The organism is bacterium (assembly GCA_016716565.1).
GTDB lineage: Bacteria > Bacteroidota > Ignavibacteria > Ignavibacteriales > Ignavibacteriaceae > IGN2.
In genome coordinates this window covers 346,029-461,371 of record JADJWC010000004.1, presented here as the reverse complement: position 1 = coordinate 461,371, position 115,343 = coordinate 346,029, and the positions used below count along the sequence as shown (strand labels likewise).

Annotated in this window: 111 protein-coding genes, 3 tRNA genes and 4 pseudogenes (2 of these 118 cut by a window edge); 57 read left to right on the top strand and 61 right to left on the bottom strand. The window is 35.4% G+C overall.

The features are described 5' to 3' along the window. Positions 1 to 304, bottom strand: the 5' portion of a protein-coding gene (locus IPM14_17535; GenBank protein MBK9099866.1) for a hypothetical protein. Its footprint begins 185 nt before the window's first position; 304 of the gene's 489 nt are visible here — the first part of the coding sequence; its start codon is at positions 302 to 304; the stop codon falls past the left edge of the window. A gap of 416 nt (positions 305 to 720) precedes the next feature. On the opposite strand from IPM14_17535, the gene ssb reads away from it, so the two are divergent. From ssb to acpS, 5 genes are read left to right on the top strand one after another with little or no spacing between them, the layout of a single operon-like run. Then, positions 721 to 1,131 (top strand): single-stranded DNA-binding protein, encoded by a 411-nt coding sequence (ssb, locus tag IPM14_17530; GenBank protein ID MBK9099865.1) that lies wholly within the window; start codon positions 721 to 723, stop codon positions 1,129 to 1,131. 29 nt (positions 1,132 to 1,160) lie between these two features. After that, positions 1,161 to 2,438 (top strand): HlyC/CorC family transporter, encoded by a 1,278-nt coding sequence (locus tag IPM14_17525; protein ID MBK9099864.1) that lies wholly within the window; start codon positions 1,161 to 1,163, stop codon positions 2,436 to 2,438. A 10-nt stretch (positions 2,439 to 2,448) separates the two neighbouring features. Beyond that, positions 2,449 to 2,826, top strand: coding sequence for a hypothetical protein (locus tag IPM14_17520; protein ID MBK9099863.1), 378 nt, complete (start codon positions 2,449 to 2,451; stop codon positions 2,824 to 2,826). Continuing rightward, the gene (locus IPM14_17515; GenBank protein MBK9099862.1) at positions 2,804 to 3,712 is read left to right on the top strand and encodes an MCE family protein; all 909 of its coding nucleotides are present in this window, start codon (positions 2,804 to 2,806) and stop codon (positions 3,710 to 3,712) included. The genes IPM14_17520 and IPM14_17515 overlap by 23 nt, the downstream gene beginning before the upstream one ends. Before the next feature lie 17 nt (positions 3,713 to 3,729). Continuing rightward, a complete protein-coding gene (gene acpS / locus IPM14_17510) occupies positions 3,730 to 4,128 on the top strand; it encodes a holo-ACP synthase (protein ID MBK9099861.1) in 399 nt (132 codons plus the stop codon). A 123-nt stretch (positions 4,129 to 4,251) separates the two neighbouring features. On the opposite strand, the gene IPM14_17505 is transcribed toward acpS, so the two are convergent. Then, entirely contained in the window at positions 4,252 to 4,476 is a 225-nt protein-coding gene (locus tag IPM14_17505; GenBank protein ID MBK9099860.1) for a hypothetical protein, read from the bottom strand. Between the two features lie 58 nt (positions 4,477 to 4,534). On the opposite strand from IPM14_17505, the gene IPM14_17500 reads away from it, so the two are divergent. The 19 genes and pseudogenes from IPM14_17500 to IPM14_17410 all read left to right on the top strand — a co-directional run bounded on the left by IPM14_17500 (position 4,535) and on the right by IPM14_17410 (position 22,058). Then, positions 4,535 to 4,960 (top strand): HNH endonuclease, encoded by a 426-nt coding sequence (locus tag IPM14_17500; protein MBK9099859.1) that lies wholly within the window; start codon positions 4,535 to 4,537, stop codon positions 4,958 to 4,960. Positions 4,961 to 5,036: 76 nt separating this feature from the next. Continuing rightward, positions 5,037 to 6,017 carry a tryptophan--tRNA ligase gene (trpS, locus tag IPM14_17495; GenBank protein ID MBK9099858.1) on the top strand — a complete coding sequence of 327 codons (981 nt, stop codon included), beginning with the start codon at positions 5,037 to 5,039 and terminating at the stop codon, positions 6,015 to 6,017. A 1-nt stretch (position 6,018) separates the two neighbouring features. Next, positions 6,019 to 6,738 (top strand): segregation/condensation protein A, encoded by a 720-nt coding sequence (locus tag IPM14_17490; protein ID MBK9099857.1) that lies wholly within the window; start codon positions 6,019 to 6,021, stop codon positions 6,736 to 6,738. Then, entirely contained in the window at positions 6,731 to 7,384 is a 654-nt protein-coding gene (gene scpB / locus IPM14_17485) for an SMC-Scp complex subunit ScpB (protein ID MBK9099856.1), read from the top strand. The genes IPM14_17490 and scpB overlap by 8 nt, the downstream gene beginning before the upstream one ends. Continuing rightward, entirely contained in the window at positions 7,371 to 8,075 is a 705-nt protein-coding gene (locus tag IPM14_17480) for an rRNA pseudouridine synthase (protein MBK9099855.1), read from the top strand. Before scpB ends, IPM14_17480 begins: the two co-directional genes overlap by 14 nt. A gap of 17 nt (positions 8,076 to 8,092) precedes the next feature. Continuing rightward, positions 8,093 to 9,595, top strand: coding sequence for a lysine--tRNA ligase (gene lysS, locus IPM14_17475; protein ID MBK9099854.1), 1,503 nt, complete (start codon positions 8,093 to 8,095; stop codon positions 9,593 to 9,595). 93 nt (positions 9,596 to 9,688) lie between these two features. Beyond that, a complete protein-coding gene (locus IPM14_17470) occupies positions 9,689 to 11,302 on the top strand; it encodes a S41 family peptidase (GenBank protein ID MBK9099853.1) in 1,614 nt (537 codons plus the stop codon). Then, complete coding sequence (locus IPM14_17465) at positions 11,299 to 12,111, top strand: DUF3108 domain-containing protein (protein MBK9099852.1); 813 nt, start codon at positions 11,299 to 11,301, stop codon at positions 12,109 to 12,111. The genes IPM14_17470 and IPM14_17465 overlap by 4 nt, the downstream gene beginning before the upstream one ends. Then, positions 12,084 to 12,638 (top strand): gamma carbonic anhydrase family protein, encoded by a 555-nt coding sequence (locus IPM14_17460; protein MBK9099851.1) that lies wholly within the window; start codon positions 12,084 to 12,086, stop codon positions 12,636 to 12,638. The genes IPM14_17465 and IPM14_17460 overlap by 28 nt, the downstream gene beginning before the upstream one ends. Before the next feature lie 19 nt (positions 12,639 to 12,657). Beyond that, positions 12,658 to 13,095 carry an rRNA maturation RNase YbeY gene (gene ybeY / locus IPM14_17455; protein ID MBK9099850.1) on the top strand — a complete coding sequence of 146 codons (438 nt, stop codon included), beginning with the start codon at positions 12,658 to 12,660 and terminating at the stop codon, positions 13,093 to 13,095. 157 nt (positions 13,096 to 13,252) lie between these two features. Further along, on the top strand, positions 13,253 to 14,083 hold the full coding sequence (locus IPM14_17450) for a tyrosine-type recombinase/integrase (protein ID MBK9099849.1): 831 nt from the start codon (positions 13,253 to 13,255) through the stop codon (positions 14,081 to 14,083). A gap of 59 nt (positions 14,084 to 14,142) precedes the next feature. Beyond that, positions 14,143 to 14,457 (top strand): ribosome-associated translation inhibitor RaiA, encoded by a 315-nt coding sequence (gene raiA / locus IPM14_17445; GenBank protein ID MBK9099848.1) that lies wholly within the window; start codon positions 14,143 to 14,145, stop codon positions 14,455 to 14,457. Continuing rightward, the gene (locus IPM14_17440; protein ID MBK9099847.1) at positions 14,441 to 15,454 is read left to right on the top strand and encodes an HPr kinase/phosphorylase; all 1,014 of its coding nucleotides are present in this window, start codon (positions 14,441 to 14,443) and stop codon (positions 15,452 to 15,454) included. Before raiA ends, IPM14_17440 begins: the two co-directional genes overlap by 17 nt. 55 nt (positions 15,455 to 15,509) lie before the next feature. Continuing rightward, the gene (locus IPM14_17435; protein ID MBK9099846.1) at positions 15,510 to 16,451 is read left to right on the top strand and encodes a peptidoglycan DD-metalloendopeptidase family protein; all 942 of its coding nucleotides are present in this window, start codon (positions 15,510 to 15,512) and stop codon (positions 16,449 to 16,451) included. A 3-nt stretch (positions 16,452 to 16,454) separates the two neighbouring features. Continuing rightward, entirely contained in the window at positions 16,455 to 16,676 is a 222-nt protein-coding gene (locus IPM14_17430) for a DUF2795 domain-containing protein (protein ID MBK9099845.1), read from the top strand. Between the two features lie 24 nt (positions 16,677 to 16,700). Next, positions 16,701 to 17,813 carry a hypothetical protein gene (locus IPM14_17425; GenBank protein ID MBK9099844.1) on the top strand — a complete coding sequence of 371 codons (1,113 nt, stop codon included), beginning with the start codon at positions 16,701 to 16,703 and terminating at the stop codon, positions 17,811 to 17,813. An 84-nt stretch (positions 17,814 to 17,897) separates the two neighbouring features. After that, positions 17,898 to 19,074: pseudogene (locus tag IPM14_17420) on the top strand (thiolase family protein). A gap of 11 nt (positions 19,075 to 19,085) precedes the next feature. Then, positions 19,086 to 19,940, top strand: coding sequence for a 3-hydroxybutyryl-CoA dehydrogenase (locus tag IPM14_17415; protein ID MBK9099843.1), 855 nt, complete (start codon positions 19,086 to 19,088; stop codon positions 19,938 to 19,940). Positions 19,941 to 19,982: 42 nt separating this feature from the next. Continuing rightward, on the top strand, positions 19,983 to 22,058 hold the full coding sequence (locus IPM14_17410) for a chloride channel protein (GenBank protein ID MBK9099842.1): 2,076 nt from the start codon (positions 19,983 to 19,985) through the stop codon (positions 22,056 to 22,058). A 256-nt stretch (positions 22,059 to 22,314) separates the two neighbouring features. Here IPM14_17410 and ftsY read toward each other — a convergent pair whose 3' ends face one another. The 10 genes from ftsY to IPM14_17360 all read right to left on the bottom strand — a co-directional run bounded on the left by ftsY (position 22,315) and on the right by IPM14_17360 (position 31,577). Continuing rightward, positions 22,315 to 23,259 carry a signal recognition particle-docking protein FtsY gene (gene ftsY / locus IPM14_17405; GenBank protein ID MBK9099841.1) on the bottom strand — a complete coding sequence of 315 codons (945 nt, stop codon included), beginning with the start codon at positions 23,257 to 23,259 and terminating at the stop codon, positions 22,315 to 22,317. Next, positions 23,259 to 23,810 carry a CDP-alcohol phosphatidyltransferase family protein gene (locus IPM14_17400; GenBank protein MBK9099840.1) on the bottom strand — a complete coding sequence of 184 codons (552 nt, stop codon included), beginning with the start codon at positions 23,808 to 23,810 and terminating at the stop codon, positions 23,259 to 23,261. Before IPM14_17400 ends, ftsY begins: the two co-directional genes overlap by 1 nt. A gap of 1 nt (position 23,811) precedes the next feature. Further along, positions 23,812 to 25,728, bottom strand: coding sequence for a T9SS type A sorting domain-containing protein (locus tag IPM14_17395; GenBank protein ID MBK9099839.1), 1,917 nt, complete (start codon positions 25,726 to 25,728; stop codon positions 23,812 to 23,814). Positions 25,729 to 26,114: 386 nt separating this feature from the next. Further along, positions 26,115 to 28,019: a S8 family serine peptidase gene (locus IPM14_17390; protein MBK9099838.1), complete on the bottom strand. Its 1,905-nt coding sequence runs from the start codon at positions 28,017 to 28,019 to the stop codon at positions 26,115 to 26,117. Then, the gene (locus IPM14_17385; protein ID MBK9099837.1) at positions 28,009 to 29,496 is read right to left on the bottom strand and encodes an amidophosphoribosyltransferase; all 1,488 of its coding nucleotides are present in this window, start codon (positions 29,494 to 29,496) and stop codon (positions 28,009 to 28,011) included. Before IPM14_17385 ends, IPM14_17390 begins: the two co-directional genes overlap by 11 nt. 215 nt (positions 29,497 to 29,711) lie before the next feature. Further along, positions 29,712 to 29,785, bottom strand: a tRNA-Pro gene (locus tag IPM14_17380). Positions 29,786 to 29,789: 4 nt separating this feature from the next. Next, the gene (locus IPM14_17375) at positions 29,790 to 30,185 is read right to left on the bottom strand and encodes a MerR family transcriptional regulator (GenBank protein MBK9099836.1); all 396 of its coding nucleotides are present in this window, start codon (positions 30,183 to 30,185) and stop codon (positions 29,790 to 29,792) included. A 177-nt stretch (positions 30,186 to 30,362) separates the two neighbouring features. Beyond that, on the bottom strand, positions 30,363 to 30,791 hold the full coding sequence (locus tag IPM14_17370; protein MBK9099835.1) for a 3-dehydroquinate dehydratase: 429 nt from the start codon (positions 30,789 to 30,791) through the stop codon (positions 30,363 to 30,365). After that, on the bottom strand, positions 30,788 to 31,060 hold the full coding sequence (locus IPM14_17365; protein MBK9099834.1) for a hypothetical protein: 273 nt from the start codon (positions 31,058 to 31,060) through the stop codon (positions 30,788 to 30,790). Before IPM14_17365 ends, IPM14_17370 begins: the two co-directional genes overlap by 4 nt. Next, positions 31,050 to 31,577: a hypothetical protein gene (locus IPM14_17360; protein ID MBK9099833.1), complete on the bottom strand. Its 528-nt coding sequence runs from the start codon at positions 31,575 to 31,577 to the stop codon at positions 31,050 to 31,052. Before IPM14_17360 ends, IPM14_17365 begins: the two co-directional genes overlap by 11 nt. Before the next feature lie 39 nt (positions 31,578 to 31,616). Between IPM14_17360 and IPM14_17355 the strand changes: the two genes are divergently transcribed. After that, the gene (locus IPM14_17355; GenBank protein MBK9099832.1) at positions 31,617 to 32,495 is read left to right on the top strand and encodes a hypothetical protein; all 879 of its coding nucleotides are present in this window, start codon (positions 31,617 to 31,619) and stop codon (positions 32,493 to 32,495) included. A 36-nt stretch (positions 32,496 to 32,531) separates the two neighbouring features. On the opposite strand, the gene nadB is transcribed toward IPM14_17355, so the two are convergent. From nadB to IPM14_17295, 12 genes and pseudogenes are all read right to left on the bottom strand, one after another. Continuing rightward, entirely contained in the window at positions 32,532 to 34,154 is a 1,623-nt protein-coding gene (gene nadB, locus IPM14_17350) for an L-aspartate oxidase (protein ID MBK9099831.1), read from the bottom strand. Then, positions 34,151 to 35,338, bottom strand: a complete 1,188-nt coding sequence (locus tag IPM14_17345; protein ID MBK9099830.1) for an aspartate aminotransferase family protein — start codon at positions 35,336 to 35,338, stop codon at positions 34,151 to 34,153. Before IPM14_17345 ends, nadB begins: the two co-directional genes overlap by 4 nt. A 3-nt stretch (positions 35,339 to 35,341) precedes the next feature. Then, on the bottom strand, positions 35,342 to 36,052 hold the full coding sequence (locus IPM14_17340; protein ID MBK9099829.1) for a YIP1 family protein: 711 nt from the start codon (positions 36,050 to 36,052) through the stop codon (positions 35,342 to 35,344). 16 nt (positions 36,053 to 36,068) lie between these two features. Then, positions 36,069 to 36,437, bottom strand: coding sequence for a hypothetical protein (locus IPM14_17335; protein ID MBK9099828.1), 369 nt, complete (start codon positions 36,435 to 36,437; stop codon positions 36,069 to 36,071). An 88-nt stretch (positions 36,438 to 36,525) separates the two neighbouring features. Then, positions 36,526 to 37,471: pseudogene (locus tag IPM14_17330) on the bottom strand (ParB/RepB/Spo0J family partition protein). Position 37,472: 1 nt separating this feature from the next. After that, positions 37,473 to 38,258 carry a ParA family protein gene (locus IPM14_17325; GenBank protein ID MBK9099827.1) on the bottom strand — a complete coding sequence of 262 codons (786 nt, stop codon included), beginning with the start codon at positions 38,256 to 38,258 and terminating at the stop codon, positions 37,473 to 37,475. A 28-nt stretch (positions 38,259 to 38,286) separates the two neighbouring features. Further along, entirely contained in the window at positions 38,287 to 38,964 is a 678-nt protein-coding gene (locus tag IPM14_17320; protein ID MBK9099826.1) for a metal-dependent hydrolase, read from the bottom strand. 91 nt (positions 38,965 to 39,055) lie between these two features. Then, the gene (locus IPM14_17315; protein ID MBK9099825.1) at positions 39,056 to 39,745 is read right to left on the bottom strand and encodes a glycosyltransferase family 2 protein; all 690 of its coding nucleotides are present in this window, start codon (positions 39,743 to 39,745) and stop codon (positions 39,056 to 39,058) included. Then, positions 39,717 to 40,538, bottom strand: a complete 822-nt coding sequence (locus IPM14_17310) for a TIGR00159 family protein (GenBank protein MBK9099824.1) — start codon at positions 40,536 to 40,538, stop codon at positions 39,717 to 39,719. Before IPM14_17310 ends, IPM14_17315 begins: the two co-directional genes overlap by 29 nt. Next, positions 40,538 to 41,665: a dihydropteroate synthase gene (gene folP, locus IPM14_17305; GenBank protein MBK9099823.1), complete on the bottom strand. Its 1,128-nt coding sequence runs from the start codon at positions 41,663 to 41,665 to the stop codon at positions 40,538 to 40,540. Before folP ends, IPM14_17310 begins: the two co-directional genes overlap by 1 nt. 47 nt (positions 41,666 to 41,712) lie before the next feature. Then, positions 41,713 to 42,366 carry a ribulose-phosphate 3-epimerase gene (locus tag IPM14_17300; protein ID MBK9099822.1) on the bottom strand — a complete coding sequence of 218 codons (654 nt, stop codon included), beginning with the start codon at positions 42,364 to 42,366 and terminating at the stop codon, positions 41,713 to 41,715. A gap of 1 nt (position 42,367) precedes the next feature. Next, positions 42,368 to 43,129, bottom strand: coding sequence for a PASTA domain-containing protein (locus tag IPM14_17295; protein ID MBK9099821.1), 762 nt, complete (start codon positions 43,127 to 43,129; stop codon positions 42,368 to 42,370). Between the two features lie 118 nt (positions 43,130 to 43,247). Here IPM14_17295 and IPM14_17290 point away from each other — a divergent pair, with 118 nt between their 5' ends. Further along, positions 43,248 to 44,882: a DUF814 domain-containing protein gene (locus IPM14_17290; GenBank protein MBK9099820.1), complete on the top strand. Its 1,635-nt coding sequence runs from the start codon at positions 43,248 to 43,250 to the stop codon at positions 44,880 to 44,882. A 27-nt stretch (positions 44,883 to 44,909) separates the two neighbouring features. Here IPM14_17290 and IPM14_17285 read toward each other — a convergent pair whose 3' ends face one another. The 10 genes and pseudogenes from IPM14_17285 to IPM14_17240 form a co-directional block, all read right to left on the bottom strand. Continuing rightward, positions 44,910 to 45,548: a PorT family protein gene (locus IPM14_17285; protein ID MBK9099819.1), complete on the bottom strand. Its 639-nt coding sequence runs from the start codon at positions 45,546 to 45,548 to the stop codon at positions 44,910 to 44,912. Positions 45,549 to 45,560: 12 nt separating this feature from the next. Then, positions 45,561 to 47,006, bottom strand: a complete 1,446-nt coding sequence (gene gltA, locus IPM14_17280) for an NADPH-dependent glutamate synthase (protein MBK9099818.1) — start codon at positions 47,004 to 47,006, stop codon at positions 45,561 to 45,563. A 15-nt stretch (positions 47,007 to 47,021) separates the two neighbouring features. Continuing rightward, positions 47,022 to 47,879, bottom strand: a complete 858-nt coding sequence (locus IPM14_17275) for a sulfide/dihydroorotate dehydrogenase-like FAD/NAD-binding protein (protein MBK9099817.1) — start codon at positions 47,877 to 47,879, stop codon at positions 47,022 to 47,024. 247 nt (positions 47,880 to 48,126) lie between these two features. Further along, positions 48,127 to 49,119, bottom strand: coding sequence for a virulence protein RhuM/Fic/DOC family protein (locus IPM14_17270; protein MBK9099816.1), 993 nt, complete (start codon positions 49,117 to 49,119; stop codon positions 48,127 to 48,129). A gap of 75 nt (positions 49,120 to 49,194) precedes the next feature. Then, positions 49,195 to 51,615 carry a TonB-dependent receptor gene (locus IPM14_17265; protein ID MBK9099815.1) on the bottom strand — a complete coding sequence of 807 codons (2,421 nt, stop codon included), beginning with the start codon at positions 51,613 to 51,615 and terminating at the stop codon, positions 49,195 to 49,197. 130 nt (positions 51,616 to 51,745) lie between these two features. Continuing rightward, positions 51,746 to 52,939: an aspartate kinase gene (locus IPM14_17260; GenBank protein ID MBK9099814.1), complete on the bottom strand. Its 1,194-nt coding sequence runs from the start codon at positions 52,937 to 52,939 to the stop codon at positions 51,746 to 51,748. Between the two features lie 134 nt (positions 52,940 to 53,073). Beyond that, positions 53,074 to 53,405: pseudogene (locus IPM14_17255) on the bottom strand (four helix bundle protein). A 158-nt stretch (positions 53,406 to 53,563) separates the two neighbouring features. Beyond that, positions 53,564 to 54,262: a 2,3,4,5-tetrahydropyridine-2,6-dicarboxylate N-acetyltransferase gene (gene dapD / locus IPM14_17250; protein MBK9099813.1), complete on the bottom strand. Its 699-nt coding sequence runs from the start codon at positions 54,260 to 54,262 to the stop codon at positions 53,564 to 53,566. A 23-nt stretch (positions 54,263 to 54,285) separates the two neighbouring features. Next, on the bottom strand, positions 54,286 to 54,936 hold the full coding sequence (locus tag IPM14_17245; GenBank protein MBK9099812.1) for a 4-hydroxy-tetrahydrodipicolinate reductase: 651 nt from the start codon (positions 54,934 to 54,936) through the stop codon (positions 54,286 to 54,288). A gap of 20 nt (positions 54,937 to 54,956) precedes the next feature. Then, positions 54,957 to 55,826: a 4-hydroxy-tetrahydrodipicolinate synthase gene (locus IPM14_17240; protein MBK9099811.1), complete on the bottom strand. Its 870-nt coding sequence runs from the start codon at positions 55,824 to 55,826 to the stop codon at positions 54,957 to 54,959. Positions 55,827 to 56,289: 463 nt separating this feature from the next. Here IPM14_17240 and IPM14_17235 point away from each other — a divergent pair. The 9 genes from IPM14_17235 (at position 56,290) to IPM14_17195 (ending at position 65,642) form a co-directional block, all read left to right on the top strand. After that, positions 56,290 to 56,363, top strand: a tRNA-Arg gene (locus tag IPM14_17235). A 62-nt stretch (positions 56,364 to 56,425) separates the two neighbouring features. After that, the gene (locus tag IPM14_17230; protein ID MBK9099810.1) at positions 56,426 to 57,244 is read left to right on the top strand and encodes a glycyl-radical enzyme activating protein; all 819 of its coding nucleotides are present in this window, start codon (positions 56,426 to 56,428) and stop codon (positions 57,242 to 57,244) included. 2 nt (positions 57,245 to 57,246) lie between these two features. After that, positions 57,247 to 59,610: a glycyl radical protein gene (locus tag IPM14_17225; protein ID MBK9099809.1), complete on the top strand. Its 2,364-nt coding sequence runs from the start codon at positions 57,247 to 57,249 to the stop codon at positions 59,608 to 59,610. Between the two features lie 111 nt (positions 59,611 to 59,721). Next, a complete protein-coding gene (locus tag IPM14_17220) occupies positions 59,722 to 60,285 on the top strand; it encodes a hypothetical protein (protein ID MBK9099808.1) in 564 nt (187 codons plus the stop codon). A gap of 197 nt (positions 60,286 to 60,482) precedes the next feature. Beyond that, a complete protein-coding gene (locus tag IPM14_17215) occupies positions 60,483 to 61,343 on the top strand; it encodes a proline dehydrogenase family protein (GenBank protein MBK9099807.1) in 861 nt (286 codons plus the stop codon). 26 nt (positions 61,344 to 61,369) lie between these two features. Further along, the gene (locus IPM14_17210) at positions 61,370 to 62,254 is read left to right on the top strand and encodes a dihydrodipicolinate synthase family protein (protein ID MBK9099806.1); all 885 of its coding nucleotides are present in this window, start codon (positions 61,370 to 61,372) and stop codon (positions 62,252 to 62,254) included. Between the two features lie 8 nt (positions 62,255 to 62,262). Continuing rightward, positions 62,263 to 63,378 carry an alanine--glyoxylate aminotransferase family protein gene (locus tag IPM14_17205; protein ID MBK9099805.1) on the top strand — a complete coding sequence of 372 codons (1,116 nt, stop codon included), beginning with the start codon at positions 62,263 to 62,265 and terminating at the stop codon, positions 63,376 to 63,378. A 40-nt stretch (positions 63,379 to 63,418) separates the two neighbouring features. Then, positions 63,419 to 64,297, top strand: coding sequence for a DMT family transporter (locus IPM14_17200; protein MBK9099804.1), 879 nt, complete (start codon positions 63,419 to 63,421; stop codon positions 64,295 to 64,297). A 34-nt stretch (positions 64,298 to 64,331) separates the two neighbouring features. Beyond that, entirely contained in the window at positions 64,332 to 65,642 is a 1,311-nt protein-coding gene (locus IPM14_17195) for a peptidase (protein MBK9099803.1), read from the top strand. A gap of 31 nt (positions 65,643 to 65,673) precedes the next feature. On the opposite strand, the gene IPM14_17190 is transcribed toward IPM14_17195, so the two are convergent. Both IPM14_17190 and IPM14_17185 read right to left on the bottom strand, forming a co-directional pair. Further along, positions 65,674 to 67,206: an insulinase family protein gene (locus tag IPM14_17190; protein ID MBK9099802.1), complete on the bottom strand. Its 1,533-nt coding sequence runs from the start codon at positions 67,204 to 67,206 to the stop codon at positions 65,674 to 65,676. Further along, positions 67,206 to 68,555 carry an insulinase family protein gene (locus tag IPM14_17185; protein ID MBK9099801.1) on the bottom strand — a complete coding sequence of 450 codons (1,350 nt, stop codon included), beginning with the start codon at positions 68,553 to 68,555 and terminating at the stop codon, positions 67,206 to 67,208. Before IPM14_17185 ends, IPM14_17190 begins: the two co-directional genes overlap by 1 nt. 311 nt (positions 68,556 to 68,866) lie before the next feature. Here IPM14_17185 and IPM14_17180 point away from each other — a divergent pair, with 311 nt between their 5' ends. After that, positions 68,867 to 69,163 (top strand): hypothetical protein, encoded by a 297-nt coding sequence (locus IPM14_17180; GenBank protein MBK9099800.1) that lies wholly within the window; start codon positions 68,867 to 68,869, stop codon positions 69,161 to 69,163. 380 nt (positions 69,164 to 69,543) lie between these two features. On the opposite strand, the gene IPM14_17175 is transcribed toward IPM14_17180, so the two are convergent. Together IPM14_17175 and IPM14_17170 are read right to left on the bottom strand one after the other, a co-directional pair. Next, positions 69,544 to 70,224 carry a hypothetical protein gene (locus IPM14_17175; protein MBK9099799.1) on the bottom strand — a complete coding sequence of 227 codons (681 nt, stop codon included), beginning with the start codon at positions 70,222 to 70,224 and terminating at the stop codon, positions 69,544 to 69,546. Between the two features lie 23 nt (positions 70,225 to 70,247). After that, the gene (locus tag IPM14_17170; protein ID MBK9099798.1) at positions 70,248 to 70,808 is read right to left on the bottom strand and encodes a hypothetical protein; all 561 of its coding nucleotides are present in this window, start codon (positions 70,806 to 70,808) and stop codon (positions 70,248 to 70,250) included. A gap of 229 nt (positions 70,809 to 71,037) precedes the next feature. Here IPM14_17170 and IPM14_17165 point away from each other — a divergent pair, with 229 nt between their 5' ends. From IPM14_17165 to IPM14_17150, 4 genes are all read left to right on the top strand, one after another. Then, a complete protein-coding gene (locus IPM14_17165; GenBank protein MBK9099797.1) occupies positions 71,038 to 72,249 on the top strand; it encodes a radical SAM protein in 1,212 nt (403 codons plus the stop codon). 97 nt (positions 72,250 to 72,346) lie between these two features. After that, positions 72,347 to 72,420, top strand: a tRNA-Arg gene (locus tag IPM14_17160). Positions 72,421 to 72,510: 90 nt separating this feature from the next. Beyond that, the gene (locus tag IPM14_17155) at positions 72,511 to 73,005 is read left to right on the top strand and encodes a nucleoside deaminase (GenBank protein MBK9099796.1); all 495 of its coding nucleotides are present in this window, start codon (positions 72,511 to 72,513) and stop codon (positions 73,003 to 73,005) included. Positions 73,006 to 73,051: 46 nt separating this feature from the next. Further along, positions 73,052 to 73,696, top strand: coding sequence for an adenylate kinase (locus tag IPM14_17150; GenBank protein ID MBK9099795.1), 645 nt, complete (start codon positions 73,052 to 73,054; stop codon positions 73,694 to 73,696). A gap of 1 nt (position 73,697) precedes the next feature. Here IPM14_17150 and ftsE read toward each other — a convergent pair whose 3' ends face one another. From ftsE to IPM14_17090, 12 genes are all read right to left on the bottom strand, one after another. After that, the gene (ftsE, locus tag IPM14_17145) at positions 73,698 to 74,381 is read right to left on the bottom strand and encodes a cell division ATP-binding protein FtsE (protein ID MBK9099794.1); all 684 of its coding nucleotides are present in this window, start codon (positions 74,379 to 74,381) and stop codon (positions 73,698 to 73,700) included. After that, positions 74,381 to 75,109 (bottom strand): methyltransferase domain-containing protein, encoded by a 729-nt coding sequence (locus IPM14_17140; protein MBK9099793.1) that lies wholly within the window; start codon positions 75,107 to 75,109, stop codon positions 74,381 to 74,383. Before IPM14_17140 ends, ftsE begins: the two co-directional genes overlap by 1 nt. Beyond that, positions 75,106 to 76,107 (bottom strand): 4-hydroxythreonine-4-phosphate dehydrogenase PdxA, encoded by a 1,002-nt coding sequence (gene pdxA, locus IPM14_17135; protein MBK9099792.1) that lies wholly within the window; start codon positions 76,105 to 76,107, stop codon positions 75,106 to 75,108. The genes IPM14_17140 and pdxA overlap by 4 nt, the downstream gene beginning before the upstream one ends. Further along, positions 76,107 to 77,378 carry a GWxTD domain-containing protein gene (locus IPM14_17130; protein ID MBK9099791.1) on the bottom strand — a complete coding sequence of 424 codons (1,272 nt, stop codon included), beginning with the start codon at positions 77,376 to 77,378 and terminating at the stop codon, positions 76,107 to 76,109. The genes pdxA and IPM14_17130 overlap by 1 nt, the downstream gene beginning before the upstream one ends. Positions 77,379 to 77,455: 77 nt before the next feature. Then, positions 77,456 to 78,703 (bottom strand): transcription termination factor Rho, encoded by a 1,248-nt coding sequence (gene rho, locus IPM14_17125; protein MBK9099790.1) that lies wholly within the window; start codon positions 78,701 to 78,703, stop codon positions 77,456 to 77,458. A 190-nt stretch (positions 78,704 to 78,893) separates the two neighbouring features. Then, entirely contained in the window at positions 78,894 to 79,877 is a 984-nt protein-coding gene (locus IPM14_17120; GenBank protein ID MBK9099789.1) for a hypothetical protein, read from the bottom strand. After that, a complete protein-coding gene (locus IPM14_17115; protein MBK9099788.1) occupies positions 79,855 to 80,145 on the bottom strand; it encodes a hypothetical protein in 291 nt (96 codons plus the stop codon). The genes IPM14_17120 and IPM14_17115 overlap by 23 nt, the downstream gene beginning before the upstream one ends. 4 nt (positions 80,146 to 80,149) lie before the next feature. Beyond that, positions 80,150 to 81,067 (bottom strand): dihydroorotate dehydrogenase, encoded by a 918-nt coding sequence (locus IPM14_17110; GenBank protein MBK9099787.1) that lies wholly within the window; start codon positions 81,065 to 81,067, stop codon positions 80,150 to 80,152. Then, on the bottom strand, positions 81,064 to 81,825 hold the full coding sequence (locus IPM14_17105) for a dihydroorotate dehydrogenase electron transfer subunit (protein ID MBK9099786.1): 762 nt from the start codon (positions 81,823 to 81,825) through the stop codon (positions 81,064 to 81,066). Before IPM14_17105 ends, IPM14_17110 begins: the two co-directional genes overlap by 4 nt. 151 nt (positions 81,826 to 81,976) lie before the next feature. Continuing rightward, positions 81,977 to 82,624: a ribose 5-phosphate isomerase B gene (gene rpiB / locus IPM14_17100; GenBank protein MBK9099785.1), complete on the bottom strand. Its 648-nt coding sequence runs from the start codon at positions 82,622 to 82,624 to the stop codon at positions 81,977 to 81,979. A gap of 5 nt (positions 82,625 to 82,629) precedes the next feature. Continuing rightward, positions 82,630 to 83,697 carry a mannose-1-phosphate guanylyltransferase gene (locus tag IPM14_17095; protein ID MBK9099784.1) on the bottom strand — a complete coding sequence of 356 codons (1,068 nt, stop codon included), beginning with the start codon at positions 83,695 to 83,697 and terminating at the stop codon, positions 82,630 to 82,632. 10 nt (positions 83,698 to 83,707) lie between these two features. After that, complete coding sequence (locus tag IPM14_17090) at positions 83,708 to 84,541, bottom strand: hypothetical protein (GenBank protein ID MBK9099783.1); 834 nt, start codon at positions 84,539 to 84,541, stop codon at positions 83,708 to 83,710. A 207-nt stretch (positions 84,542 to 84,748) separates the two neighbouring features. Here IPM14_17090 and IPM14_17085 point away from each other — a divergent pair, with 207 nt between their 5' ends. From IPM14_17085 to IPM14_17005, 17 genes and pseudogenes are all read left to right on the top strand, one after another. Then, entirely contained in the window at positions 84,749 to 85,183 is a 435-nt protein-coding gene (locus IPM14_17085) for an NADH-quinone oxidoreductase subunit A (GenBank protein ID MBK9099782.1), read from the top strand. 2 nt (positions 85,184 to 85,185) lie between these two features. Continuing rightward, the gene (nuoB, locus tag IPM14_17080) at positions 85,186 to 85,677 is read left to right on the top strand and encodes an NADH-quinone oxidoreductase subunit NuoB (protein ID MBK9099781.1); all 492 of its coding nucleotides are present in this window, start codon (positions 85,186 to 85,188) and stop codon (positions 85,675 to 85,677) included. Beyond that, a complete protein-coding gene (locus tag IPM14_17075; protein MBK9099780.1) occupies positions 85,674 to 86,204 on the top strand; it encodes an NADH-quinone oxidoreductase subunit C in 531 nt (176 codons plus the stop codon). Before nuoB ends, IPM14_17075 begins: the two co-directional genes overlap by 4 nt. A gap of 12 nt (positions 86,205 to 86,216) precedes the next feature. Further along, a pseudogene (locus tag IPM14_17070) lies at positions 86,217 to 87,331 on the top strand (NADH-quinone oxidoreductase subunit D). After that, complete coding sequence (gene nuoH / locus IPM14_17065) at positions 87,328 to 88,401, top strand: NADH-quinone oxidoreductase subunit NuoH (GenBank protein MBK9099779.1); 1,074 nt, start codon at positions 87,328 to 87,330, stop codon at positions 88,399 to 88,401. Before IPM14_17070 ends, nuoH begins: the two are co-directional and overlap by 4 nt. Position 88,402: 1 nt before the next feature. After that, positions 88,403 to 89,008, top strand: a complete 606-nt coding sequence (locus IPM14_17060) for an NADH-quinone oxidoreductase subunit I (protein ID MBK9099778.1) — start codon at positions 88,403 to 88,405, stop codon at positions 89,006 to 89,008. Beyond that, positions 89,005 to 89,493, top strand: coding sequence for an NADH-quinone oxidoreductase subunit J (locus IPM14_17055; GenBank protein MBK9099777.1), 489 nt, complete (start codon positions 89,005 to 89,007; stop codon positions 89,491 to 89,493). The genes IPM14_17060 and IPM14_17055 overlap by 4 nt, the downstream gene beginning before the upstream one ends. 34 nt (positions 89,494 to 89,527) lie before the next feature. Further along, the gene (gene nuoK, locus IPM14_17050) at positions 89,528 to 89,836 is read left to right on the top strand and encodes an NADH-quinone oxidoreductase subunit NuoK (protein MBK9099776.1); all 309 of its coding nucleotides are present in this window, start codon (positions 89,528 to 89,530) and stop codon (positions 89,834 to 89,836) included. A gap of 3 nt (positions 89,837 to 89,839) precedes the next feature. Continuing rightward, a complete protein-coding gene (nuoL, locus tag IPM14_17045) occupies positions 89,840 to 91,936 on the top strand; it encodes an NADH-quinone oxidoreductase subunit L (protein ID MBK9099775.1) in 2,097 nt (698 codons plus the stop codon). Positions 91,937 to 91,984: 48 nt separating this feature from the next. Then, positions 91,985 to 93,571 carry an NADH-quinone oxidoreductase subunit M gene (locus IPM14_17040; GenBank protein MBK9099774.1) on the top strand — a complete coding sequence of 529 codons (1,587 nt, stop codon included), beginning with the start codon at positions 91,985 to 91,987 and terminating at the stop codon, positions 93,569 to 93,571. A gap of 36 nt (positions 93,572 to 93,607) precedes the next feature. Then, entirely contained in the window at positions 93,608 to 95,113 is a 1,506-nt protein-coding gene (locus tag IPM14_17035) for an NADH-quinone oxidoreductase subunit N (GenBank protein ID MBK9099773.1), read from the top strand. 220 nt (positions 95,114 to 95,333) lie between these two features. Then, positions 95,334 to 96,953, top strand: coding sequence for an SBBP repeat-containing protein (locus tag IPM14_17030; GenBank protein ID MBK9099772.1), 1,620 nt, complete (start codon positions 95,334 to 95,336; stop codon positions 96,951 to 96,953). A gap of 297 nt (positions 96,954 to 97,250) precedes the next feature. Further along, the gene (locus IPM14_17025) at positions 97,251 to 97,622 is read left to right on the top strand and encodes an Rrf2 family transcriptional regulator (GenBank protein MBK9099771.1); all 372 of its coding nucleotides are present in this window, start codon (positions 97,251 to 97,253) and stop codon (positions 97,620 to 97,622) included. Positions 97,623 to 97,687: 65 nt separating this feature from the next. Continuing rightward, a complete protein-coding gene (locus IPM14_17020; protein MBK9099770.1) occupies positions 97,688 to 97,993 on the top strand; it encodes a hypothetical protein in 306 nt (101 codons plus the stop codon). A 25-nt stretch (positions 97,994 to 98,018) separates the two neighbouring features. Continuing rightward, positions 98,019 to 98,369, top strand: a complete 351-nt coding sequence (locus tag IPM14_17015) for an iron-sulfur cluster assembly accessory protein (GenBank protein MBK9099769.1) — start codon at positions 98,019 to 98,021, stop codon at positions 98,367 to 98,369. 131 nt (positions 98,370 to 98,500) lie between these two features. Next, positions 98,501 to 99,109, top strand: coding sequence for a superoxide dismutase (locus IPM14_17010; protein ID MBK9099768.1), 609 nt, complete (start codon positions 98,501 to 98,503; stop codon positions 99,107 to 99,109). Positions 99,110 to 99,274: 165 nt separating this feature from the next. Further along, entirely contained in the window at positions 99,275 to 99,898 is a 624-nt protein-coding gene (locus IPM14_17005) for an LON peptidase substrate-binding domain-containing protein (GenBank protein MBK9099767.1), read from the top strand. Positions 99,899 to 99,951: 53 nt separating this feature from the next. Here IPM14_17005 and IPM14_17000 read toward each other — a convergent pair whose 3' ends face one another. The 11 genes from IPM14_17000 to IPM14_16950 all read right to left on the bottom strand — a co-directional run. Then, positions 99,952 to 100,359 carry a F0F1 ATP synthase subunit epsilon gene (locus IPM14_17000; GenBank protein ID MBK9099766.1) on the bottom strand — a complete coding sequence of 136 codons (408 nt, stop codon included), beginning with the start codon at positions 100,357 to 100,359 and terminating at the stop codon, positions 99,952 to 99,954. Continuing rightward, positions 100,359 to 101,768, bottom strand: a complete 1,410-nt coding sequence (gene atpD / locus IPM14_16995) for a F0F1 ATP synthase subunit beta (protein ID MBK9099765.1) — start codon at positions 101,766 to 101,768, stop codon at positions 100,359 to 100,361. Before atpD ends, IPM14_17000 begins: the two co-directional genes overlap by 1 nt. Positions 101,769 to 101,949: 181 nt before the next feature. Then, positions 101,950 to 105,210 carry a T9SS type A sorting domain-containing protein gene (locus IPM14_16990; GenBank protein MBK9099764.1) on the bottom strand — a complete coding sequence of 1,087 codons (3,261 nt, stop codon included), beginning with the start codon at positions 105,208 to 105,210 and terminating at the stop codon, positions 101,950 to 101,952. A 21-nt stretch (positions 105,211 to 105,231) separates the two neighbouring features. Further along, on the bottom strand, positions 105,232 to 105,387 hold the full coding sequence (locus IPM14_16985) for a hypothetical protein (protein ID MBK9099763.1): 156 nt from the start codon (positions 105,385 to 105,387) through the stop codon (positions 105,232 to 105,234). Next, complete coding sequence (locus IPM14_16980) at positions 105,372 to 106,472, bottom strand: endonuclease/exonuclease/phosphatase family protein (GenBank protein ID MBK9099762.1); 1,101 nt, start codon at positions 106,470 to 106,472, stop codon at positions 105,372 to 105,374. The genes IPM14_16985 and IPM14_16980 overlap by 16 nt, the downstream gene beginning before the upstream one ends. A gap of 6 nt (positions 106,473 to 106,478) precedes the next feature. After that, positions 106,479 to 107,525, bottom strand: a complete 1,047-nt coding sequence (locus tag IPM14_16975) for a hypothetical protein (protein MBK9099761.1) — start codon at positions 107,523 to 107,525, stop codon at positions 106,479 to 106,481. 47 nt (positions 107,526 to 107,572) lie between these two features. Further along, on the bottom strand, positions 107,573 to 108,553 hold the full coding sequence (locus tag IPM14_16970) for a PorV/PorQ family protein (GenBank protein ID MBK9099760.1): 981 nt from the start codon (positions 108,551 to 108,553) through the stop codon (positions 107,573 to 107,575). Beyond that, positions 108,554 to 111,355, bottom strand: a complete 2,802-nt coding sequence (locus IPM14_16965; GenBank protein MBK9099759.1) for a TonB-dependent receptor — start codon at positions 111,353 to 111,355, stop codon at positions 108,554 to 108,556. It lies immediately after the preceding gene. Next, positions 111,352 to 112,890 (bottom strand): hypothetical protein, encoded by a 1,539-nt coding sequence (locus IPM14_16960; GenBank protein ID MBK9099758.1) that lies wholly within the window; start codon positions 112,888 to 112,890, stop codon positions 111,352 to 111,354. The genes IPM14_16965 and IPM14_16960 overlap by 4 nt, the downstream gene beginning before the upstream one ends. 55 nt (positions 112,891 to 112,945) lie before the next feature. Then, the gene (locus IPM14_16955) at positions 112,946 to 115,090 is read right to left on the bottom strand and encodes a T9SS type A sorting domain-containing protein (GenBank protein MBK9099757.1); all 2,145 of its coding nucleotides are present in this window, start codon (positions 115,088 to 115,090) and stop codon (positions 112,946 to 112,948) included. Between the two features lie 16 nt (positions 115,091 to 115,106). Beyond that, on the bottom strand, positions 115,107 to 115,343 hold the 3' end of the coding sequence (locus tag IPM14_16950; protein MBK9099756.1) for a hypothetical protein. The gene runs 1,869 nt beyond the window's last position; only the last 237 of its 2,106 coding nucleotides appear in the window; its start codon lies off the right edge, out of view; its stop codon occupies positions 115,107 to 115,109.

Genomic DNA, 115,343 nt, shown 5'->3' with positions numbered 1-115,343 from the left:
CTCTTTTAGTAAATCCATTATAATCATCAAAGTCATTGAAAGTATCTTCTGATTCTCCGGTTTCAGGACCTAGTACTGAACTTAATTGAGTTAATACAGATACGGAGTTTGTATCGGTAAACTGGTCGAACGCTTTACTTTGCGCTTCCTCAATTATTGAGGTAGCTATTGAAGTTGCTAAAACTGCATATTGAGCCTGATCACGGATAGACTCGTTATTTAGGTTACCGGTATTCACTCGCAGCACAACCGCTGAGAGTAACATCATGGCACCGATTACCATTATCATTTGCCCTGTATTCATTTTAGATTTCTAATTGAGTTTATAATAATTGCTAATTTTAGATGAATTTCTATACCAAGAAGAGCTCGGTAAAATTTTCCACTGAATCATTTGAAAATCGAATCCACAATAATGAAGTAAAAAAGAAATGCAAAAATTGCTGTAAAAAAATGAGAGAACAGTTTTCTATTGTAACAATGATTTTTTGGTTTTATGACAATACTGACGCAAAATAGTTTCGTTTTCGTTACACCTTATTTTTTTTATTAGTAATGAATCTATTACTTGGATGCGTACTCTTGAATTGTTCTACATTGAATTTATTGGTAAATGGTAAGAAAATCTGACTGGGTATTTAATCAAACAGTTTTTTCTTTAGTTTTATTTGGTTATTTTTTGACAAATTTCAAACACAAAATTAACGATGGAGGGTTAAGATGGCTTTTTCCTTAAACAGAATTATGCTTATTGGTCGATTAGGCAAAGATGCTGAAACAAGATTTACAACAAACAATGTTTCAGTGACTAATTTTACACTTGCTACAGATTACCGATATAAAGGAAAAAACGGAGATTGGGTAAGTGAGACCACCTGGCATAATATCGTCTCTTTCAATTTATCAGATTATTATAAAGAAAATTTAAAGAAGGGGAAAAAGTTCTATGTCGAAGGAAGGTTAAGTAAACGGGACTATACTGATAAAGATGGTATTAAAAGATATAATACAGAAGTTATCACAGAAAAAATAATTCCATTAGAACCATCATCTGAAGCAGCATCTTCCGAAGACGAGGAAACTTCATCAGTTGCACCACAAAGCAATGAAAACGACGATCTGCCATTTTAGTTTTTTAATAGTGAAGGCTTTGAATATTCTTGGAGATTGACTGGCTATTTCAAATACTGCTGCTATTTGTTCTTCTATTAGCTTCAGCATTTTTTTCCGGATCTGAGGTTGCTTTTTTCTCTGTCAGACAAAAAGATTTAGATGAAGCTTTTAAATCTTCAAATCTGATATACAGGTATGTAAAAAATCTGATTTCTTTTCCAAGAAGATTATTAATTACAATCCTTGTTGGTAATACTGTTGTAAATGTTGCGGCTTCTATTGTTTCTGTTTCGATTGCTCTTGAGTTAGCTCAAATATACGGGTTAAAAGTAAATGTTGTTTTAACAATTCAGATAATTCTGATTACTATAATTGTACTCCTCCTCGGCGAATTACTGCCAAAAATATTTGCCTCAAAGCATCCAAGACTTACAATTAGACTTACTGCTGTACCTTTGTATTTTATTAGCACTATCCTGTATCCTGTGGCTGAGTCGATAACAGAACTGATAAGACTCACATTCTCAAAAGTTAAATTCGATAAAGTAAAGACTGCAATTACTGAGAGAGAAATTTCAGATCTTGCTCAATTGGGACATGAAAGAGGAACACTGGAAGAAGATGAACAGGAAATTATTTCCAGCTTTGTCGACTTCAAATCTGTTCTTGTTGCTGAAGTTATGATACCACGGGTTGATATAGTGGCAGTTCCTATTGATGTTAGTTACGACAAAATTATTGAAATAATTAATAACAGCGGCTTTAGTCGTTTCCCAATTTTTGATGGTAATCTTGATAAAATTCTTGGAATTGTTCATGCCAAAGATTTATTAAAATATCTGGAGACCCGGTCGTTTGTAGAAGCAGATACGATAAATAAAATTACACGAGAAGTTATGTTTGTTCCAGAGAGCAAAAAAATCAGCGATATGCTTAGAGAATTCCAACACAGAAAAATGCATTTAGCCATAGTCGTGGACGAATTCGGCGGAACTGCGGGATTAGTCACGCTTGAAGACATTATCGAAGAAATCATCGGTGAAATATGGGATGAACATGATCCTGAAGAAAATCCCGTGAAAATATTAACAGCAAATAAATTCAGTGTTTTAGGTAAAGTACCTATCTCCGATTTCAATGAAATCGTTGGAACTGAAACTATTCCTGAAAATGAAGATTATGATACAATTGCTGGACTGGTTATCAGCAGGGCAGGGAACATTCCTAAAGAAGGTTATGCGTTTCAATTAAAAGAGTACAAGCTTACTGTTAAGGAAGTTCTAAAAAAAAGAATCAAGCGGGTCGAAATCGAAAAAATATCCTGAATGAATTTTCATGAGGAAAAGCTGCTTTCTGAAATCTGTATTCATATTGACGGTTGTGATTGGTGTTCTGGTTTACATTATTCAGTATAAACTTGATGACTGGGTAATCAAACCTGGGAAAAAATTTATCATTAACGAATCGATTGAGAGCATTGACGATGAACTAATTACAATAAACGATTCTGCTAACAAAGATTCACTTAAAAGTCTCTTAAAATATTTTTTAGATAATGTTAAGTCTGTTGAAGAAATTGTAAATTTGGAAGAAGAAAAATTTGAAGAAGAGCTTAAAATTGCTCTTTCCGATAGCATAATTTCTGATAACGAAATTTCTAATTTAACTTCGATTTTGAAAAAGGTAGAATATGAGAAATCCAAGAGCAACTGAAATTAAAGTAGGCGTTACTGTTTTACTGGGACTGCTTGTATTCATATGGGTTTTAGGATGGGCAAAGAATTTTTCAGTAAGTTCTTCTGACAATCTTGTGCAGGTCCGTTTCAACAAAGTATCAGGTCTTGAAATCGGAAATAATGTAACTGTAAACGGAGTAAGAAAAGGAGTTGTAAAAGATTTTTTCATTCAAGGATCCTCTGTAATTGTTACTCTAAGTGTGAGCAATGAAATTCAACTAAAAAAGGATGCCCAGTTTTCTCTCGAAAGCACTGATCTTATGGGAGGAAGAAAGATAGAAATCGATCCCGGTATTTCTGATGAAAGCATTGATTATTCAGTAATCCAGCAGGGTAATTACATTACTGATATTGCCGGTATGATCTCTTTATTCAGTGATATACAGGACAAAATTAGTATCATAGCTAATGAATCCGTTAAAACTTTGCAGGGTATAAATTCCTTGTTGGAAGATGAAACTTTTATTCAGGGATTGCGAACAAGCGTTACCAATCTGAATAATGTAACGGCAAAACTTGAATTAATGATTGTTGAAAACAAGGAAAACATAAAACTGATTTCTGAAAACACAAAAGAAATTACCGCCGAAACAAAGTTATTTCTCAAAGAAAACAAACAGGATTTAGAAAAATCATTGCAAAACCTTAACTCAGTTCTAATGAAATCAGATTCTTTACTCACATCAATTAATTATCTGACGCAGGAAACAGCATCCGGTAGAAACAATCTTGGTAAAATTCTTTATGACGATTCATTATACATTAACCTAACACAATCAATGGAAATGTTGAAAAAGCTCAGCGGACTGATTCTTGAGCAACTCCAAACTGATGGATTAAAAGTAGATGCATATATTTTCTGATAGATTGTGGTTTTAAAATGGTGCTGGGTTTAGGTATAGATATTATAGAGATAGATCGCATAAAGAAAAGTATTGAGATGTATGGCGAAAGGTTTTTAAATAAAGTTTTTACACCGGAAGAAATCAGGTATTGCAGTTCAAAGTTTAACAAGTTCCAGCATTTTGCAGCCCGGTTTGCAGCCAAAGAAGCAGTCTACAAAGCACTTGCAAGCGGCTGGCAGGCTGGTCTTCGATGGAAAGACATTGAAATTCAGAATGATGCTGCAGGTATTCCATCAATAAATACATCCGGCAAGCTTAAATCATTTCTTACAGATGATACTCAATTGCGGATTTCCTTAAGTCACTCCAAAAATTATGTGACTTCAGTTGCAATAATCTTTAAAAATAATAATACACTCACTTCTAAGTCCTAACCGGAACCTTAATCTATCCAATAAAATCAATTGCTATTAAATATTGATATTATTAGTTTTTAAGCCAACAATTCAAGTATTATTTGAAAATTATATGTTAGTGAAATACTATACTATCTTTAATTATTCAACCATCGCAATAGTGATTGTGTTTCTGATTCTGATTTTAACTGAATCTGTTCCCAGAGAAACATATATTATTTTTTTAGTGATCACGATAATTATTTTAATCGCACGAATAGCTGCAAGAGTGTATTTAAATTCATATCTTAAAAAAAATAGTAAAGGAGAATAAGACTTCGAACCCTCGAAACGAACGAATGGTAAACTTAATGCAAAGGTGCTCATACTAAACCAGAGCTACGAACCACTTACTATCTGCAATATTAAAAAAGCAGTCATTCTTATGTACCTGGGCAAGGCTGAACTCGTTTTAAACGATGATGGTAAAGCAATCAGGTCAATGCAAAGACAATACCCCTGGCCAAGCATAATCCGATTAAGTCGATTTGTTAGCGTTCCTTATAAAAAAGTTGTATTGACTAGAAAAAATATTATGAGAAGAGATGGATATAGATGTGCTTACTGTGGAAGAGGTGACTTGACGTTAACCATTGATCATATTGTTCCAAAAGCTCGTGGTGGTGACGATTCTTGGGAGAATCTGGTTAGCGCTTGTACTCATTGCAATAATAAAAAGGGTGACCGGACCCCAAGTGAAGCAGGATTGTCGTTGCTTGTCAGACCATTTAAACCCAGCCACATAATGTTTATAAAAAATGTTGTTGGGCGAGTGGATGAAAAATGGAAACCATATCTCTACTTATCCTGAAGTTTTCATTTACATTCTTAAAAAAACGTCTATTATTCTTATCTTTACGCTGTAATTTCAACGATTTCAAGAATTTATGAAGAAAAAAAGAATCCTTAGTGGAATGCGTCCAACCGGTAAGCTTCACATTGGTCATTATGTCGGAGCGCTTGAGAATTGGGTGCAACTGCAGGATAAATATGAAAGTTACCATCTTATTGCAGATTATCATGTTTTAACAACTGATTTGAATACTGAAAATATTTACAATGATACTATTGATATGTTGATTGACTGGCTTTCTGCAGGATTAGATCCGACTACAAGTCCAATGTTTCGTCAATCGCAAATAAAGGAGCACACAGAACTTTATCTCATTTTCAGTATGCTTATTACTGCTAACAGACTTGAACGTAACCCAACAGTTAAAGATCAAGCGCGAGCGTTACATATTGAACAGATAATTTACGGTCATCTTGGATATCCCGTGCTGCAGGCTGCTGATATTCTTCTATACAAAGGCGATGCTGTCCCTGTTGGTGAAGATCAGGTTCCTCACATCGAAATTACAAGAGAGATTGCCAGAAAATTTAATAATCAGTACGGTGATGTTTTCCCTGAACCAGAAGCGCTGTTAACTAAATTTTCGAGATTACCCGGTTTAGATGGAGCTGCAAAAATGAGCAAGTCGCTCGGCAATACTATTCTTTTATCGGATGAACCTGAAACGGTAAAAGCAAAATTGAAGAAAGCAGTAACAGATCCACAAAAAATTCGTCGTAACGATCCCGGACGTCCGGAAATCTGTTTGGTGTTTGCATATCATAAAAAATTTAATCCTGATGAAGTCAAACAAATAGAAACTGATTGCCGCTCCGGTGCACTTGGTTGCGTTGATTGTAAATTAAATTGTGCAAACAAAATCTCGGCATTTCTTGCACCGATAATTGAAAAACGTAAGTACTACGAAAATCATAACAAAGAAGTACTCGAAATTCTTGCAGATGGAGAGATGCGTGGTAAAAAAGCTGCGGCTGATACAATGTCAGAAGTTCACGAGAAGATGAAATTCGGATGAGATGTACAAAGTAAGATTAAATCAATTCGAAGGTCCGCTCGATTTATTACTCTTCTTTATTAAGAGAGATGAACTGAACATCTACGATATTCCTATTGCGAGGCTTACAAAAGAATTTCTTGATTACGTCAATCTTATAAAAATTCTTGACCTCGAAGTCGCGGGTGATTTTATATTGATGGCTTCAACATTGATGCATATTAAAGTTAGAATGCTGCTGCCTCGTGAAGTGGATGAGAAAGGTGAAGAAATCGATCCGAGGGCTGATCTGGTTAAAGCCTTGCTTGAGTACAAGCGATACAAGGAAATGTCCGAAGAGCTGTCTTATTTTGAATCCAATCAAAGAAGAAGAAAATTCAGAGGAAATTTCTCTGAAGATCTAAAAGAAGCACCGCACGAGTATGATATTCTTCTAAAAAATGTTTCCATCTACGATCTGGCTAAAGCATTTAAGTTTGCTATTGATCAGATTAAAGATGAGCCCGTGCATCAGGTTAAAAAGCTTAACGTCTCAATTGATGAACAAATGAATTTCATTCAAAGCAAGCTCAACGAATTTCCTGAACTGCATTTTCTAAAATTGGTTGAAGAACTTACCGAAAAGATTAGGATAATTGTAACATTTATTGCATTGCTTGAAATGGTAAAAGCCGGAAGAATAGCAATCCAAACTTCAAAAGTTTTTAATGATTTTATCATAATGAAAAAAGAAAATGGATAACACATACAACTCAGTGATTGAAGCCTTGATATTTTCTTCAGACGATTCACTATCTCCGGAAGAAATAATAAGAGCAATAAAATCAATCGATGGTGAAGATGTTGAAATATCTAAACAAGATGTTGATACTTCAGTTGATCAGCTAAATAAGAAGTATGAAGAAAATAACAACGCTTTTAGAATACTCAGAATTGCTAATGGATATCTGTATGCTACTATGGAGCAGAATGCAAAATATGTTGGTTATCTTTCATCAGAAAGAGCTAAACGCCGTTTAAGTCAGGCAGCGCTTGAAACGCTTGCTATAATTGCTTATAAGCAGCCGGTAACTAAACCTGAACTAGAAACAATTCGCGGTGTGAATTCAGATTATATACTCACAACATTACTTGAAAAAAATTTAATCACTATAAAAGGTCGCGCTGAAACGGTTGGCAGACCTCTTTTATACGGGACTACGGATGAGTTTCTGAAATACTTTGGATTGAATAACTTGTCTGATCTGCCAAAGCCAAGAGAGATAGATGAAATTATGCAGGATGAAGATTTCATCGAGCAAAAAAGGAAAATTATGATGGTTGATCTTGAAGAAAAGTTAGAGGATTCTCTCGGAGAAACAAGAGCTGATGAAAATCAGGATCAATAAATTTCTTGCTGATAGCGGAATTAGTTCCCGTCGTAAATCGGAAGAATACATTCAGCAGGGAAGAGTTGCTGTTAATGATCAGGTGATACGTGATTTTGGACATCGGATAGATGCTGAAAAAGATGTGGTAACTCTTGACGGGGAAAGAATAAAACAAAAAAGACATATTTACATTTTATTGAATAAACCTAAAGGATACATTACTTCCGTTTCTGATGACAGGAATCGAGCAACAGTCCTTGATCTGGTAAATGTAAAAGAAAGAATTTATCCTGTTGGCAGACTTGATTATGATACTACCGGTCTACTTTTTCTTACAAACGATGGTGAATTTTCGCAGCTGCTCACTCATCCTGGAAATAAAGTCATCCGGGAGTATGAAGTAAAGATTGATAATCCGTTGGAAGAAAAAGATAAATTAAAATATTTAAATGGTGTTTCGCTCGATGGGAAGCGGGGTAAGTTTATCAGCATCTCTTTCAAAAATCAAAAAGATAAAAAAAATATTCTGATTTCCTGCGAAGAGGGCAGAAACAAATTTGTAAAAAGAATGTTCCGCAAACTTGGATACACTGTTGTGGAATTAAATAGATCTTCTTTTGGAGGCATTAAACTCGATATTCCAAAAGGTAAATATCGCAGCTTATCAACAAATGAAGTTGAACTGATCAGACAAAAATATTCTAAATGAATCATTAAGGAGAAATTGTGGAAAATAATATCACTGATATAAATGTGCTCATCAAAAGAAGATATGAAGAACTTGAAGAATTGAAGAACAAAGGCGTTGAAACATTTGCCTATTCCTATGAAGTCGATAATTACTCTGAAGATATAAAAAATGATTTCGCAAAATATGAGAATAAGGATGTGAAAATTGCCGGCAGAATTATGACAATTAGAAGAATGGGGAAAGCTTCCTTTGCTCATATAATGGATCAGAAAGGTAGAATTCAAGTCTATCTGAAAAAAGATGATATTGGTGAAAGCTACGATGCTTTTCGTTTGATGGATATCGGTGACATCATCGGAGTTGAAGGATATGTATTTAAAACAAAAACAGGTGAAATTTCCGTTCATGTTAAATCGCTCAAACTATTAGCAAAATCTCTACGTCCACTGCCAATAGCAAAGGAAGCAGAAGATGAGCAGGGAAATAAAATAGTCTATGATCAGTTTGCTGATAAAGAACTAAGATACAGGCAGAGATATGTGGATCTTGTTGTTAATCCACATGTAAAAGATGTTTTTATTAAACGATCAAAAATTATTACTGCAATCAGAAGTTTTCTTGACAGCAAAGGATATCTTGAAGTCGAAACTCCTGTTCTTCAGCCATTATACGGCGGTGCTTCAGCAAGACCATTTATTACGCATCATAACGCACTCGATATTGATTTATTTCTGAGAATTGCTGATGAATTATATCTAAAGCGATTGGTAGTCGGCGGTTTTGATGGTGTTTATGAAATCTCAAAAGATTTCCGGAATGAGGGAATGGACAGATCTCACAATCCAGAGTTCACAATGCTTGAACTTTATGTTGCTTATAAAGATTATTTCTGGATGATGGAACTTGTTGAGGAACTATTCGGACATGTTTGCAAGACAGTATTCAACACTACAGAATTTGTTTACGAAGATAAGAAAATTAATTTCGCTCGACCATGGAAGAGAATAAGTTATGTGGATTCAATTGCTGATAAAACCGGTGTAAATGTTATCGAAGCATCTGAAAAGGATCTAAGATCATTAGCTAAAAACCTTGGAGTTGAAATAAGCGGACTATTCGGTAAAGCAAAACTGATTGATGAAATTTTCAGTCAGGTCGTCGAGTCTGAAATAGTTCAACCGACGTTTGTAGTCGATTATCCATTGATTCTTTCCCCATTGGCAAAAAAGCACAGAAGCAAAGAAGGATTAGTTGAAAGATTTGAAGCTTATGTTGCAGGAAAAGAAATCTGCAATGCGTTTTCGGAATTAAATGATCCGATCGATCAAAGAAAACGATTCGAAGAGCAGGTCAAAATGCGAGAAGCCGGAGATGATGAAGCACAGCAGGTTGATGATGATTTCTTAAGATCGATGGAATATGGCATGCCACCAATGGCTGGACTTGGCATCGGGATTGACCGTCTCGTAATGCTTTTTACAAATCAATCATCTATTAGAGATGTGATCTTCTTCCCGCAGATGAAACCGCAGGTTTAAGCACTTATCCATCTATTTGACCGTGGATAAAATCATTCATATCATTTATGAATTATTTGATTTATTTTCGATTAAATAATTTTAGGAGACTAAATGAACAATAAGATTTTAAGAATTCCAGTCGTAATTATTATTCTTACCATAGGAATAGTTCTCGGAATTCAGATAGAAAAGGTTTTTTCGGATGACACTCTGCGCGATGGCGTCAGGAAACTAAACGATGTTCTCTCCTACACTCAACGATATTATATAGAGGAAGTAGACACACCAAAGCTTGTCGAATCGGCGATTAAAGGAATTACTGATGAGCTTGACCCGCATTCATTTTACATTTCAGCAAAAGATTTTACAGCAGTTGAAGAATCATTTCGTGGTGATTTTGAAGGAATTGGAATTGAGTTTCAAATAGTCAATGATACTCTTACAGTTGTGTCACCAATTACAGGTGGACCGAGCGAAGCACTTGGAATTTTACCAGGTGACCGGATTGTAAAAATTGAAGGCGAAGATTGTATTGGAATTACAAATGATGGTGTTAGAAAAAAACTCCGTGGAAAAGCAGGTTCAAAAGTTAAAGTTTCCATAAGTAGAATTGGTATCAATGATTTAATCGAATATGAGATTACTCGTGATAAAATTCCAATTTACTCTGTGGATGCAAGTTTAATACTTAAGGACAAGACAGGATATATAAGTGTTTCTCGTTTTTCTGAGACAACACTTGATGAACTTAACGATGCACTGAACGATTTGAAGCAGAAAGGAATGAGCAAGCTTATTCTCGACTTAAGAGGAAATCCCGGCGGATATTTAAGTCAGGCAGTTGAAATGGCTGATCTGTTTATTGATGGTGAAAAGAAAATCGTTTATACAGAAGGAAGAAGAAAAGATGCGAACGAAGAATATTTTGCTTCAAAGAAGTCGCCGTTTGAAAAAATACCGCTCATCGTTTTGATAAATCATGGTTCAGCAAGTGCAAGCGAAATCGTTTCAGGTGCAGTTCAGGATTGGGATAGGGGATTGATAGTTGGTGAAACATCTTTTGGAAAAGGATTGGTGCAGCGTCAATTTACATTACCGGATAATTCTGCTATCAGACTTACAATCTCAAAATATTTTACTCCTTCCGGCAGATCTATTCAAAGAGATTATAAAGACAAAAAGAAATACGAAGAATTTTATGCCAGTATGGATGATACGAGTACAAAAGAAGGTGAAAATTTAAATCATGATGCCGAACAGGATACGACTAAGCCCGTTTTTAAAACGAATAAAGGCAGAACGGTTTATGGCGGTGGGGGAATAACTCCTGATTATATTCTTAAAACCGAAAGAATTACCGGATACACAAGCGATCTCCTTCGAAAAAATATTTTTTACCAATACATTCTACAATTCATTGAAAGTCGAGGTAATGGTATCGGTTTAAAGTATGATAATGATCTTAATCGTTTTGTGAATGAATTCAACTTTACTGAAGACGATATTAACAAATTTATTTCCTTTGCTTCTTCGAAAGAAGTTGAATTAAATGAAGAACAGTTTAATATGGATAAAGAGTATATATCTACACGACTGAAAGCACAGCTCGCTAGAAATTACTGGAAGAACGATGGCTGGTATTCTGTAATGCTTACAACTGATAATCAGGTAGAAAAAGCTATGAGTTTATTTGATGAGGCTAAACAAATAGCTGATCTTAAATGAAAAACCTGGCGATTATCTTTTTAACGTTTGAATTGTTTGTGTATGGAACTGCTCAAACATCTTCAAAAAAAGATAATCATATTCATTCAAATTCATCTGAACGTTTAGTCGTAGGCGAGGATTTAACCTATATAGTAAAATACGCTTTCTTCAATCTTGGTGAAGTAAGATTTAAGATTGTCGAAAAAACTGAAATTGATAATACGCCGGTATACAAAACAATTGCGTACATTGATTCATACGCGGATCTTCCATTTGTGAGTCTACACCAGATATACGAAAGTTATATTGACTCAGCACTTTTTCCGTTAAAGTTTTACGCTAAAATATTTGGTGATGATACAGTTTTCGTAAAGTATAAATTCACTGAAAATAAAAAAGTTGAAATGAAAAAGGGAAAACTGGGTGCTTCAAAGTTGTGGCTTGATTCAACAGCGACTACTAAACAAAGAATGCAGGATGGATTATCAATCCTGTATTATGCAAGAATGAATTTTGGTAAGCAGAGAACGGTTTCAGTTCCTTGTTTTGTAAACGAAAGAGAAGAAGAAGCAATAATTAATTTTAATATTCAAAGTGAACCGGTTTCAATCGATGCAGTTAATTATGAAATTGATTGCCGTTATTTAGATGGTGCAACCGATTTTGTAAGTGTGTATGGTCTTACTGGTGATTTTGAAGGATGGTTTAGCAATGATTCTTTTTCCGTACCGATAAAAGCTAAATTAAATGTTATCATCGGCAGTATTAACCTCGAATTGATTAAATGGAATAAAAATTTATGGAATCCTCCGGCATACAAAAATTGAGTGAAGAAGTTAAAATATTGCCGTACCGTGGGACCTTTCCAAACCTGGGTGAAAATGTATTCCTTGCTTCGGGTGTAAAAATTATCGGCGATGTTACGATTGGAAAAGATTCCAGCGTTTGGTACAACACTGTTATTCGCGGGGATGTCCATTATATCAAAATTGGTGAAATGACGAACGTTCAGGATTGCTCTATGCTTCATGTCACGAATGGTAAATTTCCACTTAACATCGGGAACAAAGTCACAATTGGACATTCCGTCTCTTTACACGGCTGCACTTTGAACGATTTATGCTTGATTGGAATAGGAGCAATCGTTCTTGATGGTGCGGTTATTGAATCAAATTCGATGGTAGCGGCAGGTGCGCTTGTAAAGCAAAATTTTAAAGTTCCATCAGGAAAGTTGGTTGCCGGTGTACCTGCAAAAGTAATACGCGATTTGACAACAGATGAAATTGAGAATATTGAGGCCGGAGCCTACCGCTATGTTGAATATGCTCGCATTACAGCTGAATCATTAAAGTGAATAATGTAAGGTCAAGTTAGTGGTAAAAAATTTAAATGTTTATTCAGAAGATTTATCTATAAATAAAAAGGCAGTTCATTCACTCATATCTGCAATCACTAAAGAGTATTCTCTTAGCATCACATCGCTTTCAATAAGTTTTATTAATTCTAATGAAATAAAGCAAATAAATGAAAAGTACTTGAGCCACGACTATGAAACTGACGTCATTACATTTAATTATTCGAGGCAGAAAAAAAATATCGATGGCGAAATTTTAATATCGTTTGAAGAAGCTAAGCTTAACGCAAAACGATATAATGTAAAATTAGGACAAGAACTTATGCGTTTAGTCATCCATGGGATGCTTCATTTATTGCATTTTGATGATAAAAATGAAGAAAGTAAAAAAATTATGAAAAAAGAAGAAAATAAGTTGATAAATAGATTTAATTTTACTTTATTCGCAGGTAAGTAATGAAAGGTCTGTGGTTAAAGTGAAATTAGTTATTAAATCTATTTAATAAACCATTGATTAAGCATTTACCAATTGATACCTCACTCAAAAATAATTTTTCCAATATACATTATATTTTATTATTCGTTTCGCAGAACCATCGGGAAGATTTAAGTTCATGAAGATTGATCAGATTGTTGATGGATATATAATTTATCTCAGAAATGTAAGGCGCTATTCACCGAATACGGTAAAGTCATATAAAGCTGATTTGATGGACTTTATAAGCTATTGTACTGAGAATAAGAAAACGGAAATTGCTTTAATTAATGAGAGATTAATAAAATCATACTTGATGAATTTAAGTGAGCAAAAAATTGAGAAAATATCCATTGTTAGAAAATTATCTTCTTTGCGCGGCCTCTTCCGATTTGCGTTTAAGGAGGACTTGATTAAAAATAATCCTGCCTCACAGGTGAAAAACCCGAGAACTTCCAAAAAACTGCCTGAAATTGTTTCCGCCGAAAACATCACGAAAACATTTGAACTTGTTGACGAAGCAGATGAGAATCCTGAATTAGTAAAAGTTATTTTTGAATTATTGTATGGCTGTTCGCTTCGCGTTTCTGAAGTATGTAATTTGAAAACTGGTGATGTGGACTTACATAAAGGAATGATCAGAGTTCTTGGCAAAGGTTCAAAAACCAGGATTGTTCCTATCGGAGAAAAATCAATAAAGAATCTGGCAGAATACTTGAACTATTCACCTCCAGAGAATTATTCTGAGCCATTTGTTAGAAATAAAAATGGTAAAAAGCTTTATGAAAAATATGTTTACAGGTTAGTAAATAAATATCTGGGTAAAGTTACCGATATAAAAAAGAAGAGTCCGCATATTTTACGTCATAGTTCTGCTACACATATGCTTGATAGAGGTGCGGATCTTCGAGCAGTAAAAGAGATACTTGGTCATGAAATCTTAAAACAACGCAAATTTATACTCATGTGAGCATTGAAAGGCTCAAACAATCATATAAAAAATCTCATCCAAAATCTTAGGAGTATGTCATGAATATCACAATAACAGCCCGCAAGTTTAAAGCAAGAGAAACATTAAAAGATCATGTTAAGGATGAAGTAAAATCTTTATTGAAGTTCAATGATAGTATAATCAGTGCAGACGTGATTCTTAGTTTTCAGAATAGTCACGACAGCATTAAGAAGGCTGAGATAAGCCTGCACATTCCTGGACAAACATTAATTGCAACTGAAGAATCAGATGAATTTACAAAATCAGTAAGCGGTGCTTCTGAAAAATTATCGAGACAGTTAAAGACACTAAAATCAAAGAGGAAAAGCAAAACAATTGACAATCGTAACTGATAAATCAATTTCAAGAAAGGAATTTATTACTGTAGATTTTTTCTATAGTAATGCGAAGAAAATCGGCAAGCTTGAATTGCTTTCAGAAAATCCTGATCTTGAGCGTAAAATTACGGATCAGAATGTTCACCGGCCGGGCCTAGCTCTGGCCGGATTTGTTGATCTTTTCTCCTACAACCGTGTACAGATTTTTGGAAATACTGAGGTAAGGTATCTGAAGAAATTGTCGACCGAACAACAGGAGAAGGCTTTACGAACAATTTTCCAATTCAGTGTTCCTTGCATAATTCTAACGAATAAAAATAAACCAATTCCAGCTCTTCTGGAACTAGCTAAAGAAAAAGGTGTAGCAGTGTTTGGCTCACCATATACAACAACAAAATTAGTTTATCTGCTAAGTGATTTTCTTGATGATCAGTTTTCACAGAGAATTACTATTCATGGATCATTCGTTGATGTATACGGAGTGGGAATTTGTTTTGTCGGTAAATCTGGGGTAGGGAAGAGTGAAGTTGCACTAGATTTGGTAGAAAGGGGACACAGACTTGTCGCCGACGACGTCATAATCTTGACTAAAAAAGGTGAAAATATTTTAATTGGCTCTGGTACCGACCTCGCGAAGCATTATATGGAAATCAGGGGCCTTGGCATTATTGATGTTGAGAGAATATTCGGAATCCGAGCAATCCGATACCAAAAACGGCTTGAAATACTGGTTGAATTGGAAGTCTGGGATGAGAAAGCACATTATACAAGAACCGGTCTTGAGGAAAAATCAATGACCATCTCAGAAATTGAAATTCCCTATATACAATTGCCAATTTTACCGGGTAAAAATATAACTGTTATTTCAGAGGTGATAGCTCTGAATTATCTTCTAAAACATTATGGATACAATGCAGCTGAAGCCTTTAAAAAACGGCTTTCTGAGCGGATTTCAGATAAAAATTCAAAAACTCAAAGAGCCACAGATTATTTTGAACACGACTTCGAATAAGTCCTCAGAAGGCTTGTATCAATTACTCTAAATAGTTATTTTTGCGCACCGTTGTATGAATAAATTATTCTACTTTTCAAAAACTAACCTTAAGTATATTGAAATCAAGAGTTTCAAGCTAAAGCTATTTGCGATGCTTCTAGCTTTGTCTCTTTTTTTCGCCGCATTATATGTACTCGTCTACTATTTTATTGGTATTGGTAATAACCCTGATATTACTATTACATCATTGAAAAACGAAAATAGAGCGCTGAAGAAGGAAATCGAGAGACTATCAGAATCATACAGTGAATTACTTACTGATGTTGAAGATATTTCTGAATTAAATTCTGAATTACGAATCTCTGCTAATCTTGAACCAATATCTGACGAAGAAAGAATGCTTGGTGTCGGTGGTAGTGAAAATTATCTCTCAACAAACCTTAATATTCGTGATGCTGAAGTCCAAAATCTTTTAAGTTCAGTTAATGAAATGATACGAGAAATAGAATTTGAAAAGAGTCAGACAGCCGAGATTGCAGAGAAACTTCGATTAAATGAAGAATTATACAATAGCATCCCGGCCATTTTGCCAGCACCTGGAAATTATTCAATCCATGATTTTGGTATGAGAAGACATCCAATTTTAGGTGTACGAAGATTTCATCACGGCATCGATATAAACTGCAATACAGGGACAGAAATTCTTTGTCCCGGTAATGGAAAGGTCATTGTTGTTGAACGACAAGCTGGATTTGGTCTTGTCGTTGAAATTGATCATGGCTTTGGATATAAAACAGTGTATGCTCATTTATCAAAAGCAGTTGTTAAAGTTGGTGAAAAAGTTAAAAGGGGACAAGTTATTGCTAAATCCGGCAACTCCGGTTTATCTTCTGGTCCACACTTACATTATGAAGTTCATCATAATGGTATTACACTTGATCCAACGGACTTCTTCTTTGATGATTTAACATTTTTTGATTTAGACACTTCAACTATTTCTCTAACGGAAAAATAATATATGATCTGGACAGTTGAATTAGCTGCATATCTTGATGATGCTCCATGGCCTGCAACTAAAGAAGAATTAATTGAATATGCTGACAGGATAGGTGCACCATATGAGGTAATCGAAAATTTAAAAGAACTCGAAGATAGTGATGAACCATATGAATCTATCGAAGATATCTGGCCAGATTATCCTTCTGATGAAGATTTCTTTTATAATGAGGACGAATTCTAATTGGTGCATTCAGGCACCATAAAATTGGATTCTCATCTCGATATTATTCCCGGGCAAAACAGAGTTAAAACAACTTTATATAATTTTCTTCAAGCAAATTCAATTCCGAATGCATTTCTCTTTACCGGTATCGATGGCAGTGGAAAAGTAAATGCTGCAATTCAATTCGCAAAATCCCTGGTTGCGTATAAAAAATTTAAAGACTCGGAAAATGCTGTTAGATTTATTGAATTACTCCGGGAACCATATGTAAAATTGATTTTTCCACTGCCGCGTGGAAAAAATGAAACAGATTCAAGTTCTCCCACAGAAAAACTAACACAGGATGAATTAGAAATCGTCAGGGAACAAATCGACACTAAAGCTGCTAATCCATTCCATAAAATTTCTATTCCAAAAGCAAATTCAATTAAGATTAATAGTATCAGGGATATCAAAAGATTTCTCTCGATGCAGTATGATGAAATTAGTTATCGTTTTATTATAATTCTTGATGCTCATTTAATGAACGATGAAGCACAGAATGCATTGCTTAAAAGTCTTGAGGAACCACCTGAGAGAGTAATCTTTTTTCTTTCAACACCTTATTTAAGCAGATTAAGATCAACAATAGTTTCCCGATGCTGGAAAATTAATTTTGATCCTTTAGCTGAAAATGAAATTGTTTTTATACTTCAAAAGTATTTTAACATTGATGAGAAGGTTTCAGTCGAAGCTGCACCTTTTTCAATGGGTTCAGTTCACACTGCTCTGAATCTGATAAATTTGGATATTCATAGTCTTAAGGAAAAAACAATTTCGATACTCCGGTATTCGTTTGGTAGAAAATTTGATTCAGCTTTTACTGAACTTAATTCTGTATTATCGGAAAATAATTCAGATATTTATCCGATCATTGTCTCAATGATTCTCACCTGGATTAATGATGTTCAAAAACACAGATTGAGTAATAATAAAATCTATTTTAAAGATCATATCGAAACTCTGGAAAAATTTAATAACAAATTTCCTGATGCGGATCTTGTTAATTTAACAGCACGGCTCGACAAACTTTCAATTCTTCCAAGAAATAATATTAATCCTTCCTTACTAGCTGCCAATCTTATATTTGAGTTGTCCTCACTTGTGATGAATTAATTATCCACCTTTTTGATTTATCTGAATCTTTGGGAATATTTCCTTAAATTTCAGAATAAATTTATCATAAAATTGGAGAACAGTATGAAAAAAGTTGTAATTACTTCTGCCAAGAGAACTCCAATTGGTTCATTCAATGGTTCGCTATCTTCATTATCAGCAAGTAAGCTTGGGAGTATGGCAATCAAAGGGGTTCTCGAAGATTCAAAAATTTCACCGGAAATTATTGATGAAGTTATTATGGGAAATGTTTTGACAGCTGGAATTGGTCAAGCGCCGGCAAGACAAGCCGCCATCTTCGCTGGATTACCAGAAAAAACTGAGTGTATGACAATCAACAAAGTTTGTGGTAGTGGATTAAAAGCAGTCATGCTTGCAGCTCAGGCAATTCAAACAGGAAATGCTGAAATCATTATTGCTGGTGGACAGGAAAGTATGAGTAATGCACCATATATCCTTGATAAGGCAAGAAATGGTTATCGTCTTGGCAACGGTGAAATAATTGACTCGATGGTTAAAGATGGGCTCTGGGATGTTTACAACAATATTCATATGGGTAACTGTGCCGAAGCGTGTGCTAAAGAATTCAATTTTACTCGGGAGGAGTTAGATGCGTTTGCAATCAGCTCTTATAAAAAAGCGATTGAAGCTCAAAAGAATGGAAGATTTAAGAATGAAATTATTGAAGTTAAAGTGAAAGCTGGTAGGGAGGAGATCACTGTTAATACGGACGAGGAACCGGGTAAAGTAAACTTTGATAAAATACCAGCACTTAAACCGGTATTTGATAAAAACGGTGTTGTTACTGCTGCAAATGCTTCCAGTATCAATGATGGTGGCGCAGCATTATTAGTCATGAGTGAAGAAAAAGCAAAACAGCTTGGACTAACTCCGCTCGTTGAAATAGTTGACCAGGCTTCGGCAGCAAAAGCCCCGATGCAGTTCACAACAGCTCCGGCAGATTCAATAAATAAAGTACTTAAAAGCAAACTTAAAAATATCTGATATCGATCTTTTTGAAATTAATGAAGCTTTTGCTGTTGTGTCTTTAGCAAATAATAAATTGCTCGGACTCGATGATACCAAAGTAAATGTAAATGGAGGTGCAGTTGCTTTAGGTCACCCTATAGGGGCTAGCGGAGCACGAGTACTTGTAACTTTAATACACGAGATGAAGAAAAGAAATTCAAAATACGGCTTAGCTTCGCTGTGTATTGGTGGTGGTGAAGCTTCATCATTAATTGTAAAAAATTATCATTAGAAAGGGAGAAAATGAATATTAAAAAGGTCGCTGTAGTTGGTGGTGGAACAATGGGTAATGGAATAGCACACGTATTTGCCCTTAATAATTATAAAGTTTCTCTTGTTGAAATGAGTGAAGAGTTAGCTGACAAATCGATCGATACAATTACAAAGAATTTAGATCGACAAGTAAAAAAGGATGTCATCAAAGAAGAAGATAAGCAGAGGACTTTATCAAATATTACGAAGGTAGTTGGCTTGGATAATGTTGCTAATGATATTGATCTTGTTATAGAAGCAGTATTCGAGGATAAAGCTGTTAAGTTATCTATTTTTAATAAGTTAAATAATATAGTTAATTCTGATTGTATCTTTGCAAGCAACACATCTTCTATATCAATTACTGAATTATCAGCATCAACAAGACCTGACAAATTCATAGGAATGCATTTTATGAATCCTGTTCCAATGATGAAGCTTGTAGAGATTATCCGTGGTTATTCCACCAGTGATGAGACCTACAATACGATTAAAATGCTTTCGGAAAAACTAGGTAAAGTTCCGGTAGAAGTTTTTGATTATCCTGGATTTATTTCAAACAGGGTTCTGATGCCGATGATTAACGAGGCAATCTTTGCACTGATGGAAGGTGTTGCATCTGCAGAAGATATTGATACGGTTATGAAGCTTGGAATGAATCATCCAATGGGACCACTTACATTAGCTGATTTCATTGGACTGGATGTATGCCTTGCAATTATGGAAGTGCTTTATAACGGTTACAATGATTCAAAGTACAGACCTTGTCCACTATTAAAGAAAATGGTCGCCGCAAAGAAATTCGGCAGAAAAACAGGTGAAGGTTTCTTTAAATACGATAAGTAATTATTTAATGAAATATTGAAATCTGATAATAAAAATTCCTCATTGAAATTCTTTCTATGGGCAAAGGAAACTCGTGAATTCATTCAGAATAAATTACGAAAATTATCTTTGCCCGATTACCTTAGTTTCTCAATTTATGCAATTCTTATTGGAATATTTGCAGGCTTAGCTGCAGTACTTTTTCATAAATCTATCGATTTCTTCAATAGACTTTTTTTTGAGCAGACAACAGAGGGATTATTTTTTCTTGGAGCTGCAGCAGTAATCGTTTTACCAGCTATTGGAATGCTTATTCAAGCTTTGATGATTAAGATGGCGCCGGACATTGCACAAAAAAAAGGTGTTTCAGAAGTCATCAAATCCGTTGCTCTGCGTGGAGGTTATATTCCATTAAAGACCACAATCTTTCATTTCTTAGCGCCTGTTATATGTATTGGATCCGGAGGAACAGTCGGACCTGAAGGTCCTGCTGCACAATTAGGCGGTGGAGTCTCGAGTAAGATTTGTCAAATACTAGGTCTCTCTGATTTAAGAAGAAGAGTGTTCACTGCTGCTGGTTCAGGTGCTGCAATTGCAGCAATATTCAATACGCCGCTTGGCGGAGTTTTCTTTGCAATTGAACTTATTTTATTGAATGATTTCAGCGCGCCTACACTTTCTGCAATTATACTTGCATCGGTGACTGCCAGCACTATTTCACGAGAATTGCTCGGTAATGAGTCTGTAATATTCTTTACTTCGACAAATGCCGGAAGTTACCACTATTTGTATATGTATTTGATGCTTGGAATAATAGGCGGTTTGTTATCGGTACTTTATCTCAAATATACAAACTCAACCAGCTACTTTTTCAAGAAGAAGATTTTTTCAAGGGGTATTCCACAATGGCTGCTCATGATCGTTATTGGATTGGCAGTTGGCGTTTCGGGATTTTATTACAAAGATATTTTCGGAATTGGATACACAGGTATTAATAATATCCTTGCTGGAAAAGTTATCTGGAAAGTAGTCTTGGTTCTATTTGCTCTGAAATTTATACTTGTCCCATTAATTATCAACTCGGGTGGATTTGGAGGAATGTTTGCGCCATCACTTTTTATGGGTGCATGTCTTGGTTTTCTATTTTCAAGTGCGGCTAATTATTTTCTGGGAATGAATCTCGATACAACGACATATATACTTGTCGGAATGGGTACAATGCTAGGAGGAATTAACACAATTCCGATAACCGCTATACTTATGATATTTGAAATGACGCAGGATTATAGCTTTATTCTGCCTTTAATGCTTGCTGTAATTGTCAGCACAACAATCAGCAGGATAGTTCAAAAAAGTTCTCTTCATCTTCGTCATCTTGAAGAACAAGGATATCAAATTAGTGAAGGACGGGAGCGGAATATCCTGAAATCAATCCTTATCCAGGATATTGACCTAAAGCCAATACATTCAGTACTTGAAACAACCAGACTACCTGAATTGATCGAAAGGTTGATTAAAAGTCCAGGTAGCTCTTTATATGTAGTAGATGAAAACAATAGACTCACTGGTGTTATAAGTGAAGTTGAGCTAAGACCGATAATGACAGAATATGAAAATGTAAAAGACTTCATAGTTGCAACTGATATCGCTAATCCACAGATTGTAACAACAACTCCGAACGATAACCTGGATCACGTTTTGAGGCTATTCGGTAAAATTAATGCTGATATTATCCCAGTAGTTTCCAGTGATAGTGATGCACAGATAATTGGGGCAATTAGTCGCGCTGAAGTCCTTGATATATATAATCGAGAGACACTTAAGGCTAATCTTGCTGAAGGTTTATCCGAGGATATCAAGATGATTGGAGAAGTTGGGACTTCCTCTGTAATGACAGGTTTTTCAATCACTGAAATTAATGTTTCTAATGAGATGATAGGAAAAAGTTTGAGAGAATTGCAGATCCGTGCAAATTTTGGATTGGAAGTTTTGATGATTAAACATTCAACTGATTTGTTCGATGACTCGGGTGAAAAAGAAAAGATCATCAGTGCTGAACCTGATTATAAATTAAGATGGGGTGATAAGTTAGTTCTATTTGGAAAAGATGAAAACATTAAAGAATTCAAGAAAGAATAATATATTTGTCCGATAATGTATATTATGTAAACTTATATTTACCCTATTTATACAAATCCAGTTAATTTTAAATAAACATAAATAGCCACGATAATAAACAGCAACCAAATTACAGGGCTTCTCTTTTTCCTTTTCAAATTTAACTGACGACGAAACCCAAGTCGTCTTTTTCTTTTTTCATCTTTGTCTTCTTCAGCTTTATAAAAACGTGGAGTGTAATCGAAGATTCTATGTGAAGGTTTCTTGAATAGCACGATTATTCAGCCACGCTATTCTTAAATAATGCATCCACAAATAGTTTCGGGTCGAAAGTTTGAAGATCATCCAGTTTTTCACCGACACCAATATATTTAACCGGTATTTTTTGTGCATCGCATATCTGAAAGATTGTTCCTCCTCGGGCAGTACCATCTAATTTTGTTAGGATGAGTCCTGTCAAATTAATGACCCGAGCAAATTCTGAAGCTTGTGTAATCGCATTTTGACCGAGCGTTGCATCCAGAACAAGATAGGTTTCGTGAGGAGCACCGGGGAGCACTTTGTCAATAGCTCTGTTAATTTTACCAAGTTCATTCATTAAATTTATTTTACTTTGAAGTCTTCCTGCAGTATCAATTAAAACTATGTCGTACCTTCCATCTATTGATTTCCTGACAGTTTCAAATGCAACTGATGAAGGATCAGTACCAATACCAAGTTTTACTATTTCAACTCCGGCACGTTGAGTCCAGATATCCAGCTGCTCATTTGCAGCAGCTCTGAATGTATCTGCTGCACCGACTATAACTTTATTACCGGCTTGCTTAAAGTTATTAGCTAGTTTGCCAATCGTTGTGGTCTTCCCTACTCCATTCACACCTACAATCAGGATTACGTGAGGAGTATCTTCAGTATTTTTTAGTGAATATTCCTGAGAGTTTTGAATTATCTGAAGCAGCTCAACCTTTAATAAATTTATGATGTTTGGCAGAGTCCTGTCACTCTCGGATTTCAGATTTTTTCTAAGATTATTAATTATTTTTTCTGATAGATCTGCGCCCATATCAGAGGATATCAAAATATTTTCAAGTTCATCTAAAGTATTATCATCAATTATAGCTTTTCCGGAAAAAGTCTCGGTAATCTTGTTTACCAGTTTCTCACGGGTTTTATTTAAACCTTCTTTGAGCCGATTCAGATTAATATTATTAAATAATTTCATTAAGTATTTTGATTTAAAGCCTTTACAGCCTTGATTACATAGTTTATAAATGATAAGAAAATTAGAACAATACTCGAGTAGTACAATATTAAATAAGGCAAACTTTGTTTATCAACATTCAATAAAATCATAAGAAGAGTAAATGAAATAGCAAGCACTGTAGCCTTACCGATATAATCTGAAGGCAGCACCTTTCCGAGTTTTTTTGACACTATCAATCCACCAATCAAAATCAGAAAATCTCTTGCCACGATCAAATAGAAATAATACTCCGGAATATCCCCAATCAGAAATAAATTTAATACAACAAAAACAACCAGAACTTTATCAGCAAGCGGATCGATTATTTTACCAAACTCGGTTATTTGGTTGAGCTTGCGTGCGAGAAATCCGTCAAGAATATCAGTTATTGCAGCAAAGATTCCAATACCAGCTACGATGTAACGTGACGTTTGGTCAAAATTAATGAATGCAATCCAGGCAGGGATTACTAAAAGAAGTCTGAGAAAACTTAACGAGTTGGAAACATTAAAAATTTTATCGCTGCTCATATCATTTAATCACAGCAAACTTGCCTAGTTTTTCTTCCTGCTCATTTTTCGACGCATCAAGCATAACAACTCTGTAAATATAAATTCCTGATGAAAGTGTATTGCCGCTCAAATCTCTTAAATTAAACGTAACACCTCCATTACCATCTGTTTCTCCAATCTCTCCGATCAAAGTTCCATCTACTGACCAGATGGTTATCTGTGCATATCGTGGGAGGTTTGCAAAAGTCAATCCTTCTCCAATCTCTGGCTGAACAGGATTAGGATACACGTAAACATCTGAAAGATCATTTGCAAACGAAGAAAGAACAATATAACTTCCTGCGCCTTCATTTATCTTCAAGCTTCCTGTAGTTGCAGATGAAAATATGTCTTTCACTCTCAACACATATTCCCTGCCGATTGATCCAACAGGTTTTTGTCCGTTCAAATTGATGTTAACGATTTTTTTGTTTGTTGCATCAACTGATGCAGAAGAAGCTTTATTATCTGGTTCGAAAATATAATTGTTAACATCTGAAGCAGTTTGCTCATCAACTTCAAGATTAAATATTACTCTGATGTTGTAAGCATCCACAATCTTAAAAGAGCTGATAAAAAATTCCGGATTGACTATTACTGAATCCATATTAAATGAGATACTCGAAGGCTCAATCGGTGAACCATACAGATCTCGCAGTCCTGAAACTTCAAGTTCATTTATTCCAACAGGGATTTTGTCTCTGAATGTAAGCAGGTATGAGTACTGACTGGCCGGTGAAATTGAATTTGGAAAAACATTTCCGTTTAGTTTGAAGGCCTGTAGATTTTCAATTGTGTTGCTCATCTTTTCTGAGAAGTGTACAGTTACAGCTTTACTGCTTGATCCAACTGCAGAAATGACTTTCCCGGGTTCGTGGCTGTAAACTTCAATTACTCGGGATAGATTTGAATAAGGATCAGGCTTTGAAAGATCAAATGCCTGTATTGCATAATAGTAGTTTGTGTTTTGTTCAAGATTATAATCTGCATATTGAGTTGTTCCAGGGTCGGGAGTACCAATCAACTCAAGATTGTCATCTGAAAGCCCTCGATAAATGAAATACTCATCAACATTCCCTTGCCATGATAAATAGACCGTGGATGAATCTATGCTATAACCCGTAATATCGTATGGTGTACTTGCCTTATTCGATATTATAAATTCATAGAAATTAATTCCCTGGTCAGTCGGGAAAGCAACTTCAGGAACATCGTTATTATTTAAATCTCCAACGAAAACTGAATTGGAATTGATATTTTCTTTATATGAAATAATTTTATTAGATCCAACAAATTGATGACTGAAAACATATGAGTAAGGAAACATAAAAACTATTAACTCATCTCTATCGTCATTATCAAGGTCAGCAAAACGTATGCTGTTTTCAGCACGCTGGAAGGAGGAAGCAAACTCAGTTGAAGCATCAATAAAAACCTGATCGTGCAGAATATTCAGTTCATTATTCTGAAGATTCAATACTAGTAATCTGTAGTATGGTGCAATATCTATTGCATCAATTGAATGGAGTAAAACAGCAATATCGTCTCTGTTATCTCCATTATAATCACCGACTGCAATGTAAGCTGCTGATCCAAGAAATCCAGTACTTATAACACTTCCCTGCTGATAATTATTTGGACCAAGAATATTGTGACTGAAAATATCTCCATCCATATCAACCAGCCACATTTCTTTTATTCCATCGTAATTAATATCGGCAAGCACACTATTTGGTGCATCAAGAATATTAATTCCGAACCAAGGCTCGGTAAAATTATATAAAGCAATAGGGTTTGAAAGTGAAAGATCATTGTTGACTTTCCAGATATTTACAGAACTATCTGAATTAACTACTGCAATCTCTGTAATGCCATCACCATCAATATCTTCAGCCATTATTGGCCAGAATTTTCCACTCTCATCAGCATACTTTTGAGTAAATGATGATGAATTAACATTTTGCTGCTCAAGTATATAGCCATTACGAACCCAAGAAGTTAGTAAATCTTTTGAGCCGTTTAAATTAAAATCACCGAAATCCCTTACGATTCTATCTTGAAGCGAATCGATTATTTCAAAATTATCATTATTGAATTTGAAAAGATTTGTGACTCGAGAATTTGCTAAAGTCCGTACATAAACATTTGTGAATTCGTTTTGAGTTACGTTTACCGGATCCTGATAAATTGTTCCTGCAGGAAGCGAAAACGGTAACGATATTTCAGCGGAGTATTCCGCATCATACTTTGTACTGAATAGAAAATTCTGACCGTTATCTTTAATTATAGTCTTAAGACCAACAAGATTTTCGGCTTCAAAATAAATTTCATAAGCAGAATTCTGTTCAACCAGCTGTTTGGAATGAAGCCATAATGTAAATACTTAACAAACTGATTATTCGTTGTAAATCCGTCAAGTGTAATAAAGTTAAAATCAATTTCGCCAGGTTTGCGATAATACATCCTCGTGATTGTAGGTTCATCTGTGTAAATAGCTGCAAGAATTGTGGTTTTATCTCCATAGAATGCCGGACCTGTAGAAATTAATTCAGCTAATGGTGGATTTCTGCTTATAAAAAAGTTAGCACGCTCTTCCAGCGTTCTTCCATTATTCAGACTGACAACTAACCGAATACAATACACAGTATCAGGAAGCGAAGTTAAATTTATTGTGAATATATTCTCATTTGAAAACTGATTACTTCCCTGCTCAATTAACGATGTCCAGTTTGAAGGATTCAGACCTAAACCATAATCTAGCTCATAAGAAGAAAATAATGGAGAAAGAACAGTAGCATTAATTACAAGTTCATCATCGAGTGTTGCAAAATCTTGTCTTGGATGATTGATCTTTATCACAGATGGAGCGATAACAGTTAATGCTCGATATAAATTCAATCTACCTGCACCGGTGTAAATATCCCATCCGGGTTCACCAATATCATCGGATGTGGTTTTTAGAATTTGTTTTACCTCCTCGTTGGTAAAATCACCAAGTGATAAAATCAATGCTGCTGCTGCTGCTACGTGCGGTGTTGCAGCAGAAGTTCCACTGATTGAAGCGTAATTATTATTTCTTGCGGTTGTGATTATTTGGGAGCCCGGAGCCATCATATCAAGAGTAGAACCATAATTTGAATTACCTGCACGGAAATCATCCTGTGTTGAGTTACCAACAGAAATCACTTCGGAATATCCGGACGGGTAATGAGGATCCGGTGAATTTTGATTACCTGAACTTCCAACAAGTACTAAATTTTTTGAATATGCATATTGAACTACATCTCTTAAAACATAAGAAAATGAATAATCACCAAAACTCATATTCAGGACTTTCACTCCCATTTGTACTGCATAAAGAATAGCTGCTGCGACGTCATCTTCTTCACCGTAACCACCGGGATCGAACGCTCTCAGGTTCACAAGTTTAATATTGGGTGCAACTCCGGCGACACCTGTAAAATTATTTGTCTGCGCTCCTGCAATACCAGAGATATATGTGCCGTGACCTTGTTCATCTTTTGGATCATTATCCCAACCAAGATAGTCTCCTCCGGTTGAGTCAAATGGAAATCCAACGCGATCAGTAAAATCCCAACCGCGATAATCATCGACAAATCCATTATTATCATCATCTATTCCATTTGTTTCTTTACCATTTCCGGTCTCACCCGGGTTTTGCCAGATTTTATTTTTAAGATCAGGATGAAGGTAATCAATTCCTGTATCGATAATTCCTAAAAGTACGGAATCTGCACCTTGTGTTTTATCCCACGCATCAAACGCTTGGATTTTACTCAATGCCCACTGCTGTGAAACAAGACTATCATCCGGTACAAAATTCATCTGATATGTAATTGCTTTTTGAACATATTCAATATTTTCATCGAGACTTTGTAACTGCATCATCAAACTTTCATCAACGTCATCATTGAATGTAACTTTAACTATTCTTCCCAAAACTTCATCGGACTTTGCAATTCCTTTTGCGAGAAAATCTACTGCTCTTAATTCAGATTGTGTACCCAATTGAGCACCATCAGGTAAAAACTTATCCATCTGAACTTTTTGTTCGATTTCAGAAGGTGAGACATTTGATTTATACTTGATGAAATAAGTGCTCTGTGCAGATGTAAATTGAGAAATGGTTAATACAAGAATTATCAGAAAGAACAGACTAAATCTCATATATTTCCTTTTTGAATTTATGATCAACATCGGTTGGATATTTTCCTGAAAAACAAGCATGACAGAAATTATCCCGCCCAGCTTCGGAAACTGCTTCAAGCATCTCGTCAATCGTCAAATATTCCAGCGTATCCACTCCTAAATATTTTCCGATCTCTTTAATGTTGGATTGATAATTATGTGCAATCAGTTCTTCTTTACTTGGAAAATCCATTCCGTAAAAACAGGGATGAGTTATCGGAGAAGAAGAAATCCGAAGGTGAATTGATTTTGGATTTGCATCGCGGATTAATTTTACAAGCTGTTTTGATGTAGTACCCCTTACGATTGAATCATCGACCAGCACAACGGTTCGACCTTCAAGTACACCTTTTACAGTGTTAAATTTTATTTTAACACCAATTTCCCTGTTCGCTTGTCCCGGTTGAATGAATGTTCTACCTATATAGTGACTTCTGATCAAGCCAATTTCTAGTTTGCAATTCACTCCAAGCTTCTCTAATTCAGTTTGATAACCTAATGCTGTTGTATTTGAACTATCCGGTACGCTAATTACAATTACTTTGCTATCATCTTCATTAAACACTGGATGGTTTCTTGCAAGAACTTTTCCGAGTCGTCTTCTCATTTTATCTACATTGTGTCCAAAGATAAAACTATCGGGTCTTGAGAAATAAATATATTCGAATATGCAATGTTTTTTAGATGAGACTGAATCAAAAATATTGATGGATTTAATTTCACCTGTTTTAATTGCTTCGTCATCAATTACAACAATTTCTCCAGGGTGTACTTCCCGAATAAATTCTGCGCTAATTAAATCAAATGCACAAGTTTCAGATGTAACTATAAAAGAATTATTCAACTTGCCAATTACAAGAGGCCTGAATCCATTTGGATCTCTCGCTGCAACAAGCTTATCATCTGTCATAAGCACAAGACTGAATGCCCCTTCAATTTTCTGAAGAGCTTCTTTTATTTGCTCAACTTGATCATTTAATTTGCTTCGTGCGATTAAGTGAAGAATAACTTCTGTATCGCTGGTGGTTTGAAAAATTGAACCTTCATTTACCAACTCTTCACGGATTTCGCGTGCGTTGGTAAGATTTCCATTATGTGCAACGGCGAGATTACCAAGTCTGTAGTTTACTATAAAAGGCTGTATATTTTTTAAAGATTGGGATGAACCTGTAGTTGAGTAACGATTGTGTCCAATAGCAGATTCGCCTTTAAGTTTATTTTGAAATATTTCGTGATCAATAAAAACTTCTGTCACCAGTCCTTCACCTTTATGAATGGAAAAAACCGGATTACCTTTTTGACTGATACTTTTTGTAACGATGCCACAAGCTTCCTGTCCCCTATGCTGTAAAGCGTGTAATCCATAGTATGTTTCGAGTGATGCATTCGGTGAGCCATAAATTCCGAATACTCCACAGTTACATGTTGGCTTTTCTCTTTGAAGACTAAATTGCATAACTAAAAATATATTGGTTGATGGAAAATTAAAGGTCAAATTTAGGTATACCTAAGGAATATTCAGTACGGAGTTTGAGTAAGAATCTCGTACTCTGGAAAGATGATGAAATATATTAGATTAGATTGTGTACTGAAGGTTAACGAATTTATTAATTCTGTGTTGTCAAGCGATCATTTTCACAAAAGCTCAAATAAAAGTTGAGCTTCATAGCGTCGGAACGGGGGGATTTGAACCCCCGACCACCTGAACCCCATTCAGGTACGCTACCGGGCTGCGCTACGTTCCGAGTATTATATTCTAGTTAATAAATATTTTAAGAATTCTTTGATCTCTTTAAGATCTTCTTTAACTGAAAAATTTTCTTTTTCCATTACAACCTGTGGTTGAGTATCCTCAATTATTTTTTTCTCTTTAATCTCAACGATCGGTTTTTTATCCTGCTCATAATTTTCTAAAATTTTCTTTGCACCTTCAATGGTATATTTTTTCTCTCTCAGCAGTTCTTTAATGTAAAGTATTAACCGAATGTCCTTATTAGTATATATCCGGTTACCTGCTCTGTTTTTCTGAGGAGTTAGTTGTTCAAATTCGGTTTCCCAGTATCTGAGTACATACTGCTCTATATCTGTAATTTTACTTACTTCACTGATCGAGTAGTATAACTTTTTAATTGAAAGGTCACGCATAGTTTTTATAAAATATTTGTTATAAACTTAAACAATCCTTACTAATATATCAAAATTTATAGCATACTTATAACTAATCACTTTAATTATTCGAGGTAACTTCTTGTAAATAGAATTGGCATCAAGTACTTCGATTCGATTTATGAAGGCTATGCCCCAACTAATATTATTCTATTTTTAATCTGAATTAATGTTTTCGATAAGATAGACGGCTGCAAGATAACCTTTTTCTCTAAAACCACTAATGTAACCATTGCAACTTGAAGCAGTTAACATAACATTTCTAAAGTCTTCCCTGGCAGCCAGATTTGATATGTGCACCTCGACTTTGGGAATTGCGCAAAGTTCAAGAGCATCTTTTATTGCAACAGATGTGTGTGAAAATCCTCCTGGATTAATGATTAGACCATCAAATGTCTCATCTGCTGATTGAATTTTTTCAATTAGCTCACCTTCGTGATTGCTTTGAAAAAACTCGATCTGATGATTTGGATATCTGGTTACTATGATTTTCTCGATATCTTTTAATGAAATTTTTCCATATATGTCTGCAGGTCGTTTATCCAGCTTGTTTAAGTTTGGACCGTTAATAATTAAAATTTTCATACTGTACCTGACATTTCTTCTATTACTTCTCTTATTCTTGGTGATAAATAAATCCCTTCCACACCTAATTCTTTTAATGCGGAAGAAAGTATCATCACTTTTCTCTGAAGATTGGTCATCTTATTGATCACGATGACTTTTTTATCGTGGACAATGCAATATCCACCTTTAAAGTCACCTTTCTCAAATCTAACGCTTGCTCCAAGCTGATCGGCAACGGATTTCAACTCCTGCAATAATTCTTCAAACTCTTTTTCTTTAATTTTCATTCGATGTTTTCTTTGTGAATGGCTTAAAAATAAGAAAGAATGGTATGGACAAATAACTTAGTAATAAAATAATCGGAAAACTACTAAGTTTTGTTATCCTTTCTATAGTTAACTGTAATATTAATTCTGATGTAAACTGTTCATTCATGAACAAAACAAAGAGTTTATAATCTGTTAGCAAAAGTATAATTTCAAATGGCAACGTTATGTAGACGATCATCGTAATAATAAACAGCCAGCCATTCTCTCTTAATTTTGTCTTCGCAAGTATTATAAATATTGTAAATGAAACTATCATTATTAAATAACTGAATATAGTTAAATTAACTAATGGATAAGTCGTTTGAAATATTGATGAGATGTTAGTATCTGAAATATAATTTTTTAAATTCAATTCTGTTGCCTCAAACATTTGATATGTTGTCAGCAATCTTGAGATGTATGCTCCAATCCAGATACTTCCTGATGAGAGAGCAATATATGCAAATATCTTTGTTAATAAATTTTCTTTTTTCATTTATTTATCCAATCGTTAATTTAAAATTAAAAAAAAAATATGATTGTTGCTTCTATCGACATTGGGACAAATACAGTTCTACTTCTGATTGCTAAAGTTGATTATGAATCTAAAAACATTATTCCCATTTTGAATGAATACCAAATACCCCGAATCGGTCGAGGAATCAAACAAAACGGTCAAATAAATACAGATAGCATTTCAAAGTTATTTGCTGTTTTGAGGGAATTCAAAACTATTATTTCGGAGTATAATTGTGATACAATATTGGTTTCCGGAACTAACGCATTCAGAATGGCCACAAATTCAACTGAAATAATTGAATCAATAAGGAATGAATTTAACCTTGAGATAAAAGTCATTTCTGGAGAGCAAGAAGCTGAATATGCTTACCTGGGTGCACTCTCTGCTTTGAAGGAAAAAACATATGTCAGTGTTATTGATATCGGAGGAAGTAGTACAGAAATTATAACTGGTGAAGGGTCAAAAATATTAACAAAGGTTAGCCTGCAGATTGGATCCGTAACTGTAACCGAGCAATACTTAAAAACTTTTCCTCCAAACAACTCTGATATAGAAAATATGAAGCAGGAAATTAGGAATCAGTTTCGATTTTTTGATAAGAATTTAATCGCGAGACGAGTCATCGCAATTGCAGGAACTGCAACCACATTAGCCTGTATGAAACTTGGGCTAAAAGAGTTTGATGAAAATGTGGTTGATAACTTTACCCTAAAAGGAGATGCTTTGAGTCAATTGATATCAGACATCGATAAACTTAGTTCCATAGATATTCTCGAAAATTATGGTGCAATTATGAAAGGACGCGAAGATATTATTTTAGCTGGGGCAATTATACTCGAGCAATTTATGAAGTTTTGTGAAGTTAATTCTGTAATAGTTAGTACAAGGGAATAAGATATGGTGCAATCGTTAAGCGTTTGTTTAAAGGTACTATGGATTCAAATTTTGTATGATCGTGTCTTTAGCTTGGGAGAGAAGTTCCGGGTAATCCAATGTAAAATGTAATCCCCTGCTCTCTTTTCTCTGCATAGCTGATTTTATAATAACGTGAGCGCACGAAATAAGATTCCTCAATTCGAGTAGTTCGGGAAAGACTTTGGTACTTTTATAAAATTCTTCAATCTCCCCAAATATATTTTGAATTCTTTTAGAAGCTCTTGTAAGTCGCTGGTTACTTCTGACAATTCCTACGTAATCCCACATTGTCTGTTTTACTTCTTTTAAGCTATGGGTAATTAATACCTTTTCATCCGCTGATAAAGTTCCCGACTCATCCCAATCCGGTATGTCTTCAATTTGTGAGTCGTATTCTTTAATAAATTCTTTTAAGTCATCTGCAGCCCGTTGTGCAAATACAACGGCTTCAAGTAATGAATTACTTGCAAGTCGGTTTGCACCATGAACTCCAGTCATTGAGACTTCGCCAACTGCATAAAGTGCATTTAAAGAAGTTCTCGAAAATTCATCCACCATTATTCCTCCGCAAGAATAATGAGCTGCAGGTACAACAGGAATCGGTTCTTTCGTTATATCAAGACCATGCTTTAGACAATTTTCATAAATATTTGGGAAATGACTTTTAACCTCATCCGAATTTTTAAATGAAATATCCAGCAAAACAAATTCATCACCTCTAATTTTAAGTTCAGAATCAATTGCTCGGGCAACTATGTCCCTTGGTGCAAGTTCTTTTCTCGAATCATACTTGCTCATAAATTCTTTACCATCTCTCGTTATTAACTTACCACCGAACCCTCTTACTGCTTCACTGATAAGAAATGATTGTTCTCCAAATCCTTGTTTTGTTGGACTGTAAAGAGCAGTCGGATGAAATTGAATGAATTCCATATTTGCAATTCTTGCTCCGGCACGATAACCCATTGCAATTCCATCTCCTGTTGCTATTCCTGGATTTGTTGTATGCTGATAAACTTGTCCAACACCACCTGTTGCAAGAATGATTGCCTTCGCTAGAATTTTTACAACTTTTCCCGTATCAATATCAAGGACATAAGCACCATAACACTTCCGGTTTTTCAAGAAGATTGATTTCATACTTGGAATATTATGTTCTGTAATCAATTCTATAGCTAAAGTATTCTCAATAACATTTATATTATTTAATGAGTTAATCTTTCTAACTAATGCTGTTTCAATTTCTTTTCCAGTTAAATCTTTCGCATGTATTATCCGTGGCATTGAATGGCCACCTTCCAATGCAAGGTCAAGATTTCCATCCGTTAATGAAAACTGGGTACCGATTTCTATTAAATCATTAATTCTTCCGGGACCTTCCTTTACCATCAATTTAACTGTATTCTCGTTACATAAACCTGCTCCTGCAATCAATGTATCTTTAATATGTTTTTCAAATGAATCTTCTTGGGAGATGACAGAAGCAATTCCACCTTGAGCATAGTTGGTATTGGATTCGGTTTTTTCTTTTTTGGTGACAACCACAACTTCAGCAAATTGTGAGACTTTTAAAGCCGTGAACAGTCCAGCAATACCGCTACCAATTACCAAAACGTCTGTTCTTATTGTTGTACTCACTCTAAATGCTTATCCAAAATAATTCTGAAAATGTTTAAAAAATGATCAATGTTTTCCTTCGTCGAAATTAATGGTGGTAAAATTCGTACGACGTTTTCATTTGTGCAATTTACCAGTACACCATTCTCTAAAAATTCATTTACTATTTGAACGCATGGTGTATTCAATTCTACACCAAGCATGAATCCAATGCCACGAACTTCAGTTATGATTGACGGATATTTGTTGGCAAGTGAGTATAATTTTGATTTAAAGTAGCTCCCCAATTTTTCTACATTCTCAACTAATCTATTGTCAAAAACAGTTTTAATAACCGCTAAACCGGCAGCACATGCAACAGGATTTCCACCAAATGTACTCCCATGGTCGCCTGTCTGAAATATCTCTGCAAATCTTTCATTAGTAATTAATGCACCAAGTGGTAATCCACCGCCCATTGCCTTTGCAAGTACTATTACATCCGGGATAATTTTATAATGATTAAAAGCAAACGGCTTCCCTGTTCTTCCGATACCACTCTGTACTTCATCAGCAACGATAATGAATCCGTATTTTTCTCTTAATTCAGACAACAATTGCACAAATTGTTGTGATGCAACCTGTATTCCACCTTCACCTTGAACGAATTCCAGGTAAACAGCAGCTGTATTATTATCAATTGAATTTCTTAATTCTTCCAAATCATTAAAATTTAGTTGAATTACGTTTGGCATCAGAGGTTCAAATTGCTTTTTATATTTTTCTTTTCCACTGATGCTTAATGAACCATAAGTTCTTCCATGGAATGCATTTGAAAAGGAAATAATCTTTTTATCTGGTCCAGATGCTTTTCGAACCAGTTTAATTGATGCCTCAACTGCTTCAGTTCCACTGTTTGTGAAGAACACTTTGGATAATCCTGAATATTTAACAAGCTTTTCAGCAAGTTCAATTTGAGGGGAATTAAGGTAGTAATTGGAAAGATGAATGTACTTTTTTATCTGGCTTTCAATTGCATTCAAAATTTCTTTGTTCCCATAACCTAGAGAATTAACTGCGAGACCTGAGAAAAAATCCATATACTTCTTACCCTCTTTTGAAAACAGATATACACCTTCTCCATGAGTGATATCAATTGGTAAGCGTTTGTATGTATGAAGAAGATACTCTTCTTCTTTCTTGATGAGATTATCTGGCGATGTCATAAATTAAATTGTGAATATCGTAACTGAACAAAAGTATATTAAAACCCAGAACAAAACAACGAAGCTTATTGTAACCAGAGTACTAAATAATCGATTTTGTGAATGAGCTTTGAAGCCCTTGAAAGTGAGAAAAATACTCCATACCACAACACCAAGTTCTACCAGAAGAAATAAATATGCTATGCTTCCTTTTATTGTAAAAGGAGTTGGGTTCATTGAAAATAAGTAATCACCAAAGATTACTAGTTCAAGCGGAAATAATATGAGTAGTCCTATTGCGTATGGGATTTGCGAGTAGATTATTACCGCAAAAACATCCTTAAATCTGCAATGAATTTGAATTGACTTACACAAACTTTTATAAGCCGAACTAAATAAAAGAAAATAAAGGCTAAGCGATCCAAAAATGATCAAATAGCTTAAAAACAATTCTATTGTTGTCCGTAATTCTCCAACGCTTACCATAGAAAGAAAGCGAGTATTGATAAGATACTTTGCGCTAACAAAGAGGAGAATAAAGAAAATAAAATTTTTGTGCTCTGAGAAAATTATACTTCTGAATGATTTGGCAGGATTATCAATTAAGGTGCTGACAGCCGACCACAGATCAATATTGTAGATTCTATCCCGCAGATAATATTTGCAATTAATACAAGTAGTATTGTAAAAGGCATTCTCAGTATTGCAGTGAGGACAAGAAATAGAATTTTTCATTTAAAGGTTTATAAATTCAGAAATAAAATCTGAAATTGATTCGCGAAGAACCAGTAATAAAATCTTCTTCCACGGTGAAATCGTACAGATGAGCATCAACATAAGCATCAACCAGATTAAGCAAATATAGCAATGCAAGATAGATTGTAAAGTTATCCCGTTGGTCTCTGTAAAAATCTCTATATTGCAAATAATTTTGATTTCCGGTTTCAATAAACAAATCTTTATAATCTTTATAAAGATTATTGTTATAAACCCAACCAGAAATAAATAAAGCGCCTACACCCCAGATGATCGGTATTTTCCAATACGATTCATTGTAGAATTGACCAAGCCCGGGAATTATTGCACTCCGAAGCACAGCTCCCCAGGGTGATTTTTGCATTACGAATACTGTATCGGATGGTGGGTTCTCTTCGGAAAGTTCCTGACTTGAAACTGTCGTGCAAAAAAGAATCAGTACAAAAAAAATACTAATTATAGTTCTTGTTGATAATCTCAAAGAGTTCAATTAAACGCTCGAATTCATCTCTTGAATAGTACTCTAAAATTATTTCTCCCGTCCCATCTTTTCTTTGAACACATTTAACTTTAGTTCCAAATGTTACACGAAGCTTGTCTTCAACATCGCGAAGGTTTGGAGTATTAAAAGTAACTTTGACATCATCATTCGTTTGTGTCTTTTTAATTTTCCTTGTACCACCTTCACTTAACTCGCGGACCAAACGCTCAACTTTCCTTACTGATAAATTTTTACTAAGAATGTTTTCAAGCAACTGAAGCTGAAGAGCTTCATTATCTAGATTTATTAATGCTCTTGCGTGACCGGAAGTTATTTTATCCTGTGCCAATGCATCCTGAATTCTTTGTGGAAGCTTCAATAATCTGATTGTATTTGCAACTGTTGTTCTATCCTTGCCAACTCTCTCTGCAATCTGCTCCTGTGTAAGATGGCATTCATCCATCAATCTTTTATAAGCAGTACCCAACTTCAATAGCATTTAACTTTTCTCTTTGAATATTTTCAATTAAAGCTAACGCCAGCATTAATTCATCGGAATCAACATCAATGATATATGCTGGAATCTCCTTAAAGCCAATTTCTTTGCAAGCCTGTAATCTTCTTTCGCCAGAGATCAATTGATATTTATGATCTGGTGTTCTTCTAACAGTAATTGGCTGAATTAAACCATTTGTTAGAATGGATTTTTTTAATTCATCGAGCGATACTGGATCAATGCTGAATCTCGGCTGATAAGGATTTCTTGAAACAAACTCCACAGCAATTTTTGCAAGTACGTCAACCTGTTTACCGTCGTCATCCTTTACTTTGGATAGATCAATATCTGATTCAGTATTTTTTATATAATCCTGAGGTTTAATCAGTGCGTCTAATCCTCTTCCAAGACCTGTTTTCATTTTACTCATTATTTAAAGTTTTAATAGATTTTGAATTTCTTTCGATTAATTCTGCTGCTAATGCCATATAATTTTGAGCACCTGTTGATACAGCATCGTATAAAATAATTGGTTTCCCAAAACTTGGAGCTTCTGAAATCCTGACGTTACGGTTGATTACTGTATTGAACACCTTTTCACCAAAATATTTCCGCACTTCTTCAGCAACCTGATGTGAAAGACGAAGCCGTGTATCAAACATCGTAAGGAGAACTCCTTCAATAGAAAGATTACTATTATAATACTGCTTTACAATATTAATAGTATTTAATAGCTGACCTAATCCTTCAAGCGCAAAATACTCACATTGAACCGGAATCAAAACTGAATCAGCTGCAGTAAGTGCATTCAACGTTAAAAGGCCAAGAGAAGGCGGACAATCGATTAAAATATAATCGTATCTTCCATTAACTTCACGTAATGCTTCTTTCAAGATCGTCTCCCGTTTTGGAAGTTCAACCATTTCGATTTCAGCCCCAACAAGATTAATGTTTGAAGGAAGTAAATCAAGAAAAGGCATATAAGATTCAATAATTACATCTTTAATGTTCAGACTGTCAACAAGTACTTCATACACCGATGGACTATGTTTGAATATACTAAGACCAGAAGATGAATTAGACTGAGGATCAATATCAATCAAAAGAGTTTTCATCTCTGCCGCTGCAAGTAATGAAGATAAATTTATGGCAGTCGTCGTTTTACCAACTCCACCTTTTTGATTAGCTATTGCAATTATTTTTGTCATTAAGTAATTAATTTATATTCAAGTTTACTTATAATTCTATTTCTTCTCCAAACTTAAGAACTTTTACTTTGTAGCCCTTCGATTCACTTAATTTTTTGAATTCATCCGGATCCGCTGAAATTACAGGAAAAGTATTGTAATGCATTGGTATTGCTATTTTGGGAGATACAAATTCAACAGCTTTTACTGCATCAGTAATGCCCATTGTGAAATTGTCTCCTATCGGCAAAAGCATATAATCAATTGAGTTCATTTCGCCGATTAGTTTCATATCATAAAAAAGTCCGGTATCACCGGTGTGGTAAATATTTTTGTTTTCTGCTGAAATTATCACACCAGCTGGTTCACCACCATAGTGATTATCAGGTGTTAAAGAACCATGATGAGCAATAGTAAATTTGACTTGGCCAAATTCAAAATTATGACTTCCTCCAATATGCATATTATGCGCTTTGAATCCTTTGGAACTGCAATAATTTGCAAGTTCATTAACACAGATGAATGTCGAATTACAACGTTTCGCTATATCAAAACTATCTCCAATGTGATCACCATGTGCATGCGTTAAAATAATATAGTCAGCTTTAACATCTTTAGCTTTAACAGGTGCTGTTGGGTTTCCGGATAAAAATGGATCTATTAAAATTTTTGTTCCAACAGATGTTGTTAATTGAAAAGCTGAATGTGAAAAATATCTAAGTTTCATTTTATCCCTCCTGAATTAGTTAGTTATACTATTTAGGAAATTCATTCTTCTGCAAAAATAACTCAGAAATAGTTTTAATACGACTCGAAAATTAATTCCTGGTAGACGAAAACAAGACCCGTAAAAATCCTATTATCGCCTGAAATGGTTTCATTTTACTTGTTTCATTTCCATAGATAGTTGGAACATCGACAAATCCAATCTTATAACCTTTCTCAGCAGCTCTTATGATCATTTCACTTTCAGCTTCAAATCCGGGGTATCTTGTTTGTATACTTTTAATTACTTCTAATCTGTATACTCTAAAACCACATTGACTATCTATAATTTTCTGACCGGTTTTTATCGATAGCAAAAATGATGTTAGTTTGTTGCTCATTTTTCTTTGAATTGGCATATCGGTAATATTTTTTAAACGGTTTCCAATTACCACATCATATAAACTCAATCCTTTTAAAAGTTGAGGTATATATTTAGGATCATGCTGAAGATCAGCATCAAGAGTGATGATTTTATCGATTCCATTTTTTTTTGCTGCTTCAAATCCTGCACTTAAGGCTTTACCCTTTCCATAATTTCTGTCAAGATTTATGATGTAGACTCGATCGTTATTATTCTCATAAATCCAGCCATCATCGGAGCCATCATTCACCGCAAAAATTACATTGACATAATTCAGAGTTTCATTTAAAATTTTTCCCAGCGTCTCTTTTTCATTATAAAAAGGAATGACTGCACAGATTTGAAATGAATTATTTTTTATGGCCTTTGAACTGCTCAAATAATGCTTTCCAGCCTTTTGCAGTAGGTGCGACAAAAGATTCTTTCAATTTTTTCTTGAGTGAATCTTTAGATAGTCCGGTAGTAAGTATTCCATTTTCCGCAACTGAAATACTTCCAGTTTCTTCTGAGACGATCACACTTATAACATCTGCCTGTTCGCTTATTCCTAATCCGGCTCTATGACGCATACCAAGGTTTTCACCATCAACCTGTGTAGTTGCAGATAACGGTAACGTACATCTTGCCGCTTCAACAATATTGCCTTTTACAATTACAGCTCCATCATGCAAAGATGATTTAGGAAAGAAAATAGAAGTGATTAAAGGTTTACTAAGCTTTGCACTCAATATTTCACCGGATTCAATGTAAGTCCGTATTCCCGTTTCTCTGATGATTACAATCAATGCACCATATTGCCTTTGTGAAAGCTCAAATGCTGCCTCAGCAATAATTTCTGCAGATTCACTTATATCGTGTTTGCTGAATATTTTCATTATAGGATTACGTGCAAGGATTACAAGAAGTCTTCTTATTTCAGGTTGGAACAAAATTACAAAAGCGATGACCCAAATATCCGTAATCAATTTCAGTAACCAATTGAGTGCTTTAAATTGGATTGCCTGTGCTGCAAACGAAATCAGCAAGATTATTATCAAACCAATAAAAATCTGTGCGGCTATAGTTCCCCTGAGAAGAACATAGAGTTTGTATACAATAAATCCTACGATCAGAATATCGACCAAATCGAGAAACGAAAAAGTTAAAAACCCTATTTTGAATAGTTCGAACATTAATTTATCACTAACGAATTAAAAAGCTTACAAGTCTCAACAGCTTGTTTGAAATTATGTGTTCTAATCACTCTTGCACCTTTGCTCAAAGATATAGCATTCATTGCATTTGATGCATCATCTCTTTCATCAACAGGTAAATTTAAGATATTTCCGATAAATGATTTCCTTGATAGCCCCAAAACAATCGGATACCCAAGTGATTTGAAGTCGTCAAGTCTTTCTAAAAGTTTAAGATTATCTTCCAATCGCTTTCCAAATCCGATTCCGGGATCTATAAAAATATTATTTATACCAATACTATCAGCACTCTCAACCTGCTTACTCAAGAAATCATAGACCTCAGTTACAACATTTTCATATTTTGGAGATTCTTGCATTGTTTTCGGTTTTCCTTTAATATGCATTATTATCATCGCAGCATCAAACTCTTTGGCAACATTAAAAATTTCAGGTTCAAAAGTACCACCGCTTATGTCATTCACGATCTTTGCACCTGAATCTAATGCTTTTCTTGCAACATTTGCTCGTGTTGTATCTATTGAGATTACGGTTTCTGGCTTATCACTCAAAATGTTTTTTATAACCTGAACGACACGATTAATTTCTTCCTCTTCAGTCACAGGCTCTGATCCGGGACGAGTTGATTCTCCACCTATGTCAATAATATCAATTCCCGCATCTATCATTTTTAAAGCGTAATTAGTCGCTGAGTTCTGATCAAAATATTTACCACCGTCAGAAAAAGAATCTGGAGTAACATTTAATATGCCCATTGAATATGCAAATCTAAAATCAAATTGCTTTTTACCAATCGAAAATTTTATCGTCTCATATTTTTCAAAATTCTGAATTGCTTTCAGAGCTTCTGACTTTAATTCATGATTTAAATTTGTTGTTGAGATTGTATTCAGCAAATCTCTGATTGAACCTGTAATTAATAAATCGTTATTCTTTAAAAAAATGTCTGGACTAAATTTTTCATCTCGCTTTTGAAAAATATCAGAAGAGATATTCCTTAGTTCTATACCATACAGTCCATGAAAAAGCAACAAAGAATAATTATACTTTTCCTTATATAATTTGAAAGATTTATCATTAGATAGATTTATTAACTGGGATATCAATTATCAAATTAATTTGATTGTAGAATGAAGATCTTTATACGAAATAATTATTTTATTAAATTTTTCATCTCAGTGGTGGTGGCGGTGATATTATCTGCATCAAAAATTGCTGAACCTGCCACAAAAACATCAACTCCTGCTTTTTTTGCCATTACGATTGTATCTGTATTAACACCACCGTCAATTTCAATTAAGAATTTAGCTTTCAACCTCGATCTTAAGTTTACAGCTTCTTCAATGCGTCGTATGGAATTCGCTATAAACTTTTGACCTCCGAATCCGGGATTCACGGTCATAATTAACAGCAGATCTAAATATTCAGCAATATCTGTTATTGCCGCAACAGGAGTTGCGGGATTAATTACGGTCCCTGCTTTACATCCAAGTTCTTTTATCCGATTAATGGTCCTGTTCAAATGAACAACCTCTTCTACATGAATTGAAATATAATCTGCTCCTGCATCAGCAAATGCTTCAAGATATTTGTCAGGTTTTTCAATCATCAGATGAACATCGACGGGCAGCTTAGTAATTTTTCTGACTGCTTTTACAATTACAGGTCCAATCGTGATATTCGGAACAAAGTGACCATCCATTACATCGCAGTGTATCCAATCGGCTCCGCCCATTTCTGTTAAACGAATTTGCTGAGATAAATTTGAAAAATCTGCTGAAAGTATCGAAGGAGCTAAGATAGCCATTTTAATCGTTCTCCTCGTTTGGAATATTTAAGTCTGCCGGTTTTGTAACAAAAAGGTCGATTGCGTTTCCGGGATTTACAGAATTTCCACTGCTAGGATATTGATCGAGAATTGTATTAGGTAGCAAAGTTGATGATGGCTGATAATTTACTTTACCAATAATCAGCGAACTGTCTGCAAGAATTTTCCGGGCTTCAGTTAGCGACTTACCAATTAAATCAGGAACAATAATCGTTCCTCCACCCTTTCCGGCACTGATCGTCACACCAACAAAGTCACCTTGTTTGATTGAAGTACCTTCTTCAAACTGCTGATCAAAAATCATATCCTCCGGCTGACTTGATGGAATCCTCTCAACTCTTCCAAGTTTCAAACCAAGCCTTTCAAGTGCAAACTTTGCATCAAGTAGAGATTTACCTTTTAACAAAGGAACAGCAACAGTCTTTTCACCACCACTGATAAAAAGGTAAACCGTACGGCCTTCCTTAACTACTGAGTTGGGATCCGGTTTTTGCAGAAATATTTCCCCGACTGAAACCTTCAGACCATAAGATGTATCACTTATCACAGGTTCGAATCCCTTTTCTTCAAGTACACGAATTCCATCGTTGACCTGCATTCCAATCACTTCAGGCACAGTAGTTTCCGGTGAGCTGACAAACCACGGCATGATCAAATTATCAAGCAGAAGTATAAAAATTATGAACCCCAGTAAACCGTAAAGTATTTTTTTGAATAGAGGATTTCGAAGGAATTTTTTCATAAATCAAATATATCAAATGCTGTTTTCTTATACAATTTATAACAAAACAGGTTTAGCCGCGTTTGCATTTACGCAATTGCATTACTTTATTTGTCCATATGAAAATTAAGTAAACAGAATGCTGCAGAATTATTTTGTACTAAATAGATTTATCATCGAAGCAAACTCACATTTTAAAGATGCCGTGATCGAAGATATTTTTTCTCAGGAAAAGAGTAAGATAGTTTTGGCTTTAAGTAAAGATGAATCACTCACCTATCTGGAAATATCAGTCATTCCCGGAAATTCATTTATAAATTTCAGAAAAAATTACTCTCGGTCGAAAAAAAATACTTTGAGTTTTTTCAATGAGGCATTAACTAAAAGTATCGAAATGTTTGAAATAGCGGAGAACGATCGGATCATTAAAATAAAATTAAACGATTGCAGTTTATATTTTACGATTCGCGGTAAGTTCACAAATTTTTATTTTCTTGATCACGAACATAAACTGAACGCATTTAAATCTGTCGAAGAGCAATCATCAGATCAAATAAAAAAAGAATTTCTATCCGTCAATTATATTCATCACTGGAATGAAATAGTTTTAGCAGAAAATGATGAAGATAATTATCTCGATGAAGTTCGTAAGAAATATCCTTTTATAGGAAGTGAAGTAATCAGAGAAGCAAAATCAAGATTGAGTTATGATTCAGCTACGAAACCATGGCATTTAGTGAAGAAAATCTTGAATGAAGCGAAGAATAGTCGGCCTTGTGTATTCATTGACAAGCAGGAAAAGAAAATTCATCTGGGATTTGAGCACTTCAAAAGTATTCCTTTTACAGAAAAAAAAGAATTTGATTCAATTACCGACGCACAGAATTACCTGCTCTCCAAAAAATATTTTCTGGAGGATAAATATTCCAAAGAGAAACTGATAAAAAATTATATTGATCGTGAATTAAAAAAAGTGACAAATAAAATTCAAAACCTGCACGGTTTATTAGAGAAAGGATCAAGAGAAGAATTGTACAATAAGTATGGAAATCTTCTACTCGCAAATATCAACTCATTAAAAAGCAGGATGAAATCAATCACAGTTGATGATATATTTACCGATGAAGGGCAGATTAAAATTGATTTGAATCCTGCATTATCTCCTCAAAAGAATGTTGATTATTATTTTGAAAAATCACGTAATGAAAAAATTGCATTTGCAAAAAATCAACAACTATTTGAAAACGCAAAGAGAGATTACGATAATTTAAGAAGTATTGAAGCTCTCGTGGATAAAACCGAATCTTCAAAAGAACTGGATGAAATAATGAATAAATTAAAGATCAAACAGCCTCAGCAGTCAGATGAAAAAGAAGACATAAGTTTTAAGTTTAAGCATTATGTGATTGATAATAAATATGATTTATATGTTGGAAAGGACAGTAAGAATAATGATCTGCTCACTACAAAATTCGCAAAGCAGAATGATTACTGGTTTCACGCTAGAGGAATGTCTGGTTCTCACGTTGTTCTTCGGATACACAATACGAAAGAAACTGTCCCAAAGAGTGTTTTGAAAAAAGCCGCTTCTATTGCCGCGTTTCATAGTAAAGCAAAAACAGCGGGAATTGTCCCGGTTGCCTATACTTTCAAAAAATATGTTGTTAAGAAAAAAGGTGATCCCACTGGAACGGTTCGTTTGCTGAGAGAAGATGTGTTATTAGTCAAGCCTGAAATACCTGAGGGGTGTGAGTATGTTTCTTCACAAGATTAATTCAATGAAGTTGTTTATTTAGTAACGCTAAAACATTATCCCTAATCTAAAATCAAATGAATCAGAACTAACTTTAAGATACTCACTTTCGTATAATTTAGTAAAATTAAAATCAAATAATATTTCGATCAGAAGTTTAGTAGAGTAAAAATTAAATTCACTACCAGCACCAGTTCTTATTCCAAACAAAACTTCATTAAATTCTTGTTCAAATATATTGAATACATTAGTTTGTGACTGATACCGATTTATTTCGAAATCTACTCTAGGACCAATAAGTATATATGGAACAAAGTCACTTGTTTCAAATCTTAACTTCCCCAAAACACTCAGATCAAAGTAATCAACTCTGGTATCCCAAGTGAAATAGTCACCTGAACCATCAGGATAAGTCAACGATGTGACTGGAAGTTCCACTGTTCTACCTTTTTGAACATAGTTAAACTCTGTAACTATACTTAAATAAGGTACATTTAGAAACTCACTAAAGACACCTAAATTTAGTCCCCATCTGCTATTTGGATTTAAAGTGGCATCGGGAATTGAATAATCCCAATTTTCCTTTGCAAGTGTCGCCCCAATTTTAAAGCCATAACCGCGAACTAATTGAGCTTGTGTCGATGAAACTAGAAATGTAAAAATTAATATTTGGTATAAAAATTTAATATCAGTTACTAATTAACTTATCGGATTTATTAAATATTCATTAATCGCAGTAGCTGCTTTTCTTCCGGCACCCATTGCAAGAATAACAGTTGCACCACCGGTTACAATATCTCCACCTGCAAATACACCTTTCTTTGATGTCTTCATCGTGTTTTCGTCAACTAAGATATTTCCCCATTTGTTGTATTGAAGATCGGGAGTTGTTTTTTGAATGATTGGATTTGATCCATTGCCAATTGAGATAACAGCCATATCAATAGGCAAAATATATTCTGCACCAGGAATCGGAATTGGTCTTCTGCGTCCGGAAGAATCCGGTTCACCGAGTTCCATCTTCTGAATCTTTACACTTTTCAACCAGCCATTTTCATCACCAATAAATTCAAGTGGGTTTGAAAGTAAAATAAACTCAATCCCCTCTTCTTTTGCATGATGAATTTCTTCTTCTCGCGCAGGCATTTCAACATCTGATCTTCTGTAGATAATGTATGCATTCTTCGCACCAAGTCGTTTTGAAATTCTTACTGTATCCATTGCGGTATTTCCACCACCGAATACGGCAACATTTTTATCTTTACAATTGAATACTGGCGTATCAAATTCGGGAAAGCGATATGCTTTCATCAGGTTTACTCTGGTAAGAAATTCATTTGAAGAATAAACGCCGTTCAAATTTTCACCTGGAATATTCAGGAAGTACGGAAGTCCAGCACCAACCGCAATAAATACAGCATCGTAACCATTCTGCATAAGTTCGTCTACGGTATCTGTAAGACCAATGACAGCATTTGTTACAAATTCAACACCAAGAGTTTTTAAGGAATCAATTTCAGCTTTAACAATTGATTTTGGTAAACGGAATTCAGGAATACCATAAATCAAAACTCCACCAAGTTCGTGAAGGGCTTCAAATACGGTAACATCGTGACCCATTTGAATTAAATCTCCGGCACAACTTAATCCTGCCGGTCCGCTTCCAACAATTGCAACTTTCTTTCCGGTTTTTGGTTTCAGAGATGGAACACGAATACCTACTGTTTCTCGCTCATAATCGGCAACAAATCTTTCTAATCTTCCTATTGCAACAGGCTCATTCTTTTTGCCGACAACGCATTTTATTTCACACTGTTCTTCCTGAGGACAAACTCTCCCGCAGATAGCCGGAAGCAAATTATCTTCTTTCATTTTAGCTGATGCACCTAAAAAATCTCCTTCAGCAACAAGTGCGATGAACTCATTAATTTTTACTCCTACGGGACATCCTTCAACACAAGTGGGTTTCGGACATTGAATACATCTAAGTGCTTCCATCTTTGCGAGTTCTTCAGTAAAGCCAAGATTTACTTCAGAAAAATTAGTTCTCCTTTGAACTGAATCTTGCTCAGGCATAATCTGCCTTGGAATTTTCATTCGTTCTTTGTTTGTCATAGACTCTTTCGGAGATATTTTATCTGTCATAGGTTTTTCTTTCAATTAATTAGTTTGAAGAGTTTGAGGCTGAAGTTTATTTAGCTTGCATTCGTGGTCTTCAAATGAAATTTTTTCTTCCATCAGATAAGTGTGATTCCTGGTCATCAACGTTTTAAAATCAACTTTGTGCGCATCGAACTCCGGACCATCAACACAAACAAAAACAGTTTTGTTGTCAACTGTAGCTCTGCATCCACCGCACATCCCGGTACCATCAACCATAATCGGATTTAAACTTACGACTGTTTGAATTCCTTTTTCTCTTGTGACATCAGCAACAGCTTTCATCATTGGGATCGGACCGATTGCCAAAACAAAATCTATTTTTCTCGTTTCAATTAATTCTTTTAACTTATCGGTCACAAAGCCGTGCTTGCCATAACTGCCATCATCAGTGGTTACAAAAACTTCATCACAAACTTTCTTCATTTCATCTTCAAGGATTACAAATTCTTTCGTTCTTCCACCGATGATTGAAATTGTATGATTTCCGGCTTGCTTCAGTGCAACTGCTGTTGGATAAGCGATCGCAGTTCCAACACCACCACCGATACTTACGGCAGTTCCAAAATTTTCTATGTGTGAAGCCTTCCCTAATGGTCCCACAACATCAGCGATATAATCTCCTGACTGAAGTGAGTTCAGCTCTTTTGTTGTCTTACCAATTCCCTGAACAATAATATCGATCGTTCCTTTTTCGGAATCCGAGTCAGCGATAGTTAGTGGAATTCTTTCTCCAACATCATTTATTCTTATTATCACAAATTGTCCAGCTTTTCTTTTCCTGGCAATCTTTGGTGCATCTATAGTAAACCTTTTAATGTTAGGGGCAATAAATGTTGCGGATAATATTTTGTGCATTGCAGCTCTTGAAGTTAATTTGAGATGAAGCACATTTCCACAAAATATGCCAGAATGAATCGATAGTTATTATCGAGATATGTTAAGTAAAATCAACATTTTTGTCTGAATGGCAAGGATTTCAAACAGGTTAAATGACCAAATGAATTAACTCAAGGCAGCAATTCTTATTTATAAAAAATGAATTATTGAAATGGAGAAAATGAAAGTTGAGAAGATTTAATTGGTAAATAAAGAGATGAACTAGTTAGTTACTCCGATTTATAAGATTAACCACTAGCTTTACTATCATTTCTTTTTCTTTCGGATTACTTTCAGCAATCAGCAAACACAAAGCAACCAGCGCATTATCTGCAATTCTTTTTCTGTTATCTTTTCCATATAAATATTTATTCATTTCAAGAAACCATAGAAATAATGCCGCAGCTATCCTTTTATTTCCATCAATGAAAGAGTGATTTTTTATTGTGAAGTAAAGAAGGTGAGAGGCTTTTTCTTCGATGCTTGGATATAATTCCTTTTTACCGAACGTCTGATATATTGCGCCGATTGTTCCTTTGAATGATTTATCTTTTTCTTTTCCAAATAAAGATGAACCACCAAATTTTTCTTTCATTTTGTTTATTACTTTTCGGGCTGCTTCGTATGTAAGATTATAAGTTAATTTCTTGTTTATATTTTCGATGCCAAGATTATTGTTATCAAATTTATCCAGTATATCAAGAGCATATGTATAGTCTTTAATGACTTTTAATATTCCTGAAAATTCATCTTGTCGTAACTGATAAGATTCTGTTACCTTGGAAAATATTTCAATTGTTCTTTCCAGTTCTCTAATTTTTTCAGTATGCTCTTGTAATTTTTTTTCATTTAAAGAATATCCTTTGATTAAGTGATCCTTTAAAACTTTATTAGCCCAGATTCTGAATTGAGTTCCGCTCTTTGACTTTACTCTATATCCTACTGAAATAATTACGTCAAGGTTATAATACTTGGTTTTATAATTTTTACCGTCTTTTGCAGTTGTCAAGTAATCCTTGACAACTGATTTTCTTGATAATTCAGCTTCTTTAAAAATGTTATTAATATGCAAACTTACATTCTGCTTAGTAGTCTGGAATAACTGGACCATTTGTGCTTGATTTAGCCATACGGTTTCCTCCTCAAGCTTTACATCTATCTGTGTATCACCTTCTGGAGATTTATAGAGTATTATTTCGCCTTTTGGCTTTGATTTCATCAAAATTTTCTAATAAAAATATTTGAATAACTGGGAATGAAAATAACTAAAAGGAAAAGTAAAATAAAGATTGGGCTAAAAATCTTCCCCACCTTCAAAGGTTCCGTTGTCTTCTCCTCTGCCTTCGCGCTTCGGTTTGTAGTTGTTGAAAGTGTAACGAAGATTAAGAGTTAGCGCAGGTGTGTGCATGTCAAACTGATTATAGTTGTAAAGGTTGATACCCTCTGAAGTATACTCTCTTTTCGCAGTTCCGAATACATCTCTGATCTGAAGAGTAACAGCGAGAATATTTTCAATTATTTCCTGTCTTATTGATAAATCAGAACTAAAAAATTCTTCCCACCGACCCTGTGATGTAACAGTCGGACTGTTGTAGTTAAGATTAAATTGAATTTGAGTTGAACTCCAGAGCTTAAATGTATTATTCATCCTTGTCTGCCAGTTGAAGCTTTCGTTTGAAAACGCCTCACCTTGAATATTGCCTTCAACACGATAATTATAAACATTACCCATCAGGTTTACATTCCAGAAACCGAAGAGATCAAAGATCAACATTAATTCTCCGCCGAGTGAATAATCTTCGCCAACATTGCTGAAAGTTGTTAAAGTGACGTTTTCTTCCAATGCAGTTCTTACAAACTCAATTTTATTTATTGTTTGTCTATAATATAATTCTGTTGAGAGATTAACATTACCGAGAATTGTCTGCAATCCTGTTTCTAGAGAATTAATAAATTCCGGTAACAAATCCGGATTACCTATTCTGACATTGTTTGCATCTACCCAGGTTGGAAATGGTTCGAGTGCCCATCCTCCGGGTCTATTAATTCTTCTTGAGTAACTTGCCATTATTGTCGATACAGGTGTAATCTTGTATGATGAATGAAGACTTGGGAAATAATCAATTCTGTCAATATTAAAAGTCTGGTTTATAGATGGAACTTCTATATTCCGGTAAGTATATTCTGCTCGTAATCCTAATTGGTAATTCAAAACCCAAAGCATATCAGAATACATTGAGTAAAGAGAATGCTGACTTTCATTGTATTTTGTGAGGCTACTGAACTGAGTCTGAATTTCATATTCATTTGTTGCAGGATTGTATTCGAAAAGATCATTGCTTTCATCCGATAGTTCAATTTCTCCCTGATATCCTGCTTCAAATTTACTTACTTCAGAAAATGGTAATGTGTAATCCAATTTTCCCCTGAAATCGGTTGATGGACCATTCTCAGTTGTTTTTCTTCCACTGATCTGGCTAAACTCGTCAAATTCCGATGTGGTTGTAAATTCATCTGAACTTTGTTTACTAATAAGAAATTCAGCAAATAACTGATGACCGGGCAAATCAAATGTTCGAGTATAATTTGAGTTGAATGAATAGTAAGTTCCTTCACGTGTTCTTTCGTTTCTGCCTGTATACAAAGATTCAGATGGAGCAATGGAAGTAAATTCAGAAAAATTCTGATTTGAATTAAAACCTCCTTCCCTCTTTCCGACCCTAAGACCTAAATTAAGAACATCATGATCACTCAAGTCAAATTCGATACCCGCTCTGCCTTCGAATGAAACTCGCCTTCTTTCGATTTCACCCAGAGAATTTATTGTTGAAGTTCCATTCTCGAGATAGTAAATATTATTTTGTGTCTGATCGCCTGGAAAATGTCTTTGATTATAGTCAAGTCCTATATTTGCTTTAAAACCATCCTGGTAATTGATTAAGAAATTTCCACCATAAGTATCATACATACCAGCATTTGCATTGAAGATACCGCTGAGTTCCTGACCTAAATTCTTTTTCATGATGATATTTATAATACCTGCCGTACCATCAGCATCATATTTTGCAGTGGGATTTGTGATAATCTCTATTCGTTCAATTGATGTTGCTGAAATTTGCTGCAAAGCATCTTGTCCTTCCATCAATGAAGGTCTGCCATCAATAAGAACAGTAAAATTTTGGCTTCCGCGGAGACTGACATTTCCTTCAACATCCACCTGAACAGACGGGACATTTGCGAGAATATCTGCCGCATTGCCCGAGATAACCGTCTGCATCTGATCGGGATTGATAACTTTTTTATCAATTTCATACGTGACAGGAGATCTTTCTCCCTGAACAACAACATCGTTTAAGTTAATCGTAGATGGATGGATGAGTACATCACCAAGATTTACATTCGGTGTAGATGGATTAACAACGGTTTCTATAATTTCAGTATCATATCCTATGAACCTGATTTCTACTTTGAATCTGCCAGGTTTTTCTAAAGGAATATTAAAAGCACCTTCATTATTTGTAACTCCGCCAGTAACCATCGAAGAATCTCTCAAAGAAAAGATTACGATGTTAGCATATTCAATCGTGTGTTTGGTTAATGAATCAAACACTTTACCATAAATAGAGCCACCGGAAAAATTTCCCTGACCTCTCTGTGCATTTACGCTTATTATAAATAAAAAGCTCAGAAATAAAATCTTTAAGTAAAGTTTCATTGAATCATTATTTTATTTGATATTTAATACTATTAAACACAGAAGTGAAACAAAAAGTTTAATTAAGCTAACTTGGCGATAAATATAGAGATCACAGGAAAGAAAATGAAGTGAAATAAGAATTACCTTGCTATTTTATCCAGTAGTCATGGCACAATGCAACAGCCCCTTCAAGAAGGTTTTTTTCTATAAGCAATGATATTCTGAAGGAGGTGGTGTTAACCCCGTAATAATTAATTCCTTTTGAATCAAGAAGTTTCATCGTCTTTATAAGTGCATCATTGTTTCTGCTGAATCCTTCCCCAATTATCGAAAGTGCTGCGAGACTTTCATTGATATAAATGCCATCTCTCAATTGCTGTTCTAAATCTTCTTTGATTTTATCCCAATTATACAAGTTGTTTGTTGAAATAATAAAAGAACATTTATATCCTTTGTCACCGGCTATTCCAGACACCTGGAATTCTTTAATCGGTATCTGTCGGGATTCCAGATATTCCAACACCCAGTCGATCTTATCAGCATCGTGAACAAATACTCGTACTATTTCTTTCTCATAAACTACAGCTAATACTCCTGATAATTCCTTTTTGGAAACATCTTTTATAATAGTTTCCTTGCCGGGATTGAAAGTATCTCGTGCATACAAAGTTATTTTTTCTTCCTTGGCAAATTGAACTGCTTGTGCATTCAGAACTTTAGCACCTGCTTCTGCCATTTCTTGAATCTGCTGATATGATATTTCAGGTAGGTGTCTCGCTTCTTTAACAATATTCGGATCGGTTGTATAAACACCATCAACATCAGAATAGATTTCACATCTTTCGGCTTTTAACGCTGCTGCTAATGCAACTGCAGATGTATCCGAGCCGCCTCTTCCTAGAGTTGTAATATCACGTTTATAACTTACACCCTGAAATCCTCCGATAACAACAACTTTTCCCTTATCAAGTTCATCCAGAACTCGGATTGGTCTAACTTCAATTACGCGAGCATCGTTATGCCGATCGTTTGTAATTATTCCGGCTTGTGAGCCTGTTAAAGAAATTGATTCAATTCCTTCTTCGTGGAGAGCAATACAAAGCAGTGCCATTGAAGTTCTTTCACCTGTACTGAGAAGCATATCCATTTCTCTTCTTGGCGGATCCGGTGAAATTGTTTTTGCCATTTCAATTAGCTGGTTAGTAGTTTTACCCATTGCAGAGACAACTACAACAACATCAATCCCCTGCTTCTTGACAGCAGCAATCATTGAAGCAATTTTTTTCAGTTTGTCAACGTCCGCGACACTGCTTCCGCCGTATTTTTGAACTATTAGTTTCATTTATTAAAATCGTATTTAAATCGGTTAAGGTGACGAAACCCATATCGATTATGGGTAACGTCAATCGTATCAACTATTTTTATGCAATTAGTAAATGGGAATAGTAGTCAAAATTTTTATTCACTTAAAAATGTTCATTTTTTATTTTTGAAGTTTGTCCAGGCCATTGATAATTTATACAGTTGTCTTCCTGATTTGTCATATGAGTCAATTAATTCTTCCATACTGATAGTATCTCTTTTAATTCTATATATATCTTTAGCTTGCTCCAAGCTAACAATCATTTCATTGCATTCTGCCATTACATCATCTAAATATTTTGAAATCCTGCTTTCTGATGACGTTTTGCTTAACCTTCAGCAATAAGTAGTGGAATACTTTTACATGCCCTGCTTTGTTGATCTTTTAAGTCATATTTTTCACTATCAGGAAGCTTAGGTATTATCTCGCTCATAACTACAAGCATAATTCTATATGTGTTTTGATAAACATCTAAATCTTTAAAACTTTTTATGGAATTATTACTTGACACAATTTTATTTTTTTAAATTCTGTATTTTTAAAACGACTTTTCCAGTACCGTTCTACGATACGGGCATCGTGACCGATAAACGCTAAACGATATCAGAGCTTCCTCAACTCATCCATTAATTGTGTCTTTGCTTTTGTTTTATCATCAACTTTTTTTAACAACTTAGCCGGCACTCCTGCTACAACAGTAAATGGCTCTACATCTTTCACAACGATAGATCCTGCTGCGACTACCGCACCTTTCCCAACCTTTACACCTTCCAATACAACTGCATTCGCTCCAATTAAAACATCATCCTCGATAATAACAGGATCAGCACTTGGCGGCTCGATTACTCCGGCTAAAACGGTTCCAGCACCAATGTGACAATTTTTTCCAACGATTGCTCTACCACCAACTACAACATTCATATCAATCATTGTTCGTTCACCAATTACCGCACCGATATTTAAAACTGCTCCCATCATGATAACACAATGATCACCAATTTCAACCATATCCCTTATGATTGCACCAGGTTCAATCCTGCAATTGTATTTTGTAAGATCAGCCATCGGAATTGCTGAATTTCTTCTGTCAATTTCAACTTTGTACTTGGTTATAAAATTCTTATTCTGTTCATAGAATTTTTCGAAATCAGAATATTCACAGAATAAAATTCCTGAAACCGATGATCCATAAAAATCAAATTCTCCGAATTTAACTTTATCAAGATCACCTTGCAGATAAATTTTAGCTGGGGTTTTCTTTTTTGCTTCAGAAATTGTCTGAATGATTTTGTATGAATCCATTGCAAACCTGAATTAATTATTAATTACTTTTCAAAAACTACATCAGTAAAAGAATAAAATCCATTTTCTCTTTTTAATGCAAACTCAGCTGATTTAAGAATACCCTCTGCGAATGTCCTTCGTGATAGCGCACGATGCTGAATTGAAATCACTTCTCCTAATCCTGCAAAGCTAACTGTATGATCACCGGGCACATTTCCTAATCGATGCGAAGTTGTATTCACTTCCCTATCCTTAAAAATATTCTGAATCATTTTAGCAGTACCTGATGGTTTATCCTTCTTAAACCGGTGATGAGTTTCTGATATTTCTATATCCCACTCGGGTAATTTTTCATAAGCACTCTTAGTAAGCTGAAGAAGTATTTGTATTCCAATCGAAAAATTATTACTCTGGACCACAGGTTTATGTTTCGAATATTCTTTCAGATTAATGATGTTTTTTTCGGATAATCCAGTTGTCGCTTCGATTATTGGAACGTTGAAACTTTTAGCCATGGACAGCATATTATCAAATGCTTCGGGAAGAGAGCAATCAATTAATATTTCAGGATTACTTTGTTTCCATTCACCCTGAACATCAAAGGAAAAAACCAATTCGTGATTATTATCAGTAAAAACTGTTATTACTTCTTTCCCCAATTTTCCTGATGCACCGATTAATCCATACTTCATAGCTTTCTCTCCATTTCAGTTTAGATATTTTTCATTTCCTCATCGAGTAATTTTTCGGCTTTTGCAGTCGCAACGGCTAATGGAAGACGAACAACATTCGCACACAAACCTAACTTACTCATTACGTACTTCACAGGTGCAGGACTTGTTTCAACAAATAAGGTATTCATCATAGACAAATATTTGTTGTTAAGTATTTGAGCGTCTTTTATTTTGTTACTCAAAACTGCATCAGTAATTTCTTTCATCTTATTTGGATATGGATTTGAGAAAACAGAAATGACTCCATCTCCACCCGAAGCCATTATTGCGAGCGTCTGATCATCATTACCAGAGAGAACTGATAATGAATCCGGTTTGATTGAGATAAGGTGAGCAATTTGAGAAATGTTACCGCTTGCTTCTTTTATCGCAACAACATTCTTGCATTCTTTATGAATTCGAACAGCAGTTTCAGGAAGAATATTCATCCCGGTTCTTGAAGGCACGTTGTAAAGAATTATCGGAAGTTTTGTTTTATCAGAAATGAATTTGTAATGCTCGACCAGACTATCCTGAGTGCCTTTATTGTAATATGGATTTACAATCAGAACTCCATCCACTTTTAATTCTTCAGCTTGTTTATTCAGCTCGATTACTTTCTTTGTGTTGTTTGTTCCAGTACCAACTATAACAGGAATTTTTCCTTTTACTTCTTCAACAACAAGTGAAATTATTTTCTTTCTCTCGTCGAACTCAATTACTGGTGATTCACCTGTTGTGCCGATAACAACTAACGCATCAACATCGCCAGCAATCTGCTGATGAACAATTTTTCGAAGTGATTCGTAATCAATTGACTGATCCTTTTTGAAAGGTGTGATGAGTGCAGTTCCGGTTCCTTTGAACATTAATTCTTCCCAAATTTTTTAAGTTAGACAAATCTAAATAATCACAGTTAAGAGTTATTGTCAAAAATAGGAAAAATATTACAAGTTTTTTGGTTTATATTTCTCTGGAAGGGAAAATCGTAGGCAAGAGTGGTTCATCGCCTCACCAAAAAATTCAAAGATTCCAACGCATCTAAGAATTTTAACAAATTTTAATTACGATGAACGCTTTTATACTCTTGCCTGAGTTCTTATTGTCCAATTTGCATGCCATTCTACGGTAAGAAAATTTATCAATTAAATCGATGCGAGTAATTATTGATATTGATCTGAGAAATTTTCGCGTCTCAATTATTAAAATGAAGCACTGAAAGTTCGCTTACGATAGAAAATAATCCATTCAGGTATAAACGATCCAGAATATGATACAAAGAATGCTCTGTAATTTTCTTTAATTTAAGTTATATTTGTTACACAAAATTTTGCACCCGTAGCTCAATTGGATAGAGCATCTGACTACGGATCAGAAGGTTTGGGGTTCGAATCCCTACGGGTGTACTAAAATATCAAACAAGTAAAATGATTATCTATTTTACTTCCAACTTAAAACTCTTGCGTGTATGTCTTTAGATTCTAAACGGGGAATAATTTTCAACATTCAAAGATTTGCAATCCACGATGGTCCGGGAATTCGCACGACCGTTTTCTTCAAAGGATGTCCGCTACGATGCTGGTGGTGTCATAATCCGGAAAGCCACAAAATACTTCCTGAAAAATATAAAGGATGCAATCCAAGAAGAGGTTTCGATCATAATTTCTCAACAGATAAGGAAGAAGTCGGAAAAGAATTTTATGTAGATGAATTAATGAATGAAATTCTGAAAGACAGAATATTTTATGATGATTCAGGCGGAGGTGTTACTTTTTCTGGTGGTGAACCGCTTATTCAGCCGGATTTTTTAATTGCACTGCTTAAGCTTTGTGAAGATGAAGGGATTCATACAGCAGTCGATACAAGCGGATATGCTTCATCAGATGTCATGAATAAAGCTGCTGAATCCACAGAACTATTCCTATTCGATTTAAAGCTAATGCGTGATGACCTTCACACAAAATACACAGGGGTATCCAATCAACTGATATTGAAAAACCTTGTTGAACTTAATCAATTGGGTAAAAAAATAAATATCAGGATTCCAATAGTTCCAGAGCTGACAGATACAAACGAAAACCTTTTTGCTATCAGGGGATTTATTTCAGATTTAAATAACGTAGCTGGAATTAATCTTTTACCCTATCACCGTTTGGGTGAGGGAAAATATGAAAGATTTGGAACAGAAAATAAAATGAATGATACTGTTTCACCTGATAAAAAAAGTCTGGAGAACATCAGACAATTCTTTAGAGAATTAAACTGTAAAGTAACAATTGGTGGTTGATAATGAACGAAAGAATTAAAAAGCTAAGAGAACAAAGTCTAAATACTGAAGAAAGAATCTCCATCGAACGAGCACGACTCCTGACTGAATTTTATGCAAGCGGTGAAACAGAAAAATGTTCAGTGCCTGTTGCCCGAGCCAGAGCATTCAAATACATACTTAAGAATAAAGAATTATATGTTGGTGAAAATGAATTGATTGTTGGTGAAAGAGGTCCTTCACCAAAAGCAACTCCAACTTATCCGGAATTATGCACACACAGTCTTGAAGATTTTGATATTCTTCACAATCGTGATAAAATTTCATTTAAGGTTGATGATGAAACAAAAATATATCAACAGGAAAAAGTAATGCCTTTCTGGAGCGGAAGATCCATCAGAGACAGAATATTTAACGAGATGGATGAAGAATGGAAAGAAGCTTATTCTTCAGGTGTGTTTACTGAGTTCATGGAGCAGCGGGCTCCCGGTCATACTGTACTTGATGATAAAATTTATAGAATGGGATTGAAAGACTTCAAAGAAAAAATAAATGAATCACTAAACTCACTCGACTTCTACAATGACCCAAAAGCATTTGAGAAACGTGAAGAACTGAATGCAATGAACATCGCTGCTGATGCTCTGATAAATTTTGCTAAAAGATACAGCAATAAACTATATGATCTGGCAAAAGATGAAAAAGATAAAACGAGAAGAGATGAGCTTGAAACAATGGCAGGCATCTGCAATCGTATCCCTGAAAATGCACCGAACACTTTTTGGGAAGCTCTTCAGTACTACTGGTTTGTTCATCTCGGTGTAATTACAGAATTGAACACGTGGGATTCTTTTAATCCCGGCAGACTTGATCAACATCTTTATCCATTTTACAAACGGGATATTGAATCCGGACTGCTTGACAAAGAAGGTGCAAAAATTCTGCTTCAGTCTTTCTGGGTTAAGTTCAACAATCAACCGGCACCACCAAAAGTTGGAGTTACTTCAAAAGAGAGTAACACTTATACAGATTTCTGTCTCATTAATGTCGGCGGTGTTAATGAGAGAGGTGAAGATGCAGTTAATGAACTTACCTATCTTATTCTTGATGTAATTGAAGAGATGCGTTTGCTTCAGCCAAGCTCTATGGTGCAGATCAGCAGAAAAAATCCTGATCAGCTTGTGAGACGAGCTTTGGAAATCATTAAAACAGGATATGGTCAGCCTTCGCTATTTAACACCGATGCAATCATCCAGGAAATGCTCAGACAGGGCAAATCTATTATTGATGCAAGAAATGGTGGTGCTAGCGGATGCGTTGAAACTGGTGCATTTGGAAAAGAAAGTTATGTTCTCACTGGCTACTTCAATCTTACAAAAATTCTTGAAATAACATTAAACAATGGAATTGATCCCAAGACAGGAAAGCAAATAGGTATCCAAACAGGAGATCCGAAAGCATTTCAAAATTTTGAAGAATTAATTGAAACATATAAAAAGCAAATCAATTTCTTTGCTGATATTAAAATTAAAGGTAATATTATCATAGAAAGGCTTTACGCCGAATACCTCCCTGCGCCGTTTATGTCCTTGTTGATTGATGATTGTATTAAAAAAGGAATGGATTACAACAACGGTGGCGCAAGATACAATACTTCGTACATACAGGGAGTTGGAATTGGAACAGTTACTGATTCACTTACTTCTATAAAGTATAATGTTTTTGAGAAAAAGAAAGTTACTATGGGAGAATTCCTTAATGCTCTTAGCAAAAACTTTGAGGGATTTGATGAAATCAGAAATCTGTTACTGAATGAAACTCCAAAGTATGGAAACGATAACGATTATGCAGATGATATTTTAAAGCAAATCTTTGAGATCTTCTTCTCAGCGATTGACGGAAGACCTAACACCAAAGGCGGACATTTCAGAATAAATTTATTGCCGACTACAAGTCACATTTATTTTGGAAGTGTTACCGGCGCGACTCCTGATGGAAGACTTGCAGGACTTCCCGTTTCGGAAGGTATTTCACCCGTACAGGGAGCCGATGTAAACGGTCCGACTGCAGTTTTAAAATCTGCTGCCAAGATTGACCATCTCCGGACAGGCGGAACTTTGCTGAACCAAAAATTCTCACCACAAATTTTTGATGGAGAAGAATCAATCCACAAAATAGTTTCTTTAATCAGATCTTACTTTAAGATGGATGGGCATCACATACAGTTTAATGTGGTTGATGCTGAAACTTTACGAGAAGCACAAAAACATCCTGAGAATTACAGGGATTTGATTGTCCGTGTTGCAGGTTACAGCGATTACTTTGTTGATCTAACCCCTGAATTGCAGGAAGAGATAATTAAAAGGACCGAGCAAGTTAGTTACTGACTCGGAAAGATTTTTTTATAGCTTAGAAATTTTTCTTTTCTCATTTCATTTTTCTTATTTTTAACCCCAGAGGGAATAATTAACATTCATCAAATATCAGGAGGTTATGCAATGGTTCCAATAACGTCTCTTTTACTTCCAATACTGCTTTCCGCAGTTGCCGTATTCATCATTAGTTCCATTATCCATATGGTGCTTGGCTATCATTCAAATGATTACAAAGAGCTTCCTTCAGAAAAAGCAGTGCTGGATGATTTACGTAAACACAATATTCCGCCTGGTGATTATCATTTTCCACGTCCTAAAAATATGAAAGATATGAGTTCACAGGAATTCCTGGAAAAGATGAAACAAGGACCGGTTGGTGTGATGACAATTATGCACCGCAGTTCACCGAGTATGGCAAAGGAACTTGTACTTTGGTTTATATATTCGATAATCGTTGGGATATTTGCTGCGTACGTAGCTGGTCGAGCTCTTCCGGAAGGAGCTCATTATCTTTCAGTATTTCGTTTGGCAGGTGTAACAGCATTTGTTGGATATGGACTAGCATTATTGCAAAACAGTATTTGGTATAATCGAAGCTGGTCAGCAACTCTCAAATCAATGTTTGATGGGTTGATTTATGCTCTCTTCACTGGAGGAATTTTCGGCTGGCTATGGCCGACAGTTTAATGAGGACAAATAAAAAATTTTTATTTAGGAGTGCCGGAAATCGATCCGGCATTTTTATGTTATTAAATTAACTACCTTTGATTAAAATTGAATATTTTTGTATAAAAAATAATTATCATTCTTAACCAGTGAACATTGGCAGAAACATACTTTTATGGGCTTCAAAAAATGAATGGCTGAAAAAACAAATTCCAGAAATGAAATTTGTTCAAAGAGCCGTAAAACGATTTATGCCCGGAACCACAACCGAATCTGCAATTGAAGCATCTAGAGAACTACTTAAGCAGAATATTCCTACTACTTTAACACATCTTGGTGAAAATATCACTAAAATAGAGGAAGCTGAAGAAAATGCTCAGCATTATCTGAAAGTTTTGGAGAAAATAAATAGTGAAAAACTGGATATTGAAATTTCATTAAAGCTTACCCAGATTGGATTGGATCTGTCATTTGAAAAAACATTTGAGTTATTTACAAACATTACTGAGAAAGCAATAAAGTTTAACAACAATGTTTTTATTGACATTGAAGATAGTTCTTACGTTGATAAAACAATTAGCTTCTACAAAAAAGCAAAGGAAAATTATGAGAATGTAGGATTGTGTCTGCAAGCTTATCTTTACCGCACAATGGATGATCTTAAAAAGATCATGGAAATAAATCCGTGGATACGATTGGTTAAAGGTGCATATAAAGAACCTTCGTCTGTAGCATTTCCTAACTTATCTCAGGTAAATGAAAATTATATTGCTATATCTGATTATCTGCTGAATCAAATTAGTGATCAGGGAATACGAGTTGCCTTTGGAACACACGATTTGAGTATTCAGGAGCAAGTGAAGAATAAATCAGAAGAAATTGGAATCCCAAAAGATAAATTCGAGTTCCAGATGCTTTATGGGATCAAGACTTCTGAGCAATACAAACTTGAAAAAGAAGGATATAAAATCCGGACGCTTATAAGCTATGGTGAGCATTGGTATCCGTGGTATATGAGGCGTCTAGCAGAAAGACCGGCGAATGTTGGTTTCGTGTTAAAAAATATATTTAGTAAATAATATTAATAATTAAAAATAAATAAGTTATGGCGAATACATTAAAAGGAATCTATCCTCCACTTGTGACTCCTTTCAATGATGATGAGGTCGCACCTGAGAAGCTAATCGATAATTTGAAAAAGTATGAATTAAAATTACTAGCCGGGTATGTTTTATTTGGTTCTAATGGTGAGAGTGTATTCCTTACGAAGGAAGAAAAACTTTTATTGATTAGGACTACTCGGGAGCATACCAAGCGGACAATTATTGCTGGCACCGGGATGGAATCAATTAAGGATACAATCTTGCTGACAAATGAAGCCGCTGATTCTGGTGCTGATTATGCCTTAATAATTTCACCATCATTCTATAAAGCAGATATGAAGCATCACTCATTTTTGAATTACTATACCCGAATAGCTGACAGCGTGATGATTCCCGTTATAATTTATAATGTTCCAAAGTTTACAAATGTGAATATTGAAACCGAGACAATTATAGAATTAGCAAATCACCCAAACATCATTGGTCTGAAAGATAGTACTGAAAATCCTTCGAGAATTTCTGAGATTGCTGCAAATGTCCATTCAGGCTTTAAATTGATTGTCGGAACGGCATCAGTTCTGTATAATGGAATATTGAACGGAGCTGCTGCTGGAATTTTAGCGCTTGCAAACATAGCTCCTGACCAATGTTTTCAAATTTTATCAAATTTAAACGAACAGAATTATCAAAAGGCGTTGGAGATACAGAATAAAATGATTCCGGTTAACAAAGCAGTAACAGCAAAATATGGTGTTGCAGGATTAAAAGCTGCAATGGATTTAATAGGATATTTTGGTGGTCATCCCAGGTTACCACTTGAGCCACTGAGCGAAGCCAGTATCATCGAGCTAAAGATAATTTTAAAGAAAGCTGAATTAATAGAGTAGGGTACATTATGAAAGAATTTATTCCTCCTAAAAGAATTTTAATGGGTCCCGGTCCATCAAATGTTCATCCAAGAGTTTTAAGTGCGATGTCTGGTCCAACGATCGGACATCTTGATCCAAAGTTCATAGAATTGATGGATGAAATTAAAGAATTACTGAAGTATGCTTTTCAAACAAAAAATGAAGTTACCTTTGCGGTCTCAGGACCCGGCTCTGTTGGAATGGAAACCTGTCTTGTTAATTTAATTGAGCCCGGTTCAAAAGTACTTGTATGCATTAATGGTGTATTCGGTGGAAGAATGAAAAGCATTGTTGAAAGATGTGAGGCTGAAGCCGTCGTAATAAATATTCCCTGGGGAAAAGCAATTGATCCTCAGATTTTCGAAGATACACTCAAAGCAAACAAAGATGTAAAAGTTTGTGCATTTGTTCACGCAGAAACATCGACTGGCGCAAAGAGTGATATCAAGATACTTACAGAAATTGCGCACAAAAATAATTGTATTGTAGTTGCGGATACCGTCACATCGCTCGGAGGAATTCCTGTTTTGATTGATGAATGGAATATTGATGTGTCATATTCAGGTTCACAGAAGTGTCTCTCCTGCCCTCCCGGCCTTTCTCCTGTCACTTTTAATGAACGAGCAGTTGAATACATAAAGAATAGAAAAACTCAAGTTCAAAGCTGGTTTATGGATTTGAATCTGATTCTCAGCTACTGGGGCGGAAGTTCGAAAAGAGCTTATCATCACACAGCACCAATTAATTCTCTGTACGCATTGTATGAATCTCTTCTAATCTTAAAAGAGGAAGGAATTGAAAATTCCTGGGATCGGCATCAGGCTAATGGTAATATATTGATTGAAGAAATGAATAAGCTTGGTTTGAAGCCATTTGTTAAAGAAGACGAAAGATTACCTCAACTTACTTCTATTATTGTACCTGAAGGAATTGATGAAGCAAAAGTTCGTCAATCATTACTCAATGATTTTAATATTGAAATTGGAGCTGGATTGGGAGAACTAGCTGGTAAAGTTTGGCGAATAGGATTGATGGGTTATTCAAGTAATGAAAAGAATATCAATCAATTGGTCAATGCAATGAAAGAAATACTCAAGAATTAAAATCTATAATTAAGATCCTGAAATAAATTCAGGATGTATTATGAAATCAAATCTACTTTTACTTTTAACTGCCGTTATCTGGGGATTTGCCTTTGTGGCACAAAGAGCAGGAATGGAATATCTCGGTCCCTTCACATTTAACACAGCAAGATTTACTCTCGGAAGTCTTTCACTAATTCCTTTGCTTCTACTCAATCAAAAAAGAAAATTTGAGAACAATAACCCGCAGACATTTTCAGATAAAAATCTTCTTTATGGTGGAATAGCATCCGGAACAGTACTTTTTCTTGGAGCCACATTTCAGCAAAGCGGCTTGGTTTACACTGATGCTGGTAAAGCTGGATTCATTACCGGTTTTTACATAATTCTCGTTCCGATATTGGGTTTGTTCGTAAAGCAGAAGACATCAATGTTTACATGGTTTGGTGCTGTAGTTGCAATATTCGGATTATATCTATTGAGTGTAAATGAATCATTTGAAATAAACATTGGAGATGTGCTTGTTTTTATCGGTGCATTTTTCTGGGCAATACAGATTCTGGTAATTGGATTTTATTCAAAAAGAATTGATCCTTTCAAGCTGGCTTTTTCTCAATTTGTTGTTTGTTCGATTCTCAGCTTATTAGCAGCCGTATTCACTGAATCAATACAAATACAAAATATTTTGCAAGCTTTACTTCCGATTCTTTATGCCGGTTTATTTTCAGTTGGGATAGCATTTACAATTCAAGTTGTTGCCCAGCGTGAAGCCCATCCGGCAAATGCTGCAATCATTATGAGTCTTGAGGCAGTATTTGCAGTTATTGGCGGATGGCTGATTCTTAATGAATCAATTCCATTAAGAGGATTATTAGGTTGCATTTTAATGTTACTTGGAATGATTCTATCTCAGCTTTATCTTTTCGGTAAGAAAAAATAAAATTATTCAATTTAACTACTCAGAGGAGCTTATAATGAAAATGTTTAAGCTTTCTGTAATTGCTCTCGGGATTGTACTTCTTTGCTCCTCCCTTCTCTCTTCACAGAATGAACTAAAGAAAAAACTTGAATCTCTTCCAGGAATTCTAAGCGTTGAAAGAATTCAACCAGACTCAGAATATACTGAGGCATTTAAAATATATATCGAGCAACCTATTGATCATCATAATCCCAACGGAAAAAAATTCGAGCAAAAATTTTATCTGTCTCACAACGATTATTCCCTTCCAATGGTCATTGAACTTGACGGATACAACATCGATTTAAATAGAGGTAATGAACTTGCATCAATATTAAAGTGCAATAAAGTCGTTGTTGAGCATCGTTTCTTTGGAGAATCTGTTCCCGATAGTATTGATTGGAATTATTTGACAATCGAGCAAGCTGCGAATGATCACCACAATATTATTGCAACTTTGAAAGAGATCTATCAGGACAAATGGATAACAACAGGAATCAGTAAAGGCGGACAAACAACCTATATCCATAAATATTTTTTTCCGGATGATGCTGATGCATCAGTGTGTTATGTGGCACCTCTCAACCTAGCCTCGGAAGATCCTCGTATTTATCATTTTCTCGATAATGTCGGTAATGAAGAGTGCAGAACAAAAATGGTTCTTTTTCAGAGAGAAGTTTTAAAAAGAGCTGATCAATTAATTCCACTCTTTCTTAACGAAGCAAAAGAAAATAGTTATACTTTTTCATTAGGAAATGATAGATTAATCTTCGAGTACATCGTGCTCGAGTACGGATTTGCATTCTGGCAATGGCAATACACAACCTGCGATCAAATCCCTGATACAACGGCTTCCAACGAAGAGTTGTGGGATCATCTACAAAACGGTTCATCTTACACATACTTTTCAGATCAGGAAGCTATACCAAATATTCCCTTTGCTTACCAGGCTTATGCACAAATGGGATACTATGGTTATGATATAACTGATTTTAAAGATTTGTTAATAGAAGTGAAAGAACCAACGAGTAAAATATTTTTGCCAGAAAATCTCAGACCTGTATTTGATTGCTGCAGTATGCAAAAGATAAATAGCTGGATTCAGAAATATGGCAATAATATGATTTTTATTTACGGTGAGATTGATTCCTGGTCTGCCACAGCAGTTGAACTTACTGGAGAAACCAACTCCATTAAAATGGTAAAGAAAGGTGGTAATCATCGAACGAGAATTAATAGTTTTGATGATGAAGAGCGAAATTTTATAATAAATAAATTGGAGTATTGGCTGGATTATAGAATTCCTCAAAAAAAAGCCGGGATTTAACCCGGCTATATAGTCCACTAAAAGTTAGACCTTACTTGAATGTGTCTTTCGAATCAACAATTGTTACATTTTTAACATTCAATTTGAAGTTTTCTGTTGCTGCATCTTCGTTCAGGATCTCTTCGGATAATCCAGCTTTGACAATATTGGAATAGCTCATTGGTGAAGTCAAGTTTTCCTTTAGACTTTTTGCAAGTGGTTCGGCTTCACTGACATCGGTCACGATTGTGATTTTCATATTTTCAATCTGCATATATTTTTTTATTGCTGAATTAACATCATCAAGTGTAACTTTTGAAAGCAGCTCACCTAGCTCCTGAATATAATTTTCTCTGCCGTACATTTTTGAATCCATTAAATAACCAAGTTGCTCATCGGGTGATTTAATGTATAGCTTAATGTAACTTTGAAGGAAAGCACGTGTTGCTTCAAAATCTTCCTGTGAGATTCCGTTTTTAATCATCTTATCCATTTCTCTCAAAGCCATTCGTAATGCAAAATGAGCGTGACCAATATTTATATCACTTAATTCTTCATACTGCGCTTTCAGTTGCTTTGCAATCTGAACAGGTCTTATCCACAACGCAAAATAGTTTGAATGTCTTGGTACACCTGAAGGAGGAAGCATGTTTCCACCACCGTTATTGTACCATTCAATGTATGAGTAATCACCATAGTTCATTGAGCGTTGTTCACGAATCATCTGATAGAGTTTTCCGTAAGATTTTCTGTGTTCACCTAAATATGAATTTGCCACCATTAACGCTGCAAAATCATCGTCTGCTCTGGTTATTGAGAGCGGATATCCGGTGAAAATTGCAGAGCCAAAAGCTCCTTCCTTTGCGATTATTTCTACTTCAATACCATTGGGCGATTTCACAACTGGTGGGATTGGAACTGTCGGTATCGTGTCCGGTAATTTATTGAGATCACTTTTTAATTTATTCAGAAAATCTTCGCTGTAATTTCCAGCAATCCCTACCATCAGATTATTTCTTGTGAAATATTTTTTGTAGTGTGCTTTAACATCATCGAGAGTTATTCCACTGACGGAAGCTGATTTTCCTTCGATCATATGTTGATAGTTGGTTCCTCTGAACAGAAAATCTTCTAATGCTTTTTTGCTGTATTCTTCATCAGACGAAGCACGGATTACCTGATCAACATAAGCCTGCTGATTAACTTTCACTCTATCAAAATCAGATTGGGATAATGATGGATTCGTTATAAGTCCAATCATAATTGGATAAAACTCATCCATCCAGTCTTTGTGAAATTGAAAAGTAAATATTGCAACCTCTTTATCGACTGATGAATAATAGCTTGCTGCCATTGGATAGATTTTGTCTTGAATATCACCGAAAGTAAGTTCACCTGTTCCACCTTGAGTAATCAACTGAGAAGTAGTATAAGTCAATCCTTCTTTCCCCTGAGGATCGCTAATTGATCCATTCTTAAACATAAATTTAACAACAAGTTTAGCTGAATTAGGCTGTTTTAATTCAACGATTTCCTGTGCCATAATAATACCGGTTAGTAAAATTGAAATGATTAAAGTCTTCATTATTCTACCCCTCCTTTCTCATCGGCTGAAATTGTAGCTATTGTCAATCCGCTTTCAATGTAATATTTATCTGCAATCATCTTGATGGCTTCGTCAGTTACTTTATCGTACATTGTATATAAACGATTTAATGACTCGGGATCACCCGTAAGATAAATGTAATGACTAACTGAATTTGCTATTGCATCAGGATTATCAATACCCATTGCATAACTGTATTTTAAATTCGATTTGGTCTCTTCCAGAACCTTTGGATCAACTCCATTATGTTTTATTTCATTAATCGCTTTTGTTATTTCATCTCGCACATATTGAAAATCATCTTTATTAATGAATGAAGCCTGGATATTGATAAGATATGGATCACGGGAATCCATCGCTCCGCCACCGAGAAATCTTAGTTTCTGTTCTTCAACAACAAGCTTTTTATAGAGTTTTGAGTTTTGTGAGAATAGAATTGTATTCATTACATCAATTGCGGGCATATCAATTTTTGTATCGCTGAATGCAGGACCTTTATAATTCATGCTCATATATGGTGGAATTGAACCATCCTGTAAATGAACAGATCTTTTTTCTTTTTGCGGTGGTTCAACAGGAATTTCAGCAGAGTAATTTCCAGTTTCCCAATTGCCAAAATATTTCTCAGCAAGTGAATTAACCTTTTCTTTGTTAACATCACCAACAACAACTATGGTTGAATACTCAGGTCTGTAGTATCGATTAAAAAACTCAATTGAATATTCATACTGGTTTGGCATGTCAACTATGTCCTCAAAAAATCCCATTGTAGTATGTTTGTAAGTATGAACATCAAATGCAGTGTTCAAAAGACTTTCGTAAAGTCTTTGATAAGGATTGGCAAAGTTTTTTGTGTATTCACCTTTAACAGCACCTGCTTCTACTTTAAAATCGTGTTCAGGATATTTAAGATTCATAAATCTGTCTGATTCCAGCTCAAACATCTTTTCAAGATAATCAACATTTCCTGTCATATGATAAATTGTCCGGTCAAGTGAAGTGTTTGCATTTGCACCTGCACCAGTCATTTTTAATACTTTGTTATATTCTTCACGTGGATATTTATCTGTCCCTCTGAACATCATGTGTTCAAAGAAATGAGCAAAACCTGTTACTCCATCTTCAACTTCATTTCTTGAACCTACACGAACAACAATATAGAATGCAGCAAGACCAGGACTATCAAAAGGAACGGTTACTACATTTAATCCGTTATCTAATTTGTGTTGATAAATTGGATACGGTAGGATTTTGTCGTCACTTGCGTTTAAATTGGTAAGCATGATCGACATCAATCCTATGGTCAGCATTAGTTTTTTTCTGCACACATTTTACTCCTAAATATATTATTAAATATTTGATTTGATTTTTGTCGCCCGAATTTAACTCAATACCGCCCTTGAGCCAAGAGAAAAAAATAGTTGATTCTAAATACTTGATAAGCGGCAAATAAATGGCAGCTCTTGAAATACAATATTTGCATTAAAAAATTACTTCACTTTTTATGATTCATTACATATTTTAATGGTAATGCTGACAAACAATTATCTTAGTATCGATTCTATATAAGCTACAATGCTTATTAATAAAACTATTTCATAGATTGTCAATAAGCAAATGGACAGGTTTTTCAAATAGCATGAGAAGTTTCGAAGTAACATTGACTTACAAACCTCTGCTTGTAAATCAGATTATCTCCAAATCAATTATGATAAACAAGCAAAAGATTTTAGAAGTTGAATTAGACGAAGCTGTATGCAATTCACCGGAAGAATTTTGTGATGCAGTTATTAATATTCACGAACGACCGGAGGTTATTAGAATTAACATTGTAGAAAAATATAAATCGACAGGAAGACCACTATACTGGTTAACTGAAAATTATGGCAGAATCTATTTTTACAATGGCGTCCCAATTGTGTTAAATAGAAACTAAAATTTTTATTAAATAAAGCTCGACCAAAGCACCCATCCTTTTTGATACAATTCTCATTTTAGATTCCAATTAGATACATCAAGCTTTACTTAACAGCAAGATTTGGATGATTATTCCCCATTCTCAGAATTCGCTTGTGTGGCATAATCGTTGAATTTCTGAAGGTAAAAATGGAGGGTAAATTTATGGCAGTGTACTTACTTGCCGGAATAATTTTAGGCGGACTATTACTATTTATAGTTATCTCAATTCGAGGTATAAAAAAATCCAAATCGGAAATTGAAAAAATGTTTAAATAACTGATTTTACTCCAGTAAATTAATTTGTGGTGAGGGCGATCGTTAGGAGATTACGAAAGTAGTCTCCTTTTTTTATGAATTTTATCTGAGATATACCTGAAAACCAAAAAGAATAAAAATATTTCCAAGCTTGATATTTAATTCATTCGTGTTTCCCAGATAGTTTTTATTTTCTCCGTTCAAACTGCCTCCTTCCCATCTGCCGGTTATTTCAAAGGCAATTGTATTCGTGACAAAATGGGAGAGACCCATACCCCCGTTGTATGCAAATCCATTAGCATAAGCATCATTATTGTAGTAAGCATATTCAAGTGTAGTTATAGTTTCATTTTTCTGTGAGAAAGATGCATAACCACCTGAACCTTCAATGAATAATGCAAAGTTACCGCCCATTGGAAAGTAATATCTTGCCCATAAACCAAGAAACCAGATTTTTTCATTAAAAGTTTCACTTGAATTATCAGGATTCGGATCCGGAGACGTTGTTCTGTCCTTTTGACGCCACTGGAAATCAAATCCAAAAACGGCATTAGTTTCAACGATGCTTCCGTTGCGTGAACTAAATACAAAGTTAAAGCCGTCGACTTTTGAATTCGAATTCACATTTTCAAAATTTTCGGAGATATCAAAATTTTCCCAACCAAGCCACCCCGCAATTCCACCCGACCAACCGTCTTTAGCTAACGCTTCTTCACGATTTTGTTGAGGATAAATTATAATTGTTAAAAGTAATGGCAGAATAAAAATAAATTTCAATTTCATTTTTTTCCCAAATGAGTTATTGGTTAAATATTATCTAATAAAATTAAGACACCTAATCTTATTGCAAAGGAATTAAAATCATCCTGAACAATTTGATACGCTCCACAAAGTTCAAATACAGAAGGATCAGCAAGCTGGTAACGATAACCAATCCCAATACTTCCGGCATATTTTGCTTCATAGTCGGTCGATACTTTTTCTTGACTATAAACATCATAAAGATCTGCTGTAACTCTTAAAAAATGTACGCCCGCTTCAGCGAATCCAAAAAAATCATTCACAAAATAATATCTAACACCGGCTAAAACTGGAATAGCCTGAACGGAAAAGTCAATCACTTTTCCCTGTACAGCAAAACCTTCTCCTTTACCTGGAAAATTCTGATATGAACCAGAAATAGTTGCGGATAACTTATCACTAAAAACTAATTCACTGACGACTGAGCCGCCTATTCCTGTTTCAACTAAATCTGAGAAAGAACCGGTTGGAATTCCAATATTAAATGATGCACCTGCATTAAAACGAATTTGAGCTGATAATGTTGAAAGTGTAATTACTAACAAAAGCAGAAGAAATATTTTCAAATTATTAATCCTTATTTTACTTAAATGAAAACTTACAAATGTTAATTATAAATCGAAAAAAGATTTTGGATTGTACATACAAATCAAAGTAATTCTATATTCTTTTCTAGTACAGTTGCCAGTTGGCAACTAAAACTCTACAAAATATTTTGTCATAATATGAAAATAACTTTAAGTTTATTGTCGAAAATTTTTCAATTACAAATAAATTGCGATTTACGGAGAACAAATGCATAACAATTCTTTAAACCATCTTGATTATTATCGCCTTCCATGGAATCTCACTGACAACTCTATTTCCTGGCTTGAACCAACTTCAAAGTGTAATTTATACTGTGAAGGCTGCTACAGATTAAACGAAAAAGATGGTCATAAATCTCTTGATCAGGTTAAAGCTGATCTTGATGTGTTCGTAAAATTAAGAAATGCTGATGGTGTATCCATTGCTGGCGGAGATCCGTTGACTCATCCCGATATAATTGATATCGTAAAAGAAGTTAAAAAAAGAAATATGAAGCCTATCATCAACACAAATGGATTGGCTTTAACAAAGGAATTACTTCACGAACTTAAAAAAGCGGGCGTGTTCGGCTTTACATTTCACATTGATAGCAAACAAGGAAGACCTCAATGGAAAGATAAAAACGAATTAGAGCTTAATGAATTAAGATATAAATATGCACGAATGCTTGCTGATGAAGGAAACATTTCCTGTGCATTTAATTCAACCGTATATGAAGACACGATGAAATACATTCCTGAAATGGTAAAATGGGCACATAAGAATATCGATATTGTGAACGTGATGGTATTCATTCTCTATCGTGCTGTTGATAACAAAGAATATGATTTTTATCTCGGTCCGCAAAAAATTGATATGAGCCAGCTTGTTTACAATGAAGATCAAGTAACAAGAGCTGATATAAAAGCTCCTGAGGTTGTTGAGTTGATCAGAAAAGAATATCCTGACTTTGATCCTTGCGCATATTTAAATGGTTCAGAAAAGCCGGATTCATTTAAATGGCTATTAACTGGAAGATTAGGTACAAAGAAAAAGATTTATGGATATGTTGGTAGCAAAGGAATGGAAATGGTTCAGATGTTTTATCATTTGTGGTTTGATAAATATCTGGCTTACGCAGCACCAAAATGGACGAGACGTGGCAAGAGTATGCTTTTAATGGGAGCTCTTGATAAAAAATTACGAAAAGCATTTTTCAACTATTATAAAAATCCGTTGAATATTTTTAAAAGACTCCACTACCAATCGGTTATGATAATTCAGCCAGTCGATTTTATGCCTGATGGAAGACAAAGTATGTGCGATGGCTGTCCGGATATAACTGTATGGAACGGTCAACTCGTTTGGTCTTGCAGAATGGAAGAGCAACTAAAGTTTGGACATAATCTTAAAACATATCCTAAAGATTTTTTAAATTAGAAAACCGATTAAGATGTAAAAATAGAAAGCTGCTGTCAAAAGCAGCTTTTTTATTGCAATTGCATCTGCTCATCTCTATTTTTACGAAGTAATTATTGCGCCTGTAGCTCAATTGGATAGAGCACCTGACTTCGGATCAGGCGGTTTGGGGTTCGAGTCCCTACAGGCGTACAACTTTTAAAATCACAAATCCCAAAAATCATATATCAATCAAGCACCATTAATCAACTACATATACAAAAATTACTGTAATAACTCTTTATGATTTTCGATGAAACAAAGTACAAATTTATGTTCGCAGCCCTTCAGGAAGCTGAACAAGCTTTTGAAGAAAATGAAGTTCCGGTTGGTGCTGTAGTTGTAAAAGACAACAAAATAATTGGTCGTGGTCATAATCAGGTTGAAAGATTAAAAGATGCAACTGCTCATGCAGAAATGATCGCTATTACTTCTGCTGCAAATCATATCGGTAACTGGCGTCTGAATGACTGCGCAATATTTGTAACTTTGGAACCTTGCATCATGTGTACGGGTGCTTTGCTAGCCTCACGCGTTGCTGATTTGTACTTCTCTGCATATGATCCAAAATTTGGTGCCTGCGGAAGTATTTACAATCTCGCTGAGGATGGAAAAACAAACCATAAAATAAATGTTTATTCGGGAATTTATTCGGATGAAAGCACAAAATTATTACAGGATTTCTTCGACATATTGAAGAATAAAAATGCCTTAAAGTTTTCTCCTCCAACAGCTTGAGACTACATTTTAATTTCTCTAATTTGCAGTAAAAAAAATATTCTTTATGCGACTACTATTATTTGGGGCACCCGGCGTTGGTAAAGGAACACAGGCAAAATTGCTCTCCTCTAAATTCAATATTCCTCATATTTCTACCGGGGATATTTTAAGACAAGCCGTCAAAGATCAAACTGAACTTGGAAAAAAAGCAGATGAAATTATGAGCAGAGGCGATCTTGTTCCAGACAATATCATGATGGGTATCATTCATGAAAGATTAAAAAAATCTGATTGTGAAAACGGTTTCATTCTTGACGGATTTCCCCGAACAATAAATCAAGCAGTTGAACTTGACAAACTTCTTACCGAACTAAATTTAAGTGATATCAAGCTCATTAATATTTATGCTGATGAAGAAGAAATTGTTAAAAGATTGAATAACCGGCGAGCCTGCAAAGTTTGCGGACAAATATTTACAATGTCAGAAATTGAAAATTTTTATCTATGTCCAAAATGCAATTCAAAGAATAGTTTTTACCTCCGTGACGATGACAAAGAAGAAGTAATAAGAAAGCGCCTGAATGTATTTCGGCAAAATACTGAACCAGTTCTAAAGCATTATGAGAAACAAGGAAAAGTGATTTCGATAAATGGTCTTGGCAGCATTGAGGATGTTAATAGCGAGTTGATGCGTTTACTTTTCCAGTAACTTAAATCTGTGGTTCTGTTTTCGGTTTTATAATTGCTTTTAATGCTCTTCCATCTTCAAGTTTTATTACTCTCTCATTAGCTTTTTTAACAATCTCGTAATTATGAGTAACGACGAGCACTGCTGTTCCCCTTTTATTTATTTTTTTGAGAAGAGCTAAAATTTCGGATGAAGTATCAGGATCAAGATTTCCTGTTGGTTCATCGGCAAGAATTAGTATCGGATCATTTATGATCGCACGTGCAATTGCTACTCGTTGCTGTTCACCGCCGGAAAGTTCACCCGGCTTATTAAGTCTTTTATGCGAAAGTCCAACTTCAGCAAGCACTTCGTTTATCTTCTTTTTAATATCAGTAGAAGAGGCTCCGGTTACTTTTAATACGTAAGCTAAATTCTGATAAACGTTGCGATCAGGAAGCAGCTTGAAGTCTTGGAAGATCACTCCAATTTTTCTTCTGAGCAACGGGATCTGATGAGGTTTTATTGTCTGGGAATCATACTCAGCAATCCTCACCGTTCCTGTAAGTGGAAACAAATTCATATAAATCAATTGCATCAATGTGCTTTTGCCGATACCGCTTTTACCGATCACAAAAACAAATTCACCGTAATCCAGCTGCATGTTCAGATTCGTGAATACCGGTTGATTCTTATAATGAAATTCTACATTGTCAAACGAAAGCATCATCGATTTATTTTCTTCAATATGAATTGTGCACGCTCAGCATTGGATTTTATATCGGTAAAAGTAAAGCAATTATAACAAGCTGTTACTTTAAACCCACATCTTTCCGCCAGGTTAAAATAAGTTTCTAGTTTGTAAATTTTTTGTTTATGCTCTTCTCGATAATTATTAGAGATACCATCCGAAATATAAAAGCTATTGTGATGAATCCTGCTATGCTTTTTATAATAACTTACCCTCTGATACTGAAATCCATTACTACGGCCTTCAATAGTTTTGGGATAAATAAAGTTTAAACTGTTTGATTCCAGACTTACATCGAATATAAAAATTCCTTCGGGATCCAGTATTTCATAAACTTGCTTGAAAAGAGCTCTTATATCTTTTTCTCTGAGCAGATAGTTCACGCTGTCGAAAGCAGAAAAAACTAAATCAAAGTTCATTTTAAGAGGAAGTGAAATCATATCACAACACAACCGTGGAATTCCTTTGGTATCAGAACTTTTAAGTATTTGCAAAGAAATATCGGCGGCAAGATAATATTTAAATCTTTGGTAAATCTGATCCGAGATTTTACAATTACCAGCAGCCAGTTCAAGAGTTGTATCTAATTTCCGAGTATGTTTTTGTGCAACCTCAAAAATATAATTTGCCCAGCTTGAATAATTAACATTTTCCATCAAGCTATCGTAAATCAATGATACTTTTTCGTAAGGTCGAACCTTCATATTGAGGAAAGATTTTTTCTTCTGTTTTCAAGTATTAGTTTAGCATACCGGTAAGCTTCAATCATACTTGATTCGTCAGCGATACCTTTCCCTGCAATATCATAAGCCGTCCCGTGATCAGGCGACGTTCTGATGATCGGAAGACCTGCAGAATAGTTAACTCCTTTTCCTGCATTGATATATTTAAAAGGAATTAATACCTGATCGTGATAAAGACCAAATACTAGATCATAGTGATTAAATTTTCTATGAGCAAAAAACGCATCTGATGGAAACGGCCCATCTACAATATTTTTAAATTCCGGATTGTTGAGAACAGGTTCAATTATTTTTTTCTCTTCGTCTCCGATTATACCATTTTCACCGGCGTGTGGGTTTAAGCCAAGTAGAGCAATTTTTGGATTATTGATGCCTAAGTCAACTTTCAACATATTGATTACTGTTTTCAATTTCAAAGAAAGCTGTTTTTGATTTATTGTAATAGAAACTTTCTTTAGAGGAATATGAATTGAATACAATCCAACTCTCAAATGCTTTGACAAAAATGTCATCACAAAATTCTTCACTCCGCACCAATCAGCATACATTTCAGTCTGACCAGGATAATTGATTCCTGCCATCTTTAAAGCCGTTTTTGAAACGGGAGCAGTTACTACTGCTTCGGCTAAATTCTGTTTCAACAAATCGAACGATATTTTTAGCGCAGTGAATGCAGCTCTGCCTGAATCAACAGTCGGCTCCCCATATTTTTGTTTTCCTGAACTGAAATTCAGTAAAGTCACTTGTGGAATGCTTCTATAATTCGTTTTAATTTTCTGAACGATTTCATAATCAAATTCAGGCTTTACAATTTTAACTGTACGATTAAAAACTTTTTCAGGAATGATTAGAATAAAATTGCAGGATTTTTTTCGAGAAGTTAACTTGTTTAGAGCTTTTACAGATATCTCAGGACCAATTCCATTAACATCACCGCAGGTTATAACAAATCTATTCATTAATTTTCGGTCAAAGTGAAATTACCAGTACCTTTTCTATCAATGAAAGTAAACTTCCTGTCAGGTTGTGAGTACGTCCAGGTTTCTACAATTTGTCCCATTGAGTTTGATGATCGTTCAATTTTTTCCGGATTACCAAATTTTATATACACCACTCCTCTGTCGGTCTTTGCCCCATTATCTTTCCCAATACCTCTGAATTCTTTTATTGAATGATCAACCCGGTTATAGTATTCGGACATCACTTCGTTGAAAACTGTTTCGGGATTAGGGTCGTATTTAGCCCAGTACGAAGACAAAATATCCGAGTAATCATCACTACTTTGCTTCAAAAGTGGATACACAACTGAATCTGGTTCGATAAAGTTTAAGTATTCGATAGCTTTTTCAGGGTCCATCAGTGAAAATGGTTTATTGAACCATACGATCTCAGAACTGAATTCTTCATCAACAGAATTATCTTCACTAGTTACCGATAATTCAACTGTACCTTCTAATAGTTTTTCATTTACGTTTCGGAGTACAAAATTTCTGAGACGAACATTCACTTCATCTTTGGAGACAGAAATCTTCCTATCACAATCAATAATTCCTATCGGTATAATGTAAGATTCATTGACAGACGTAGAAATAATTATTTCATCATTATTTTCAATAGTAACTTTAAGCGAGGAGATACTAGTATCGCGAATCGGAATAATCAAGTGAAATTTTTCATTGCTAAAAGGAATTTTGCCTCCGGCATTAGCTAATGTAAAAGATTTACTTTCTCTGCAATTTAATTCTTCTGAATTGATAACGAGAGGATGGAAAACTGATCTGTCATCTTCCAATTCTATTTTGATTGGTTTCAGAGGCATTTCGCCTGATGAATTTTTATCGGAAATGAATGCAGCAACTTTGTATTCACCCGGTTTTATTTTAAAACTTAAGTAATCCTGCAGAAAAAGATTTTTATCGTTTGTCGACTCAAAATTTTCAACTGTAATCTCGCTGTCTTTTATATCCCTTGATACTATTTTAGAATCTTCATCTAAAATTTCAACAATTACACTGAAACCGGCATTGAAAGAATCCACTTTACGTTCAAAGACAAGCAGGTTATAGGGAATTCTGTAAGTGTAATAAACTGAAAAACTGCTATCAACAGCTGGAAGCCAAATTATTTCTGATTGAAATGGAAATCTGGGAGCGATTTGCTGCGGATCTGAATCTGGTTGTCCAAATAGTGTGACGCTAAATAGGAAAAGCCCAATTAAAAATTTTTTCACTTTTTTAGATGAAAAATATAAATGGCTGATTTACAATCAAGGCAAAATTGCTTACAGTTAATAAAATAAATTAACTGTTAGTTATTCATATTGTTCAGGAAGTCCTTGTTATTCTTTGTTCCCCTGATTTTATCAAGTAGAAACTCCATTGCTTCGACCGGACTAAAATCACTGAGTATTTTTCTAAGGATCCAGATCTTTCCTAAATCATCTTCTTTCATCAATAAATCTTCTCTTCTGGTTCCTGAACGGTTTACATCAATTGCCGGGAATATTCTTCTGTCACTTAAATCACGGTTTAGAACAAGTTCCATATTACCTGTGCCTTTAAATTCTTCGAAGATCACATCATCCATTCTGCTGCCTGTGTCGATTAGTGCAGTTGCAATAATAGTTAAGCTGCCGCCATCCTCTGTATTTCTTGCAGCTCCGAAAAATCTTTTTGGCTTATGTAGTGCATTTGAATCAACACCACCGGACAATATTCTTCCACTGTGCGGAACAACTATATTATGAGCTCTTGCTAATCTTGTGATACTATCGAGAAGAATAACGACGTGCTCATTTGCTTCAACCATTCTTTTTGCTTTTTCAATAACCATATCAGCAACCTGAACGTGCCTGTCAGCTGGTTCATCAAACGTTGAGCTGATAACTTCACCCTGAACCGAGCGTTCCATATCCGTTACTTCTTCGGGCCGTTCGTCAATAAGTAATACAATTAATTTTATTTCGGGGTGATTTCTTGTAATCGAGTTAGCAATTTTCTGAAGTAAAACTGTTTTACCGCTTTTGGGAGGAGATACTATCAAACCGCGTTGGCCTTTACCAATCGGTGCGAGCATATCCATAACTCTCATCGAATATTCACCGGGTGCGGATTCAAGATTAATTTTCTTTGTTGGATAAACCGGAACTAGATTATCGAAAAGCGTTCTTTCGCGTATATTCTCCGGCGCAAGTCCATTTACAGCTTCGACACGTAGAAGTGCGAAAAATCTTTCGCCTTCCTTTGGAGGTCTGACTTGCCCGCTGACAAAGTCACCTGTTCGAAGACTGAATTTTTTAATCTGTGAAGGCGATACATAAATATCATCCGGTGAAGGAAGATAATTGTAATCTGAAGATCGTAGGAAACCATAACCATCAGGAAGAACTTCGAGTACGCCTTTTGAGAATGTAAGTCCATCCTTCGAAGTTTGTGCTTCCAAAATTTTGAAAATTAGTTCCTGTTTGCGAAGATCGCTGTAACCGGGAATATTAAGTTCCTTAGCTATCTCATTAAGTTCTACGATCTTCTTTGACTTGAGTTCGGATATATCCATTGGCATAGTTTTGATCCTGAATTATTTATTTATCGGATGAAGGTATAGTTATTTTACATAAATTTTTACTGGTTTTCAGCCAGTCAGCAAATTCGGGGAATAAATTATTACTATAACACTTAGTTTATTACTTGATAGGTTTTTGCGGCTCACCGAAACATAAACCTTAAATTTATAAATGTCAAGCTAATCATCCTTGTAATTGCAGCTTAATTTCACCAAGTAAATACATGCTACCAAGTACGACCAGACAATTGCTGGATTCACTATTCTTAAACTCTTTAATGAAACCAGCGGGCTGGTTCAATATTCTGCTTCTAACATCTAATCGATTGCATATTTCATGTATTTCGCTTGGTTTTGCTGCCCTCTCATACTGGATTTCTGATAGCAGTAGTTCATCAAAGTATTCTCCAAGTTTCTTAATCATCTCTTCGATAGCTTTATCCCGCATCGCACCAAATATCAAAAATCTCTTGTCGTATTGGGATGCTTCTTTATTAAACTCGTTAAGAAAATTTTCAATACCTTCCAGGTTATGTGCTGAATCAAAAATTATTCGAGGTGATTTATGATATATCTCATATCTTCCTGTGAGTCCTGTGTTCTTTGAAACATTTTTAATTCCATTTTTGAACTTCTGCTCATCGAACTTGGAAAATGTTTCGGCAACGGTTAAAGCAGCAAGTGCAGCATTTGTTTTTTGATAACTCCCTTTTAAAGGTGGATTGATTTCAAATATTTTGTTATCAAGAATTCTGATACTTTCTGAACTTCCTTCAACTAAATATTTCTTTAAAGGGAGATATTGACTTTGCTTCTCGATGCATTTTTCTCTTACTATTCTCTCAGCTTCTGGCTTTAATAATCCAGTAAATACCTTCGTATCATTTTTAATGATTGCCGCTTTTTCTGATGCAATCTGTTCAATTGTATTTCCTAAAACATTTGTATGTTCTAAACTGATTGTTGTAATCACCACAGCTAATGGATTTAAAACATTCGTTGAATCAAGTCTTCCGCCTAATCCTGTTTCGATAACACAAAAATCAGTTTTCGTTTCTTTGAAATATTGGAATGCCATTGCAGTAGTAACTTCAAAAAAAGTAAGCTGATATTCATCGATATATTTATCGTTTCTGGAAATGAATTCAGCAACATACTTGTTCTTCAATCTGTTTTCCGTTAATAACGATTCTCTCATTGAACTTCACAAAATGCGGAGAAGTATATAATCCAACTTTGTAACCCATTTCCATCAAAATGCTTGCAATAAATGAGGATGTGCTCCCTTTTCCATTTGATCCTGCAATGTGAATAGTCTGTAATTCATTCTGTGGATTGCCAAGATAATTTAGAAAACCAATTGTATTATCAAGTCCAAGCTTTATTCCGAAGGTGTGAAGAGAGAAAAGTTTCTTCAGTGAAGTTTCGAGATCCATCAAATTATAATTGATATGATGCAATTAGTGCTGAAATTTTTTCAATTCCGTTTTTGATACAATGTTCTTCCAGTTGATTTACAATTTTTCCTGGTGCAGTCGGATCGATAAAATTCAATGTTCCAATCTGAACAGCAGTTGAGCCAGCAATCATAAATTCAACAACATCCTTCCAATCCATAATTCCACCGATTCCTATGATCGGCATTTCAACCTGTCTGGAAATTTCCAGTACTTTTGCAATTGCAACCGGTTTGATTGCAGGACCGGATAACCCTCCTGTAACATTTTGGATTTTTGGTTTGCGCGTAAAAATATTAAATGAAGCACCAACGAGAGTATTTATTGCAGAAACAGCATCGGCACCATTCTCTTTTGCTGCTTTAGCGAATTCGGCAATATAAGAAACATTCGGAGAAAGCTTCATGATCAGAGGTTTAGTTGTTACCGCTCTTACTTTCTCTGTTATTTGTGCTACGGATTTCAAATCATTACCGAAGGATAATCCGCCTTCTTTCACATTCGGACATGAAACATTTATTTCAAACGCTTTTATTGTTTCTTCTGATGTTAGAATTTTCGTACACTCAACATATTCCTCGATAGTACTAGCGGCAATGTTACAAATCAATGGAACATCATACTTTTTGAGGAAAGGAATTTTTTCTTTGATGAAAGCTTCAACTCCCACATTTGCAAGTCCGATCGCATTCAGCATTCCGGAAGGAGTTTCGACAATTCTTTGCGGCGGATTACCTTTTCTTGGTTTAAGACTCAATGATTTTGTTACGATTCCGCCAAGTTTATTTAAATCTGTAAATTCAGAAATTTCATTTCCATATCCCACTGTTCCAGAAGCAAGCATAATAGGGTTACGCAAAGTCAACGAACCAATTTTAACTGACAGATCCACCTTGCTCATATCACAACATCTTTAATATTGAAAACAGGTCCATCCTTGCACACAAGAAGATATTTTTCTGACTGTGCTGTCGATTCAATCGGACAGCCTTGACAAATTCCGAATCCGCAGGCCATTGCACATTCAGTAGATACTTCACAATCAAAATTGTGTTTCAGGCAAAATTCTTTTAGTACCCTTAGCATAGCATTCGGTCCGCATGCAAAGATTTTAATTTTTTGTGATTGAAGTAGTTCCAGATTCTGTTCAAGAAGCTGGACTACATTTCCTTTAAAGCCTACACTTCCATCATCTGAAGCAATTTGAACATTTTTGAGATTGTATGTAATCACATCGTGTTCAGATCTTCCACCAACAAATGAAATAATATTTTTCTTCCTCTCCAACATTCTTGTTACGAAAGGAAAAGGTGCAGCACCTAAACCACCCGCGACTATGATCGCAGTATCATAACTTCCATTCAAATTAAAACCATTTCCAAGTGGACCAAGGATATCTAAATGGCTTCCAATTTGTTTGTGAGCCAGCATACTTGTCCCTTCTCCCATAACATTGAACATCAGATAAAGATGATCGCCGATAACATCACAAACGCTGAATGGTCTTCTTAGAAGAGGTGCAGTCCGGTTGGTGACCCTGATATTCAAAAACTGACCAGGTTTAATAATTGAAGTAAGTTCAGGTGATAATACTTTAAGTAGATAAATTTGAGGATTTATTTCAAGGATTTCTTCGACTGGCGAATTCGTTATGAACAATTTAAATGATTTTCCCTAATTGATTGTTGATTATTTAATGGAAGTGTCTTTGAATAGTTAATCATCTGTATCAGAACTTAAATATCTTTTTCGTTGATCAAAATTATAGCTTAAGTGAATGATTTCAAAATAGGTCGGAAAGAAGAATGGTCTACTCAGAAATTTTATTTTCAATTTCAGAGATTTTATTCAGTCGATTTTGGTGTCTGCCACCCTCAAATTTTGTGATAAGCCATTCATCCAAAATTAATTTTATTGAATCTTCACCGAGTGATCTTGCGCCAATAACAAGAACATTTGCATTGTTATGCGCACGTGCACTTCGGGCGCTGAATGTATTGTAACAAGTCGCTGCTCTGATTCCTTTAAATTTATTTGCAGTTATTGCTGATGGAATACCGGTTGCATCGATCAATATTCCAAAATCATTCTCGCCCTGTGAAATACTTTCAGCTACGATTTTAGCATAATCAGGATAATCGCATGATTGTTCATTAAAAGTTCCGATGTCTTTAACAACGTACCCTTTTCCTGAAAGATATTTTATAAGAATGTTTTTAATCCTAAAACCGGTGTGATCACTCCCAATTACTACCTTTTTCCCAGGTAAAGAATTAATTTCATCGTTAGCATTAGTAATTACATTTTCCGGAATATTTTTTTCGACGATTGTAAATTTGGATGTGCGGATACGATCTGCAGCTAGTGGAGTAATAATTGTGTCTTTAGTAATATGAACTACTTTTATCCCTCGCCTCTGAAGTTCTAAAATATCTCTTTCAGTTATCAGGTCTTTCATTAGGACTATAGTTGCTCGTCAAGTTTATTCAGTTTAAGATAATCAATAACATTCTTGACATCTTGTGCTCTATCTCTTTTGCAAATCAGAAGGGCATTATTTGTATTGATAACAATAACATTATCCAGCCCTATGACGGCAGTAAATTTTTCAGGTGAATAAATATAAGAGTCCAATGCCATATCAGTGTAAATAGTTCCAACTTTTACATTTCCATCCTTGTCCTTCTCACTTAAATCATATACAGCCTCCCAGCTTCCAACATCGCTCCAGCTAAAAAAGCCTTTCACAAGGTATACTTTGTCCGATTTTTCCATGATCCCATAATCAATAGAAACACTTTTTAATTGTCCATAAACTTGTGATAGAATGTTTTGAAAATCCGGATTGTCTAAATTGGAACTTATATGAAGAAGACCCTCGTGGAGATCAGGCATATATTGTTTTATCTCATCTAAGATGGAATCAATTTTCCAGATAAACATACCGCTATTCCAAAAGAAGTCGCCGCTGTTGATAAAGTTAACAGCCGTCGAATAATTTGGTTTTTCTGCAAAGGTTAAAACTTTATAAACATTATTCTTAGCTGATTCTTCATCAATTTGAATATATCCATATCCTGTCTCTGGTTTGGTTGGCTGGATTCCGATTGTGACTAATGCTTTATTCTCGAAAGAAAATGTCGATGCAGTTTTGAGAGTTTCTAAAAATTTTTCGTTATCATGAATGATGTGATCAGCCGGTATGACAAAAGTTACAGCATTAGGAGATCTCTTTTTTATAATAACTGAAGCCAAACCAATACAGGCTGCTGTGTTTCTCCCGAATGGTTCTACAATTATATTTTCAAGAGGCACATCAGGAAGCTGATCCATAATACCTTGTTTTTGTATTTCGTTAGTAACTATTAAAATATTTTTTCGGGGCACGAGTCCGTTCAATCTTAGGAACGTCTCCTGTATCATAGTTTTTTCACCGATAATATTTAGAAGCTGCTTTGGACTTTTCTTCTTGCTTCTTGGCCAGAATCGTGCTCCGATTCCACCGGCCATAATAATTGCGTATAATTCCATTTATTATCTCCTAAAAATTTTGCTGAAAATATTTTTTACCGAAATCCTCTGCCCTATTCAAGTATCCGGTAATATCAACGTCTTTTCTTTTTACTACAGCAACAATAACTATCAGACATGCACGAAGAGATTCAATAATGTTTTTATCAACAAGCAGTTTTTCCTTTGATATTGAATCGAAGGCTAAAGAAATTATCTTATGCATATTGAATAAAACTTGAAATCCTTGCTGCGAAGAAAGTTCTGCATTTTCATTCATCAATTCTGCATTTTGATTTAATTCTTTATCACTGACTTCACCCGATGGGATTCTTTTTAAAAGTTCATCAAGGGATTTAACTGGACCAAGTATCTTCTTCTCAAAATCTAGAGTTGTGTAAGTGATTTTTGATTTCCTATCTGATGCAACTTCTTTTCTGGCAGTAAGTCCATCAATTAAGATTTCACCTGCTAGATTGCTCCGATCGATAAGTTCAACATCTAAAACAGATTGCTGTGTGTTATTCATCTTCAGAAATGCATCTTTGTAAATTTTAGGTGTTACATTTTCAAGAAATTGATTTAAATCCCTGATAAGATATCTGCTGTGTTCCCGAAACTGCTCAGATATTTTTACAAAATCCACTTTTCCTTGAGTCAGAAACGAATGAATCTCACTTAACCTTATTGCCAGTTTTGAAAGTTCAGTTGTTTTTTTCATTAATAAAAGCTCTGCACCGAGATCTTTAGAATTAATGATCGTCTCGCGCAACAAGCCAACCACCTCAATTTGCTGAGCATTAAGTCTAAGATTATTTGCAGCAGTTGTTATACTTTGTATCAGATATACTTTTACTAAATCCATTTTGTAGTATGGGTTGTTGATTTGAATTTAAAAAAACTGCATCGACCCGAGGCAAAAATAGTTAAATATCATAAAAGTATTCACTTGAAAATGAATAAATATTTTGAATATCAGAGACAATCTGTATTAATTATTTTTATTATTAAAAACTTTTCTTGACATTACTTAGCAGTAATGTTAATTTTCAAACTAAATTTTTGAAAATTAATGCTAACAGAATTCGGTAAGGTTTTTGTCTTCATTCTAACAGCAGCATTGTTTGTTGTTGTCGCAATTTATGTTGCGCGTCTCCTCCGTCCAAAACGTCCCACATTTGAAAAGCTAACTACTTATGAGTGCGGTGAAAATCCGGAAGGTTCTCCCTGGGTCAAATTTAATATCAGATTTTATGTGGTCGCTCTGATCTTTTTAATTTTTGATGTTGAAGTTGTGCTTTTAATTCCTTGGGCTTTAGTTTATAAGGAAATGGGAATAGTTGGATATTTAATTGGTGCGATCTTCCTGATATTACTCGGCGTTGGAATGGCCTACGAATGGAAGAAGGGCGATCTTGAATGGGCAAGACCTAAAATAAAAGAACCAACCTTAGAAATAATTAAATCATCAGAAATCAAAAACGAAGAACTAAAGTCAGCAAGCTGAATATGGGATTACTAGATCAGGAATTTACAGAAGGTAATATAGTCATAGCTAAAACTGAGGATCTCTTCAATTGGGCAAGACTTTCCTCATTATGGCAAGTTGGATTTGGATTGGCTTGTTGTGCAATCGAAATGATGGCAACTTCCGCTTCGCATTATGACTTTGACAGATTTGGAGTTATTCCACGCCCTTCACCAAGACAATCTGATGTGATAATTATTTCCGGAACAGTCACTCTGAAAATGGCAATACGTGTTAAACGATTATATGAACAAATGCCAGATCCGAAATATGTAATTTCGATGGGAAGCTGTGCAAATTGTGGTGGTCCGTACTGGGAACATGGTTATCATGTTCTTAAAGGAGTCGATAGAGTTATTCCTGTTGATGTTTACGTCCCTGGTTGCCCGCCTCGGCCAGAAGCATTGTTAGAAGGATTACTTAAGCTTCAAGAAAAAATTCGTAATGAATCTATCGTTAAAAAGAGCGCATGAAAACTGCTGAAGAAATATTTAATCAATTAAAAGAAAAATTTGGTTCATCGGTTATCGAACTCAAAACAGATAAGCCAATTGAACCATTTATTGGTATCAACCCGCTTGAAATAGACAAAATATGTTTATATCTGAGAGATGATAAAGATTTACTTTTTGATTCGATAATGAATCTCTCCGGTGTCGATGATGCAAATGGCACAAAAGAAAAAGATGAAAAAGGATTGGAAACAATCAAAGGCGGAACACTCAGCGTTTACTATCACCTTGAATCTACAAAATTAAGACATAAGCTTACTCTTAAAACTTTTACTGACAGAGAAAAACCAGAAGTAGTTTCTGTAACCGAAGTTTGGAAAGGTGCTGACTGGCACGAACGAGAAGCTTATGATATGTACGGAATAATTTTTCTAAATCATCCCGACTTAAGAAGAATTTTAATGCCTTACGATTGGGAGTTTGGATATCCTTTAAGAAAAGATTATAAAAACCCTGAGTTCTACCAGGGTATGAAAGTTCCTTATTAACAAAGAAAGTTAATGGCACTAAAAACTGAAGAAATGGTATTGAATATGGGACCGCAGCACCCGTCAACTCACGGTGTGCTAAGGTTGGAGCTTCAGCTTGATGGTGAAATAATCAAAGACGTAATTCCTCATATCGGTTACCTTCACAGATGTTTCGAGAAACACTGCGAAGCAATGACTTACCCTCAAGTCATTCCATATACTGATAGAATGGATTATCTTGCTTCGATGGGCAATGAATTTGGTTATGTTATCGGTGTTGAAAAATTATTAAACATACAACTACCGGAAAGAGTTGAGTACATCCGAGTGATAATGGCTGAACTCCAAAGGATTGCTTCACACCTTGTTGCACTCGGAACTTACGGCGCAGACATTGGTGCATTCACACCATTCCTGTTTTGTTTCCGTGACAGAGAAAAAATTCTCAACCTCTTCGAAATAACATGCGGCGCAAGACTTCTCTATAACTATATTTGGATTGGTGGACTATCACACGACATTCATCCGGACTTTGTCAGATTAACAAAAGAATTCATAAATGAGTTCAGACCAAACGTTAAAGAATTGAATGAACTTCTTTCTTACAATAGAATTTTATTGAAAGAACGGCAAACGTTGGTGTTCTTCCTCTCGAAACAGCAATAAATTATGGAGTGAGCGGACCCAATCTTCGCGGTAGTGGAATGAAGTGGGATTTAAGAAAAGACGATCCTTATTCAATCTATCATAAATTTGATTTCGACATTCCAATCGGAAATGGTGAAAAAGGAAAAACCGGTGATTGCTGGGACAGATATTACGTTCGTGTGCTGGAAATGGAAGAAAGTCTGAAAATAATTGAACAAGCTATCGATCAAATTCCGGAAGGCGATGTTACTTCTGCAATCCCAAAAAGAATTAAACCACCCGAAGGTCAGGTTTATGCGCGTATAGAAAATCCCAGAGGTGAATTAGGATATTTTATAATAAGTGATGGGTCACTAAATCCGGCAAGAGTTAAAGTTCGTGCACCATCATTTGTAACTATGCAAGTTTTTGGTGAGTTATGTAAAGGCTGGATGGTTGCAGATGTTGTTGCAATTCTTGGAAGTGTTGATATTGTTTTAGGAGAGATTGACAGATGATGTATGATTGGTTATATAATTTGACCGGGAGCGAAATCCTCGCAATGTTTATCGTAAGCCTCTTGCCTTTGTTTGTTTTCATTCTGCCATTTGCACTTTTTGCGGTACTAGCTGAAAGAAAAGTTTCTGCACATATGCAGGATCGGCTTGGACCAATGCGAGTAGGATATCATGGTATACTTCAGACAGTTGCAGATATAATAAAACTTCTTCAGAAAGAAGATTTAGTTCCCAGAGAAACTGATAAAACTCTCTTCAACTTTGCACCGCTTCTTGTTTTTATGGGAAGCTATGCTGCGTTTGCTGCAATTCCCTTCTCAGGATATTTCATCGGATCTAAAATTGAACTCGGAATAATTTTCATTGTTGGAATCACAGGTCTTGTTGTTGCAGGAATTCTGATGGCTGGCTGGGCTTCAAACAATAAATATTCTTTACTTGGTGCAATGCGTTCTGCTGCTCAGATAATTAGTTATGAAATTCCTACTCTTTTGATAATTCTTACGATCATAATGATCACAGGAACACTTAGTCTTTATGATTTAAGTGAATTGCAGACAGCCTATTTCTGGAATTGGATGATATTCGGCGGGCCGTTTGTTGGTTTGCAAAAAATATTATTGATTCCATTAATGATTCTTGGATGTTTGATTATTTACACAAGTACACTCGCAGAAGTTAACAGAACACCATTCGATATTCCCGAAGCAGAATCAGAACTTGTTTCTGGATATCACACAGAATATTCAGGAATGAAGTTCGCAATGTTCTTCCTTGCTGAATATGCAAATATGTTCGCTGTATCTGCGATTGTTGCAATATTGTTCTTCGGCGGTTATCAATCGCCATTCGGATATCTTGGTAACACACTCGGCTGGAGCTGGTTAATTCCTGTTGAACAATTTTTCTGGTTCACTGCAAAAGGTTTATTCTTTGTGTTTGTTCAAATGTGGCTCAGATGGACGCTTCCGAGATTCAGAGTAGATCAGCTCATGGCATTCTGCTGGAAGTATTTAATTCCATTTTCATTTGTAATTCTTTTATTAGTTGGATTGATAACATTGATATAATATGAGAGATTATATTTACAATTTCTGGCAAGGTTTGTATACTATTCTGGTAGGAATGAAAGTAACGTTCAGACATTTATTCATACCTGCAGTTACTATTCAGTATCCTTCGGTAAAACCTCAGTTGCCTGAAAGAGAAAGAAACAGACTTTATGTTAATATGGATGACTGCATCGGATGTGATCAATGTGCTCGCGCTTGTCCAGTTAATTGTATTGAAATTGAAACAGTCAAATCAATTCCAGGTGAAGATCTTGGAACGACTTCAAATGGAAAAAAGAAAGCACTTTGGGTTACAACATTCAACATCGATTTTGCTAAATGCTGTTATTGTCAATTGTGTGTATTTCCCTGCCCTACTGAGTGTATTTACATGACAGATGTATATGAATTTTCTGAATTCCAGAGAGAGAACCTGGTTTTTGATTTTGTAACTCTTACTCCACAGGAAAGAATTCAAAAGAAAAAGAACTTCGAAGAGATGCAGGCGAAGAAAGAAGCTGAGAAAATTGCAGCAGCAAAAAAAGCAGCTGAGGAAAAAGCTGCGGCACAAGCAAATAAGCCAACTGAGCCAAAGCCTGATAATAAAGAAGAAAATAAACAATGAACATTTACGATATAATATTTTATTTATTTGCTGCAGTAACATTGCTTTCAGCTTTCTTTGTGGTTACGACAAGAAATATAGTTCGTGCAGCATTCTTTCTGCTGTTTACATTCTTTGGTGTTGCAGGAATTTATGTTTTGCTTGGAGCTGATTTTGTAGCTATTGTTCAGCTTATTGTGTACGTCGGCGGCATTTTAATTTTATTGATCTTTGGAGTGATGATAACAAATAAAATTACTCAGGTCGATATCAAAACCGGAACACTTCATACACTACCGGCATCAATTGGAGTTGGAGTTTTTACCGGGTTTATTTTATTCCTGGTTATTGATACACAATGGCTAAAAGTCGATTCGAAAATGCCTGAAACAACTTTGTATACTTTAGGGACGCTTCTATTGAATGAATATGTTCTCGTTTTCGAACTGCTCGGTATATTATTGTTAGTTGCCTTAATTGGTGCTGCATCAATGGCGAGAAAATAATTAAGAATTTATAATGTATAATTTATAATTATAGATGGAAGTCACATTAACACATTTTTTAGTCGTCAGTACGATTTTATTCAGTCTTGGAATTTACGGCATTGTTACAAGGAAGAATGCAATTATGGTCCTGATGGGAATTGAATTAATACTAAATGCATCGAACATAAACTTTATTGCATTTTCCCGTTTTGGAAATTTTGGATTACAGGGACAACTTTATGCTTTGTTTGTAATTGTGCTCGCTGCTGCTGAAGCCGCAATTGCACTCGCTATAGTTCTTAATGTTTATAAAACATTCGTAAATGTAAATGTCGATGAAATTGACGAACTTCGGGATTAGTGAATGAATGAAAATTTCTTAATACAACTTTCAGTTATCGTTTTATTCCTGCCTCTACTCGGGTTTGTAGTAACTCTATTGCTTGGCAAGAAAATCCCGAAAATATTTTTCTTTGAAGTTTTTGTTCTATTTACCGGACTTGTTCTCTCTTCAATACTTTTAATTGGCAAGTTGACTTCCTTTGCTGATACCAGAATTGTCTCTGAGTTCAAATGGATCGATATGGGCAACGTCCCTGTTTTCGGGTCAATCAACATTTATCTGGGAATGCTGATTGATGATATAAGTGCTTTAATGATTGTCGTTGTTTATATCGTTAGCTTCCTCGTGCACTTCTTCTCTATCGATTATATGAAAGGCGATATAAGGTATAACAGATACTTCGCTTACCTTGGCTTATTCACCTTCTCGATGTCTGGAATCGTACTCACCCACAATATGTTAATGATGTACATTTTCTGGGAATTAGTTGGCGTTTCTTCATACCTTTTAATTGGATTCTGGTATGAAAAGAAATCTGCTTCTGATGCAGGGAAGAAAGCTTTTATCGTAAATCGGATTGGTGACCTGGGAATGCTCGCTGGTCTGCTTATGCTTTTCGTAACATACAACACTTTTTCTTTTGAAAATATTTTCGGCGAAATTGCAAAAGGAAATCTTCCATTTAACAGCGAATTCTGGCTGACAGTTACCGGTGTTTTAATTTTCTGTGGTGCAATTGGTAAATCTGCTCAATTCCCACTACACGTTTGGCTTCCTGATGCAATGGAAGGTCCAACTCCTGTCAGCGCATTGATTCATGCTGCAACGATGGTAGCTGCTGGTGTTTACCTTGTTGTTCGGGTTTTTGGAATTCTTACAGCAGATGCAATGCTTGTAATTGCTATAATTGGAATGCTATCTGCATTCATTCCGGCTACAATTGCGCTAACACAAAACGATATTAAACGAGTTCTTGCATACTCAACAGTTTCGCAATTAGGTTATATGATAATGGCGCTGGGAGTTGGTGCTTATAAATTTGCATTCTTCCATCTCATAACTCACGCATTCTTTAAAGCCTGTTTATTCCTTGGTTCAGGTTCTGTTATTCACGCAATGCATCACGAGCAAGATATCAGGAATATGGGTGGACTAAGAAAGAAGATGCCGATTACCTATGCTACATTTTTATTATCATCAATTGCAATTTCAGGAATACCACTTACTTCCGGTTTCTTAAGTAAAGATGGAATTCTTTCAGGTGCTTATGCATTCGGAAGTCTGACTGGTCATTGGTTGTTTGCTTTTGTTGGTTTCTTAGTGGCGTTGATGACTGCATTCTATATGTTCAGACTTGTTATTCTTACTTTTCATGGTGAACCAAGAGATCATCACAAATACGAACACGCACACGAATCAAAATTTGCAATGGCAATGCCTCTCGTTGTTCTATCTGTTTTATCATTGTTCTTCTGGTACACACCAAATCCGATGAGTCCTGATGCTGGTTGGTTCTATTCCAAATGGATTAAAGATCCGGTGATTTACACTCCTGAAAATGCAAGATGGGATTTTATGAAAACTGATGAAGCAGCATCAGAACATTCATCTGCGGAACATCATGTGATGTATTCTGAAACTTACACTGAAGCATTGCACAGTGCGCACGGAACTGCTGTTATTCTTTCACTGCTGGTAGCGGTAACTGGAATTTTATTTGCCTTTGTTATGTACCAATGGAAGAAGATAAGTGCTGATAAAGTTGCTGAGAAACTCAAACCGCTCTACAATTTCTCTTATAACAAATGGTACTTCGATGAACTTTATCATAAAACATTCGTTGCCGGCACTTTGGGATTGAGCTGGCTTGCTGCCTGGTTTGATCGTGTCATTGTTGATGGAATAGTTGATGGAAGTGCAACTGTAACAAAAGCTGTTTCAACATTTACTGGAAAATTTGACAACGTTGTTGTTGATGGTCTTGTAAACTTTATGGCGTATCTCAGCGCATTTATTGGATTGATTTTCAGAAGATTCCAGACAGGTAAGGTCCAGACATACATCATAATGGTAATATTCTCGATCGTGATTTTATTGTTTTTATTTAAATCATTTTAAATCAAATATAAGTTTTGAAAATACTTGGGTAGATAAATGAATTTTCCAATACTAACATTTCTAACATTCATTCCGGTAATAGGAATGGTGATTATTCTCTTCCTGAAAAAAGAGAATGTCACTGCAATCAAATACACTTCCCTGCTTGCGACAGGAATACAGGTTGTTCTTGCTGCAGTGCTGATGAGCAATTACAATTACTCGCTTGGAGGTATAAATGATACGAACTCATTTCAGTTTGTTGAAAAATTCAGATGGATTGAAATAAAAGATTTCCCGTGGATTGGAACAATAAAGATTGATTATTTTTTAGGTGCAGATGGTTTAAGTACTCCTCTTATTCTTTTAACTGCAATTGTTACATTCATTGCAACTTTATCTTCGTGGACAATTGATCGTCAGTTAAAAGGTTATTTTGCTTTATTCCTCCTGCTTGATACTGGAATGATGGGTGTGTTTGTATCTCTTGATTTCTTCCTGTTCTTTATCTTCTGGGAAATCATGCTTCTGCCAATGTATTTCCTAATCGGAATCTGGGGCGGACCAAGAAGAGAATATGCAGCAATAAAGTTCTTCCTCTACACATTATTTGGTAGTGTTTTCATTTTACTTGTGATGATTGGACTTTACTTCAGCACAACTGAAACACTTGCTGATGGTTCGAAAGTATTTACGTTCAATATTCTTGAAATGATGAACACAGCGAACTACACCGCTGACGGAATTTTATCACCGTTGAATCCAAACAACTGGCGATTCATTGCCTTTGTTGGATTATTTGCAGGATTCGCAATCAAAATCCCAATGTTTCCTTTCCACACGTGGTTGCCTGATGCACACGTTGAAGCTCCAACACCGATAAGCGTAATTCTGGCCGGCGTTTTACTGAAGATGGGAACATACGGAATACTGAGATTCAACTATCCAATCTTCCCAGAACTGACTCAGCAGCTTGCCTGGTACATTGGTTTATTCGGAATGATAAACATTATTTACGGCGCTCTTGCTGCAATGGCTCAAAGAGATTTTAAAAAGCTGATCGCATATTCATCAATTTCACACATGGGATACTGCTTGCTTGGAATGGCTGCAATGAATACGATGGGTATTTCCGGAGCAATACTTCAAATGTTCAACCACGGAACGATAACAGCAATGCTCTTCTTGATTGTTGGCGTTCTTTACGACAGAACTCACACGAGAAATCTTGATGACTTTGGCGGAATGGCTACTCAAATGCCGATTTATACAGGGTTCGTTACAGTAGCTTTCTTCGCTGCAATTGGATTACCGGGATTGAGCGGATTCATTTCAGAAATTTTTGTATTCCTTGGTGCATTCAGTTATGATGTAATAAGATTGATAACTATTATCTCAACTCTTGGAATTCTTCTAGGAGCAGGCTATATGCTATGGACAATGCAGAGAGTTTATCTTGGGACTTTAAAAGAAAAGTGGATGCAGCTTAAAGATCTTGACGGTAGAGAATATGCGATGTTCATTCCGTTAACATTAATAATTATTTTCCTTGGTGTTTATCCCTCGGCGATGCTGGATATTATGAATGCTTCAGTTAATTCGATGGTTAAGTTTATGCAGGATTCACAATCATTCTTTTCTGCAATTGGCAGATAAAAGTTCAATAAGTGGTTTATAAATAGAGAATAAAAATTGAATTTCGAAAACCTTACAACAAGTCTTCAGCTGATTAAACCAGAGATAGCTCTATCAATTCTTCTGGTGGTGGTGGTTCTCTTCGACCTGATATTCGATAAGAGAAAAAATCTTCTACCTTTCATTTCAATAATCGGACTGCTAATTACTGCATACTTTGTTGTTGAACAATTTGGATTAAATACATTCGCTTTTGAAACTGGTAATTATGGTGCCGGTTTAGTTGCAGTGGATTCATTCGCTGCGTTCTTTAAGATGATTGTGATTCTTTCAACTATTTTTATAATACTGTTTTCAGTTGCATCGACTGAAATTGTAAATACATCAGATCGTCACGGTGAATATTATACTTTAATTCTCGGAATGGTTCTGGGAATGTTTCTCGTTTCTTCAGCTTCGGATTTAATTCTCATCTATCTGTCAATTGAATTGCTTTCTCTTTCTTCATACATACTAGCGGGATTTTTAAAAACAGTTGACAGAAGTTCCGAAGCTTCTCTTAAATATGTTATCTACGGAAGCACTGCATCAGGTGTTATGCTGTTCGGTATTTCAATTCTGTATGGTTTGACCGGTACTACAAACATTTATGAAATGAATGTCATACTTCAGAATGCAGAATTTAACACAATAACTTTTATTTTTTCCGGTGTGATGATTCTTGCCGGAATTGGATATAAAGTTTCTATCGCTCCATTCCATTTCTGGACTCCGGACGTTTATGAAGGAGCTCCGATTGCTATTACGGCATATCTTTCAGTAGCAAGTAAAGCTGCAGGATTTGCGTTACTTATCAGATTTATAAAAGTTACTTTCTTCCAGAGTCTTTCTGTTGATGGAAGCTGGGTGTTACTCAACATTATTGATTGGCAAAGAATACTCGTTGCTCTTTCAATTCTCACGATGACACTCGGAAATTTCGCTGCACTCTGGCAGGATAATATTAAACGAATGCTTGCCTATTCAAGTATTGCACACGCAGGATACCTGCTGCTTGCTGTTGCAATATTATCAAATGACGGAATGATAGCAGTAATGCTCTACTTTGCTATTTACTTATTTATGAATCTCGGTGCATTCTTTGTTGTAATGCTGATTGCAAATAAAATCGGCAGTGAAGAGATGGATGATTACAAAGGAATGGGTTCATCAACAGCATTTCTTGGAGTTGCATTATCAATTTTCTTATTGTCATTAGCAGGACTGCCTCCTACAGGTGGATTCATTGCAAAACTGTATATTTTCATTGCGTTGATAAATGCAGATATGATTGTTGTTGCATTCATAACTTTGCTGAATACAGTGGTTGCTTATTACTATTACGTCCGTGTATTGAAAAACCTCTACCTCGTACGAACTGAATCTTCCCGCGAAAAAATTCAGGTTAGTTTTGGTAATGTGATTATTCTTCTTCTGCTACTAATCCCTGTTTTTGTACTCGGTGTTTACTTCACACCGATTGTTGATCTTGCCAAAAACTCCGCTGCGATTTTAGGATTTTAATTTCTTAGTTATCATTGTCATTCTGAAGGAACGCAGTGACTGAAGAATCTCCAGCTTTTTAGTTCAGATTCTTCACTAATCGTTCAGAAAGACTGTTTAACGTCACACTGAGGGAAGTCGAAGTGTGACAGAAATAATTATTTTATCAATTTCCTCCTCTCGCCTTTCTCAAAATAATTTTATAAGTTTATAATAACTTAAATTTTTAATGGAGCGTAAAATGCGAACCCTTAAAATATCTCTCCTTGTTTTTATTCTTTCTATTACTATATCTGCACAGTGGTCGTTTGATTGGACTCAAAGAGCTGGTGGAAGTTCAGATGAATCGGGTCAAGGCATCTCTATAGACACGAATGGAAACTCTTATGTGATCGGATCTTTTACGGGTACTACATTTGGAACGATTCAATTGATAAGCAATGGTTGGGAAGATATTTTTATTGCAAAATACCATGAAAGTGGAAACTGTTTATGGGCTAAAAATGTGGGCTCAAATTTTTTCGATCATGGATATGGTATTTCAACAGATGTAATCGGAAACTCTTATGTAACCGGAAGTTTCTTTGGAACCGCAACATTCGGAACGATTCAGTTAACCAGTTTTGGTGATAATGATATTTTTATAGCGAAGTATGATTCAAGTGGAAATTGTGTATGGGCTAAAAATGCAGGAGGAAATGACTACGATTATGGTACAGGTATTTCAATTAATGCAAATGGAAATTGCTATATAACAGGATACTTTGAAGGAACGGCCACGTTTGGAACGACACAGTTAGTTAGTTCTGGTGCCAATGATGTTTTTGTGGCAAAGTATGATACAAGCGGCAATTTTATCTGGGTTAGAAAATTTGGAGGAGCTATTTACGATTATGGTGAAGGTATCTCAGCAGATCTAAATGGTAATATTTTTATAACTGGAAGATTTGTAGAAGACCCGAGACCTCAATTTTATGATTCCGACATTTTTGTAGCAAAGTATAATTCAGTTGGAAACCTTGTATGGATTAAAACCGTATTATGTAATTTTGATAATTCGGGTCATAGTATTTCAGCTGATTCGTATGGAAATTCATATGTGACTGGTCATTTTTCAGGTCTTGTTGTTTTCGGAACAAACTATTTAAATAGCAGTGGTTATACAGATATTTTTGTTGCGAAGTATGATTCAAGTGGGAATTGTCTGTGGGCTAAGCAATATGGAGGGAGTGAATATGACTACGGTGGGTTGGGTATTTCAACCGATGCAGTTGGAAATTCATATATAACAGGAAGTTTTCATGGAAATTCAGCAGACATTATTATTGCAAAGTATGGAACAGATGGAAATCGTTTTTGGGTAGTAGAAGCAGGCGGAAGTTTATTCGATGAGGGTCAAAGTATTGCAACAGATGGGTATGGAAATATTTATGTAACTGGATATTTTAGAGGTTCGGCAATGTTTGATACAACACAGTTAGTTAGTGCTGGTGGTAAAGATATTTTTATCACTAAAATTAATACGCCCGTGACTGTATTGGAAGATAATGCTCTACCAATGGAAATAAAATTGCATCAAAATTATCCTAACCCGTTTAATCCGGTTACAAAAATAAAATTTACAATTCCAACCCCACCTGTTTCCTCCCCTTTGGTAAAGGGGAGGACGAAGGAGGGGTTCGTTACGTTGAAAGTTTACGACATTCTCGGAAGAGAAATTGTAACACTTGTTAACGAAGAAAAACCAGCCGGAGAATATGAAGTTGAGTTCAACGCAGCAAACTTACCGAGTGGAATTTATTTTTATCAACTCAAAGCTGGTTCATATTCAGAAACAAAAAAGATGGTCTTACTGAAGTAACATTTCGTTTCGAATGTGTCATTCTGAATCCCGACAAAGTCGGGATGAAGAATCTCGAAATTGAGTAACTAGATTCTTCGCTTCGCTCAGAATGACTTGTAACTGTCACACTGAGTTTATCGAAGTGTGACGATAAAATTACTTGTCAGTCTTCGACAAACTCAGCCTGACATACGAAATCATTTCCTCCAACTATATATCCGCCTTGCATTTAAAGCCAGTAATCTTTAGTTTATATCAGACTAATTCAGTCCTTTATGTATGCTAAAATTATCTAAAAAAGCAGAATATGCTCTAATGGCAGCAAGGTATATGGCTTTGAAAAATCATGCAGGATTTTCCACTGCCAAGGAAATTTCTGATAGCTGTCAGATATCTTATCAGCTTGTCGCTAAGGTTCTTCAGAATCTTGTGAAGAGTGATATTGCAATTTCTGCAAAAGGTGTGAACGGTGGATTTTCTCTCGCAAGAAAAGCAGATAAAATCTCATTGATAGATATTATCCGCGCAGTTGAAACGGATTTTAAAATTGTTGATTGCATGCAGGCAAATAGTTCTTCAGCAGACTGCGAGCATTTTAACTGCTGTAAAATAAAAGATCCATTAGCCGAAGTTCAAAGAAAGATCGATAAAGTATTTACCGAGACATTGTTAGTCCAGATAATATAAAGAATAAAAAGTTTGATTAATTTTCTCAATGATAAAAAAAGAAATTATAAACACACGAGGGTAAAATGGCAGATAGATATCAGCAAAATCTTGAATTATTAAAAAACAATGACGAAGAATTATTGAATTACCTGAAAGCTAAATTTCCGGTATTTCACAATTCGAATTTTTTCTTCAGGGATTTTCAATATGGAATCAGAAGCTTTCTCGAAAAGAAAGAAATTAAAGCCAGCTACCAGATGGCAGAAAAACTCGCTGAGGAAATGGCAAAGTATTACGAAGATAAAAGCTTATTTATAAAAATTAATCACCAGGCCTGGAAAGTGAACAAACCGGAATTTGTAACTGCAGAGCCCGGCGATCCATTTTAAGAAATAAAAAACTAAGAGGTTATTTATGTCTGATGTAAATATAAAATCTGAAATTACCGTTACCGAAAAAGCAAAGAATGAAATACTCAGGATAATGCAATCGAATAACATTCCTGAAAACTATGGATTGAGAGTTGGTGTAAAAGGCGGCGGATGCTCTGGATTGACTTACACTCTCAACTTTGATGGTGAAGAAAAACCCGGAGATACCATTATCGAATCTGAAAATGTCAAGTTGTATGTAGACGGAAAAAGTCTTTTCTATCTTATGGGAACTCAACTTGATTTCAGTGATGGTTTGAATGGAAGAGGATTTGTGTTTAATAATCCTAACGCTGCTAAAACCTGCGGGTGCGGTGAATCATTTGGAGTTTAAAAAGGAGTATCATTATGAATAGAAGAAAATTTATTTATTCAGCTGCAGCCATTGGTGCTACAGCTGTAATTGAACCCTACGCAAAGAGTTTAATTAATTTATCTAACAATAAACAAAGGAGTGAAATAACTATGGGAAAATTTGAATTGCCGGCACTGCCATATGCTTACGATGCATTAGAGCCATACATTGATAAAATGACTATGGAAATTCATCATACAAAACATCACAATGCTTACGTAACTAATCTAAATAAAGCTGTTGAAGGAACAGAGATGGAAGGAAAATCTCTTGAAGATTTGATGGCTAATATTTCCAAATATCCGGTTGCAGTTAGAAATAACGGCGGCGGTCACTGGAATCATTCTTTATTCTGGACATTGATGAAGAAAGGCGGAGGAGGTGAACCAACCGGTGCTTTTGCAGATGCAATTAAATCTGCTTTCGGTTCGTTTGCTGATTTCAAAACTCAATTCAGCAATGCTGGTGCAACAAGATTCGGTTCGGGCTGGGCATGGCTTGTAAAGCAGAATGGTAAACTGGTTATCGGTTCAACACCGAATCAGGATAATCCTTTAATGGATGTATCGGATCTGAAAGGCACACCAATTCTCGGGTTGGATGTTTGGGAACACGCTTACTATCTCAAGTATCAAAACAGAAGACCAGAATACATAGAGAACTGGTGGAATGTTGTTAACTGGGATGAAGCTGCTAAAAGATTCAGCGAAGCTAAGTAAGCTGCTTACTGTCATTCTGGCGATCCCGACTTTAGTCGGGAGAGTCCAGAATCTCTTTCTGTACAAAGAGATCAGATTCTGGACAAGCCAGAACGACTTTACTTAATAACAATGATTGACAAAAAATTTCTGATTGCTTCCACATTAAAACAGGGTGAATAATAAATGCAAATTCCAATATTTCCGCTTGCACTGGTTGTCTTTCCTAATTCAAAATATCCGCTACATATTTTTGAAGAAAGATATAAAATATTAATAAATAAGTGTCTTGCCAATAATTCGGGATTTGGAATAGTTTCGAGAATTGGTGATACAATATCTGAAGTTGGCGTTTATGTCGAGATTGCAGATGTAATCAAAATTTATGAATCTGGTGAACTGGATATAGTCGTCACCGGCAAATGGCGTTTCAAGAGAATGAATCTTGATATGCATCAGGACGGATATTATTTAGGTGATGTAAACAAAATTATTGACCAGGATTCTGAAAGCGATCTTAACTATAATCTGTTTTTTGCTTTAAAGCAACGAGTTCAGGAAATGTTAAAGCTTGTCAACTTCAATGTGAACCAGGGATTCTGGGATAATCTTGAAAAAACAAATTTGAAATCATTCAAGATCGCAGAGAAATCAGGATTATCAATTTTACAGCAGCAAGAACTTCTGACCATACAAAGTGAGAATAAAAGAATGAGTTATTTGCTTGAACATTTCGAAAAGCTCGAAGAAAAATTGGAAGAGAACCGGGCAATGAGAGAAATTATTCTCGGAGATGGTTACTTAAACTAAGCTATTAATTTTAACCACCTAACCAAGAGCCTGACTTTCGTCAGGATAATTGATCAGCTATACTTCTTTACAGCGTTTAATCGGTTTAAAGCTCTGTTCAAAGCAGCTTTCGCTCTGGCTTCATCAATCTCAGCTTCACTTTTTCTTTGAAGTCTTTCCTCTGCTCTTTTCTTTGCTTGTTCAGCCCTGTCAACATCAATATCATTTATCTTTTCAATTGAATCAGCTAGAACTAGAACGTGATAATGGTTTACTTCAACGGTACCGCCGGAAGTTGTGTAAAAAGATTCGGTTGAACTCTTCTTCACTTTTATCACTCCAACTTCAAATGAACTTATTAGCGGTGCGTGATCTTTTAATATCTGAAAGCTACCTAGTGTTCCCGGAATCGTGATGGCCTCAATCTGGTCTTTGAAGACTGGCTTTTCAGGAGTTATTATTTCGAGATTAAGTTCAGCCATTATTTCATCTTATTAGCTTTTTCAACAGCTTCTTCAATTGTTCCTACATAAAGGAATGCACCCTCAGGAAGATCATCATACTTACCATCGATGATTCCTTTGAAACCGCGGATTGTATCTTCAAGTTTAACATACTTTCCAGCAAAACCTGTAAACTGTTCGGCAACATGGAAAGGCTGACTTAAAAATCTCTGAATTCTTCTTGCACGTCTTACAATAGTTTTATCTTCATCAGATAGTTCATCCATTCCGAGGATGTTTATGATATCCTGAAGGTCTTTGTAATGCTGAAGGATTTCTTTGCAGCGTCTTGCGACGTCGTAATGTTCCTGTCCAAGGATTCCCGGTTCAAGAATTCTTGAAGTTGAATCGAGAGGATCTACTGCCGGATAAATACCAAGCTCAGAAATTTGTCGGCTTAATACAGTCGTTGCATCAAGGTGAGAGAATGCTGCTGCAGGAGCAGGATCAGTCAAGTCATCTGCAGGGACGTAAATTGCCTGAACTGAAGTAATCGAACCTTTATCAGTTGAAGTGATTCTTTCCTGAAGAGCACCCATTTCTGTTGCGAGGTTTGGCTGGTAACCAACCGCTGAAGGCATTCGTCCAAGCAGAGCACTTACTTCGGAACCAGCTTGTGTAAATCTGAAAATATTATCGATGAATAATAGTACGTCTCTTCCCTCTTCATCACGGAAATATTCTGCAACTGTTAAACCTGTCAATCCAACTCTTAATCTCGCACCCGGTGGTTCATTCATCTGACCAAATACAAGTGCAGTTTTTTCTAACACACCGGACTCTTTCATTTCAAGCCACAGGTCGTTTCCTTCACGAGTTCTTTCACCAACTCCTGAGAACACCGAGTAACCGCCATGTTGTGATGCAATGTTATGAATTAATTCCTGGATGATAACTGTTTTACCCACACCTGCACCACCGAACAATCCAGTTTTTCCACCTTTCGTATAAGGTTCAATCAAGTCGATAACTTTGATACCGGTTTCAAACATTTCCGAATTAGTGGAGAGATTTTTAAATGCCGGTGCTGGTCTGTGAATTGGATAAGTCTTTTTAGTTTTGATATCACCCAATCCGTCAATCGCTTTACCTGTAACGTTTATCAATCTTCCTAAAGTTTCAGGACCAACCGGAATAGAGATGGGTTCTTTTGTGTCAATTGCTTCCATTCCTCTTACTAATCCATCTGTTGAATCCATTGCAACCGCTCTTACTCTATCTTCTCCCAAATGCTGCTGAACTTCACATATTAAAACATCCTGAACACCTTCTGTTGTAACTCGAGGAATTCGGATAGCATTATAAATATCCGGTAAATGACCTTCTTCAAATTCAATATCAACAACAGGTCCGATTACTTGTATGATTTTGCCTTTTAACTCTGACATTATATATCCTGAATAGTTTTAAGAAAATTGAAGTGTAAAATTAACCTTGACAGTCAACTTATACAAATATTTGGTCGACAAAAAATCGAAGTTAATTGTATTAACAGGTTGAATAATCGGCAGATTTACATATCAAAGAAGCGAAATATAAACTTCAGAAAATAGTCCCCTGAAATCAATTTTATTTAATAAGAATTAGCTTTTTCGATTCAATAAAATCAGCCGTTTTAAGTCTATAAAAATAAACGCCGCTAGCAAGGCTGGAAGCATTAAACTTAACTTCATATATACCGGCAAGTTTCTCTTCATTGAGCAAATTTGCCACTTCCCTGCCAAGAATATCAAATACTGTTAATTCAACTTTTTGTCGCGAGGGTAATTGAAATCGAATTGTTGTAACCGGATTAAAAGGATTAGGATAATTTTGATAAAGTGAATATGAACTTGGAACTGAAAAATCCTCATCAACACTTGAAATAAGTATGGAATCGATTCCGCCCGCTTCATAATATCTCGCTGCAAATTCCTGCAAATAAAAATTAGCAACTCTATCATTTTTAATTATCAGTGTATTTTCATCATTGCTATTTTCTGCAGAAGATGACCAGTTATGCGATCCGGTAATCACGCTTGCAGGATATCCATAAGGTTCTGCATCAATAATTGCATATTTATGGTGAAGAAGACCATCTGAAAATCCCTTTAATCTTATATCAACACCATTTGATTGAAGGTAACTAAATTGTGAACCAGTATCTGTATTGTTGCTTAAAATTATCCTTGCTTTCTTTCCTTCGTTTTTAACCGATATAACCGAATCAGCAAGATCACGCCTGGTAAATGTTAGTATCGCTCCGTTGACAGATTTTTCAGCATTGCCAATTGCTTTCCCAATTTTTGAAGTTGTGAAGTCGCTAGGACTGAAATAACTAGTTATTCTGTTTCCATTTATGATGAATGTATGCGGAGTGTTATTTACTTTCCTCAGGCTAAATTTCGAATATTGAGGATCCGGAACTTCATTATTACTTCCCCACATTTCATTGAATTCAACGGTGTAAGCACCTGCAAGAGCAACGTCCTGAATCTCAATCAGATTTTGTCTGTCATCATTAGTTCCGGGATCAGTTGGATTCCAGGAACCAGTAATTACCCACACACTATCTGCTGCGCCATTGCGGTAATCAATAATAAAAAATTTATTATGATGTAATCCGCCGCCATCATTGCTTCCGAATCTGTCATTGATATATGCGATTCCATTATTCACCAAAAACTGATATGATGTCGAGTTCCTTGTATCATATTCACCAATTACACGAACACTGACGCCGCGATTTTTTGCATTTAATATTGCGCTCGCAAGATTATCACCAACCGATCCGCTTAAACTATAAAGTGCAACGTCAAGAGAGCGTTTTGCATTATTAATCCGTTCCACTACACGAGAAAGGAAATCCACATTCTGATTTGCGTTTACTCCAGATGATACACCAAAATAAACATTCTTGTTAAAGTAAACATTTATTTCACCGGTGGTTGGGAAATCAGAACTTGTACTCGATATAATATTACCTGAAAAACTTGTATCCGAGTTTGCAACTGAGAATGCTTGTAAATTATAGATGGTTGCTGTCTGTAATCCATCAACAGTTATATTGTGAAAAGTTCGCAAGCTGTCATCAACTTCAATTATACCTAGTTCATAATTTGTTGTAAGTCCATAACGAACTCTGGATGTTCCGGGATTAATTGTTTTCCAATTGAGCGTAATTGAACCCGGAGTTAAATAAGTTTCTTCAGGAAATTCTTCGAACAAAGGTCCGCTGGAGATAATGTCAGTTAACATTCTAGGCATTACCTGGTAACCTCCGATAAATGGTAAAGAGGTTTTATACTGGCTTAATACACCAACTACATCAAATCTGCCTGCGGGAGCAACTGACCCGATGATATTGGTATTGTTATCAATTCGAATCTGCACAGTATCAGCAGAACTTGATCCGGTCAATCGATAATTTTTATATGCCCAGTTAGAAACGGGTGTACCATTTAACTCAGTTACTAAAACTCCGTTTAAGCGAACAAATCTTCCCTCAAAATTTTCCAATCCGCCCTGACCATCATGTGCCAGATCATATGGTGTTGCAATTATTGGATCCACGTTATTTCCGGAACTGATTATTTCGTGCAGCTGTGGAAATTCAAGCTGGTTCAATCCATTGAATTGGGTTATTGTACCGGAGACAAATACTTCATCTCCAATTTGAACAGAGTCGGAAAAAATTGAGCCGAAGATGGATATGCCAGCACTATTATCCTGAATATAACTTGGGCTTCCAAACTGATTTGCTACAGTAACGATCCCTCTTATTGAAACTAAATCACCATAATACAGTGCTATTCCTGAAGTATCGTTTTCTTTTGCCTGAGCGATTGGAATAGGTGCACCATAAACAGTCAGAATTGGTGAAGGATTCACATCGTCGATAACTGATCCGATTCCAGATTGAAATTTAAACTTATATTTTCCTGTGAAAGTCGGAGTAGTAACATCCTGAATAGTAATCGAAACAGAATCATTCAAAAAAACTACGTTTGAGAAATTTATTGTATCAGCTTGAACCGAGACTGAAGCTGTGAAATTTTCAATTACAATTTGAGCAGGATTCTGTGACCAGGTAAATTCTTCTGGAAAAATAATTTTTAAAGCATCAACATTGTACTGTATGTCCCTTTTGTACATAAATTTTAAATTGAGATTGGTACTTCCTGATGCGACTAACGGATCGAGATAGACAACACCTGAACCTTCCGGTTTAGCTCTTAGTGAAAGTATCCATGCAATATTGTTTGCTGTATTACCAGTACCCATTGTCGGGGCTCCATTCATCGCCCAGTTAGCAGCAACTAGTATTTCTGGTAAGCTATCCTCTTTAAAGTAAACTGAAGTATTGCTCGATGAAGTACCTGTCAAATGAACTTTCGGCTGAGGTAAACTGCTTAGATTTGCTGAACCCCACGACACACCAAAAATGTGAGTCTGTGAAGTGTTCCGTATTTGAACTGCTTCTGAACTGCCTGCAATTAAAAATACATTTCCTGAAAACATGATTGCGTTGCTTGATTTAACGACAAGCAAAAAATCGCTTGGATCCAAATCCTCGCCGAAAGCATTTTCTGGTCTGGCGACAATAATTATTGTTCCCTTTTTAAGATTGCTCCAAAGTGAATTGTTGGAAAAAACCAAAGGCTGCTGTGGTGAGCCACTACTGCTGAAATCTCTTATATCCCAATTTCTTAAGTCAAGGCTATCTTCCACTACAAGGAGTTCAAGCCATTCATCATTTCCACCGGAGTTGTAAAGCTCGTTGATTATGATTGGTTGACTATAAACATAAGAAGTAACAAAAAATATAAGGGCAAGTAAAAACTTTTTCATAAGAAATTTCTCAAATGATAATTATTTAATAAGCGTCATTTTTTTTGACAAACTGAATTTGGGTGTCGACAATCGATAAAAATAAATTCCACTTGGAAGATCCCCAGCATTAAATTCTACTTCATAATACCCGGGAGACTTCTTTTCATTAACTACTTTTGCTACTTCTCTTCCCATAATATCGTACAGAAAAGATTTACCTGCTGATCTTCACCGGATGCAGTTGGCGGAATAGTAAATGAAATCTTTGTAGATGGATTAAACGGATTGGGATAATTTTGATATAAATTAAAAGTAAGCAATGAAGGATCGATATTGGTTTCAACATCATTTACAACACCAAAATCAAATTCAGCAACTACAGGCAGATGATCAGAAACATCGTGTAGTGCAAATGCAATTTGCTCGGAGATTGGATATGGAGGGTTAACAATCTGCTGGTTGAAATGTTGTCCATCATTTCCATACGCCCAATATGTTCCGTCCACATAATCCACACCACCGAAACTCTTTAATGATTGAGAGACAAGAATAAAATCAAATCTATCGTCCAAACCTCCTGTTGATCCTCCATCAGTTAATTGAACTGTCCTTGTTGATTGAGTATGAACGTCAGCAAAATTTGAATTTGCATGCCAATTACCATATCTATTTACCGGATCAAGAAAATAGCCGGGACTTGTTTGATCAAGTAACCTAATGTAAGCTGGTTCGCTGGCTCTATATAAATTAAAATCACCAACAACAATAAAATTTGTTCCCGGAGAAAGCTGATCAGTATTAATTCTTAATCTTGCAACTTCCTGTTCTCTCGTGGCTTCATCACTTGGTGTATCTCCAGCTTTAAAATGAGCCACATATATAATAAGAATATCCTGAGTAAAATTATGTTGAAGAACATACCTCGTTATATATCTTGGTGTGTTGGTAATAATATTTGAAGATAAAAGAGTTAGAAGCGAATCTTTATAAAAGAGTGCGTTATCAGTATCAGGTCCATCAAAAAAGGTAGCTGCTTTAAATGAATTTCCAAGAACATCACTCAGAAACAAATTAACTCCATACTGTGAAAGAATTTCCTGGACAGCAATTATATCCGGTTTTGCTTCATTAAATATCTCTTGATACTTGGTATTCTTTGTTGCTGAAAAATTTGGATAATTGAGAATATTATAGGTAAGTATTTTCACCCTATCCTGAGGAAAAATCGCTGTGATAAGCAACAGTAAAGACACGGCAAAAGTGGTGATTAATTTTTTCATATCTGATTATTGTTCGGTGGATAAAATAAATCTTACTATTCTGTTATTACCTGTGTCGGCAACGTAAAGTGTTTTATCGAAGAAAGCAACACCATGAGGTTCATTAAATGAATCATTGCTGAAAGTTCCAAATGACTGAAGTTCATCTCCGAAGGAATTAAATTTATAAATACTGTCTCTATCTGCATCAGCAATGAAAATATTTCGGCTTTGGTCAACAGCAGAGCCTTCCGGTCTTGAAAATTTGTTGGGTATCATAAATGATACTGAGTTGGGCGAAAAATTGCTTAAATACCGCTGATCAATTGGAGTAATAACATATTCTAACCATTGAGCTTTAAAACTATTTTCACCTGTAAGCGTGACTATCATATCAATTGTCTGATCATTAAATGATGTAAGGGAACTTATATCAAATGCCGATACAAGACCTTGTCCCAAAGGATCGATATTAGGTACTCTTCCGATGAGTGTATCTTCATCGCTAGGTATTCCTAACAATTTCTTTGGACTGAAAATTAAAATTGAATTATCCGGATCAACAAAGCTTGTGTTGTTCGGTCCTTTTCGAGAGATATAAAAAGTGTTATTGTAAAAAGCACAAGTTCCAGTGTATTCGACCAATGGCCTATTTAAATCTGCAGGTCTTGGCAAGAGTTTTTTTATAGGTGCACTCCCTATTTGATGAGATGAGGCAACAAGATCAATTTTATATACAGCACTAAAAGTCTGACTTTGCCCACCTACAATTGTATCGAACTGTGCACATACAATTAAGTTAAGTTTATAATCCTGAGCTAGAGCAACCGGTCGTTTGATTGTTCGTGCTCCCAACACATCTCCATTAAGATTGAGCATTACAATGCGATCGTTATCTGTGTCTGCAACATAAATGAAAGGTTCTCTTCCAACCATAATGTCCTGTGGTCTACTAAATCCTCCCCAAACAGGCTTAAGCTGAATGTAAACAGTATCTCCTCCAATATTTATATTACCATCTCCTGTGTCTATGTCTGTGAGATCAAACTTCTCGGCACAACTTGCAAAGATCAATATAAATTGCAGTATTAAAAGGAGTTGTATGATTTTAAGAAATTTCATTATAGTCCAAGCATAATTGAAAATCTGTGCGCTGAACCTAATCTCTGAAAATTAGTAAACGCATAATCAAGTGTAAATTCTGCGATACTTATTGGCACATTTAATCCAAGTCCGAATGAATAGTTTTGTTCATCGACATTAAATTTATAACCAGCGCGGAGGAATAACATTTTCTGCCAGGCGTACTCTGCTCCGGTTACAACATTTTCGCTGTTATCATTAGGATGATTTAATTGAATGGATGTGGTCACCCGATGTTCATCGGATTCATATGGTTCAAAAGCAAAGCCAACTCTGAAAATTGTCGGTGGTGCAAAAGACTGCCACTCTGAATTTGTTCTGTTTCCGATTAATATAACTTCACCATCCGGAGCCAACTCAGCCCCGAAATTAGAAACTGTAACAGCAAAACGAGTTGAGCCCAAGCCGGTTCTGTAGTAGGTTCCTAAATCAATCATTACGCCACGCATTTTTAATTTATCGAGAGTTTCTTCAACATATTTAACTGTACCGCCAAAGCTGAATTGCTCAGTCATTTTTCTTGCATAAGATAGAGACACTGCAATATCGCTGTATCCAAAATATTCTCCTGTTCCAAACGGTGCGAATTCTGTGGTTACCGGCATATCATCCATAGTGACCGCTGTTAATGAAGCTCCGAATGAATTATCACCGTCCAAATGATAAACTACTCCAATAAAATCATGATTTATATCTGCAACCCAGATATTATGCGAGATAATTAGTTGATTTTTATTGAACTGCGCTAATCCCGCAGGATTCCAGTAAAGTGCAGAAGCATCATCAGAAATCGCAATAAAAGATTCACCAAGTGCTGCAGCTCTTCCGCCAACACCAATCTTTAAAAATTGTGCTGTAGATATTCCCGCTCTCTGGTCACCAAGCACAGGAAATAACTGAGCGAACATTATATCGTTCAGAATAATTATCGAAAGAAGTATGTAAAACAAATTTTTCATTTAGAAAGTAAAAGTCACTCCAAATTTAAAATTACGCTTGGTAAGGTATCTTGCCGGATTAAGCGGATATGGTGATATTGGCGCTTGTAAGTCCGGATACCTCGGATCATTCCAACTGCTTGGTACATCATCACCGTATTCATACGCTCTTCCTGTCACCGGGTTAATTATTGTTGAATTTTCATTATCAAGAAGATTATTCACTTCAAGAAAAACTGAAAAACTTAATCCACTCAGATCAAAATATTTTTCGAAATTTAGATCAACGTAAAACCAATCATCTGCAATTTCTGAGTAACGTTCTCCTTGAACAAACTCATATTCTTTTCTGCCCTGCTGATCCACAGAACCGGTGAATACTGCCGGTGTATATCTTTTACCTGATTGGAAGAATCCTCTTACATACAAACTCCAGTTATCCAATATTTCTTCAGCGAATCCAAAAGTGCCTTTTGCAGCAAAAAAGTTCATAGATAATGATGCAGTAATTGGTCTGTCCCATGATAGATATTCTTCTCTAATTGATTCTTCGAGATCACCACGAGCTATTAATACTCCCTCTTCAGATGATGAGCTTTTACCGGTTACAATTGAATATGCAAATGATGCCTGACCATTAAACCATCTGCCGATTCTTTTTCTAAATTCAACTTCCAAACCTCTGCTGCGTGCATAATCTGTATTGACATATGTTATAAAACTTTCTGCGGCTAATCGTGCGGATGTTATTTTTGCTGTTCGTGTACTCACGTAATCGAATATATCTTTATAATATGCAGTTACGGTCAAGACATCATCAGGAGTGAATTGCGTCTTTAATCCTAGTTCATAAGCGACTGTTGTCTCCGGATCAAGATTTGGATTACCAAATTTCTGGAAAGATGATTGAGCACTGACCGGATTGAGCTTTGCATAAACAAACTGAGGCTTTGGCCATTTGCTGAAATGTCCGTAAGAAAAGAACAGAGTTTGAAAATCAGATACAGGATGAGAAATTCCAAGACGTGGACTTAGTCTCGCTTTAAATCTTCGATCACCAAACCATCCATATGAATCCTCATAATAACCATCTCTGATTTCATCAGGTATTGTGATTACATTAGTATCTGCGACTGCATCATCGACATATTTTCCCGGGAACCAATAATCAAGTCGCAAACCGAAGTTAAGAATCATCCCACCAAAGTTTATGTTATCCTGTGCATAAAAGGAACCAAGTGCAGGATATACTGTGTAAATATCGTTATTCAAACCAAGCTCACCGATCCATGGTTTATAAATGTCAACCACCTGCATTTGCTGAAATTGCATATTGAATCCAGCTTTGAACTTATTCATTTCATCGAAGAAACTTGTGAGATCGCCCCGCAATGAAAACTCTTCAAGAAAATGATCGTGCCATGTAAAGGGATTTCCAACATCCCAGAATCCATCACCGGGAATCACTCCTACAGTATCGCGGTTTTCATTAAAGTATTCAATCGGAAAGTTTACGATATCTTTCGGTTCATTGTATAAGCTGTAATAAAGACCGTTTGCATCACCCCTGAGATTTGTAAAAAAGTAATTTGCTTTGACTTCATAATAAGTACGTGAGTTCAATGTATGAGTGACACTGAAATTATGATAAATATTATTATGCGTGAATGTATTCGCATTATCAAGCAGATATTGAAATGTGTATTGATAACCGGGAGATGGTTCAACATACTCAAGGTTTGACTGTAGTGATTGAGAATTTTGATTAATGTTTACCGATTGATTAAATGAATAATTGAACTTTAAAGTTGGAGAATAAAGATAGGACAATTTTGCGAGCCAGAACCAGCTGTTCTCTTCTCGCGGTGCGAATCTGCTTCCTCCAAAAGTTGACGAGAGTAGTTGATCAGCAGTTACTTTATTATATCCCTGTGTTATTCCATCACTTATTCCACCATAAAAATTAGTGAAGAATGTAAGCTCACCGGGAATATTGACACCAAGTACAGGCAGTAAAAAAGAAGTTATTGGTTCAGGTCCACTTATATTTGCTTCAAGCACATCTATATTAAAAACATGATATGATGAAGTATTGCCAAAGTTATCTCGTTTATACGTCAAGGCACCACTATATTTTTCACTTCCCTCTTTTGTTTTTACGTTTACTATTCCTGAAGTTGCTTGACCATACTCAGCATTAAATCCACCTGTGATTACTTCAACTTCTTCAATTGATGAAGCGCTTAGCTGAAGTCCGAAACCTGTACCTGCAATCGGATCCTGCACCGAAACACCGTCTAATAAAAATGCATTTTCATAGGTTCTTCCACCTCGAATATGAACTTCGTTTGAATTGTTAACTACTACTCCTGACTGCTGCGAGACTATATTCTGTACATTCTCTACAATAAGCTGGTCAATCTCTTCTCTCGAAATGCTTCTTTTACTTTGGGTTTCTTCAACGTCCATAAGAGGTTTTTCACCAATTACAACAACATCCTGCTCAAGAGTCAATACTGTTTCTTCTAGTTTTACATCAAGTCTTGTAGTTTTGTTCGATTCAATCTTTGTTCCTGTGAACTGGTATGTTTTGTAACCGATCAAAGAAATATCAACGTTGTAAGTTCCGACAGGTATTGCTGTAATGGTAAAATTTCCATTTATATCAGTTGCAGCACCGAAATAAGTTCCCTTTAAAAGAATATTAACACCAGGTAACCCTTCACCTGTTGCTGCGTCGGTAACGTTTCCGGAGAGTGTTCCGGTTTGCTGAGCATAATTGACTATCGTTAGCAGAAAAAATAGAAGTAAAAATTTCTTCATCTTGTTATTCCAAAATCATCAAAGAATACTTTTTGAAGAAGTGCTTTTACATTTCCAGTCCCATTACATTTATCGAGAGGCAGTGCAATAAAAAATTCAGTCAATTCAATATTTGTGAAACCTGCAAATCCCGGTAGTTCTCCGTTTGGATAATAGTAAATAGGATTTGCAGCAAGTTCACTCAGGTAGAATGATTTTACTCTGAATACATTTATTGTCAACTTTAAATACGGATATGAAGGATTAGTAGTATCAGAAGCAATCACAGTATTTGGTAAAAGTGATATTTTTTGTCCAATACTATCTGAAATAATCGGAATAAAACTTTGCAGTTCAACAGGATCAACAGTTTGAGGAAATTGCATTGAGAAAGCAACTTTACCACCCTGACTTAAATATTTTTGAGTTGAGAACGATGCTAAATCTATTGAAGGATTATTATCTGTATACCAAAATAAATAATCGAACAATTTAATTGTTTCTAGGAAAGTTACATTTTTAAATGGCGGTTCTTGCGATTTTACATCGTAAACATCATAGCTTCCTGATAATCCAATACTGTCAAACATAGCAGTATAAAATGATGCAGCATTGTCCAAAGTTGCATAATCATCAATCACAAGAAAATTACTGACTGGTTTCTTCACAAACCAAAAATCATCAGGATCATCTTCCGGCAATCTGATAAACTCTGACTTTGCACCGGAAATATCTTCTGCCTGCACGTAGAAATAATTTAAGTTATCGAATATTAGTCCGGGCAGTTTTTCAGGATGAATATTATTCTCCTGTCCTTCAATCAATATTTCCATTAATGGATTTGAAGAACCAAATTCATTTGTACGTAATGTTACTGTTCTTACACTTCCATCGATAGAAATAATGTTATCAGGATTTGTAGTATCGTTTAATGCAATGTTTATTTTTAAGATTGATTCAACTCCATCAATGTCATCGGCGATCCATCCGAAAGACATTACAGGAAATGAGGTATCAGGGACAAAACTTAATTCATTCCATTGAATTGTCGGTGCAGAATTTTTTAACGGGAAGAAAAATTCGGCTGGTGATGGATCAATCAAGCCAAGATCAAAATAGTGTTCATTACTGTCCCAGACACCATTACTATTTTTATCGATGAACGGTTCTGGCCCATAGTTTATATTATTCTGGAAAATCTGTTGATCATATTTTCCATTACCTTCGGCATCAACTGCCACAACATTGAATCTGAAGGTAGTATCTGTGGCACCAATCTTAAGTGAAAACAAACTATCGTTGCTTGTAGTAAACTGCCAGGACTCGTCATTCCATTTAAAGTAAAACCCGGCTATTAAACCGTCAGGATCATCACCCCACCAGCTTACTAATAATCTCGTCTGTTGTGGAATAATCACACTGTCGGGATAGAGTGATACACTCGTCTCAGGAGGTTGATTCTTATTTTTAACTCCAACTATTTCCTCCTTGCAAGAAAGGAACAGTGAAGAAATAGTTATGAAAAATATTATTAGTAAAAATTTACTATTGGACATTGTCTACTTATTCAAAAGAAGAACCATCTTCAGAAGAAGATGGTTCTTTAATATATTATTTTATTAACATCATCTTTTTAACATCAACAAAGTTTTGATCGTTATCTCCCAAGGATGAAGCGGTCAGCCTGTAAAAATAAATTCCTGATGGAAGATCGCGAGCATCAAAAGTTAGATTATAATTGCCAATCGATTGAATCTGGTTATCAACAAGCACTTTAACTTCCTGGCCAAGAATGTTGAAAACGCTCAATCTGACATTCGACTCAAATGGCAATGAGAAATTTATCTTGGTAGATGGATTGAACGGGTTCGGATAATTTTGTGAAAGTCCATACTGCGTTGGGATCGTCCCATCAGTTTCTACACTTACAGGATTATACCCGATGAAATCGTTATTGTTTCTTGGAACAAGCTTATAGTTTCCAAAAGAGTAATATAGAACTCCCTGCAATGCATCGAATGTGCTACCAGTCTTCACATAGTAAAGTCGCGTTGGATCGGAAAGATTATGATAATCATGATTTCCGTCCTCGAGCTCAACGCGGGTATCTGTGCTTCCATCGCTAACGTACATCTCACCAAAGTTGCTCGGAAAATCAGCATTTTCATTTGTTACTGTAACATTATTATATCTGATTAATACACTTTCCCATTGTTCTTTTTGAATCTGACCGAGTCCACCTGTTCCGATTGTGGTGGTTTGTAAGACCTCAGGTGTTGGCAAAGGATTACCTGAAGAGATAACCTGAACACTGGTTATACTGTCGATTCTAGTAACGTTGAATGTTGGCGTTACAGCTTCATCCCAAACGAGACCGTTAACTGTAACTAACTGTCCTTTTTGGAATCCGCGAATTGTACTTCCGTTTGTTCCTCTTGTTCCAACCTGAATTCCACTCCAGGGGCCCTGTCCATTCTGCATATAAATTCTTAGTGCAAATGTTGGAGTACAGTCACTTGTGTCTGCAGTAACAACACCAGTTAATGGTACACGGTAACCATTATATCCGCTCACATCTGTACCAAATGGACTGTACTGAACATCCTGGATAGTTACATTTCTATTAAGAACAAGATAGAAGTACTGAACATTATTTATATTTGATGGTAAGGTTGAAGTATTACCTTGATTATCTTTTGACCAGATGTAATAATCAACTATAGCTGAATCACTATTAACTCCGGGAATAACACCTGAATAACTGTTTCCAGTCCCATGGGTCATGTTTACAGCAGTATAGTTTCCGCCATCAACGCGATAATAAAGTCTTACTGAATCTACACTTCCATCATCAGTTACATTAGCAGTTAGTGTAACCGACTGGTTTGTAAGTACCTGAGGTAAACTTCTTCTTAAAGAACTAATCGATGGAGGTGTTACTGCAATTTCCATATCATTAGGATACATCGGACCAATATAATACCCGGTTGTTCTTGTTTGTATAACTCCTCTAATATAACTTAAAACAGTACCGTCTACTGGTGGCTGATATGTGGTAAGACCTGTTAATCGATGGCCTCGCAGAGTAAAATATCCTGATTGATCAAACATAAACATATAATTTCCCTGACCATCGTTTATTCTGAAGGTACCTGTACTCGCATTTCTATCACTCGTTACGACATTCCTGATGATTACATATTGACCTTCATATTTTTCAGCCAGCGGATTCAAAACACCACCAGACATAAAATCTGAAATCTCAAGTTCAATCGGGTCTGGTCTTTTTGGTAATTGTTGGATAATACTTACAGGAGTAACAGGCGATATTAGTACTTCACCTTGTGTCGTAGTATTGAATTCATTCACTGTCAATGTAATTTCCACAACTTGTGCCGTATCAATTAAATCGAAAAAAGTTCCCTGGTATTGAGCAGAAGTATCCATCTGTAAAACATTGATTCCATCAAATTGATCATGAACCTGGCCATCAGGATCATAAAGATAAGTCACCCATCTTGCACCTGACCACATAATTGGTCTTCTGTCATTTTGAGGATTAACTAATGGGCTAACCATAACAATTCCCTTAACTTTAACTTGCTGTCCATTCAACGGTGAAGGTTGATCACCAATGTTTATAAGTACAGAATCCGGCAGATATTGAATATCTTCAACTGTAACACTAGTCTGAGAGAATAGGCTACTATTGATGTATAACAACATCAGCAAAAGAAAAAATATAAATGATTTCATTTTTTTTACTCCTGTTTTATTTGATTACTAAAAACTTACCTGTTTTAATTTCACCGTTATTATTGTTTTTTACAGTGAATAAATACATCCCTGTTGCAATTGCTTGTTCATTGTCTGAAAGAAGATCCCACGCATGTTCACCTCCGGCAAATTTCTGCTTTCCGTCAGGCGCATAAGTTTCAAACCATCTTACTTCTGAACTGTTACTGGATGATGTATGATCAATTCGTTTTACTATATCGCCAGAAAGTGT

Coding starts and splice junctions, on each gene's coding strand:
- ssb (MBK9099865.1), top strand. CDS start 721: ATGGCTTTTTCCTTAAACAGAATTATGCTTATTGGTCGATTAGGCAAA.
- IPM14_17520 (MBK9099863.1), top strand. CDS start 2,449: ATGAGGAAAAGCTGCTTTCTGAAATCTGTATTCATATTGACGGTTGTG.
- IPM14_17515 (MBK9099862.1), top strand. CDS start 2,804: ATGAGAAATCCAAGAGCAACTGAAATTAAAGTAGGCGTTACTGTTTTA.
- acpS (MBK9099861.1), top strand. CDS start 3,730: ATGGTGCTGGGTTTAGGTATAGATATTATAGAGATAGATCGCATAAAG.
- IPM14_17505 (MBK9099860.1), bottom strand. CDS start 4,476: ATGAGCACCTTTGCATTAAGTTTACCATTCGTTCGTTTCGAGGGTTCG.
- IPM14_17500 (MBK9099859.1), top strand. CDS start 4,535: ATGTACCTGGGCAAGGCTGAACTCGTTTTAAACGATGATGGTAAAGCA.
- trpS (MBK9099858.1), top strand. CDS start 5,037: ATGAAGAAAAAAAGAATCCTTAGTGGAATGCGTCCAACCGGTAAGCTT.
- IPM14_17490 (MBK9099857.1), top strand. CDS start 6,019: ATGTACAAAGTAAGATTAAATCAATTCGAAGGTCCGCTCGATTTATTA.
- scpB (MBK9099856.1), top strand. CDS start 6,731: ATGGATAACACATACAACTCAGTGATTGAAGCCTTGATATTTTCTTCA.
- IPM14_17470 (MBK9099853.1), top strand. CDS start 9,689: ATGAACAATAAGATTTTAAGAATTCCAGTCGTAATTATTATTCTTACC.
- IPM14_17465 (MBK9099852.1), top strand. CDS start 11,299: ATGAAAAACCTGGCGATTATCTTTTTAACGTTTGAATTGTTTGTGTAT.
- IPM14_17460 (MBK9099851.1), top strand. CDS start 12,084: ATGGAATCCTCCGGCATACAAAAATTGAGTGAAGAAGTTAAAATATTG.
- IPM14_17450 (MBK9099849.1), top strand. CDS start 13,253: ATGAAGATTGATCAGATTGTTGATGGATATATAATTTATCTCAGAAAT.
- raiA (MBK9099848.1), top strand. CDS start 14,143: ATGAATATCACAATAACAGCCCGCAAGTTTAAAGCAAGAGAAACATTA.
- IPM14_17435 (MBK9099846.1), top strand. CDS start 15,510: ATGAATAAATTATTCTACTTTTCAAAAACTAACCTTAAGTATATTGAA.
- IPM14_17430 (MBK9099845.1), top strand. CDS start 16,455: ATGATCTGGACAGTTGAATTAGCTGCATATCTTGATGATGCTCCATGG.
- IPM14_17415 (MBK9099843.1), top strand. CDS start 19,086: ATGAATATTAAAAAGGTCGCTGTAGTTGGTGGTGGAACAATGGGTAAT.
- ftsY (MBK9099841.1), bottom strand. CDS start 23,259: ATGAAATTATTTAATAATATTAATCTGAATCGGCTCAAAGAAGGTTTA.
- IPM14_17400 (MBK9099840.1), bottom strand. CDS start 23,810: ATGAGCAGCGATAAAATTTTTAATGTTTCCAACTCGTTAAGTTTTCTC.
- IPM14_17395 (MBK9099839.1), bottom strand. CDS start 25,728: ATGGCTGAAGATATTGATGGTGATGGCATTACAGAGATTGCAGTAGTT.
- IPM14_17390 (MBK9099838.1), bottom strand. CDS start 28,019: ATGAGATTTAGTCTGTTCTTTCTGATAATTCTTGTATTAACCATTTCT.
- IPM14_17385 (MBK9099837.1), bottom strand. CDS start 29,496: ATGCAATTTAGTCTTCAAAGAGAAAAGCCAACATGTAACTGTGGAGTA.
- IPM14_17375 (MBK9099836.1), bottom strand. CDS start 30,185: ATGCGTGACCTTTCAATTAAAAAGTTATACTACTCGATCAGTGAAGTA.
- IPM14_17370 (MBK9099835.1), bottom strand. CDS start 30,791: ATGAAAATTTTAATTATTAACGGTCCAAACTTAAACAAGCTGGATAAA.
- IPM14_17365 (MBK9099834.1), bottom strand. CDS start 31,060: ATGAAAATTAAAGAAAAAGAGTTTGAAGAATTATTGCAGGAGTTGAAA.
- IPM14_17360 (MBK9099833.1), bottom strand. CDS start 31,577: ATGAAAAAAGAAAATTTATTAACAAAGATATTTGCATATATTGCTCTC.
- IPM14_17355 (MBK9099832.1), top strand. CDS start 31,617: ATGATTGTTGCTTCTATCGACATTGGGACAAATACAGTTCTACTTCTG.
- IPM14_17345 (MBK9099830.1), bottom strand. CDS start 35,338: ATGACATCGCCAGATAATCTCATCAAGAAAGAAGAAGAGTATCTTCTT.
- IPM14_17340 (MBK9099829.1), bottom strand. CDS start 36,052: ATGAAAAATTCTATTTCTTGTCCTCACTGCAATACTGAGAATGCCTTT.
- IPM14_17335 (MBK9099828.1), bottom strand. CDS start 36,437: ATGCAAAAATCACCCTGGGGAGCTGTGCTTCGGAGTGCAATAATTCCC.
- IPM14_17325 (MBK9099827.1), bottom strand. CDS start 38,258: ATGACAAAAATAATTGCAATAGCTAATCAAAAAGGTGGAGTTGGTAAA.
- IPM14_17320 (MBK9099826.1), bottom strand. CDS start 38,964: ATGAAACTTAGATATTTTTCACATTCAGCTTTTCAATTAACAACATCT.
- IPM14_17310 (MBK9099824.1), bottom strand. CDS start 40,538: ATGTTCGAACTATTCAAAATAGGGTTTTTAACTTTTTCGTTTCTCGAT.
- IPM14_17300 (MBK9099822.1), bottom strand. CDS start 42,366: ATGGCTATCTTAGCTCCTTCGATACTTTCAGCAGATTTTTCAAATTTA.
- IPM14_17295 (MBK9099821.1), bottom strand. CDS start 43,129: ATGAAAAAATTCCTTCGAAATCCTCTATTCAAAAAAATACTTTACGGT.
- IPM14_17290 (MBK9099820.1), top strand. CDS start 43,248: ATGCTGCAGAATTATTTTGTACTAAATAGATTTATCATCGAAGCAAAC.
- gltA (MBK9099818.1), bottom strand. CDS start 47,006: ATGACAGATAAAATATCTCCGAAAGAGTCTATGACAAACAAAGAACGA.
- IPM14_17275 (MBK9099817.1), bottom strand. CDS start 47,879: ATGCACAAAATATTATCCGCAACATTTATTGCCCCTAACATTAAAAGG.
- IPM14_17270 (MBK9099816.1), bottom strand. CDS start 49,119: ATGAAATCAAAGCCAAAAGGCGAAATAATACTCTATAAATCTCCAGAA.
- IPM14_17265 (MBK9099815.1), bottom strand. CDS start 51,615: ATGAAACTTTACTTAAAGATTTTATTTCTGAGCTTTTTATTTATAATA.
- IPM14_17260 (MBK9099814.1), bottom strand. CDS start 52,939: ATGAAACTAATAGTTCAAAAATACGGCGGAAGCAGTGTCGCGGACGTT.
- dapD (MBK9099813.1), bottom strand. CDS start 54,262: ATGGATTCATACAAAATCATTCAGACAATTTCTGAAGCAAAAAAGAAA.
- IPM14_17245 (MBK9099812.1), bottom strand. CDS start 54,936: ATGAAGTATGGATTAATCGGTGCATCAGGAAAATTGGGGAAAGAAGTA.
- IPM14_17240 (MBK9099811.1), bottom strand. CDS start 55,826: ATGTTCAAAGGAACCGGAACTGCACTCATCACACCTTTCAAAAAGGAT.
- IPM14_17230 (MBK9099810.1), top strand. CDS start 56,426: ATGTCTTTAGATTCTAAACGGGGAATAATTTTCAACATTCAAAGATTT.
- IPM14_17225 (MBK9099809.1), top strand. CDS start 57,247: ATGAACGAAAGAATTAAAAAGCTAAGAGAACAAAGTCTAAATACTGAA.
- IPM14_17220 (MBK9099808.1), top strand. CDS start 59,722: ATGGTTCCAATAACGTCTCTTTTACTTCCAATACTGCTTTCCGCAGTT.
- IPM14_17215 (MBK9099807.1), top strand. CDS start 60,483: ATGAAATTTGTTCAAAGAGCCGTAAAACGATTTATGCCCGGAACCACA.
- IPM14_17210 (MBK9099806.1), top strand. CDS start 61,370: ATGGCGAATACATTAAAAGGAATCTATCCTCCACTTGTGACTCCTTTC.
- IPM14_17205 (MBK9099805.1), top strand. CDS start 62,263: ATGAAAGAATTTATTCCTCCTAAAAGAATTTTAATGGGTCCCGGTCCA.
- IPM14_17200 (MBK9099804.1), top strand. CDS start 63,419: ATGAAATCAAATCTACTTTTACTTTTAACTGCCGTTATCTGGGGATTT.
- IPM14_17195 (MBK9099803.1), top strand. CDS start 64,332: ATGAAAATGTTTAAGCTTTCTGTAATTGCTCTCGGGATTGTACTTCTT.
- IPM14_17190 (MBK9099802.1), bottom strand. CDS start 67,206: ATGAAGACTTTAATCATTTCAATTTTACTAACCGGTATTATTATGGCA.
- IPM14_17180 (MBK9099800.1), top strand. CDS start 68,867: ATGAGAAGTTTCGAAGTAACATTGACTTACAAACCTCTGCTTGTAAAT.
- IPM14_17175 (MBK9099799.1), bottom strand. CDS start 70,224: ATGAAATTGAAATTTATTTTTATTCTGCCATTACTTTTAACAATTATA.
- IPM14_17165 (MBK9099797.1), top strand. CDS start 71,038: ATGCATAACAATTCTTTAAACCATCTTGATTATTATCGCCTTCCATGG.
- IPM14_17155 (MBK9099796.1), top strand. CDS start 72,511: ATGATTTTCGATGAAACAAAGTACAAATTTATGTTCGCAGCCCTTCAG.
- IPM14_17150 (MBK9099795.1), top strand. CDS start 73,052: ATGCGACTACTATTATTTGGGGCACCCGGCGTTGGTAAAGGAACACAG.
- ftsE (MBK9099794.1), bottom strand. CDS start 74,381: ATGCTTTCGTTTGACAATGTAGAATTTCATTATAAGAATCAACCGGTA.
- IPM14_17140 (MBK9099793.1), bottom strand. CDS start 75,109: ATGAAGGTTCGACCTTACGAAAAAGTATCATTGATTTACGATAGCTTG.
- pdxA (MBK9099792.1), bottom strand. CDS start 76,107: ATGAATAGATTTGTTATAACCTGCGGTGATGTTAATGGAATTGGTCCT.
- rho (MBK9099790.1), bottom strand. CDS start 78,703: ATGGATATATCCGAACTCAAGTCAAAGAAGATCGTAGAACTTAATGAG.
- IPM14_17115 (MBK9099788.1), bottom strand. CDS start 80,145: ATGGATCTCGAAACTTCACTGAAGAAACTTTTCTCTCTTCACACCTTC.
- IPM14_17110 (MBK9099787.1), bottom strand. CDS start 81,067: ATGAGCAAGGTGGATCTGTCAGTTAAAATTGGTTCGTTGACTTTGCGT.
- rpiB (MBK9099785.1), bottom strand. CDS start 82,624: ATGAAAGACCTGATAACTGAAAGAGATATTTTAGAACTTCAGAGGCGA.
- IPM14_17095 (MBK9099784.1), bottom strand. CDS start 83,697: ATGGAATTATACGCAATTATTATGGCCGGTGGAATCGGAGCACGATTC.
- IPM14_17090 (MBK9099783.1), bottom strand. CDS start 84,541: ATGGATTTAGTAAAAGTATATCTGATACAAAGTATAACAACTGCTGCA.
- IPM14_17085 (MBK9099782.1), top strand. CDS start 84,749: ATGCTAACAGAATTCGGTAAGGTTTTTGTCTTCATTCTAACAGCAGCA.
- nuoB (MBK9099781.1), top strand. CDS start 85,186: ATGGGATTACTAGATCAGGAATTTACAGAAGGTAATATAGTCATAGCT.
- IPM14_17075 (MBK9099780.1), top strand. CDS start 85,674: ATGAAAACTGCTGAAGAAATATTTAATCAATTAAAAGAAAAATTTGGT.
- nuoH (MBK9099779.1), top strand. CDS start 87,328: ATGATGTATGATTGGTTATATAATTTGACCGGGAGCGAAATCCTCGCA.
- IPM14_17060 (MBK9099778.1), top strand. CDS start 88,403: ATGAGAGATTATATTTACAATTTCTGGCAAGGTTTGTATACTATTCTG.
- IPM14_17055 (MBK9099777.1), top strand. CDS start 89,005: ATGAACATTTACGATATAATATTTTATTTATTTGCTGCAGTAACATTG.
- nuoK (MBK9099776.1), top strand. CDS start 89,528: ATGGAAGTCACATTAACACATTTTTTAGTCGTCAGTACGATTTTATTC.
- nuoL (MBK9099775.1), top strand. CDS start 89,840: ATGAATGAAAATTTCTTAATACAACTTTCAGTTATCGTTTTATTCCTG.
- IPM14_17030 (MBK9099772.1), top strand. CDS start 95,334: ATGCGAACCCTTAAAATATCTCTCCTTGTTTTTATTCTTTCTATTACT.
- IPM14_17025 (MBK9099771.1), top strand. CDS start 97,251: ATGGCAGCAAGGTATATGGCTTTGAAAAATCATGCAGGATTTTCCACT.
- IPM14_17020 (MBK9099770.1), top strand. CDS start 97,688: ATGGCAGATAGATATCAGCAAAATCTTGAATTATTAAAAAACAATGAC.
- IPM14_17015 (MBK9099769.1), top strand. CDS start 98,019: ATGTCTGATGTAAATATAAAATCTGAAATTACCGTTACCGAAAAAGCA.
- IPM14_17010 (MBK9099768.1), top strand. CDS start 98,501: ATGGGAAAATTTGAATTGCCGGCACTGCCATATGCTTACGATGCATTA.
- IPM14_17005 (MBK9099767.1), top strand. CDS start 99,275: ATGCAAATTCCAATATTTCCGCTTGCACTGGTTGTCTTTCCTAATTCA.
- IPM14_17000 (MBK9099766.1), bottom strand. CDS start 100,359: ATGGCTGAACTTAATCTCGAAATAATAACTCCTGAAAAGCCAGTCTTC.
- atpD (MBK9099765.1), bottom strand. CDS start 101,768: ATGTCAGAGTTAAAAGGCAAAATCATACAAGTAATCGGACCTGTTGTT.
- IPM14_16990 (MBK9099764.1), bottom strand. CDS start 105,210: ATGAAAAAGTTTTTACTTGCCCTTATATTTTTTGTTACTTCTTATGTT.
- IPM14_16985 (MBK9099763.1), bottom strand. CDS start 105,387: ATGGGAAGAGAAGTAGCAAAAGTAGTTAATGAAAAGAAGTCTCCCGGG.
- IPM14_16980 (MBK9099762.1), bottom strand. CDS start 106,472: ATGAAAAAATTAATCACCACTTTTGCCGTGTCTTTACTGTTGCTTATC.
- IPM14_16970 (MBK9099760.1), bottom strand. CDS start 108,553: ATGAAAAATTTGTTTTACATACTTCTTTCGATAATTATTCTGAACGAT.
- IPM14_16965 (MBK9099759.1), bottom strand. CDS start 111,355: ATGAAGAAATTTTTACTTCTATTTTTTCTGCTAACGATAGTCAATTAT.
- IPM14_16960 (MBK9099758.1), bottom strand. CDS start 112,890: ATGTCCAATAGTAAATTTTTACTAATAATATTTTTCATAACTATTTCT.
- IPM14_16955 (MBK9099757.1), bottom strand. CDS start 115,090: ATGAAATCATTTATATTTTTTCTTTTGCTGATGTTGTTATACATCAAT.